105 protein-coding genes, 1 tRNA gene and 2 pseudogenes (1 of these 108 running past the window's edge) are annotated in these 112,930 nt (G+C 71.9%); 55 read left to right on the top strand and 53 right to left on the bottom strand.

Annotated elements, in window-relative coordinates; translation table 11 throughout:
• Positions 1-17 carry the final stretch of a phytoene desaturase family protein gene (locus ACQUSR_RS06160; protein ID WP_431047412.1) on the top strand. The gene continues 1,396 nt to the left of window position 1, outside the view, so 17 of the gene's 1,413 nt are visible here — the last part of the coding sequence; its start codon lies off the left edge, out of view; its stop codon occupies positions 15-17.
• Positions 18-23: 6 nt separating this feature from the next.
• On the opposite strand, the gene hemC is transcribed toward ACQUSR_RS06160, so the two are convergent.
• The 5 genes from hemC to ACQUSR_RS06135 are packed head-to-tail and all read right to left on the bottom strand — an operon-like array spanning position 24 to position 9,853.
• On the bottom strand, positions 24-974 hold the full coding sequence (hemC, locus tag ACQUSR_RS06155; protein ID WP_431041520.1) for a hydroxymethylbilane synthase: 951 nt from the start codon (positions 972-974) through the stop codon (positions 24-26).
• A 39-nt stretch (positions 975-1,013) separates the two neighbouring features.
• Positions 1,014-6,107 carry an SAV_2336 N-terminal domain-related protein gene (locus ACQUSR_RS06150; RefSeq protein ID WP_431041519.1) on the bottom strand — a complete coding sequence of 1,698 codons (5,094 nt, stop codon included), beginning with the start codon at positions 6,105-6,107 and terminating at the stop codon, positions 1,014-1,016.
• A 2-nt stretch (positions 6,108-6,109) separates the two neighbouring features.
• The gene (locus tag ACQUSR_RS06145; protein WP_431041518.1) at positions 6,110-7,084 is read right to left on the bottom strand and encodes an AAA family ATPase; all 975 of its coding nucleotides are present in this window, start codon (positions 7,082-7,084) and stop codon (positions 6,110-6,112) included.
• On the bottom strand, positions 7,081-9,414 hold the full coding sequence (locus ACQUSR_RS06140; RefSeq protein WP_431041517.1) for a trypsin-like peptidase domain-containing protein: 2,334 nt from the start codon (positions 9,412-9,414) through the stop codon (positions 7,081-7,083). Before ACQUSR_RS06140 ends, ACQUSR_RS06145 begins: the two co-directional genes overlap by 4 nt.
• A 4-nt stretch (positions 9,415-9,418) precedes the next feature.
• Positions 9,419-9,853: a CU044_2847 family protein gene (locus ACQUSR_RS06135; protein WP_431041516.1), complete on the bottom strand. Its 435-nt coding sequence runs from the start codon at positions 9,851-9,853 to the stop codon at positions 9,419-9,421.
• 130 nt (positions 9,854-9,983) lie between these two features.
• On the opposite strand from ACQUSR_RS06135, the gene ACQUSR_RS06130 reads away from it, so the two are divergent.
• Both ACQUSR_RS06130 and ACQUSR_RS06125 read left to right on the top strand, forming a co-directional pair.
• The gene (locus ACQUSR_RS06130) at positions 9,984-11,456 is read left to right on the top strand and encodes an AlkA N-terminal domain-containing protein (protein ID WP_431041515.1); all 1,473 of its coding nucleotides are present in this window, start codon (positions 9,984-9,986) and stop codon (positions 11,454-11,456) included.
• A gap of 41 nt (positions 11,457-11,497) precedes the next feature.
• Positions 11,498-12,001: a methylated-DNA--[protein]-cysteine S-methyltransferase gene (locus tag ACQUSR_RS06125; RefSeq protein ID WP_431041514.1), complete on the top strand. Its 504-nt coding sequence runs from the start codon at positions 11,498-11,500 to the stop codon at positions 11,999-12,001.
• Positions 12,002-12,082: 81 nt separating this feature from the next.
• Here ACQUSR_RS06125 and ACQUSR_RS06120 read toward each other — a convergent pair whose 3' ends face one another.
• Positions 12,083-13,144, bottom strand: coding sequence for an ADP-ribosylglycohydrolase family protein (locus ACQUSR_RS06120; protein ID WP_431041513.1), 1,062 nt, complete (start codon positions 13,142-13,144; stop codon positions 12,083-12,085).
• Between the two features lie 92 nt (positions 13,145-13,236).
• On the opposite strand from ACQUSR_RS06120, the gene ACQUSR_RS06115 reads away from it, so the two are divergent.
• Positions 13,237-14,361, top strand: a complete 1,125-nt coding sequence (locus ACQUSR_RS06115) for a glycerate kinase (RefSeq protein WP_431047410.1) — start codon at positions 13,237-13,239, stop codon at positions 14,359-14,361.
• 568 nt (positions 14,362-14,929) lie between these two features.
• Here ACQUSR_RS06115 and pssA read toward each other — a convergent pair.
• The 9 genes from pssA to ACQUSR_RS06070 all read right to left on the bottom strand — a co-directional run bounded on the left by pssA (position 14,930) and on the right by ACQUSR_RS06070 (position 25,785).
• Positions 14,930-15,787: a CDP-diacylglycerol--serine O-phosphatidyltransferase gene (gene pssA, locus ACQUSR_RS06110; protein WP_431041512.1), complete on the bottom strand. Its 858-nt coding sequence runs from the start codon at positions 15,785-15,787 to the stop codon at positions 14,930-14,932.
• Positions 15,774-16,427, bottom strand: coding sequence for a phosphatidylserine decarboxylase (locus tag ACQUSR_RS06105; protein ID WP_431041511.1), 654 nt, complete (start codon positions 16,425-16,427; stop codon positions 15,774-15,776). The genes pssA and ACQUSR_RS06105 overlap by 14 nt, the downstream gene beginning before the upstream one ends.
• A gap of 169 nt (positions 16,428-16,596) precedes the next feature.
• On the bottom strand, positions 16,597-17,802 hold the full coding sequence (locus ACQUSR_RS06100) for an acyl-CoA dehydrogenase family protein (protein WP_431041510.1): 1,206 nt from the start codon (positions 17,800-17,802) through the stop codon (positions 16,597-16,599).
• Position 17,803: 1 nt separating this feature from the next.
• On the bottom strand, positions 17,804-18,373 hold the full coding sequence (locus ACQUSR_RS06095; protein ID WP_431041509.1) for a MaoC family dehydratase: 570 nt from the start codon (positions 18,371-18,373) through the stop codon (positions 17,804-17,806).
• A 3-nt stretch (positions 18,374-18,376) separates the two neighbouring features.
• Positions 18,377-19,336, bottom strand: coding sequence for an HpcH/HpaI aldolase/citrate lyase family protein (locus ACQUSR_RS06090; RefSeq protein ID WP_431041508.1), 960 nt, complete (start codon positions 19,334-19,336; stop codon positions 18,377-18,379).
• Positions 19,333-21,345 carry a protein meaA gene (locus ACQUSR_RS06085; RefSeq protein ID WP_431041507.1) on the bottom strand — a complete coding sequence of 671 codons (2,013 nt, stop codon included), beginning with the start codon at positions 21,343-21,345 and terminating at the stop codon, positions 19,333-19,335. Before ACQUSR_RS06085 ends, ACQUSR_RS06090 begins: the two co-directional genes overlap by 4 nt.
• 9 nt (positions 21,346-21,354) lie before the next feature.
• Positions 21,355-22,692, bottom strand: a complete 1,338-nt coding sequence (gene ccrA / locus ACQUSR_RS06080; RefSeq protein ID WP_431041506.1) for a crotonyl-CoA carboxylase/reductase — start codon at positions 22,690-22,692, stop codon at positions 21,355-21,357.
• A 374-nt stretch (positions 22,693-23,066) separates the two neighbouring features.
• A complete protein-coding gene (locus tag ACQUSR_RS06075) occupies positions 23,067-23,882 on the bottom strand; it encodes a TetR family transcriptional regulator (protein ID WP_431041505.1) in 816 nt (271 codons plus the stop codon).
• Positions 23,883-23,967: 85 nt separating this feature from the next.
• A complete protein-coding gene (locus ACQUSR_RS06070) occupies positions 23,968-25,785 on the bottom strand; it encodes a 3-hydroxyacyl-CoA dehydrogenase family protein (protein WP_431041504.1) in 1,818 nt (605 codons plus the stop codon).
• Positions 25,786-26,146: 361 nt separating this feature from the next.
• On the opposite strand from ACQUSR_RS06070, the gene ACQUSR_RS06065 reads away from it, so the two are divergent.
• Positions 26,147-27,016 carry a HEAT repeat domain-containing protein gene (locus tag ACQUSR_RS06065; RefSeq protein ID WP_431041503.1) on the top strand — a complete coding sequence of 290 codons (870 nt, stop codon included), beginning with the start codon at positions 26,147-26,149 and terminating at the stop codon, positions 27,014-27,016.
• Here ACQUSR_RS06065 and ACQUSR_RS06060 read toward each other — a convergent pair.
• From ACQUSR_RS06060 to ACQUSR_RS06045, 4 genes and pseudogenes are all read right to left on the bottom strand, one after another.
• A complete protein-coding gene (locus tag ACQUSR_RS06060) occupies positions 26,983-27,510 on the bottom strand; it encodes a GNAT family N-acetyltransferase (RefSeq protein ID WP_431041502.1) in 528 nt (175 codons plus the stop codon). The two genes, ACQUSR_RS06065 and ACQUSR_RS06060, sit on opposite strands and share 34 nt — an antisense overlap.
• A gap of 88 nt (positions 27,511-27,598) precedes the next feature.
• A complete protein-coding gene (locus tag ACQUSR_RS06055) occupies positions 27,599-28,072 on the bottom strand; it encodes a pyridoxamine 5'-phosphate oxidase family protein (protein ID WP_431041501.1) in 474 nt (157 codons plus the stop codon).
• Positions 28,073-28,134: 62 nt separating this feature from the next.
• Positions 28,135-28,539, bottom strand: a complete 405-nt coding sequence (locus ACQUSR_RS06050; protein ID WP_431041500.1) for a RidA family protein — start codon at positions 28,537-28,539, stop codon at positions 28,135-28,137.
• A gap of 75 nt (positions 28,540-28,614) precedes the next feature.
• Positions 28,615-29,439 (bottom strand): annotated as a pseudogene (locus ACQUSR_RS06045) (radical SAM protein); the annotation flags it as partial.
• An 81-nt stretch (positions 29,440-29,520) separates the two neighbouring features.
• On the opposite strand from ACQUSR_RS06045, the gene ACQUSR_RS06040 reads away from it, so the two are divergent.
• From ACQUSR_RS06040 to ACQUSR_RS06030, 3 genes are all read left to right on the top strand, one after another.
• Complete coding sequence (locus tag ACQUSR_RS06040; RefSeq protein ID WP_431041499.1) at positions 29,521-31,110, top strand: recombinase family protein; 1,590 nt, start codon at positions 29,521-29,523, stop codon at positions 31,108-31,110.
• A gap of 775 nt (positions 31,111-31,885) precedes the next feature.
• A complete protein-coding gene (locus ACQUSR_RS06035) occupies positions 31,886-32,191 on the top strand; it encodes an HNH endonuclease (protein ID WP_431041498.1) in 306 nt (101 codons plus the stop codon).
• Positions 32,146-32,328, top strand: a complete 183-nt coding sequence (locus ACQUSR_RS06030) for an HNH endonuclease (protein WP_431041497.1) — start codon at positions 32,146-32,148, stop codon at positions 32,326-32,328. Before ACQUSR_RS06035 ends, ACQUSR_RS06030 begins: the two co-directional genes overlap by 46 nt.
• Here ACQUSR_RS06030 and ACQUSR_RS06025 read toward each other — a convergent pair.
• Complete coding sequence (locus ACQUSR_RS06025; RefSeq protein ID WP_431041496.1) at positions 32,291-32,557, bottom strand: GNAT family N-acetyltransferase; 267 nt, start codon at positions 32,555-32,557, stop codon at positions 32,291-32,293. The two genes, ACQUSR_RS06030 and ACQUSR_RS06025, sit on opposite strands and share 38 nt — an antisense overlap.
• Positions 32,558-32,618: 61 nt before the next feature.
• Positions 32,619-33,530, bottom strand: coding sequence for a hypothetical protein (locus ACQUSR_RS06020; protein WP_431041495.1), 912 nt, complete (start codon positions 33,528-33,530; stop codon positions 32,619-32,621).
• 662 nt (positions 33,531-34,192) lie between these two features.
• Here ACQUSR_RS06020 and ACQUSR_RS06015 point away from each other — a divergent pair.
• Both ACQUSR_RS06015 and ACQUSR_RS06010 read left to right on the top strand, forming a co-directional pair.
• The gene (locus ACQUSR_RS06015; RefSeq protein WP_431041494.1) at positions 34,193-34,771 is read left to right on the top strand and encodes a recombinase family protein; all 579 of its coding nucleotides are present in this window, start codon (positions 34,193-34,195) and stop codon (positions 34,769-34,771) included.
• A gap of 388 nt (positions 34,772-35,159) precedes the next feature.
• On the top strand, positions 35,160-36,395 hold the full coding sequence (locus tag ACQUSR_RS06010; protein ID WP_431041493.1) for a helix-turn-helix domain-containing protein: 1,236 nt from the start codon (positions 35,160-35,162) through the stop codon (positions 36,393-36,395).
• 851 nt (positions 36,396-37,246) lie between these two features.
• Here ACQUSR_RS06010 and ACQUSR_RS06005 read toward each other — a convergent pair.
• Positions 37,247-37,462 (bottom strand): annotated as a pseudogene (locus ACQUSR_RS06005) (Rv2578c family radical SAM protein); the annotation flags it as partial.
• Between the two features lie 151 nt (positions 37,463-37,613).
• Here ACQUSR_RS06005 and ACQUSR_RS06000 point away from each other — a divergent pair.
• The 13 genes from ACQUSR_RS06000 (at position 37,614) to ACQUSR_RS05940 (ending at position 55,726) form a co-directional block, all read left to right on the top strand.
• The gene (locus ACQUSR_RS06000) at positions 37,614-38,057 is read left to right on the top strand and encodes an SRPBCC family protein (RefSeq protein WP_431041492.1); all 444 of its coding nucleotides are present in this window, start codon (positions 37,614-37,616) and stop codon (positions 38,055-38,057) included.
• A gap of 156 nt (positions 38,058-38,213) precedes the next feature.
• Entirely contained in the window at positions 38,214-40,922 is a 2,709-nt protein-coding gene (locus ACQUSR_RS05995) for an MFS transporter (RefSeq protein ID WP_431041491.1), read from the top strand.
• Positions 40,923-41,098: 176 nt separating this feature from the next.
• On the top strand, positions 41,099-41,776 hold the full coding sequence (locus ACQUSR_RS05990; protein WP_431041490.1) for a hypothetical protein: 678 nt from the start codon (positions 41,099-41,101) through the stop codon (positions 41,774-41,776).
• Positions 41,773-43,266, top strand: a complete 1,494-nt coding sequence (locus ACQUSR_RS05985) for a flavin-containing monooxygenase (protein WP_431041489.1) — start codon at positions 41,773-41,775, stop codon at positions 43,264-43,266. Before ACQUSR_RS05990 ends, ACQUSR_RS05985 begins: the two co-directional genes overlap by 4 nt.
• Before the next feature lie 123 nt (positions 43,267-43,389).
• Positions 43,390-45,954, top strand: coding sequence for an ATP-dependent Clp protease ATP-binding subunit (locus ACQUSR_RS05980; RefSeq protein WP_431041488.1), 2,565 nt, complete (start codon positions 43,390-43,392; stop codon positions 45,952-45,954).
• A gap of 295 nt (positions 45,955-46,249) precedes the next feature.
• The gene (locus tag ACQUSR_RS05975; protein WP_431041487.1) at positions 46,250-47,377 is read left to right on the top strand and encodes an acyltransferase family protein; all 1,128 of its coding nucleotides are present in this window, start codon (positions 46,250-46,252) and stop codon (positions 47,375-47,377) included.
• A gap of 84 nt (positions 47,378-47,461) precedes the next feature.
• Positions 47,462-48,295 (top strand): M55 family metallopeptidase, encoded by an 834-nt coding sequence (locus ACQUSR_RS05970; RefSeq protein ID WP_431041486.1) that lies wholly within the window; start codon positions 47,462-47,464, stop codon positions 48,293-48,295.
• On the top strand, positions 48,288-49,622 hold the full coding sequence (locus ACQUSR_RS05965) for a M20/M25/M40 family metallo-hydrolase (RefSeq protein ID WP_431041485.1): 1,335 nt from the start codon (positions 48,288-48,290) through the stop codon (positions 49,620-49,622). The genes ACQUSR_RS05970 and ACQUSR_RS05965 overlap by 8 nt, the downstream gene beginning before the upstream one ends.
• 4 nt (positions 49,623-49,626) lie before the next feature.
• The gene (locus tag ACQUSR_RS05960; RefSeq protein ID WP_431041484.1) at positions 49,627-51,615 is read left to right on the top strand and encodes a prolyl oligopeptidase family serine peptidase; all 1,989 of its coding nucleotides are present in this window, start codon (positions 49,627-49,629) and stop codon (positions 51,613-51,615) included.
• A gap of 104 nt (positions 51,616-51,719) precedes the next feature.
• The gene (locus ACQUSR_RS05955; RefSeq protein WP_431041483.1) at positions 51,720-52,445 is read left to right on the top strand and encodes a 4'-phosphopantetheinyl transferase family protein; all 726 of its coding nucleotides are present in this window, start codon (positions 51,720-51,722) and stop codon (positions 52,443-52,445) included.
• 99 nt (positions 52,446-52,544) lie between these two features.
• Positions 52,545-52,790: a DUF1049 domain-containing protein gene (locus ACQUSR_RS05950; RefSeq protein WP_431041482.1), complete on the top strand. Its 246-nt coding sequence runs from the start codon at positions 52,545-52,547 to the stop codon at positions 52,788-52,790.
• Positions 52,791-52,877: 87 nt separating this feature from the next.
• Positions 52,878-53,423, top strand: a complete 546-nt coding sequence (locus ACQUSR_RS05945) for a GNAT family N-acetyltransferase (RefSeq protein ID WP_431041481.1) — start codon at positions 52,878-52,880, stop codon at positions 53,421-53,423.
• 119 nt (positions 53,424-53,542) lie between these two features.
• A complete protein-coding gene (locus ACQUSR_RS05940; RefSeq protein ID WP_431041480.1) occupies positions 53,543-55,726 on the top strand; it encodes a DUF5107 domain-containing protein in 2,184 nt (727 codons plus the stop codon).
• On the opposite strand, the gene ACQUSR_RS05935 is transcribed toward ACQUSR_RS05940, so the two are convergent.
• The 3 genes from ACQUSR_RS05935 to ACQUSR_RS05925 form a co-directional block, all read right to left on the bottom strand.
• Positions 55,678-56,028, bottom strand: coding sequence for a VOC family protein (locus ACQUSR_RS05935; RefSeq protein WP_431041479.1), 351 nt, complete (start codon positions 56,026-56,028; stop codon positions 55,678-55,680). The genes ACQUSR_RS05940 and ACQUSR_RS05935 overlap by 49 nt on opposite strands.
• Positions 56,029-56,120: 92 nt before the next feature.
• Positions 56,121-56,948 (bottom strand): class I SAM-dependent methyltransferase, encoded by an 828-nt coding sequence (locus tag ACQUSR_RS05930; protein ID WP_431041478.1) that lies wholly within the window; start codon positions 56,946-56,948, stop codon positions 56,121-56,123.
• Positions 56,949-57,027: 79 nt separating this feature from the next.
• Positions 57,028-57,414 (bottom strand): DUF2795 domain-containing protein, encoded by a 387-nt coding sequence (locus ACQUSR_RS05925; protein ID WP_431041477.1) that lies wholly within the window; start codon positions 57,412-57,414, stop codon positions 57,028-57,030.
• Positions 57,415-57,537: 123 nt separating this feature from the next.
• Between ACQUSR_RS05925 and ACQUSR_RS05920 the strand changes: the two genes are divergently transcribed.
• On the top strand, positions 57,538-58,125 hold the full coding sequence (locus ACQUSR_RS05920) for a TIGR03086 family metal-binding protein (RefSeq protein ID WP_431041476.1): 588 nt from the start codon (positions 57,538-57,540) through the stop codon (positions 58,123-58,125).
• Between the two features lie 27 nt (positions 58,126-58,152).
• Here the strand turns inward: ACQUSR_RS05920 and ACQUSR_RS05915 are convergent, their stop codons facing one another.
• Complete coding sequence (locus ACQUSR_RS05915) at positions 58,153-58,713, bottom strand: type 1 glutamine amidotransferase domain-containing protein (RefSeq protein WP_431041475.1); 561 nt, start codon at positions 58,711-58,713, stop codon at positions 58,153-58,155.
• A gap of 186 nt (positions 58,714-58,899) precedes the next feature.
• On the opposite strand from ACQUSR_RS05915, the gene ACQUSR_RS05910 reads away from it, so the two are divergent.
• From ACQUSR_RS05910 to ACQUSR_RS05900, 3 genes are all read left to right on the top strand, one after another.
• Complete coding sequence (locus tag ACQUSR_RS05910) at positions 58,900-60,126, top strand: aminotransferase class I/II-fold pyridoxal phosphate-dependent enzyme (RefSeq protein WP_431041474.1); 1,227 nt, start codon at positions 58,900-58,902, stop codon at positions 60,124-60,126.
• A gap of 63 nt (positions 60,127-60,189) precedes the next feature.
• A complete protein-coding gene (locus ACQUSR_RS05905) occupies positions 60,190-61,539 on the top strand; it encodes a right-handed parallel beta-helix repeat-containing protein (RefSeq protein ID WP_431041473.1) in 1,350 nt (449 codons plus the stop codon).
• A 47-nt stretch (positions 61,540-61,586) separates the two neighbouring features.
• On the top strand, positions 61,587-62,576 hold the full coding sequence (locus ACQUSR_RS05900; protein ID WP_431047408.1) for a methyltransferase: 990 nt from the start codon (positions 61,587-61,589) through the stop codon (positions 62,574-62,576).
• Between the two features lie 39 nt (positions 62,577-62,615).
• Here the strand turns inward: ACQUSR_RS05900 and ACQUSR_RS05895 are convergent, their stop codons facing one another.
• From ACQUSR_RS05895 to ACQUSR_RS05840, 12 genes are all read right to left on the bottom strand, one after another.
• Positions 62,616-63,293 carry a class F sortase gene (locus ACQUSR_RS05895; RefSeq protein ID WP_431041472.1) on the bottom strand — a complete coding sequence of 226 codons (678 nt, stop codon included), beginning with the start codon at positions 63,291-63,293 and terminating at the stop codon, positions 62,616-62,618.
• 105 nt (positions 63,294-63,398) lie between these two features.
• The gene (locus tag ACQUSR_RS05890; protein ID WP_431041471.1) at positions 63,399-64,004 is read right to left on the bottom strand and encodes a hypothetical protein; all 606 of its coding nucleotides are present in this window, start codon (positions 64,002-64,004) and stop codon (positions 63,399-63,401) included.
• A gap of 163 nt (positions 64,005-64,167) precedes the next feature.
• Positions 64,168-65,505, bottom strand: a complete 1,338-nt coding sequence (locus tag ACQUSR_RS05885; RefSeq protein WP_431041470.1) for an acetyl-CoA carboxylase biotin carboxylase subunit — start codon at positions 65,503-65,505, stop codon at positions 64,168-64,170.
• Between the two features lie 5 nt (positions 65,506-65,510).
• Positions 65,511-66,155 (bottom strand): acetyl-CoA carboxylase biotin carboxyl carrier protein, encoded by a 645-nt coding sequence (gene accB / locus ACQUSR_RS05880; RefSeq protein ID WP_431041469.1) that lies wholly within the window; start codon positions 66,153-66,155, stop codon positions 65,511-65,513.
• A 23-nt stretch (positions 66,156-66,178) separates the two neighbouring features.
• Positions 66,179-68,026 carry an acetyl-CoA carboxylase, carboxyltransferase subunit beta gene (gene accD, locus ACQUSR_RS05875; RefSeq protein WP_431041468.1) on the bottom strand — a complete coding sequence of 616 codons (1,848 nt, stop codon included), beginning with the start codon at positions 68,024-68,026 and terminating at the stop codon, positions 66,179-66,181.
• 106 nt (positions 68,027-68,132) lie between these two features.
• Positions 68,133-68,492 carry a TcmI family type II polyketide cyclase gene (locus ACQUSR_RS05870; RefSeq protein ID WP_431041467.1) on the bottom strand — a complete coding sequence of 120 codons (360 nt, stop codon included), beginning with the start codon at positions 68,490-68,492 and terminating at the stop codon, positions 68,133-68,135.
• The gene (locus tag ACQUSR_RS05865) at positions 68,489-68,953 is read right to left on the bottom strand and encodes an SRPBCC family protein (RefSeq protein ID WP_431041465.1); all 465 of its coding nucleotides are present in this window, start codon (positions 68,951-68,953) and stop codon (positions 68,489-68,491) included. Before ACQUSR_RS05865 ends, ACQUSR_RS05870 begins: the two co-directional genes overlap by 4 nt.
• 1 nt (position 68,954) lies before the next feature.
• Entirely contained in the window at positions 68,955-69,218 is a 264-nt protein-coding gene (locus tag ACQUSR_RS05860) for an acyl carrier protein (protein WP_431041464.1), read from the bottom strand.
• Entirely contained in the window at positions 69,218-70,489 is a 1,272-nt protein-coding gene (locus ACQUSR_RS05855) for a beta-ketoacyl synthase N-terminal-like domain-containing protein (RefSeq protein WP_431041463.1), read from the bottom strand. Before ACQUSR_RS05855 ends, ACQUSR_RS05860 begins: the two co-directional genes overlap by 1 nt.
• On the bottom strand, positions 70,489-71,754 hold the full coding sequence (locus ACQUSR_RS05850; RefSeq protein WP_431041462.1) for a beta-ketoacyl-[acyl-carrier-protein] synthase family protein: 1,266 nt from the start codon (positions 71,752-71,754) through the stop codon (positions 70,489-70,491). The genes ACQUSR_RS05855 and ACQUSR_RS05850 overlap by 1 nt, the downstream gene beginning before the upstream one ends.
• Positions 71,751-72,161: a cupin domain-containing protein gene (locus tag ACQUSR_RS05845; protein WP_431041461.1), complete on the bottom strand. Its 411-nt coding sequence runs from the start codon at positions 72,159-72,161 to the stop codon at positions 71,751-71,753. The genes ACQUSR_RS05850 and ACQUSR_RS05845 overlap by 4 nt, the downstream gene beginning before the upstream one ends.
• 106 nt (positions 72,162-72,267) lie before the next feature.
• Positions 72,268-73,392 (bottom strand): SchA/CurD-like domain-containing protein, encoded by a 1,125-nt coding sequence (locus ACQUSR_RS05840; protein ID WP_431041460.1) that lies wholly within the window; start codon positions 73,390-73,392, stop codon positions 72,268-72,270.
• Between the two features lie 185 nt (positions 73,393-73,577).
• Between ACQUSR_RS05840 and ACQUSR_RS05835 the strand changes: the two genes are divergently transcribed.
• Positions 73,578-75,209: an FAD-dependent oxidoreductase gene (locus ACQUSR_RS05835; protein ID WP_431041459.1), complete on the top strand. Its 1,632-nt coding sequence runs from the start codon at positions 73,578-73,580 to the stop codon at positions 75,207-75,209.
• A 94-nt stretch (positions 75,210-75,303) separates the two neighbouring features.
• On the opposite strand, the gene ACQUSR_RS05830 is transcribed toward ACQUSR_RS05835, so the two are convergent.
• Positions 75,304-75,942, bottom strand: a complete 639-nt coding sequence (locus ACQUSR_RS05830) for a DedA family protein (RefSeq protein ID WP_431041458.1) — start codon at positions 75,940-75,942, stop codon at positions 75,304-75,306.
• Positions 75,939-76,721, bottom strand: coding sequence for an MBL fold metallo-hydrolase (locus tag ACQUSR_RS05825; RefSeq protein WP_431041457.1), 783 nt, complete (start codon positions 76,719-76,721; stop codon positions 75,939-75,941). Before ACQUSR_RS05825 ends, ACQUSR_RS05830 begins: the two co-directional genes overlap by 4 nt.
• A gap of 205 nt (positions 76,722-76,926) precedes the next feature.
• Between ACQUSR_RS05825 and ACQUSR_RS05820 the strand changes: the two genes are divergently transcribed.
• Both ACQUSR_RS05820 and ACQUSR_RS05815 read left to right on the top strand, forming a co-directional pair.
• Positions 76,927-79,041: a phage holin family protein gene (locus ACQUSR_RS05820; protein WP_431047406.1), complete on the top strand. Its 2,115-nt coding sequence runs from the start codon at positions 76,927-76,929 to the stop codon at positions 79,039-79,041.
• A gap of 96 nt (positions 79,042-79,137) precedes the next feature.
• Positions 79,138-80,526, top strand: coding sequence for an amino acid permease (locus ACQUSR_RS05815; protein WP_431041456.1), 1,389 nt, complete (start codon positions 79,138-79,140; stop codon positions 80,524-80,526).
• 309 nt (positions 80,527-80,835) lie between these two features.
• Here ACQUSR_RS05815 and ACQUSR_RS05810 read toward each other — a convergent pair whose 3' ends face one another.
• Positions 80,836-81,261, bottom strand: a complete 426-nt coding sequence (locus tag ACQUSR_RS05810) for a type II toxin-antitoxin system VapC family toxin (RefSeq protein ID WP_431041455.1) — start codon at positions 81,259-81,261, stop codon at positions 80,836-80,838.
• 326 nt (positions 81,262-81,587) lie between these two features.
• Positions 81,588-81,959: a hypothetical protein gene (locus ACQUSR_RS05805; RefSeq protein ID WP_431041454.1), complete on the bottom strand. Its 372-nt coding sequence runs from the start codon at positions 81,957-81,959 to the stop codon at positions 81,588-81,590.
• A gap of 473 nt (positions 81,960-82,432) precedes the next feature.
• Here ACQUSR_RS05805 and ACQUSR_RS05800 point away from each other — a divergent pair, with 473 nt between their 5' ends.
• Positions 82,433-82,879 (top strand): GntR family transcriptional regulator, encoded by a 447-nt coding sequence (locus ACQUSR_RS05800; protein ID WP_431041453.1) that lies wholly within the window; start codon positions 82,433-82,435, stop codon positions 82,877-82,879.
• An 11-nt stretch (positions 82,880-82,890) separates the two neighbouring features.
• A complete protein-coding gene (locus tag ACQUSR_RS05795) occupies positions 82,891-83,460 on the top strand; it encodes an HD domain-containing protein (protein WP_431041452.1) in 570 nt (189 codons plus the stop codon).
• Here ACQUSR_RS05795 and ACQUSR_RS05790 read toward each other — a convergent pair.
• Complete coding sequence (locus tag ACQUSR_RS05790; protein WP_431041451.1) at positions 83,448-83,921, bottom strand: NUDIX hydrolase; 474 nt, start codon at positions 83,919-83,921, stop codon at positions 83,448-83,450. The genes ACQUSR_RS05795 and ACQUSR_RS05790 overlap by 13 nt on opposite strands.
• The gene (locus tag ACQUSR_RS05785; RefSeq protein WP_431041450.1) at positions 83,918-84,688 is read right to left on the bottom strand and encodes a helix-turn-helix domain-containing protein; all 771 of its coding nucleotides are present in this window, start codon (positions 84,686-84,688) and stop codon (positions 83,918-83,920) included. The genes ACQUSR_RS05790 and ACQUSR_RS05785 overlap by 4 nt, the downstream gene beginning before the upstream one ends.
• 900 nt (positions 84,689-85,588) lie before the next feature.
• Between ACQUSR_RS05785 and ACQUSR_RS05780 the strand changes: the two genes are divergently transcribed.
• The 17 genes from ACQUSR_RS05780 (at position 85,589) to ACQUSR_RS05700 (ending at position 97,191) form a co-directional block, all read left to right on the top strand.
• Positions 85,589-85,852 carry a DUF6284 family protein gene (locus ACQUSR_RS05780; protein ID WP_431041449.1) on the top strand — a complete coding sequence of 88 codons (264 nt, stop codon included), beginning with the start codon at positions 85,589-85,591 and terminating at the stop codon, positions 85,850-85,852.
• On the top strand, positions 85,849-86,172 hold the full coding sequence (locus tag ACQUSR_RS05775) for a hypothetical protein (RefSeq protein ID WP_431041448.1): 324 nt from the start codon (positions 85,849-85,851) through the stop codon (positions 86,170-86,172). The genes ACQUSR_RS05780 and ACQUSR_RS05775 overlap by 4 nt, the downstream gene beginning before the upstream one ends.
• The gene (locus ACQUSR_RS05770; protein WP_431041447.1) at positions 86,169-87,065 is read left to right on the top strand and encodes a DUF2637 domain-containing protein; all 897 of its coding nucleotides are present in this window, start codon (positions 86,169-86,171) and stop codon (positions 87,063-87,065) included. The genes ACQUSR_RS05775 and ACQUSR_RS05770 overlap by 4 nt, the downstream gene beginning before the upstream one ends.
• Entirely contained in the window at positions 87,065-87,442 is a 378-nt protein-coding gene (locus ACQUSR_RS05765; RefSeq protein ID WP_431041446.1) for an RRQRL motif-containing zinc-binding protein, read from the top strand. Before ACQUSR_RS05770 ends, ACQUSR_RS05765 begins: the two co-directional genes overlap by 1 nt.
• 15 nt (positions 87,443-87,457) lie before the next feature.
• Positions 87,458-87,751 carry a hypothetical protein gene (locus ACQUSR_RS05760; protein ID WP_431041444.1) on the top strand — a complete coding sequence of 98 codons (294 nt, stop codon included), beginning with the start codon at positions 87,458-87,460 and terminating at the stop codon, positions 87,749-87,751.
• 285 nt (positions 87,752-88,036) lie between these two features.
• Positions 88,037-88,417: a DUF6251 family protein gene (locus ACQUSR_RS05755; protein ID WP_431041443.1), complete on the top strand. Its 381-nt coding sequence runs from the start codon at positions 88,037-88,039 to the stop codon at positions 88,415-88,417.
• A gap of 41 nt (positions 88,418-88,458) precedes the next feature.
• Positions 88,459-88,584 (top strand): hypothetical protein, encoded by a 126-nt coding sequence (locus tag ACQUSR_RS05750; protein WP_431041442.1) that lies wholly within the window; start codon positions 88,459-88,461, stop codon positions 88,582-88,584.
• A 13-nt stretch (positions 88,585-88,597) separates the two neighbouring features.
• Positions 88,598-88,789, top strand: a complete 192-nt coding sequence (locus ACQUSR_RS05745) for a hypothetical protein (protein ID WP_431041441.1) — start codon at positions 88,598-88,600, stop codon at positions 88,787-88,789.
• A 91-nt stretch (positions 88,790-88,880) separates the two neighbouring features.
• Entirely contained in the window at positions 88,881-89,168 is a 288-nt protein-coding gene (locus tag ACQUSR_RS05740) for a hypothetical protein (RefSeq protein ID WP_431041440.1), read from the top strand.
• 75 nt (positions 89,169-89,243) lie between these two features.
• Entirely contained in the window at positions 89,244-89,429 is a 186-nt protein-coding gene (locus ACQUSR_RS05735) for a DUF6257 family protein (protein WP_431041439.1), read from the top strand.
• A 92-nt stretch (positions 89,430-89,521) separates the two neighbouring features.
• Positions 89,522-91,702, top strand: coding sequence for an FtsK/SpoIIIE domain-containing protein (locus ACQUSR_RS05730; protein WP_431041438.1), 2,181 nt, complete (start codon positions 89,522-89,524; stop codon positions 91,700-91,702).
• Positions 91,703-91,964: 262 nt separating this feature from the next.
• The gene (ssb, locus tag ACQUSR_RS05725; RefSeq protein ID WP_431041437.1) at positions 91,965-92,411 is read left to right on the top strand and encodes a single-stranded DNA-binding protein; all 447 of its coding nucleotides are present in this window, start codon (positions 91,965-91,967) and stop codon (positions 92,409-92,411) included.
• Between the two features lie 88 nt (positions 92,412-92,499).
• Positions 92,500-93,414: a bifunctional DNA primase/polymerase gene (locus tag ACQUSR_RS05720; RefSeq protein WP_431041436.1), complete on the top strand. Its 915-nt coding sequence runs from the start codon at positions 92,500-92,502 to the stop codon at positions 93,412-93,414.
• A 349-nt stretch (positions 93,415-93,763) separates the two neighbouring features.
• On the top strand, positions 93,764-94,903 hold the full coding sequence (locus tag ACQUSR_RS05715; protein ID WP_431041435.1) for a DUF3631 domain-containing protein: 1,140 nt from the start codon (positions 93,764-93,766) through the stop codon (positions 94,901-94,903).
• A gap of 245 nt (positions 94,904-95,148) precedes the next feature.
• A complete protein-coding gene (locus ACQUSR_RS05710; RefSeq protein WP_431041434.1) occupies positions 95,149-95,367 on the top strand; it encodes an excisionase family DNA-binding protein in 219 nt (72 codons plus the stop codon).
• Between the two features lie 72 nt (positions 95,368-95,439).
• Entirely contained in the window at positions 95,440-96,594 is a 1,155-nt protein-coding gene (locus ACQUSR_RS05705) for a tyrosine-type recombinase/integrase (protein WP_431041433.1), read from the top strand.
• 225 nt (positions 96,595-96,819) lie between these two features.
• Positions 96,820-97,191 (top strand): nuclear transport factor 2 family protein, encoded by a 372-nt coding sequence (locus ACQUSR_RS05700; protein ID WP_431041432.1) that lies wholly within the window; start codon positions 96,820-96,822, stop codon positions 97,189-97,191.
• Here the strand turns inward: ACQUSR_RS05700 and ACQUSR_RS05695 are convergent.
• Positions 97,181-98,002, bottom strand: a complete 822-nt coding sequence (locus tag ACQUSR_RS05695; protein ID WP_431041431.1) for a helix-turn-helix domain-containing protein — start codon at positions 98,000-98,002, stop codon at positions 97,181-97,183. The genes ACQUSR_RS05700 and ACQUSR_RS05695 overlap by 11 nt on opposite strands.
• A 111-nt stretch (positions 98,003-98,113) precedes the next feature.
• Here ACQUSR_RS05695 and ACQUSR_RS05690 point away from each other — a divergent pair, with 111 nt between their 5' ends.
• Both ACQUSR_RS05690 and ACQUSR_RS05685 read left to right on the top strand, forming a co-directional pair.
• Positions 98,114-98,419 (top strand): 4a-hydroxytetrahydrobiopterin dehydratase, encoded by a 306-nt coding sequence (locus tag ACQUSR_RS05690; protein ID WP_431041430.1) that lies wholly within the window; start codon positions 98,114-98,116, stop codon positions 98,417-98,419.
• A gap of 74 nt (positions 98,420-98,493) precedes the next feature.
• Positions 98,494-99,375 carry a class I SAM-dependent methyltransferase gene (locus tag ACQUSR_RS05685; RefSeq protein ID WP_431041429.1) on the top strand — a complete coding sequence of 294 codons (882 nt, stop codon included), beginning with the start codon at positions 98,494-98,496 and terminating at the stop codon, positions 99,373-99,375.
• A gap of 14 nt (positions 99,376-99,389) precedes the next feature.
• Here the strand turns inward: ACQUSR_RS05685 and ACQUSR_RS05680 are convergent, their stop codons facing one another.
• From ACQUSR_RS05680 to ACQUSR_RS05670, 3 genes are all read right to left on the bottom strand, one after another.
• Positions 99,390-100,223 carry an aldo/keto reductase gene (locus ACQUSR_RS05680; RefSeq protein WP_431041428.1) on the bottom strand — a complete coding sequence of 278 codons (834 nt, stop codon included), beginning with the start codon at positions 100,221-100,223 and terminating at the stop codon, positions 99,390-99,392.
• 104 nt (positions 100,224-100,327) lie between these two features.
• Positions 100,328-102,154 carry an AMP-dependent synthetase/ligase gene (locus ACQUSR_RS05675; RefSeq protein WP_431041427.1) on the bottom strand — a complete coding sequence of 609 codons (1,827 nt, stop codon included), beginning with the start codon at positions 102,152-102,154 and terminating at the stop codon, positions 100,328-100,330.
• Between the two features lie 276 nt (positions 102,155-102,430).
• On the bottom strand, positions 102,431-103,306 hold the full coding sequence (locus ACQUSR_RS05670) for a LysR substrate-binding domain-containing protein (protein WP_431041426.1): 876 nt from the start codon (positions 103,304-103,306) through the stop codon (positions 102,431-102,433).
• Positions 103,307-103,400: 94 nt separating this feature from the next.
• Here ACQUSR_RS05670 and ACQUSR_RS05665 point away from each other — a divergent pair, with 94 nt between their 5' ends.
• Positions 103,401-104,432, top strand: coding sequence for a bile acid:sodium symporter family protein (locus ACQUSR_RS05665; protein ID WP_431041425.1), 1,032 nt, complete (start codon positions 103,401-103,403; stop codon positions 104,430-104,432).
• A 33-nt stretch (positions 104,433-104,465) separates the two neighbouring features.
• Here the strand turns inward: ACQUSR_RS05665 and ACQUSR_RS05660 are convergent, their stop codons facing one another.
• Positions 104,466-106,406, bottom strand: coding sequence for an exo-alpha-sialidase (locus ACQUSR_RS05660; protein ID WP_431041424.1), 1,941 nt, complete (start codon positions 106,404-106,406; stop codon positions 104,466-104,468).
• A gap of 182 nt (positions 106,407-106,588) precedes the next feature.
• Positions 106,589-107,518, bottom strand: coding sequence for a quinone oxidoreductase family protein (locus ACQUSR_RS05655; RefSeq protein WP_431041423.1), 930 nt, complete (start codon positions 107,516-107,518; stop codon positions 106,589-106,591).
• 106 nt (positions 107,519-107,624) lie between these two features.
• On the opposite strand from ACQUSR_RS05655, the gene ACQUSR_RS05650 reads away from it, so the two are divergent.
• Positions 107,625-108,086: a MarR family winged helix-turn-helix transcriptional regulator gene (locus ACQUSR_RS05650; RefSeq protein ID WP_431041422.1), complete on the top strand. Its 462-nt coding sequence runs from the start codon at positions 107,625-107,627 to the stop codon at positions 108,084-108,086.
• 75 nt (positions 108,087-108,161) lie between these two features.
• Here ACQUSR_RS05650 and fdhD read toward each other — a convergent pair whose 3' ends face one another.
• Entirely contained in the window at positions 108,162-109,013 is an 852-nt protein-coding gene (gene fdhD, locus ACQUSR_RS05645; protein ID WP_431041421.1) for a formate dehydrogenase accessory sulfurtransferase FdhD, read from the bottom strand.
• Between the two features lie 209 nt (positions 109,014-109,222).
• Here fdhD and ACQUSR_RS05640 point away from each other — a divergent pair, with 209 nt between their 5' ends.
• Positions 109,223-110,767 (top strand): aldehyde dehydrogenase family protein, encoded by a 1,545-nt coding sequence (locus ACQUSR_RS05640; protein ID WP_431041420.1) that lies wholly within the window; start codon positions 109,223-109,225, stop codon positions 110,765-110,767.
• 149 nt (positions 110,768-110,916) lie between these two features.
• A tRNA-Leu gene (locus tag ACQUSR_RS05635) sits at positions 110,917-111,004 on the top strand.
• Between the two features lie 87 nt (positions 111,005-111,091).
• Here the strand turns inward: ACQUSR_RS05635 and ACQUSR_RS05630 are convergent.
• Complete coding sequence (locus tag ACQUSR_RS05630) at positions 111,092-112,375, bottom strand: tyrosine-type recombinase/integrase (RefSeq protein ID WP_431041419.1); 1,284 nt, start codon at positions 112,373-112,375, stop codon at positions 111,092-111,094.
• 38 nt (positions 112,376-112,413) lie between these two features.
• Complete coding sequence (locus ACQUSR_RS05625; RefSeq protein WP_431041417.1) at positions 112,414-112,845, bottom strand: hypothetical protein; 432 nt, start codon at positions 112,843-112,845, stop codon at positions 112,414-112,416.
• Positions 112,846-112,930 lie beyond the last annotated feature (85 nt).

Here is a 112,930-nt window from a genome sequence, read left to right as displayed (position 1 = left end):
TTCGGACGGACGCCTGACGGCGCCTAGTGCGGGATCCCGTCGATCAACTCCCGCGCCCCCTGCCGCAGCAGGGACACCGCCACCGACGTACCGAGCGTCGCCGGGTCCAGCGGCCCGGCCCACTCGTGCGCGTCCAGCACCGTCTTGCCGTCCGGAGTGAACACCCGGGCCCGCAGCGACAGCCGGCCGTCCCGCTCGGCCCTGGCGTAGCCCGCGATCGGGGAGTTGCAGTGCCCCTGGAGGACGTGCAGCAGCATCCGCTCCGCGGTGATCTCCCGCCAGGCGTCGGTGTCGCCGAGCGCGGCGACCGCCTCGATGGTCGCCGTGTCCTCCTCACGGCACTGAAGCGCCAGCACCCCGGCCCCGATCGGCGGGCACATCGACTCCACCGGCAGCACCTCGCTGATCCGGTCCTCGACGCCGATCCGCTCCAGCCCGGACACCGCGAGCAGCAGCGCGTCGGCCTCGCCCGCGTCCAGCTTCTCCAGCCGCCGGTTGGCGTTGCCCCGCATCGGCACGCACTCCACATGCGGGTGGGAGATGGCCAGTTGGGCGCTGCGCCGCACCGAGGAGGTGCCGATCCGGGTGCCCGCGGGCAGCTCGTCGAGGGTCAGCCCGCCGGGGTGCACCAGCGCGTCCCGGATGTCGTCCCGCTTCAGATAGGCGGCGAAGACCGTCCCCGCGGGCAGCGGCCGGTCGGCCGGGATGTCCTTGACGCAGTGCACCGCGAGATCGGCCTCACCGGCCAGCAGCGCCGCGTCCACCTCCTTGGTGAACGCACCCTTGCCACCGAGCGCCGCCAGGTCCCCCATCCACCGGTCACCGGAGGTGGTCACCGGGACGACCTCGGTACGGATACCGGGGTGCAGGGCGGCCAGTTCGGTGCGCACCCGCTCCACCTGGGCCAGAGCCATGGGGGAGGACCGGGAGACGATGCGGATGGTGGTGGGCGCGGAGCCTGACGCTGAAGGCATGCCGTACACCATAGGGCGTGCGGCGTCGAGGCCGTCGCCTCACTCGTCCGTCTGGTCCAGTTGTTGGACACCGTCCGGCTGCTGGACGGCGAAGCCCTCGGCGACGAGGGCGGCGAGATGGACGAACGCGTCACGGGTGGCGGGGGTCAGCCGGTCCAGGTTCAGCTTGGGGTTCGACCACAGCCTGCGGTCGTAGGGAACCGGGACGACCGCGCGGCAGAGCCCTTCGTAGCGAGCCGATGCGCTCCGCAGATCCGCCGGTTCGAGCGGGCCGTGCATGGCGGGAACCACCACGATGGCGCGCTGTGCGAGGTCCGCATACCGCGAGACGATCAGCCGCACAAGGGCGCGATGGCTCCCGCCGTCGTCGTTGGGAGGACAGACGACGATCAACTGGTCGGCGTGGTCGAAGACTCCCAGAGACGCGGTCCGCGCCGTGTTGCATCCAGCTTCGCTGATGACGATGGGATACTCCTGCCGCAGTCGGGCGAGCGTCCGGCCGTAGCCCGTGCCGTCGAGGACGGCCCCGGCGGTGGCCGCCGCGGACCTGTGGTTTTGGATCAGTACGTCGAGTCGACCGCGTCCTCCGCGTCCACTGAGCCGCCACAACTCGTTTCGGGCGCTGAACTGGTTGAATTCGCCACCCGAGTCCCTGGCGGCTGCCACCCGTTGGGCCAGCCTGCTGCCGGGCGCCGCGGCGTCGAACACCACCACCGGCTCTTGGCGCAGGCGGGCGAAGGCAGCGCCCAGCGCGACTGCGGTGGTGGCCTTTCCGACCTCGGGGCGGAAGCTCATCACCGCGATGTGGTGACCCGACGCCAAGGGGGCGCGGACGCGCGCGACGCGGCGGTCCGCCGTGTCCGGCGGCTCGACGGGCTTCCGTTCCGTGACGTAGCCGGCCAGCAGGGCCGCGACCTGTTGCGTCGTCGACGGGTCGGCGGGGTGGCGGCTCCGGCCGGCCGCCAGGGCGATTTCGCGCAGCGCCGCCCAGTGCTCCTCATCCCGCTGGGCGGGAGTCCCTCCGGCGCCGGGACCCGGCTGCTCCACGAGGGATGCCCCGGCCAGCAGCAGCAGGATGTCGCCGAGCGCGCCCCTGTCGTCCTCACTGGCGGCGGTCGCGTCCCGCCTCGGGGCGCGACCGTCGAACACCGCGGAGGTCCAGCCGATGAGTTTCACCGCACCGTCCACGATGAGCACGGTGTCCGGCGACAGGTTGCCGTGCACCACGCCGTTGAGCTCGCACAGGCGCACCGCCTCCGCCAGTTGCCGCCCGAGGTCGGCGGCGGTGGGAGCGTCGAGTCCGACGCCGCCGACGAGCAATTCCCGCAAGGTGCGGACCGGCGTGGCTTCGGAGGGGGCGAAGAACTCCCTGGCGACCCAGGGCGGCCGGTCGTTCAGATCCTGTCCCAGCAGCTTCGGCGCGTAGCGGCCGGCCATCCGGCGCAGCGCCTCCGCCTCCGTCCGCAGATCGCTGATGTCCCGGGACCACGGCCGGAAAGCGACGGTGCGGGTGCGGACCGCCGCGTAGGCGTCGCTGTCCTCCATCCCGTACTGGGCCAGGTAGAAGGACGAGTTCGGGCCGGGGGCCAGCCGGCCGAGCAGCCGGTACGGGCCCAGCCGGGCCGGATCGGCCCCGGAGAGCGGAACGCCGTACCGCGCCACGAAGGCGCGCGCCGCAGGCGAGGGCGGCGGCGGGGGCGCCTCGGCGCGCGGCGGCTCCTGGGAGATCTGCGGCGGGCCCGAGTACGCGGCGGGTCCGTCCTCCGACCATGGGGCGTTGGACGACGGGTCTGTGGACCGCGGCGGCGTCAGCCAACGCTGCCGTTCCGGGTCCCAGACCGCCGCCGTCGGCGGTGGCGACTGAGGCGCGGGGGGCGGCGGCGGGTCCGCCGGGCGCGGCGGGGAGTAGACCGGGGCGCCGTCGGCGGTGGTGCCGATGCGTTCGTACCGCTCGAAGACGTCCCAGACCTCGTGGATCGTCGGCCCCTCGTCGGTGTCACGGCGCAGACAGGCGGCCACCAGACGGCGCAGCGGCTCCCACTGGGCGCCTGGCCAGCGAGGCAGGCTGACCGCGTCCAGCGATACCGTGCCGCCGTACTCGCCGCCCCCGATCCTCCGCAGCAGCATGCCCAGGTCCCGGATGTTCGTCACATGGCCGGTCTCCGCACCGGAGGCCGACACACCGTCGATGATCGCCGACGACCAGCCGGTCAGCACCACGTCCAACCCCGCCACGTGCACCGTCTCGGCGTGCAGATCCCCGTGTACGAGGCCCTCCTCGGCACAGACGCGGACCGCGTCGGCGAGCTGCCGGGCGATGGCGAACGCCGTCCCGGCGTCCCAGCGGGCACGGGACACCGCGGCGGACAAACGCACGGTGTCGTTCCTGGCCTCTTCCGCGAGCCACGGCGGGTCCTGGTCGAGACCGGTCGCCAGCAGCCTCGGCGCGTGACGTCCGGCCATCCGGCGCAGCGCCTCGCTCTCCGTGCGCAGCAGATGGTGGGCGTCGTCGTCCGACCATGCCACGGTCCGCACGACCGCGGTCTCGCCCGTCGGCTTGTACGCCATGAAGGCCAGCGTCCGCGCCCCCGTGCCGTTCCGCGTCAGCAGTGTGTAGGGCCCCAGGGTCCGGGGGTCGGTGGGGAGCAGCGGCGCCCAGCCATCGGCCATCGCGGCGCGGAGGCGCGGCGCGGGGGAACGGCGCCCCGACGCGCCGAAGCGTGCCGCGAGCCGCTGCTCCACCGTCGCGAACGGCCGCCCTGCCGACGGGAGATGGTCCGGGCCGTCCGGGTGGGCGAGCCAGGCGGGGAAGTCGGGGGAGCGCCCCGCGAGCCGCGCCAGCTTTCGGCCCACCACCTCGCCAGTGCGCAGCAGTTCGCCGACCGGCACGGCGTCCAGCAGCGCCTCTTGGGCGGCGGGCGTGAACGTGAACGTCCGGTGCTGTACGGGCAGCGGCTCCGGCCCGGCCGCGGGCGGCGACGGGGCCGGGCGCATCAGCCCGCCCAGGAACACCTCCGCCAGATGGCCGGTGTCCGCCTGCCACTCCACGGAGGACTGCACCAGCCGCATCACGGGCACCGACAGCGGCGCGACGGCGGCCAGATGCGCGGCCAGCCGGTAGGCCTCAGGGGAGGCGGCGTCGCGGAACCGCTGGAGGCGGCGCAGGTCGTCCCCGCCGGACGGAGCGGTGCGCGGCGCCGCCGGACGCGGGCCGTTCACCGCGCCGTTCGCACTCGCCGGGCCGGCTGCCCCCGCCGTGCTGCCCGGGGTCGTTGGGTCGGCCGTTCCGGCCGTGCTTCCCGGGGTCGTTGGGTTGGCCGTTCCGGCCGTGCTTCCCGGGGTCGTTGGGTTGGCCGTTCCGGCCGTGCTGCCCGCGCTCGTTGGGCTTCCGACACCCGCCGTGCTGCCCGGGGGCGTCGGGCTTCCGGCACCGGCCGTGCTGTCCGAGGTCGTTGGGCTTCCCGTACCGGCCCCGCCCGCCGCGCTTCCCCCGCCCGCCGGGTTCTGCGAACTCCCCGCCCCCGCCCGGCTTCCCGGGTTCCCCGAACTCCCCGCGCTCGCCCCTCGCGTGGGGCGTGGCCGTGCCATCAGCGGCAGCAACGCCGTCCCGCTCGGGGACGACATCAGCCGTGCCCAGTCCGCCATCGGCCCGGCGGCCGGTTCCAGCACCGGCACCGGAACGCCGTCGAAGCCGGCCAGTGCCGGAGGCAGCACCGGGTCGGTGACGGTCCAGTCCGCGTTGGCCGCGCCCGGCCTGCGCGTCGTCACGCGCCAGCGCTCGGCGCGGATACCGGAGCTCTGCCACAGCCGGGGCGGCAGGGCGTGCACCACCGCCGTGGGGCCGTGCGCCGCCCAGCGCTCCAGCACGGCCGTCATCCGCCCGTCCCGCCAGGCCGCGCCCACCCCGTCGCTCACCACCAGCACCAGCGTCTGCCCGGACGGGTCGGACACCGCGGCGGTGGGCAGGGTGGCGGCTCCGGGCGCGTACGGCTTGGCGCGCAGCGCGGGCGTGCCGCCGCCGCGCGACCGCAGGCCGTGCACGCGCATCACCCGGAACGCGCCGGAGCGCTGCATCAGCGTGCGCAGTTCGACGGCGAGCCGCCGCCACAGCAGCATCGACAGGCCGTCGTCCACGACGAGCGCCAGATCCAGCCAGCGTTCCCGAGTCGGGCGGGTGACCACATCCGGCAGCCCGGTCTCGGCGAGCGCGGCCGCGGTCGCGACCTCGTCCATCTCCCGTCGGAGCGGGTTCGGGCGGTGCTGTTTGAGCGGGCGCAGGGCACGGCCCAGGGACAGTTCGGCGCGCAGCGCCTTGCCCTCCGGCACGCGCAGCGGCACCGCACGGCGCGACGGCGGCCGTACGCGGGGCACGGCGGTGGACAGCAGCGGCGCGCCCGGCGCGCCGTACAGCCCGCTGCCGGCTGCCCGGCCCGGGCGCGTCCCCGCGGCGCCGTACGCGCCACGGGACGCGGTGCTCCCCGCGCCCGCCTGCGCTCCCTGGCCGAGTGTCCCGGCGCCGAGTGTCCAGGCCGCGCTGCCAGGGACCGCCCCGAGGGGGTGGGGGCCCGGGGGCCCGGGAGGCGCCTGAGAGGTCCCCGGCGGGCCCTCGGCGACGGGCGATTCCGGGTCGCCCCATCTGCTGTCGCCGCCGTGCGAAACGGTCGCCCGCTGCACGCCGTCGTCGTCCCGTACCGTCCGCGCCCGCTCCAGCGGGGCGTCCGCCGCCCCGGCGGGCAGCCGGGTGGCCAGCCACAGCGCGTCGAGCAGCTCCTCCTGGGACAGTTCGGCCCCACTCGCCGCGAGCACCGCCCGCACGCCGTCGAGCCGCGCCAGCGCCACCAGACGCCCCGTACCGGACCCGGCGCCACCGCCGCTGCCCTGGGCACCGGGCGGGACGTCGCCGCCGGCCGCCAGCAGCACACCCGCCGCACCGAGAATCCGGCTGAGCACCGCCAGCGTCCTATGCCGCAGGACCGGCGGCACCTGGTCGGCCTCGAAGGCCGAGCGGACCTCTTCGAAGGTGACCTGGCCCGTCGCCTTACCCATCGGGACGAGGGCCATGACCGCCGGGTACGGGGCGAGTTCGGCCGGGAACGCGGAGGACGGCCCCGTGGTCGGGTCGCGGCCCGCCATGACTACACCGCCCCGCCGAGCTGGTGCAGCACCGCGTCCAGCAGGCCGTCGGCCGACAGGTCCACCCCGCCAGCGCGCAGGAACACCGCGTTCAGCAACTGGTCCGTGGCCAGTTCGCGGGTGGCGCGGCGGCGCAGGAAGGCGTCCAGCAGATCGTCCACCTCGACCAGCGCCTCCGGCCCCAGATGGGCGGTGACGATCGCGCGCAGCCGCTCCTCGTCCGGGGTGGGCAGGTCCAGACGGACGCAGCGGCGCAGGAAGGCGGGCGGGAAGTCCCGCTCGCCGTTGCTGGTGATCACCACCACCGGGAACTCCCGGCAGCGCAGCCGCCCCCGCCGTACCGTGGCCTGCTCGCCGGGCCGCTCGGTGAGTACCGCGATCTCCGCCTGCTCCTCGGGCAGCCGCGCCAGCTCCGGGATCTCGAACTCGCCCTCCTCGAAGACCGTCAGCAGGTCGTTGGGCAGGTCCACATCCCCCTTGTCCAGCTCGTCCACCAGCAGCACCCGCGGCCGGTCGCCCGGCACCAGCGCGGTGCCCAGCGGGCCGAGGCGGACGAAGGTGCCGATCGACGGCTCGGCCTCGTCGCGGTCCCGGCTGAGGGTGGTCTCGCGCAGCCGGCCGATCGCGTCGTAGCGGTACAGCGCGTCCTGCACGGTGGAGCGGCTGTTGATCGGCCAGTGCAGCACCCTGCCCAGCCCCAGCTCCTGGGCGACCGCCTGCGCCAGCGACGACTTGCCGGTGCCGGGGGCGCCGGTGACTAGCAGGGGGCGCCGCAGATGCAGGGCGGCGTTGACCACGTCGGCGTGGTGCGGCGCGATGAGATACGGCTGCGGCGACCGCTGGTCCGCCTCGGACCGCTCCCCGGGCTGGTCCCCGGGTTGGTCCCCGAACCGCCGCCAGGGCGGGGCGGGCGGCATCACCGCCTCGCGCCGCCGGCCGTCCCCGTGGAACAGCCGCCACCCCTGCTGCGTACTCATCGAAGAACCTCCGTGTCGGATGGGTCGGAAAACGCCGGACCGGAAGGCGCCGGACCGGAAGGCGCCGGACCGGAAGGTGACGGATCGGACAGCGGCCTGTCGGCGAACGACGTCTCCGTCAACGACACATCGGTGAACACGGCTTCGTCCGCGGCGTCGAACGGCTCCGCCAGGTCATACGAGCCGGATTGCGCCGCGGCGGCCTGTTCCGCCGGGTCGGCCAGTTCCAGCGCGGGCAGCGGCCGGTCCGCGTTCGCCCAGGCCAGCACCGGGCGGCCGGGATACTCGGCCGGGCGCTGCAACGTCTTGCTGCGGTAGACCCGGACCGCCTCCGCGAGCTCCTGCGCGGGCACCCGCTCCGCGTACCGCACGGCGGGGGAGCCCGGGGCGCCGCCGCGGTCCCACAGCACCACGGGCACACCCGCCGACAGGCACACCTGCACGATGCCCGGCCGGGCCGACGGCGGCACATCGATGTCCACCCGTGCCGCGAACCGCCGTTCCATCAGCAGCCCGTACACCGCCCTCGGGTCACCGCAGCCGCCGTCGACGCGCAGCGGCTCCTCCTCGTGCAGCCGCCGCCACCGCTCACGCCAGTCCGCCAGCAGATCCGCACCGGCCCTCTCCCGCAGCTCGGGGCAGTTGACCACGACGGGGTACTCCACCCCGAGGATCCGCGGCAGCACGCCCCGCGGATCGCCGTCCCACTCGTCGAACGGGACCTCCAACGCGTCCCGGTCCACGATCAGTTCCACCACCGGCAGCGGCCCCTGCCGGTGCGGGTGGCGCAGCGTGCCCACCGCGCCGAGGACCTCCCGGGCCACTTCCGTGGCCGTCCGGGGCCGGCTCTCGTCCTCCGAGACCCGGCGCGGCCCGGTGCCGTCGTCGCACCACAGGCGCAGCCGGTAGCGGTCGGCGGCCTGGCCGCAGGAGTCCAGCGCCACCAGCACCCTGGGCACCGGGTGCCGTGCGCGCCGGTCCCAGTCGGCGGCGTCCCTGCGGCGCTCCCGCAGCGCCGCCGTGTGCACCCCCAGTCGCTCCGCGACCCGGTCGTTCCACCGCCGCAGCTCGGCGCGCGGACCGCCCGTCCCGTCGACCGTTCCGGGCGGGCAGCACCCGGCGGCGATGAACTCGGCCGCGCGCAGCAGCGCGGGCACCGGACCGGAGCCGCCCGGGGACGGCATGCTGTCGCCGGGCAGCTGCTCCAGATACCCGGTCAGCTCCTCGACGCTCCCGCCGTCGGCCAGCAGCTCGGCGGGCACCGGGGCGAGCAGCGCCGCCCGTACGGCCGTCGGGACACGGGCCGCGGCGGAAGCCGGCAGCCCCCGCAGCAGGCACACCAGCTCGCGGTGTTCGCGAGGCGACAGCAGCCGCCGCAGCCCCGCCCTGCGGCCGATGTCCAGCAGCGCGTCGGCGGCGGCCGGTTCCGAGGCGTGCCGCACCATGCCCGTCAGGGCGGGCAGCGCCCGCTCCCGGGTCAGCAGCAGCCGGGCGAACTCCTCGGCGGTCGGGCCCCCGTCCTCCGGGTGGTCGAGTCCGCACTCGCGCGCCACGCAGCGGGCCCAGCGCGTCCACCCCTCGGCGCCCCCGGAGAACCGCAGGCCGTCGAGGAGTGCCACGAGGTCGGTGTAGTCGGGCCGGTGCCGCAGAGCGTCGTCGTACCCCGCCGTCAGCCGCGCCGCCCCGGCCGCCGCCAGCTCCGCGCGGACGCGCTGCCAGGGGATCGCCCAGGCGCGGTGCAGCCCGCCGCGGGGTTCCAGCCTGGCCGTCACCAGCCCGACCACCGCCCGTTCCCCGCGCGACCACAGCGGACCGCCGCTGAACCCGCGCTCCACCGGCAGCTTGTCGGGGAGCCCGTCGACATAGCCGAACCGGCCGTTGCATTCGGTCACTTCGGCGTCCGCGAACCAGCCGCGCTCACCCGTGCCGTGCCACGCCCGCACCGTCTGCCGCTCCGCCATCGGATGCCAGCGGGGCGGCTGGATGGCCTCCGGCAGCGCTTCGTCCAGCAGGAGCACCGCGAGATCTCCCTGCCATTCGTACGCCCCGACGCCCCCGCCGCCGAGGCGCGGCGCTATCCACGTCGTCAGCCGGGCCACACGCTCCACGGTGTCGTCCGGGCCGTGGACGCGGACCCGTAAGCACACCGGGCCGGGGTCCTCCGCCGCGAACTCGTCCTTGCCGAACGCGCCGTTGACGACGTGCGCGCAGGTCAGCAGGTGCTGCTCGGGCATCAGGACGGCCGAGCCGACCGGCTCGCCGTCGAGGTCGCTGAGCACGGACACGGCGGCGGGCCGCGAATCGGTGCCAGGAGGCCGGAACCACCCCATGCGCTCAGTCCGTTCGGCCCGTACCCGGCGCGGCGACCGTGCCGGCGGCCGTGCCCGTGCCCGTGCCCGTGCCCGCGTCCGGCGCGGCCGCCGCACCCGTGCGCCAGGTCGCCGAAATCGTCAGGCTGGCCTGCCCGTTGGCCCCGACGATGCCCAGCTTCAGGTCCTGGCCCACCTGCACCCCGAACTGCACGCTGACCTCGTCGGGCGGAACGGCGCCGGACGACACCGCGTCATGCACCTCCTGCAGCAGCGGTCCGAGCGGACGCAGCACCGCACGCGCCGCCTCGGCGGCCCGCAGCGCGGCGGACGACGGACCGCGGCCCACGGGGGACACGCCCCCGAACCCGCCGTCGGGCGGCGGCGCAGGGACCACTTCCAGCCGTACGGAGGTGCCGTCGGACAGCGACAGCTCGGTGTAGTCGGTCACGCGCTCCATCATCGTGGATGAGAGCCGCGCCGGGCCCTGCTTTGCGGCAACATCCGCCGGGCGCCTGCGGCCCCCGGCGGCACGGCCATGTCGGATTTCCGCCAGCCGTCCCCGCGTCCGGTGCCCGATGCTTGACGCCATGCACACCGACCACGACAGGTGCGTACGCGCCGTGCAGTCCAAGGACGCCCGCTTCGACGGCTGGTTCTTCACCGCCGTCCTCACCACGCGCATCTACTGCCGCCCCAGCTGCCCGGTCGTCCCGCCCAAGGTCGAGAACATGACCTTCTACCCGAGCGCGGCCGCCGCCCAGCAGGCCGGATTCCGCGCCTGCAAGCGCTGCCGCCCCGACGCCGCGCCCGGCTCCCCGCACTGGAACCAGCGTGCCGACGCCGTCGCCCGCGCCATGCGGCTCATCGCCGACGGCGTCGTGGACCGCGACGGCGTCCCCGGCCTCGCCGCCCGGCTCGGCTACAGCACCCGGCAGATCGAACGGCAACTGCGCGCCGAGCTCGGCGCCGGGCCGCTCGCGCTCGCCCGTGCCCAGCGCGCCCAGACCGCCCGGCTCCTGATCGAGACCACCGCCCTGCCCATGGCGGACATCGCCTTCGCCGCCGGGTTCGCCAGCGTCCGCGCGTTCAACGAGACCGTACGGGAGGTCTTCGCGCTCTCCCCGACCGAGCTGCGCGGGCGCGCCGGCCGCGGCCCCGGGCCCGGCGCCCCCGGTGTGCTCGCCCTGCGGCTGCCGTTCCGCGCACCGCTGTGCCCGGACAACCTCTTCGGCCACCTCGCGGCCACCGCCGTCCCCGGCGTGGAGGAGTGGCGCGACGGCGCGTACCGGCGCACCCTGCGACTGCCGTACGGGCACGGGGTGGCCGCCCTGCGGCCGCGACCCGACCACATCGAGTGCCGGCTGTCCCTCACCGACCTGCGGGATCTCGCCGGGGCCATCAGCCGCTGCCGCCGGCTGCTCGACCTCGACGCCGACCCCGAGGCCGTCGACGCCGCGCTGGCCGCCGATCCCGGACTCAGCCCCCTGGTCCGCAAGGCGCCGGGGCGGCGGGTGCCGCGCACCGCGGACGCCGACGAGTTCGCCGTACGGGCCGTCCTGGGCCAGCAGGTCTCCACGGCCGCCGCCCGCACCCTCGCCGGACGGCTGGCCGCCGCGCACGGCGAACCGGTCGACGACCCCGAGGGCGGTCTGACCCGCCTCTTCCCCGCCGCCCCCGCGCTCACCGGGCTCGACCCGGCCGCGCTCGCCATGCCCGCCACCCGGCGGGCCACCCTCACCCGGCTGATCGGCGCCCTCGCCACCGGGGACCTCGCCCTCGACGTCGGCGGCGACCGCGACGAGGCCCGCCGGCGACTGGCCGCCCTGCCCGGCGTCGGGCCCTGGACCGTGGAGATCGTCGCGATGCGGGCGCTCGGCGACCCCGACGCCTTCCCCGCCACCGACCTCGGCGTACGCCGCGCCGCGCGCGAGCTGGGCCTGCCCGCCACCCCGGCGGCGCTGACCCGGCACTCGGCCGCCTGGCGGCCCTGGCGCGCCTACGCCGTGCAGTACCTGTGGGCCACCGACGATCACCCGATCAACTACCTGCCCGCCGACTGACACCACTCGACACCACTCGACACCATCGGAAAGCGCTGCCCATGCCCCGCGTCCACACCGTCATCGACAGCCCGTACGGCCCGCTCACCCTGGTCGCCACCGACGGCGTCCTGTCCGGGCTCTACATGACCGACCAGCGGCACCGCCCGCCGCAGGAGACCTTCGGCGCGCCCGACGACACGCCGTTCACCGCGGCCACCCGCCAGCTCGCCGCGTACTTCGCGGGCGAGCTCACCGACTTCGACCTGCCGCTGGAGCTGTCCGGCACCCCGTTCCAGACCCGCGTATGGCAGGAGCTGCGGACCATCCCGTACGGCGAGACCGTCTCGTACGGGACGCTCGCCGACCGGCTCGGGCAGCCGACCGCCGCCCGCGCGGTGGGCCTGGCGAACGGCAGGAACCCGATCGGGATCATCGTCCCCTGCCACCGGGTCGTCGGCGCGGACGGCAGCCTCACCGGCTACGGAGGCGGCATCGACCGCAAGCGCGAGCTGCTGGCGTTCGAGACCCGCACAGTGAGCGCCGCGCAAGGCGAGCTGTTCTAGGGCGGACGCGGCCGCCTAGGGCGCGAGACCGCCCGACGGCAGAGTCCGGGCCGCGCGCACGGGGGCGGCCCGGCCGCGGGGTCAGGCGCCGCCGGCCACGGCGAGCCGCTCGGTGCGTGCCGCCAGATCGCTGATCCGCGCCCCGTCGAAGCCGTACACCGCGCTGCGCACCCGGTCGGCGAGCGGCTCCGTCCACTGCGGCGGGATGGCCCCCGCCCCGCACAGCACGCCCGCCACCGATCCGGCCGTCGCCCCGTTGGAGTCCGTGTCCAGCCCGCCGCGCACGGTCAGCGCGATGGTCGCGGTGAAGTCGCCCTCCCCGTACAGCAGCCCGGCCGTGATCACGGCCGCGTTGGGGACGGCGTGGATCCAGTGCAGCCGCCGCGCCTCCGAGTCCAGCTCGGTCAGGGTCTCCGCCCAGCTCAGCCCCGCCTCGTACAGGGACACGGTGCGCCGCACCGTGCGCGCCAGCCGGCACCCCGGCGGGATCCGGTCCAGCGCCGTCCCGACGGCGGCGCGCGGCCCGTCGGCGGTGAACGCCGCGGCGACCAGCGCCGCCGCCCACATCGCCGCGTAGACGCCGTTGCCGGTGTGCGAGAGCACCGCGTCCCGGCGGGCCAGGGCCGCCGCCCGGCCGGGGTCCCCGGGGCAGACCCAGCCGAAGACGTCCGCGCGGATCAGCGCTCCGATCCACTCCTGGTAGGGGTTGTCGACCGTGGCGCAGACCGGCGGCTTCAGCCCGGCCGCCAGATTCCGGTACGTGGCGCGCTCGGCGGTGAAGGTCTGCAGGTAGGGCAGCCGGAGCAGCCACAGCTCGCCGACCTGGTCGGTGGTGAACCCGAAGCCGTACGTCTCCAGCAGGTGCAGCCCGAGGATCGAGTAGTCCACGTCGTCGTCCCGGCAGCTGCCGTGGATCCGGCCGCGTACGCACTCCGGCCACTCGGGCCGCAGCGCGTACTCCGCGAGCCGGTCCGACGGCGGCGGGGGCAGGTAGTCGGTCAGCGGCAGGGCGCCGGTCTCCCGCAGATAGCGGTCGATCCGCTCCCGCGTCCAGTAGTCGCCCCGCTCCACGGGCTTGCCCAGCATGTTCCCCGAGATCCGGCCGAGCCAGCCGCCGAGGATCCGGTCCGCGAGTGCGCTCATGGCACAGGTGTACCGGACGCGGCGCTCCGTATAGGGTCGCAGCGGCGCGACTCCTGGAAACAGCAAGGGGTAGCAAGGTGACGGACACGCGTGTGCTCATCGCCGCGGACAAGTTCAAAGGCTCACTCACGGCCGTGGAGGTCGCCGAGCATGTCACCGCCGGGCTGCGGCGTGGCGCGCCCGGCACCGTGGCGGTCGAGGCGCTGCCTGTCGCCGACGGCGGCGACGGCACGGTCGACGCGGCCGTGGCGGCCGGGTTCGAGCGCCGCGTGGCACGGGTCACCGGCCCGCTCGGCGAGCCGGTCACGGCGGCGTACGCGCTGCGCGCGGGCACGGCCGTGGTCGAGATGGCCGAGGCCTCCGGGCTGCGGCACCTGCCGCCCGGCGTCTTCGCGCCACTGGCCGCCACCACCTATGGCACCGGGGAACTGCTGCGCGCCGCCCTCGACGCGGGCGCGCGGACGATCGTCTTCGGGGTCGGCGGCAGCGCCACCACCGACGGCGGCGCGGGCATGCTCAGCGCGCTGGGCGCGCGCTTCCTGACCGCCGACGGCGCGCCGGTCGCCCCGGGCGGCGGCCCGCTGCGCGACCTGGCCACCGCCGACCTGACCGGTCTGGACCCGCGCCTCGCCGACACCGAGATCATCCTCGCCAGCGACGTGGACAATCCGCTGACCGGCCCCAAGGGCGCCCCGGCGGTGTACGGCCCGCAGAAGGGCGCCACCGAGGCCGACGTGGCGGCCCTGGACGCGGCCCTCGCCCACTACGCCCAGGTCCTGGAGCGGTCGGTCGGCCCCCGCGCGGCCGGCCAGGCCCAGTCCCCGGGCGCGGGCGCGGCCGGCGGCATCGGCTACGGGGCGCTGGTCGCCCTCGGCGCGGTCTTCCGCCCCGGCATCGACGTCATGCTCGACGTCCTGGGCTTCGCCCCCGCCCTGGAACGGGCCGATCTGGTGATCACGGGGGAGGGCTCGCTGGACGAGCAGACCCTGCACGGCAAGGCCCCGGCGGGCGTGGCCGCCGCGGCCCGCGCCCGCGGCAAGCGGGTCCTGGCCGTGTGCGGCCGCCTCGCCATCGGCGACGCCGCCGTGGCGGCGGCGGGGATCGAGCGCGTGTACGCCCTCCTGGACCTGGAACCGGACCCAGCCCGCTGCATGGCGGAGGCGGGCCCCCTCCTGGAGCGCACAGCGGAGCGCTTGGCGCGCGACTTCCTGTCCTGAGGGTGCGCCTCCCGGCGAGGGGCCGTGGCTCGATGCTGTGCGGCGCCGTACGGGTGCGCCTGCCCGGTGGCTGGGTCGGGGCCGCCGCCGGGTACCTCCTCGGTCGGCGAACCTACTGCCGCACCGCGGGGTACGGGCGAGATGTTCGCCGCGCTGCGGGGGCACCCGCCACGTCCCCTTCCGCCGTCCTCGCGGCCGCCCGCCGGTGGCCCTGCGCGTCACCGATCATCGCGACTGCAGGTGCGGCGTCGGCCCTGTAGGGGTCTGGCGAGGCGCGGTGCCACCGGCGGTGAGCCGCCGATCCGGCGGGAGGGGGTGCGTCGGGGTGCCCCCGCAGCGCGGCGAACATCTTGCCGGTGACCTTGCGGATGGGCAGTAGGTTCGCCGACCGAGGAGGTACCCCAGAGCGCCCCCGACCCAGTCGACAACCGCAGGCGCCCCCGCACGGCGCCGCAGGCACCCGCGGGCGCCCCCGCGCAACCACGGCCCCTCGCCGGGAGGCGACACGCCGGAGGGCCCGGGCGATCGAATCGATCGCCCGGGCCCTCCACTGCCAGAACCGGCGGCGCTAAGGGATCTGCGCCGCCCTCGCCTCGCGCCGGTTGTCGCGGAACGCGTTCACCCGCCGCGCCGTCGCGAACAGCGGGATCACCGCGCCCATCACCAGCTGCAGCGAGCACGCCGTCTGCAGCAGCAGCTCGCCGCCCGGTGCCTCGAAGGCCCACGCCGCCAGCAGCCCCATGCTCGTCACGATCCAGCTGAGCATCGCCACCGCGAGCCGTCCGCGCGGCTTCGGGTACTCCACGCGGCTCACCATCAGCCAGGCCACGCCCACGATCGCCAGCAGCGTCGGGATGAACGGCAGGCCCAAGAGCACCACCGAGACCACCGTCAACGCGCCGAACGGACTCGGCATGCCCTGGAAGACGCCGTCCCGGAGCGTCACGCAGGAGAATCTCGCGAGTCTGAGGACCACCGCCAGCAGCACCACGATCGCCGCCACCGCCGAGACCCGCTGGTGCGCGCCGTCGGCGACCATGCCCCAGACGAGGACGAAGTACGCCGGCGCGAGCCCGAAGCTGATGAGGTCGGACAGGTTGTCCAGCTCGGCCCCCATCGCCGAGCTGCGCAGCTTGCGGGCGACCAGCCCGTCGAAGAGGTCGAACACCGACGCCAGCAGCATCAGCATCACGGCGGTGGCGGCGCTGTGCCGCGCCATGCCGCCGTCCTCGTTGCCCGTCAGGTGCGGGATGAGGACGCCGGTGGTGGTGAAGTACACCGCCATGAAGCCGCACGTGGCGTTACCGAGCGTAAGTGCGTCCGCTATCGACAGCCGCGTGGACAGCGGCATGTCCTCGGTGTCTTCGTCCTCCTCGGCCTCGGGGGCCCAGGTCGGGGCTTGTGTTTCCGGATCAATCACGGTCAAGGCGAGTCACCCCCGCGACGGTAGCCTGTCCCACCTCGACCGCGACGTCCACACCTTCCGGGAGGTAGATGTCGACGCGCGAGCCGAAGCGGATCAGGCCGATGCGTTCGCCTTGGTCCACCTTGGTCCCCTGCGGGACGTACGGCACGATGCGGCGGGCCACGGCGCCGGCGATCTGCACCATCTCGATGTCGCCGAGCTCGGTGTCGAAGTGCCAGACGACCCGCTCGTTGTTCTCGCTCTCCTTGTTGAACGCCGGAACGAATCCGCCGGGGATGTGCTCCACGGAGGTCACCGTGCCCGCCAGCGGAGCGCGGTTGACGTGGACGTTCAGCGGGCTCATGAAGATCGCGACGCGGGTGCGTCCGTCCTTCCACGGCATGATGCTCTGCACCACGCCGTCCGCGGGGGAGATGACACGTCCCTGCGCGATCTCGCGCTCAGGGTCGCGGAAGAACCACAGCATGCCCGCCGCCAGCGCGGTGGTGGGCACGGCGACGGCTGCCCAGCGCCCGGAGCGCCGGGCCCGGGCGGCCGTGAGGCTGACCGCCGCCGAGGCGACGGTCGGGAGGAGCCACGGCGATGCTCCGCGTGCGAGGCGGACGCGGCCGCGTGGTGCAGAGGAGAGGCTGTGGGGCATGAATGACCTTCGTAGCGGAGGATGCCGCGTAGCGAATACGGGGACGGCGGCTTTCCGGGATGGTATCGGTTGCGGGCGGTAACTGGGCAAGCGCCGAGGCCAGTCGGTGGCCGAAGTCCCCTGACGGGATGTGATCTTCTTCTCGTCGATACCATCCCGAAGCAGACATTCAGCCCAGTATGCGGTACTCCTCCAGCAGTCGTCGTCCTATGATCATTTTCTGGATCTCAGCGGTGCCTTCGCCGATGAGAAGCATCGGGGCCTCCCGGTAGAGGCGCTCGATCTCGTACTCCTTGGAGAAGCCGTATCCGCCGTGGATGCGGAAGGCGTCCTCCACGACCTCTTTGCAGTACTCCGAGGCCAGGTACTTGGCCATGCCCGCTTCGAGGTCATTGCGCTGGCCCGAGTCCTTTTTCCGGGCCGCATTCACCATCATCGCATGAGCGGCTTCGACCTTTGTGGCCATTTCGGCCAGTTTGAACTGGATGGCCTGGTGCTGCGCGATGGGCTTCCCGAAGGTGCTTCGCTGCTGTGCGTATGCAACGCCCAGCTCGAACGCACGCTGAGCGACGCCGCAGCCACGCGCGGCCACGTTGACCCGTCCGACCTCGACGCCGTCCATCATTTGGTAAAAACCGCGACCGGTGGTCCCGCCGAGCACACGATCGGCCGGAATGCGCAGTCCGTCGAGAATGAGCTCGGTGGTGTCGACCCCCTTGTAGCCCATCTTCTCGATCTTGCCGGGGATGGTCAGACCCGGCCGGACCTCGCCGAAGCCCGGCTCCTTCTCGATCAGGAAGGTGGTCATGGACTTGTGCGGCGCGGTGCCCTCAGGGTGGCCCTCGTCGGTCCGGCACAACACGGCCACCAGCGAGGACGTGCCGCCGTTGGTCAGCCACATCTTCTGACCGGTGAGCACGAAGTCGTCCCCGTCCCGCTCACCCTTGGTGCTGATCGCCGACACATCGGACCCCAGGCCCGGCTCCGACATCGAGAAGGCGCCACGGATCTCGCCCAGCGCCATCTTCGGCAGGAAATAGTCCTTCTGCTCCTGCGTGCCGTGCTGCTTGAGCATGTAGGCCACGATGAAGTGCGTGTTGATGATGCCCGACACACTCATCCAGCCGCGCGCGATCTCCTCCACGCACAGCGCGTACGTGAGAAGGGACTCACCGAGGCCGCCGTACTCCTCTGGGATCATCAGCCCGAAGACGCCGAGCTCCTTGAGCCCCTCGACGATCTGTGCCGGGTACTCGTCGCGGTGCTCCAGGTCGGTGGCGACCGGCAGGATCTCCTTGTCGACGAAGTCACGGACCGTACGCAGGATCTCCTGCTGGATCTCGGTCAGCCCGTCGGTCTGTGCCAGACGCCCCATCTCACTTCTTCCCTTCACGCGGTCCGGACTCAGGGGTGCCGCCCCGTAGGGGCGCCGTTTGAGGGTGGTGGTGGGAGACGGGCGGGCGGCCCGGCTGCTCGCCGCCGCGCTCCTTGATGTACGTGGCGGTCGGCACCATCACCTTGCGCCGGAACACGCAGACCAGCGTGCCGTCCTGCTTGTAGCCCTTGGTCTCGACGTAGACGATGCCGCGGTCCGACTTGGACTTCGACGGCGTCTTGTCGAGCACGGTCGTCTCGCCGTAGATCGTGTCGCCGTGGAAGGTCGGCGCCACGTGCCGCAGCGACTCGATCTCCAGGTTGGCGATCGCCTTGCCGGAGACGTCCGGCACGGACATGCCCAGCAGCAGCGAGTAGATGTAGTTGCCCACCACCACGTTCCTGCCGAAGTCCGTCGTCTTCTCGGCGTAATTGGTGTCCATGTGGAGCGGGTGGTGGTTCATCGTGAGCAGACAGAAGAGGTGGTCGTCGTACTCGGTGACCGTCTTCCCCGGCCAGTGCTTGTAGACGTCACCGATGGTGAACTCTTCGTAGGTGCGGCCAAACTGCATCGGTTACGCCTCCGGGGCCTCGAACTTGCTGGTGCGCTGCATACCGGCGGCGCGGCCCTTGCCCGCGATCACCAGCGCCATCTTGCGGCTGGCCTCGTCGATCATCTCGTCGCCGAGCATCGCCGAGCCCTTCTTGCCGCCCGCCTCGGACGTGCACCACTCGTACGCGTCCAGGATCAGCTCGGCGTGGTCGTAGTCCTCCTGGGTGGGGGAGAAGACCTCGTTGGCCGCCTCGACCTGGCCCGGGTGCAGCACCCACTTGCCGTCGAAGCCCAGCGCCGCCGCCCGGCCCGCGACCTCGCGGTAGCCGTCCACGTTCTTGATCTGGAGGTACGGGCCGTCGATGGCCTGGAGGTCGTGCGTACGGGCGGCCATCAGGATGCGCATCAGGATGTAGTGGTACGCGTCGGCCGGGTAGCCCGGCGGCTGCTCGCCGACGACCAGCGACTTCATGTTGATCGAGGCCATGAAGTCGGCCGGGCCGAAGATGATGGTCTCCAGGCGCGGCGAGGCGGCGGCGATCGCGTCGACGTTCACCAGGCCCTTGGCGTTCTCGATCTGCGCCTCGATGCCGATCCGGCCGACCTCGAAGCCCATCGTCTTCTCGATCTGGGTCAGCAGCAGGTCCAGCGCCACGATCTGCTGGGCGTCCTGCACCTTGGGCAGCATGATGCAGTCGAGGTTCTGGCCCGCGCCCTCGACGACCGTGATCACGTCCCGGTACGTCCAGTGGGTGGTCCAGTCGTTGACCCGCACGACCCGGGTCTTGCCCGTCCAGTCACCGTTGTTCAGGAAGTCCACGATCGTGTGCCGCGCGCCCTCCTTGGCGAGCGGCGCGCACGCGTCCTCCAGGTCCAGGAAGACCTGGTCGGCGGGGAGCCCCTGGGCCTTCTCCAGGAAGCGCGGGTTCGAGCCCGGGACGGCCAGGCACGAGCGGCGCGGACGCAGACGGTTGACGGTCATGCGGGAACCTCCAGAGGGTCGAGCTTGTTCGCTTTCCGGATCTCGTCGACGATACGGCCGATGATCTCCGTGATGCCGAAGTCCTTGGGCGTGAAGACGGCCGCGACTCCGGCCTCGCGCAGCGCGGCGGCGTCGGCGGACGGAATGATGCCGCCCGCGATGACGGGCATGTCACCCGCCCCGGCCGCGCGCAGCCGCTCCACGACGTCGGGGACCAGTTCGGCGTGTGATCCGGAGAGGATGGAGACGCCGACGCAGTGCACGTCCTCCGCGACGGCGGCGGAGACGATCTGCTCGGGGGTCAGCCGGATCCCCTGGTAGACCACCTCGAAGCCCGCGTCCCGGGCCCGTACGGCGATCTGCTCGGCGCCGTTGCTGTGACCGTCCAGACCGGGCTTGCCGACCAGCAGCCGCAGCTTGCCGGAGCCCAGCTCCTCGGCGGTACGGGCCACCTTCTCCCGCACCGCGGCAAGCGGCGTGCCGGCTTCCGCGGTGACCGCCACCGGGGCGCTGCTGACGCCCGTCGGGGCGCGGAACTCGCCGAACACGTCCCGCAGCGCCCACGCCCACTCGCCGGTCGTCACGCCCGCGCGGGCGCACCGGAGCGTGGCGGCGAACAGGTTCTCCTCGCCCGCCGCCGCCTTCTTCAGCGCCGACAGCGACTCCTGCGCCGACACCTCGTCGCGGTCGTCCCGCCACCGGTGCAGGGCGGCGACCACCCGTTCCTCGTTGGCGGCGTCCACCGTCATGATCGCGGTGTCCAGGTCGGCGGTGAGCGGGTTGGGCTCGGTGGACTCGTAGCAGTTGACGCCGACGATCTTCTCCTCGCCGGCCTCGATCCGCGCCCGGCGCTGCGCGTGCGAGGAGACCAGCTCCGACTTCAGATAGCCGGACTCGACGGCGGCCATCGCGCCGCCCATCTCCTGGATCCGGTCGATCTCGGCCAGGCACTCGGTGACCAGGGCGTCCACCTTGGCCTCGATGACATGGCTGCCGGCGAAGATGTCGTCGTACTCCAGCAGGTCGCTCTCGTGCGCGAGGACCTGCTGGATGCGCAGGCTCCACTGCTGGTCCCAGGGGCGGGGCAGCCCCAGGGCCTCGTTCCAGGCCGGGAGCTGGACGGCACGCGCGCGTGCGTCCTTGGAGAGGGTGACGGCCAGCATCTCCAGGACGATGCGCTGGACGTTGTTCTCCGGCTGCGCCTCGGTCAGCCCGAGGGAGTTGACCTGGACGCCGTAGCGGAACCGGCGCTGCTTGGGGTTGTCGATGCCGTACCGCTCACGCGTGATCTTGTCCCAGATGCGGCCGAAGGCGCGCATCTTGCACATCTCCTCGACGAACCGGACCCCGGCGTTGACGAAGAAGGAGATCCGTGCGACGACGTCGCCCCTGCGGTCCTCGGGGACCTGGCCGGAGGCGAACACCGCGTCGAGCACGGCGATCGCGGTGGACATCGCGTACGAGATCTCCTGGACCGGAGTGGCCCCCGCCTCCTGCAAGTGGTAGCTGCAGATGTTGATCGGGTTCCACTTCGGGATGTGGTTGACCGTGTACGTGATCATGTCGGTCGTCAGCCGCAGCGAGGGACCGGGCGGGAAGACGTACGTCCCGCGCGACAGGTACTCCTTGACGATGTCGTTCTGCGTCGTCCCCTGGAGCTTGGTGACGTCCGCGCCCTGCTCCTCCGCGACGACCTGGTACAGCGCGAGCAGCCACATGGCGGTCGCGTTGATGGTCATCGAGGTGTTCATCTGCTCCAGCGGGATGTCCTGGAACAGCCGCCGCATGTCGCCGAGGTGGGAGACCGGGACCCCGACCCGGCCGACCTCGCCGCGGGCGAGGATGTGGTCGGGGTCGTAGCCGGTCTGCGTCGGCAGGTCGAACGCCACCGAAAGGCCCGTCTGGCCCTTGGCGAGGTTGCGCCGGTACAGCTCGTTGGACGCCTCGGCGGTGGAGTGCCCGGCGTACGTCCGCATCAGCCACGGACGGTCTTTACGACGTTCTGTCATGCGTGTGTCTCACACATTCCGGAAGCGGTTGATGGCGTCGATGTGCTGGTCGCGCAGTTCCTGGTCGCGCACGCCCATGCCCTCCTCGGGGGCCAGGCACAGCACGCCGACCTTGCCCTGGTGGAGGTTGCGGTGGACGTCGTACGCCGCCTGGCCCGTCTCCTCCAGGGAGTACGTCTTCGACAGCGTCGGGTGGATCTTGCCCTTGGCGATCAGGCGGTTGGCCTCCCACGCCTCGCGGTAGTTGGCGAAGTGCGAGCCGACGATCCGCTTCAGCGACATCCACAGGTAGCGGTTGTCGTACTCGTGGTTGTAGCCGGAGGTGGACGCGCAGGTGACGATGGTGCCGCCCTTGCGGGTGACGTAGACGGACGCGCCGAAGGTCTCGCGGCCGGGGTGCTCGAAGACGATGTCCACGTCCTCGCCGCCGGTCAGTTCGCGGATGCGCTTGCCGAGGCGCTTCCACTCCCTGGGGTCCTGGGTGTGCTCGTCCTTCCAGAACTTGTAGCCCTCGGCGGTGCGGTCGATGATCGCCGTGGCGCCCATGGACCGGCAGATCTCCGCCTTCTGGGGGCTGGAGACCACACAGATGGGGTTGGCCCCGCCGGCGAGCGCGAACTGGGTGGCGTACGAGCCGAGTCCGCCGCTGGCGCCCCAGATCAGGACGTTGTCGCCCTGCTTCATCCCGGCGCCGTTGCGGGAGACCAGCTGCCGGTACGCGGTCGAGTTGACCAGCCCCGGCGCGGCCGCCTCCTCCCAGCTCAGATGCCGCGGCTTGGGCATCAGCTGGTTGGACTTCACCAGCGCGATCTCGGCCAGCCCGCCGAAGTTGGTCTCGAAGCCCCAGATGCGCTGCTCGGGGTCGAGCATCGTGTCGTCGTGGCCGTCGGCGCTCTCCAGCTCCACCGACAGGCAGTGCGCCACGACCTCGTCGCCGGGCTTCCAGGCGTTGACGCCGGGGCCGGTGCGCAGCACGACGCCCGCCAGGTCGGAGCCGATGATGTGGTACGGGAGGTCGTGCCGCTTGGTGAGCGGGGAGAGCTTGCCGTACCGCTCCAGGAAGGCGAAGGTCGGCAGCGGCTCGAAGATCGAGGTCCACACGGAGTTGTAGTTGACCGAGCTGGCCATCACGGCGACGAGTGCCTCGCCGGGGCCGAGTTCGGGCACCGGGACCTGGTCCAGGTGGAGGGACTTGCGGGGGTCCTTCTCGCGGGTGGGGAGGCCGGCGAACATCTCGGCCTCGTCCTTGTGCACCGTGATCGCGCGGTACGAGTCGGGCAGGGGGAGCGCCGCGAAGTCCGCTGGCGTGGTGTCGGTCGCGAGGATCGCGTCCAGGATCTCGTTCACTTGGGCCTCCGGCGAAGCGTCTGGGAACGCTTGAGGGAACGCTGGGGTCGATGACGGGTGGTGCTGACGGTGCCGTCGGTTCGGCGGAGGTGGTGCTCGGCGGTGCGCGGGGTGGGGCGCTCTCTGCAGTGCCTGTGACGCAGGCGTCCGGGCGCGCGACCAAGGGTTGCGGGGACAGCCGACGCGCGACGGTTCTCTGCGCGCCGGCCGCCCGGACACCCTCAAGCTATGGCACCGCGTGCCATGAGACAAGACACTGGGTGCCAACAATTTCCCTCAGGTGGCGTCCGCCGTGCTCGCATGAGCAAAACGGCCGCCCCGTGGCGGGGCGGCCGCTTCTGTCTGTGTGTGATTGTGTGCGATAAGTTGATCGATCAGTCGCGCTTGAGTGCCCGCTCGATGGTCCGCATGACCTCCGCCAGCGGGGCGTCCGTACGCGCCACCGCCACCAGCACCTCGCCCTCGGTGGACGCGGTGGCCGCCGGGCCCCTGCCGCCCGGGGCCGTCCGCCCGGCCCCGATGCCGGTCCCGAACGTCTCCCGCACGATCGCGAAGGCGTGGTCCAGCTGCGCCTCCACATCGCCCTGCCCCCCGGCGCGCAGCCAGCGCCGCAGCACATGGTTGTGCGCGGTGACCACGGCGGACGCCGCGACCTCCGCCAGCAGCGGATCGTCGTCGCCGACCTGGTGCGCCCCCTCGTCGAAGTGGCCCAGCAGATAGCGGGTGAACAGCCGCTCGTACCGGGCGACGGAGGCGATCTCGGCCTCCCGCAGCGCGGGCACCTCGCGGGTCAGCCGGTAGCGCTCCACCGACGCGGCCGGGGAGGCCGCGTACATCCTCATGACCTCCTTGATGCCCCGGCACACGGTGTCCAGCGGGTTCTCATGCGGCGGCGCGGCCTCCAGGACCGCCTCCGCCCGCACCAGGGTGTCGTCGTGGTCGGGGAAGATCGCCTCTTCCTTGGAGCGGAAGTGGCGGAAGAACGTGCGCCGGGCGACCCCTGCCGCGGCCGCGATCTCGTCGACCGTCGTCGCCTCGTAGCCCTTCGTCGCGAACAACTCCATCGCGGCGGCCGCCAGTTTGCGGCGCATGGTCAGCCGCTGGGCGGCGGCGCGGCGCGAACCGGCGCTCTCGGGACCTTCCGGGGAGATGCTGCGGTTCACACGTGCGGACTTCACGGGCTGGGACATGTGGGGAACGTAACACGCCGAAGAGTGCGTGTGCCGGGGCGGACCGCTGTCGGGCTCCAGCAGCCCGCCCCACCCCGGGACCTCGTCAGGCCTTCGCATACTCGCGGAAGCCGCGCCCCGTCTTACGCCCGAGGCAGCCCGCCGCGACCAGGTGCTCCAGCAGCGGCGCGGGCGCCAGGCCGGGGTCGCGGAACTCGCGGTGCAGCACCTTCTCGATCGCCAGCGACACGTCCAGGCCGACCACGTCCAGCAGCTCGAAGGGGCCCATCGGGTAGCCGCCGCCCAGCTTCATCGCCGCGTCGATGTCGTCCAGCGACGCGTAGTGCTCCTGCACCATCTTCACCGCGTTGTTCAGATACGGGAACAGCAGCGCGTTGACGATGAACCCGGCCCGGTCGCCGCAGTCCACCGGGTGCTTGCGCACCTTCGCGCACACGGCGCGCACGGTCGCGTGCACGTCGTCACCGGTGAGCACGGTCCGCACCACCTCGACGAGCTTCATCGCCGGCGCCGGGTTGAAGAAGTGCATGCCGATCACGTCCTGCGGCCGCGACGTGGCACGGGCGCAGGCGACCACCGGCAGCGAGGAGGTGGTGGTGGCCAGCACGGCACCCGGCTTGCACACCTTGTCCAGGGACTGGAACAGCTGCTGCTTGACGGCCAGGTCCTCGGCGACCGCCTCCACCGCCAGGTCCACCTCCGCGAAGGCGTCCAATGAGCCGGCCGGAGTGATCCGCGCCAGCGTCTCCTCCCGGGCCTCGGCGGTCATCCGCCCCTTGTCGACAGAGCGCTTCAGCGACTTGGCGATCCGGGCCTTGGCGGTGTCCGCCTTCTCCTGGCTCCGGGCCGCCAGCACCACCGCGAAGCCCGCCTTGGCGAAGACCTCGGCGATCCCGCTGGCCATGGTGCCCGAACCGGCGACCCCGACGCTGCGCACCGTGCGGCTCGCGGCCAGCTCGTGCGCGTCTCCCGGCGTCTCCGCGTCCGCCACGACCTCCGCACCGCCCGGCGCCGCGTAGGTGTAGAAGCCGCGACCCGCCTTGCGGCCGGTCAGCCCCGCCTCGCTGAGCTGGCCGAGGATCGGTGCGGGTGCGTGCAGCCGGTCGCCGGACGCGGCGTACATCGCCTCCAGCACGGTACGGGCGGTGTCCACGCCGATCAGGTCCAGCAGCGCCAGCGGCCCCATCGGCAGCCCGCAGCCGAGCCGCATCGCGGCGTCGATGTCCTCGCGCGTGGCGTACTTCGACTCGTACATCGCCGCGGCCTGGTTGAGGTAGCCGAACAGCAGCCCGTCGGCGACGAAACCGGGCCGGTCGCCCACCGCCACCGGCTCCTTGCCCAGCTCGCGGGCCAGCTCGGTGACCGCGGTGACGGCCGCCGGAGCGGTCAGCACCGAGGAGACGACCTCCACCAGCTTCATGGCCGGCGCGGGGTTGAAGAAGTGCAGTCCGAGCACCCGCTCGGGGCGCGCGGAGTCGGCGGCCAGCCGGGTCACCGACAGCGCGTTGGTGCCGGTCGCCAGGATCGCCTCCGGCCGGACGACCGCGTCCAGGGCGGTGAAGACCTCGTGCTTGGTGGCGTAGTCCTCCGGCACGACCTCGATGACCAGGTCCGCCTCGGCGGCGGCGGACAGCTCGGTGGAGGTGCGGAAGCGGGCCAGGATCTCCGTCCGCTCGGCCTCGGTGATCTTCTCCCGGCGCACGGCGCGCGCGGTCGAGGCGTCCAGGGCGGCGGAGGCACCTTCGGCGGCGGCCGCGCTGATGTCGATACCGATCACCTGGCGGCCGGCGCGGGCGAGCACCTCGGCGATACCGGTGCCCATCGTGCCGAGGCCGACGACGGCGATCACGCGGAGGGCGGAGGAGGGGGCGGAGGAGGGATCAGGGGTGGACTGACGGTCCATCGCGAGACTCCAGAGGGTGTTCCCCGGGCATGGGGAGGGTGACGACTGAGGGAGCTCCGGTTCCGCGAGAAGACGCCATCGGCGTTACACGGAAAGGGAGTTAGGAGCTGCTGGGCGGGCACCACTGGTCGTAGAAACCCGCGAGCAACATGTGCGGCCGGCCCTGTCCCGGGGCCTGGCCCTACTTCGAGTGCCGAACCGACTTCACTCATGGCGGCTGCGTCACCAGGCCGCCCGAGCACGGAGTGCTGCTCGTGTCCCGGAGCTTAACTCGCGGGTAACCGAGAACGCCAGAGCTCGTTCGTAACTCAAGCGCTGTGGCGCGCGCCACTGCGTACAGCCACTGGGGAGGCACCGGCCCATGGAAGACGATTTCCGCGCCCTGGCCGACAGGGTGCGCGCTTCGCTCACGTCCCCGCAGGAGACGGCGGCGTACGTCCGGCTGCTCGGCCTGGTACGCGAGCGCACCCCCGCCGCTCGCGAAGAGCTCGCCCGCGTACTGGTCGCACCGGAGCAGCCGCTGTGGGCGCGGGAGACCGCCGCCTATGTGCTCGGCAGCGCGGGAGACCGCCGGGCCTTCGAGACGCTCGTGCTCATGCTCAACTACCGCGACCCGGTGCGCTGCGTCACCGCCGCGCGGGCGCTGGCCCGGCTCGGCGACCCGCGCACCGCCCGCGCGGCGGCGGCCCTGGCCACCAACCCGGTGCGCACCCATTACGCCCTGCACCCGATCCGGCTGCTGGTCGAACTGCGCGCGCCGGAGTCCGCGCCCGCCCTGATCGCCACCCTGGAGCGGCTGCTGTCCTCCAACGATCACCACTGGCCGATCGCCCGCGCCTGTGTGGAGGGGCTGGGCGCGCTCGGCGACCCGCGGGCCATCCCGGTGCTGACGGCGGCCAGCGCGTATCCGCAGCTGACGGCGGCGGCCTCCGCGGCACTCGCCCGCGCGGAGTCCGGCACCGAGGTCCAGCCCGGGCCGCGGCCCCAGCCGGGGGCCCGTCCGGGACCGAAGCAGGGCACGCGTCCGGGACCTCAGGGGGGAGCCCGCACGGCGCCTCAGCAAGGCACTCGTCCAGGACCTCAGCAGGGGGCTCGCCCAGGGTCCCAGGAGGGAGCCCGGCCGCAGCCCGGCGCGCGCCCGCAGTCAGGGCTGCGGGCCCAGCCCCCGGTGCCCCGGAGCCGCCCCGGCACCCGGCCTCAGCCGGAGACGCGGCCCAAGCCGAGTACGTAGCGCAGCTCGGGCACGGCGGCGCCGTCCACGTCGTACGACTCCTCCCCGCCGTCCGGCGTGAAACCCGCCCGCTCATAGAAGCGCCGCGCACGCGCGTTCCCCTTGAGCACCCACAACCGCAGCCGGGGGAAGCCGCGCTCGGTGACCCGCGCGAGCGTCTCGCCCAGCAGCGCGCGCCCGACGCCGGTGCCCACCAGCTCCGGGCGGGCATAGAGGGCGTACAGCTCCGCGTCCCCGCTGGGCAGGTCGCGCTCGCGGTACGGTCCGAAGCACGCCCAGCCCGCGACGCCGCCGTCCGCCGTCTCCGCGACCAGGTTCACCACGTCGCCCAGTCCGCGCGAGAAGAACTCCCGGCGCCGCGCCGCGTCCTCGGCCACGCTCAGGGCATCCAGGTGCGCCTGGGGCATCAGCCCGGTGTACGCCGCCTGCCAGCCGCGCACCCGCACCGCCGCCACGGCGTCGATGTCCGCCTCGGTCATCTCCCGTACCCGCATACGAACCACCATAGGAGCGGGGACAACCGGTTTTCGGGGGCGCGGAGACGGCGCCGGGAACTCGGCCCGCCCTGCTCGCGGCCGGAGGCTAGGCGAGCCACTCGCCGTCGCGCATGATGAGCCGCTCGGGCAGCTCGTTCTCCTCCCGCCAGGCCCTGATCACACGCGGTGTGACGCGCAGGTAGACCCACTCGTCGCGGTCGCGGGGGTCCCACCCGAGCTTCGCCGCGAAGGCGTCCGCCGAGGCCACCGGGAGGCGCGGGCCCTCGATCGCCGTCGCCCTGCCCTTCACGAGCACCACGTCGCGGGTCCCGTCGAGCGTGACCGTGACCGGTCCGCCGGCCATGAGATTCCGGGCGGTGGGAGTGGTGCGCCGGGTGCACATCAGGAGCGTGCCGTCGTCCCACACGAACTCCAGCGGCACCAGGCAGGGCTGACCGTCACCGGAGGCGGTGGCAACCCATGCGTCGATGTCCTTCTCCAGCCGCGCGAGGGTGTCCTGCCTCCGCTGCCCGCGACTGCGCGGCTCCGGGTGCCCGTTCTCGTCGTTCTGATCGCTCATGGCCGCGACGCTAACAACAGCCGCCGCGGCACGGATCGGGCGCGAGACCTCGGCCGCGGGACCTAGGTGGTCTCGCCCACGATCGCGTACGCCTCGATCTCCAGCAGCAGCTCCGGCCGGATCAGCGCCGTGACCTGGACCGCCGAACTGGCCGGCGGGCGGGCCGGGTCGACGACCTCGTCGCGGGCCTCGCGTATCGGCGGCAGATGGTCGATGTCGGTGACGAAGTAGGTCAGCTTCACCACGTCGGCGAAGGTCGCGCCCGCCGCCGCCAGGCAGCGCCCCAGGTTGGCGAAGACCTGGCGGGCTTGGGCCGCCGGGTCCCCCTCGCCCACCAGGTCGCCCTTCTCGTCCAGGGCGATCTGGCCCGAGACCGCCACGAACCGCCCCGTGCCCCAGACGACGTGGCTGTAGCCGGTGCCGGGTGCCAGGCCCTCGGGGGCCGCCACGTGGTGGAGCTGCGTCATGGGAACTCCTCGCTGTCCTCGGCCCAACGGTCGTACGGGCCCGGGACGATCATCGCGCACGGCACCGACAATCGCTCACAGCAGCGACAACTGGGTGGCTTCGGGGGCGGTTGCGGGCGACGGCTCGGGGGCGGGGGCGCGGCGGTCCGCGCTCGGCCGCCACGGGCCGATGCCGTACTCCGCCGCCAGCTCGTGCACCTGGCCGGTCACGCGCCGCTGGTACCACTTCGGGGCGTACGCCCCGTCCGCGTACAGCGCCTCGTACCGGCGCACCAGACGCGGATGGTGCCGGGCCAGCCAGGACATGAACCACTCGCGCGCACCCGGCCGCAGATGCAGCACCAGCGGGGTCACCGACGTGGCACCGGCCGCCGCGATGGCCCGTACCGTGGCGCGCAGTTGCGACGGGGAGTCGCCCAGGTACGGGATGACCGGGGCCATCAGCACCCCGCACGGGATGCCGCGGTCGGCGAGGGTCCGTACGACGTCCAGCCGCCGCTCGGGGGACGGGGTGCCCGGCTCGACCGTGCGCCACAGCTCGGCGTCGGTGAAGCCGACGGAGACCGAGACGCCGACGTCGGTCACCTCCGCGGCGCGGCACAGCAGCTCCAGGTCGCGCAGGATCAGGGTCCCCTTGGTGAGGATGGAGAACGGGTTGGCGCGCTCGGCGAGCGCGGTGAGGATGCCGGGCATCAGCCGGTATCGGCCCTCGGCGCGCTGGTAGCAGTCGACATTGGTGCCCATCGCGATGTGCTCGCCCCGCCAGCGGCGGGAGGCCAGCTCGTGGCGGAGCAACTCGGGGGCGTTGAGCTTCACCACGATCTGGGAGTCGAAGCCGAGCCCGGTGTCGAGGTCCAGATAGCCGTGGGTCCGGCGCGCGAAGCAGTAGACGCACCCGTACCGATCAGAGTCACAACGGGTGGCAACTGAGGGGTGCCCATACCTATATCAGCAGGTAGGGGGCATGTTCCCATGGAGCCCATGAGGGTCTTCACGTACCGCCGCATCTCCCGGGTGACGGAGCGCACCACCAGCATCGAGCGGCAGGGAGAGCACTGCGCCGCTGAGTGCGACCGTCGCGGGTGGAAGATCGTGGACGACTTCGCCGACGAAGGGGTCAGCGGCGCGACGGACCCGGAAGACCGCCCGGCCATGTCCAAGATGCTCGCCAGGCTGGACGAAGTGGACGCCATCGTGTTTTACAAGCTGGACCGTCTGTCCCGGTCCACGCTGGCGTTCGCTGAGCTGATGGAGCGGTGCAAGAGGGCTGGGGTCGCCCTGGTGAGCTGCACGGAGCCGCTTGATCTCTCGTCTCCGATGGGTGTCGCCATGGCGGAGATCATCGCGGTGTTCGCCAAGCTGGAGCGAGCCATGATCCGCGAGCGGTCCATGGACGCACGGCGCAAGGGGCTGGAGTCCAACAAGTTCGTCGGGGGCCGCTTCCCGTACGGGCTGACCCCGGCCCCGCACCCGTCTGGCAAGGGGCGCACCCTGGTACGCGACCCGGAAGCCGTCAAGGTCATCCGGCGCATGGCCATGCTCATCACCGCTGGGCACTCCGCTACGGCCGTCGCCAAGATGCTCAACGACGAAGGGGTGCCCACTTCCCGGCAGCAGGGGGCGACCGCGAAGCGCGCAAGCGGGCACGAGGCGCGCGACACCTACTGGCGGGGGAACGCGGTGCGCGCCATCCTCCGCAATCAGGTGCAGTTGGGCTACCGGGTGGGCGCGAACGGCCGACCGGAGACCGGGCCGGACGGGTTGCCGCTGGTTGTCTGGGAACCCGTGCTCACCTGGGAGGAGTGGGAGGCCGTGCAGGCGGCTCTCGACACCATGGAGGTCACCCGGACGCAGCGCCATGATGCGCACTGGTTGCAGGCGGCCACGCGCTGCGGAGTGTGCGACGTCAGGATGACTCAGACCGTGGCGCACGGCCACACGGGGTTGAAGTGCTCACAGCCCAACGAACTGCGCCACAAGCCCGCGCCGTTCATCCGGACCACTGACCTTGAGGACTGGGTGAACGAGCGGATGACGACCGTCTACGGCCATATGCGGGTGGTGGAGAACGTGTGGCACCCCGGCAGCAGCAACCGACAGGAAAGGTTGGTCGTGGCGTCCGCCATTAAGGCCATGCGCGCAGACCGTGAGGCAGGGCTCTACAAGGGGGCGGAGGACGAAGCGGAGTACCGGGAGAAGATGACCGCGCTACTCTCCCGCCGTGATGTGCTGGACGCGACGCCGGACACCGAACCGCACTGGGAGACGCGCGACACGGGCCGCACCTTCGGCGAGCTCTGGGAGTCGTCCACGCTGGCGGCCCGCGCGGCCCTGCTGGCGAACGCGGGGCTTGTGATCCGGGTTGAGCCTGCCGGGGGCAAGCGTCTGCCCGTGGGGGAGCGCGCCCGCATCGAACCGGAAGACCCGGAAGCCGCAGCGTTGGCAGCCATCGCCGCCGACCTGGAAGACGAAGCTTCCACGCCCGCTCGGCGTGCTCCCCTGACGCCGGAACAGCATGAGGAGATCAGACAGGACCTCTTGGACGACATCGCGCAGCAAGAGGCCCTGTAGGCCTGCCTGAGCGCCGTTCACGGCTCGTTGCTGGGGAAACCTGGTGGCGGGCCGTTCGGCGTTCCTGGCAGCGTGTGTGACCTGCGGGGTTGCTGTCAGTGGGTCTGGCTAGGGTCGGGGGCGACATCGGACTTCGGTCACGGATTCGTCGGGGGAGTGGTGGAACGACGTTCACGGGGTGGGTCTCGGTTTCCGCTGATTTGCTTCTTTGGGCCCTGTCCTGCCCCCCGTCCCAATCCTTGCGGTTACTGGCTTGCAGCGCCCCCGCAGCAAGCCTTCATGATCAACAAAAATGGAAGAGGTGGGGTGTCGCTTGACGGCCCTTGACGAGTCGCGCGCCACGTGTTCGGAGTGCCTTGGTCCGCGTCCACGTTCCGACCGTGGGACGTGTGGTGCGCCGTTGTGTATCGAGTCGGCCCGGTTGCAGATCGCTGCCCGTAAGGCGCGTGAGGCGGTGCGTACTGCCGCTGGTGCTCCGCGTTGTCATCGGTGTGATGAGCCGCATGGTCGGGAGGCGTGGGCGCTGTACTGCCTGCGCTGCGCTGAGGAAGTGGACGAATCGCGCCGGGCTGAGCGCCGTAAGCGGGTGGAGCAGAGGCGGCAAGAGGCCGCCGCAAAGCCGTGCCAGGGGCCGAAGTGTTCGAACCCTGTGGGTGTGTCGGGTGGCCGGGGCCGTCTGTACTGCTCCGAGGAGTGCAGCCGTGCCGCTGAGTATGTCCGCAAGCGTGCCCGGACGAAGCGCGAGCCGGTGCCGTGTCGGCGCTGCGGTAAGCCTGTGGTGCTCAAGTTCCGCGATGGGGTGTGCCGTGACTGCCAGAAGACTCAGCGCACCGTGGCGCGTCGGGTGACGGTCCAGCGCAAGGTGCGGGAGGCGCACGGGGATGCCGGGTGTTTCCACTGCTCGGCTCCGCTGCCCGAGGGAGGGGTGATTGATCACCTGATCCCGATATCGCGGGGTGGCCTGTCAACGGTCGCCAACCTGCGTGTGGTCTGCGTGCTCTGCAACGCGTCGAAGAAGGACCAGTTGATGGACGAGTGGTCGCCGCCGCATCTGTCGGCGCGCGCGGTGACGGTGGTTTGATCCCCGTACCGCTGGACGCGGACCACGCGGGGCCCCTCGCGACGGGAGGGGCCGACACGGACGGGAATGTGCAGGTGCTGTGCCGCGGGTGCCACCAGCTCAAGACGAACACGGAGTTCGGGGCGCGGGTTTCCTGACCATGGTGTCTGTGCCGGGCACCGCTTCGAAGCCATGGCGCTGGTACCAGGCTGTGAGCGCTTCGGCGGCGAGTCCGGCAGGGTTGGGCTGCACCTGGAGCATCAGCGTGATGCCCTCAGCATCAGCGTCCATGCACACGTCCCGCAGTACCTCGCTGCCCCATCCGCGTCCCCGAGCTTTGGGGCGGACGACGATGCGGGTGATGAGCGATGGCCCGGGACCGTGCATGTGCTCGTGAGCCTGTAGCGCCTGCCTGCCCTCTTGACGACAATGCAGACGGCGCTGCCTGTCAAATCTTGTCCAGTCGATAACGGTTCTCCGCGCCGATTGGCCAGGGAACATCCAGGCCATTCCCGGATATCCTCACTGACTGCTCGCGATCAGTGTATGGTTCAACCGCCTGCGATAGATGGTCCCACGAATGCTCGCCCCAGGGGTCGGGAAGAAACACCACACGGCGGTCGATAACGACAGCTACGGACATCAATCCTTCCGGCCGCTCGATAATTGTTATCTTTCTGCCACCGGCAGGTTGGTCCGGCAAATTCCCGGTGAGAGACTGAAAAGTTGCCGGGTCGGGATCCTTAAGTTGGTCTCGGACCGGCGATAGCGTCGACTGAAATACGTACCCCCACCCCAGTGCTATGAATGCGGCGAGATACGCCGACCGAATCCACGACACATTGGCGCGTGCAGGATCGTACTCTTCTCGTATTATGAATTTGGCAGACGAAAAGTCCCCGCTCTCGCGTGCTCGTTGCAGCGCTTCTGCATGAGCGTCAGCATTTTCCGGATGCGTTCCAGTCGCCCGAGCTACCCACCTGCCATTCACAAAAGACACCACGCAGGGCATCTCGATGCCATTAACTATAAACGTCGCCCTCAAATTCCGTCTCGGATCTTCTCCCCTGCCTACAGCCTCCATCGCCTGACGTTTTATTGCTTGAGCGTCAAATTTGCTGCCATGGGTGCTGTTGCAGTCGCTACATGTGAGCAGCAGACCATGCCCCCTTAGCCTCTTAGGCGGAACGTGCTCAACGGTCAGGATTCTTGGTTTTGCGGCTAGGGCTTCGCGTGGGTACGCAATCATGCAGCAGGGGCACATGTAGAAGTCGCCAGGTGGGATTTCGCCGCCGAATCCTTCAATGGTCTGGCGGAGTAGTGGCGCTCCTTCATCGAACCATCGCTCGCGTTTTCCCATAAGTCCAGTATGCGCCTGCCGATCGGAGGTACCCTCATGCCCCGAAAGCCCCGCCCCCCGTGCTCTGTCCCCGGGTGCCCCGAGTTGACCACGGGTGGACGCTGTCCGAAGCATGCGAGGGAAGCTGAGCAGCAGCGCGGGGCGACCACGGCCAAGGGATACGGGACCAGGTGGCAGCGCATCCGTCGGCGGTACGTGTACGCGCATCCCTGGTGTGTGCTGTGCGGGTCTGCGTCGACGGTGGCTGACCACTTTCCGGAGTCGCACCGCGCGCTGGTGGCTCGGGGTGTGTCAGATTCTGACGCGTGGTCTCGGCTCCGTCTGCTGTGCACGTCGTGCCACAACCGCGAGACGGCGCTGCGGCAGCCGGGTGGTTGGGCTGCTGAGCGGGTGAAGCCTCACCGCTGGTGACCCCGACCAGGGGGTGACCCCCAACCTCGCCGGAGATTGAACGGCAGGGAGGGAAAACTCTCGCATGGTCAGTTGGGGTAATTCTGTGGGCAGTTGCTGTGAGTGATCGCCGGTGGGGCGTCTATCAAACGATGGTTTCTGAGACACCCCCCGCCGACTGTCCGAGTCGGCCCCGAGGTGCGCCCAAAACCCGTCTCAAAACACGCCGGAAACCCCTAGTGTTCTGAGACGGGTTCTGAGACGATTGGTGCATGGCGACGAACACCGGAACCCTCATCGGCTACAAGCGAGTTAGCACCAACGCGCAGGACGCGCAGCTCCAGGCAGACGCACTGAGCGATGCGGGTTGCTCACGCGTCTTCGAGGACAAGGCGTCGGGCAAGAACGCCGACCGGGCCGGGCTCATGGCGGCGCTGGACTACATGCGCGAGGGGGACACGCTCTGCGTGTGGAAGCTGGATCGCCTCGGGCGCTCCACGAAGGACGTGCTCACGATCGCTGAGGACCTGCACGCGCGGGGGATCAGTCTGCGGATTCTGACGGGGACGCTGGCCGGTAGCTACTCCCCTAAGGGTGAGGGCAAGTTCTTCTTCACGATGATGGTTGCCTTTGCTGAGCTTGAGCGAGACATGATCGTGGAGCGGACCCGCGCGGGTCTGGATGCTGCCAAGGCGCAGGGTCGTACGGGCGGACGGCCGACCGTGATGGACGGTGACAAGCTCGCTGCTGCCAAGGCACGCCGGGCCAAGGGTGAGAGCGTCACGGCCATTGCCAAGGCGCTCAAGGTGTCCCGTGCGACGCTGTACCGGGCACTGAGCGACGCCGAATAGCCTGGCCTGACCGGAGAGACCGTCTGCCCGTAGTGGTGGACGGCCTTTCTCATGTCCGGACCGTGGGGTAGCCGTGATCAAAGTTCAGGCGACAGACCCGCTGGCGACCCCGGCTCAAGCCCGAAGCGTGCACGCTGGGTGCGATCACGTTTTTCGGTGACGCTGGCAAGCTGACCAGCGAAGACGCGACGGGCGGCACCGGAGAACGACCCCGTGAAGGGGTGGGGATGTGCCCAGTTGCAGCCCGAGCGGCACCGCACAGGTATGGCAGTCAGTACGGGGTTTCATGGTCGCTCGCGTTCGCCGATGTCGTTGATTCCCCCGTGTCCGTGGCCACTTGCCGGGCGTACGCTGATCCGAGGGCTTCATACCTTGTCAGGAGTGCGCCATGGCGATTGATGACCTGCCTGAAGAGCTGACGACCGGCGAGCGTATCCGCGTGCTACGGGAACGACGGGGGCTCTCTCGCCCCGTGCTGGCCGGATTGGTCGGCAGGTCCTCCGATTGGCTCAAGAAGATCGAGAATGGTGACCGGAGCCTTACGTCGATCACACACCTTGTGCGACTGGCCAACGCGTTGCGTGTGCCGGATGTCGCGACGCTGACAGGGGGAGACCTGAGCATCCCCGCCGAAGCGGTCGGCAAGCTGTCGCACGGGGCCGTACCGGCCATCAGGGCGGCGCTGCACGGCGTCTCGTTCGGTGGTACGCCCACCGTGGGCGCCACGTCCCCCGAGGCGCTGAAAGGCCGCGTGGAGGGCGCGTGGCGGCTCTGGCACGGCAGCACCCATCAGCGAACGGAAGTGGGTGCACTGCTGCCCGACTTGGTCCGTGATGCTCACGCGTGCATCCGTGCGCACCAGGGGGCGGAGCGCCGTAACGCTCATGCCGCTACCGCTGACCTGTACCGGCTCGTTCAGCGCCTCTTGGCACACATCAGCGAGCCGGAGCTGTACTGGCTGGCGCTGGACCGTGGCAGGGCGCACAGCGAGGAAGCCGACAACCCTGTGTCGCTCGCGCTGGCGGCCTGGTCCACGGCGATCGGGCAGCGCGCGGCCGGGTTCGGGGAAGACGCCGTTCAGACCGACGAAGCGGGTATGTCGCTGCTCCGTGACCAGCTTGAGGATGGGGCGGCGGAAGTCCTCGGCGCCTATGGCGCGCTGAACCTGCAAGCGGCCGTCTCGTGCGGTCTGGACGGACGTACCGGCGACGCTGAGCGGTACCTCAATGAGGCTGACCGTACGGCGCAGCGCCTCCCCGCTGGCTACACGCACACCCCCTCGGCATTCGACGCGTCCAACGTCGCGATTCACGGCGTCAGCGTCGGCGTTGGGCTGTTGACGCCTGGTGAGGCGCTGCGGCGGGCTGAGGCGATCTCTCCCGAAGATGTCGGCTCTTTGGAGCGCCGTTCACGCCTGCTGCTGGACATCGCCGCTGGCCACCAGCAGAAGCGAGAGACAGCGGCAGCACTGCACTACCTCAACCACGCTCACCGCGTGACCCCGGAAGGTATCCGCTACGTGCCGTTCGCGCGCTCCCTTGCCGCTCAGTTGGCTCGTACGGCGTCGGGGCCGTTGAAGGGTGAGGCCGTCGCGCTGGCGGAAGCTGTCGGCGTGGCTGCGTAGTCCCCCGGAAGGGTGGGGGGACACTCTGTCCCCTTCGCCAACTTCATTGCCCCCTACGGTCCTTCGACCCACTGTCGAGACCGAGGGGGCGCATTATGCGCAGCGTTGCGCGGTTACTGCCATGGCGGTCGCCAGATGGAAAGCCGTGCTACCTGAGCGAGGGAGACGGAGACGGGTATCTGTCCCGGCTTGCTGATGAGCTGGAAGCCGTGCAACTGCGGGTTGGCGCTGAGCTGCTGGAGCACGCCCGCGCGGCCGTGAACGACCCCAAAGCGTCTGCATCGGAACTGCGGTTCGTGGTCGCCAGGCTGTCCGAGTGCCTGACTGATGCGCTGAGGGTCGCTGAGAGCCGGGGTGCACGGTTGTCCGTGCCTGCTGATGCAGCCCAGGAAGCCGACGGCTCTGCTGGCGGGGCGCGTGCCTGATGCGAGTGGCAAGCGCGTGGTCCCGGCTACTCGACGCGATCGAAGACGGCTGGTGCCGCCACGTGAGGTATCGCCGCCTGTACCGGCATCTGGACGCGCTGCGGGACCTGCACCGGAGACGGCACAGCCATTGACCTACTGCGGTTACTGCATCGGATGGCGTGAGGTCTGGTGCCCCGATTGCGGCGGCTTCCTTGAGGGATGCAAGACGTGCGACTTCACTCGCAAGGTGCCGTGCATCCAGTGCGCGGGCGGAACCCGAGAGAAGTGGCTGCCCCGCTAAGCCCCCCGCTACTGGTCGACCCAGCGCCCCGGCACTGACGGTCCCGGTAGCCGGGTGACGGAACCCCGTTCGTCTGTGTCCCCCGGCAGATGAACGGGGTTCTTCGCTCCTCAGCGGGTCCGTTGTGAGACGCTGCACTACGGGCAGGCGTGGGTGCAGCCGCGGTACGGGTTCACCGTCCACTCGAAGGGCATCCGGGACGCTCCGGGCACCTTGTTCACGATCGACTTCGCGCGGATCTCGTGGAAGGTGATCCCGCGGAACTCGGGGGTGTCGAACGTACGGGTGACGACCTCGTCGGTGCCGAAGAGGGCGGGGGCGGCGGCGGTGCCGTCCGGGGTCAGGTTGTCCCAGCGCATGGCACACCTCCTGGTCTCTCTGTACGAGAGAGAATAGAACATACGTTCCCACGTGTCCCGTCAACCCTGGATTTGGGCGGTCGCCCGTCAGGTGGTTGGCTTGCCGCGAGGCGAATACGCCACAGGCAGACGCGTGCAGGAGGAACAGCACATGGGCCAGGTCGAGGCCACCACGGAGCGGATCGTCACGGGCAAGCCCGAGGACGTGTTCGATGCCCTCGCCGACTACAGCGACACCCGCGCCAAGCTGCTGACGGAGCACTTCAGCGAGTACGACGTGCGCGAGGGCGGCGACGGCGAGGGCACGCTGGTGCACTGGAAGCTCCAGGCCACCAGCAAGCGGGTCCGCGACTGCCTGCTGGAGGTCGCCGAACCGACCGACGGGCAGCTGGTCGAGAAGGACCGCAACTCCTCGATGGTCACCACCTGGACGGTCACCCCCGCGGGCGAGGGGCGGTCGCGGGTGACGGTCACCACGACGTGGACCGGTGCGGGCGGCATCGGCGGATTCTTCGAGAGGACCTTCGCGCCCAAGGGGCTTGGCCGGATCTACGACGCGGTGCTCGCCAACCTGGCGGCCGAAGTGGAGAAGTGATCGTCAGCCGGGACTCCCGGCAGACTCACCGGTTCGAGTGGTTTTCCCGGCGGCTCAGTGGTTCGCCGTAGCCGCTCCGACCGGCCAGAAAGCGGTTTGTGTCCTTCTCTTCTATAAATCGTCGCGCTTGCTCGTTGTTGTCGCGTAATGCGAGAAATGGGCGGCGGCGCAGGCGCGACGATAGGGGAGAGGCACGTGGGTGGGACCACCTTGGTGAACGGCGGCGGGAGTCCAGCCGCGCCCACAGAGGGCCCGGAGGTCCCTGAGGCCCCAGGGGCTTCGGGGGAGGGTGGCGCGACCGGCCTCATCGGGGGCCAGGGCCGCATCGTCTACGACGTGAGGTACGGCCACGAGCCCGGCGAGCCGAACGACGGCCGGACCGCGGTCGAGCCGGACGCTGCTGCCGCCGGGCCCGATGCCCATGCCGCAGCGCCGCCGGCACCGCTCAGCCCCGCCCGGGTCCGGGTGATCTTCGTCGGCCTGATGCTGACGCTGACGCTCGCCGCCCTCGACCAGACCATCGTCGCCACCGCACTCCCCGAGGTCGTCGGAGATCTGCGCGGTCTGGGCAAGATGTCCTGGATCGTCACCGCCTACCTCCTCGCCACCACCGTCGTCCTGCCCATCTACGGCAAGGCGGGCGACCTCCTCGGCCGCAAGAGCGTCTTCCTCTTCGCGCTCGTCGTCTTCGCCGCCGGATCCGCGTTCGCGGGCTGGGCCCGGACCATGGACCAGTTGATCGTCGCGCGGGCCATCCAGGGCGCGGGCGGCGGCGGGCTCATGATCGGCATCCAGGCGATCACGGCCGACATCGTGCCGCCCCGTCGGCGCGGCCCCTTCATGGGCCTGATGACCGGCGTCTACGGCCTCGCCTCCATCGCAGGACCGCTGCTCGGCGGCTTCTTCACCGACCACGCCTCCTGGCGCTGGTGCTTCTACATCAACCTCCCCATCGCGCTGGCCACCTTCCTCGTCATCGCCCTCGGCCTCAAACTGCCCAGGCCCGTCCGCCGGCCCCGCTTCGACGTCCTCGGCGCGGTGCTGCTGACCGCCGCCTCCATCTGCCTGGTGCTGCTGAGCAGTTGGGGCGGCACCGAGTACGAATGGAAGTCCCGCGTCATCCTCGGGCTGGCGGCGGGCGCGCTCGGCGCGATCCTGCTCTTCGTCCTCGTGGAGCACTTCGTCTCTGAACCGGTCATCCCCCTGCGGCTGTTCCGCGACTCGATCTTCAACGTCACGGGCGTCATCGGCGCGCTGACCGGCGTCGCGCTCTTCGGCGCCGGCAGCTATCTGCCCACCTTCCTGCAAATGGTCGACGGCGTCAGCGCCACCGAGTCCGGGCTGCTGATGCTGCCGATGATGGGCGGCCTCGTCGTGGCGTCCTGCGTCTCCGGAGTGCTGATCAGCCGTACCGGCCGCTACCGGATCTGGCCCATCGCGGGCTGCGCGGCCTCCGCCGCGGGCATGTGGCTGCTCTCCCGGCTGGACGAGGACGCCTCCCGACTGGAGTACAGCCTGGCGATGGGCGTCCTCGGGCTCGGCGTCGGCCTGGTCATGCCCGTCCTCACCCTCGCCGTGCAGAACTCCGCGGACCCCGCCGACCTCGGCGCCGCCACCAGCGCCAGCAACTACTTCCGGCAGATCGGCGGCAGCATGGGCGCCGCGGTCTTCGGCACCCTGCTCGCCCAGCGCCTCGCCGACCGGCTGGCGGCCGAACTCCCCGCCGACGAACGGCTGCCCGACCCCGAGTCGATCACCCCGGAGATGGTGCACGCCCTGCCCCCGGAGCTGCGCGACGGCTACATCACCGCCTACGCCGACGCCATGCCGCGGATCTTCCTCTACCTCGTGCCGGTGCTCGTCCTGGGCTTCCTGCTCGCCTTCCTCCTCAAGGAGAAACCGTTGGTGTCCACCACCGAACCCTCCCCCGAACTCCGTCCGGGAGGTGCCCCCACGGCCGACCAGGGCGTACCGAGCGCCCGCTTCTCCGCCGCGACCGCCACCGTCGCCGCCCCCGTGAACCCGGCCGCCGCCACCGCGCCCGTCGCCGCTCCCGCGACCGCCACCGCCGCCGGGCCCATGGCCGGACCCGCCTCCGGCTATGTCGCGGGCGTCCCGGTCTGCGGCACAGTGCAGCACCACGACGGCAGCACCGTGCCGCGCGCCGCGCTCACCCTCATCGATGTGGGCGGGCGGCAGATCGGGCGCGGCGCGAGCGGCGAGGACGGCCGCTACGCGCTGGCCACCCCCGGCGCCGGTTCGTACGTCCTCATCGCGGCCGCGGGCGGACACCAGCCGCAGGCCGTCACCGTCACCGTCGGCGACCGGCCCGTGGAACTCGACGTGGTCCTCGGCGGCGCCGGGCGGCTCGCCGGAACCGTGCACACCGCCGACGGCACCCCCGTACGGGACGCCATGGTGACCCTCACCGACGTCCGCGGCGAGGTCGTGGCCTCCACCCGCAGCGGCCGCGAAGGCGCTTACGTCATCAGCGAGTTGGTGGCCGGGGAGTACACCCTCGCCTCCAGCGCCCCCGCCTTCCGGCCCGCCGCCCTGCCGGTGACCGTCCAGGCCGCCCGCGAGACCCGGCAGGACATCGAACTGGCCGGCGGCGCGGTGCTGCGCGGGGTCGTGACCGCCACGGGCGGGCGGCTGGTGGAGGACGCGCGGGTCACGCTGCTGGACGCCGCGGGCAACGTGGTCGACACGGTGACCACCGGCTCCGACGGCGCGTTCCGCTTCATCGACCTGTCGGCGGGCGAGTACACCGTGATCGCGGCGGGCTACCCGCCGGTGGCGACCGTGCTCCAGGTGGCGGGCGGGGGCCGTACGGAGCGGGATCTCCAACTCGGCTACGAGGACTAGGGCGTGGCCGCGGGGCCCGCTCTCCGGGGGGAGGGGGACACCGCGGCGGGACGGGGCGCGCGGGTGTGCGCGGGGGCGTGCCACCAGTTCGGGTAATGCCTCCCGCGGCGCCTCGTCGCCCCCGTACGGTGTCATTTGATGCCGCAGATCGTCGCGTGCGAAGGAGCCTTCCCCTCATGCCGGTGTCCGGACGGATTCCGCTTGCTGTCGTCGCCGTGGGCACGGACGGGCTGGTGACGCATTGGAGCAGCGGCGCCGGAAGACTCTTCGGGACGAGTCGTGAGGCGGCCGTTGGGGCACCGGCCGCCGATCTGATGCCGGTCTCGGGAGCCCTGCGCGGTCTCGGCTCCAACTGCCTCGACCCGGACGCCTGCCTGCCCGGTGAGACGCGTTGCCCCACCTCGGGCCGTGCCCGGATGAGCGATCGCGCGGACGGCCCGGTCGACGTGCTGTGGTGGGCGTATCCGCTGGTCGGCCCGGGGACCGGAGGGCTGCTGGTGCTCGCGGCCGACGCGGCCTGGATCGAGCCGGACGGCGACGGTCCCGACCGGGCGCGGTTCTCGCCCGCCTTCGCACCGCACACCGAGCTCCCCGACGCCGAACAACTCGCCGAGCGGCTGCCCGGCGTCCTCCCCGGCATGGGGCCCGCCGCGGCCGGGCGGATCGTCGAGCAGGTGCTCGAACTCGGCTGTCCCGTCGTGGAGATCAGCGGGCACGACCGGGTGCCGGTGACTCCGGACTGCGGCGTGCCGCGGCACCGGGAGCGGCCGGCTCCGCGGCGCCCGGCGGACGGGGCGGCGCGGGGCGCACTCGACGCGGACCCGCTCGGAGACGCTCGCGGTGGCCGTCCATGACGGCGTCCCGATCGGCGGCCACACCCCGCATAGCCGTCGTCGGCGCGGGCTTCGGCGGCCTGTGCGCGGCCATCCGGCTGCGCCAGGCCGGCATCACTACGTTCACCGTCTTCGAGAAGGCGGCGGAGGTCGGCGGCGTCTGGCGCGACAACACCTATCCCGGCGCCGCCTGCGACGTTCCCTCGCATCTGTACGAGTTCTCGTTCGCGCCCAATCCGCGCTGGTCCCGCCGGTTCGCCGGGCAGCGGGAGATCCACGCGTACCAGCGGGACTGCGTCGAACGCTTCGGGCTGCGCGAGCACCTGCGGTTGGATACGGAGATCGCGGCGGCGGACTTCGCCGACGGGGTCTGGACGCTCACCACGACCGACGGAGCGGTCCATCGGGCCGAGGTCCTGATCACCGCGACCGGCCAGCTGTCCCGGCCGGCGATCCCGCCTCTCCCCGGCCGGGAGTCCTTCGCGGGTCCGCAGTTCCACTCCGCGGCCTGGCGGCACGACGCCGAGCTGGCCGGGAAGCGGATCGCGGTGCTCGGCACCGGCGCGAGCGCCGTGCAGTTCGTCCCCGAGATCGCCAGGACCGCGGCGTCGGTGACGGTGTTCCAGCTCGACCCGCCGCACGTCCTGCCCAAGCCGGACTATCGGTACCCGAAGGCGGTCACCCGGCTGCTCACCCGGGTCCCCGCCCTCCAGCGGCTCAGCCGCTGGGCCACCTACTGGACGCTGGAGTCCCGGGCGCTCGGCCTCACTCGGTTCCCGGCGCTCGCCGCGCCGTACGCGCTGCGCGTCAGACGCCACCTCGGGAGAAGGGTCGGCGACCCGGGGCTGCGCGCGCGGATCACCCCGACCAGTCCGCTCGGCTGCGCCCGGGTGCTGCTGTCCGACGACTGGTATCCCGCGCTCGACCGGCCGAACGTGCGCGTGGTGGACGACCGCGTCACCGAGGTCACCCCGACCGGGCTCGTCACCGAGGACGGCACGACCCGCCCGTTCGACGTCCTGATCTACGGCACCGGCTTCCACGCCGGCGGCTTCCTGGCACCGATGAGGATCACCGGCCGGGACGGGCGCGATCTGCACGAGACCTGGCGGCACGGCGCCGAGGCCTATCTCGGGCTCACCGTGCACGGATTCCCGAACCTGTTCATGCTGTACGGGCCCAACACCAACCTCGGCCACAGCTCGATCATCTTCATGCTCGAAAGCCAGATGGCCTACGTCATGCAGGCCGTCGCGGTGCTCGGCCGGGGCCGGACCCGGTGGCTGGAGGTGCGCGCCGACGTGCAGGACGCCTTCAACGACGAGGTGCGGCGGCGCATCCGGGCCACGGTCTGGGATCGCGGCTGCATGAGCTGGTACAAGAACGCGGCGGGCAGGAACACCAACAACTGGCCCGGCTTCACCTTCGCCTACCGGCGCCGGACCCGCCGTCTGGACCTCGCCGACTTCCACCGCGAACCGGCGGGTAGCGGCCCGGCGCCCGAGCCGTAGGTGTAACCGAGATCGGCCGGGGCACTCGGCTCGGGAAGACCACCTCTATCAGCGCTGTGTGTCCCGGCCAGGGCAGCCGGACTTCGGGCCCGCTCGGGGGTCAGGACACCGGATCGGACACGTATGAGCAGCGGGTCAATGGGTCCGAAGGGCTCCGGCCGGGATCCGATCGAGGAGTTCCTCTCACGTTTCTTCGGCGGCACGACGGGAGTGCCCGGCGGGCCGCGGTCCGGGCCCCGGCAGATCGACATCGGCCGCCTGATGAGCGAGCCCACCCGGCAGCTGATCGCGGGCGCCGCCGCGTACGCGGCCGAGCACGGCAGCACCGATCTGGAAACCGAGCACCTGCTCAGGGCGGCGCTCACCACCGAGCCGACCCGGAGCCTGGTGGCGCGTTCCGGTGCCGATCCCGACACGCTGGTCACGGAGATCGACCGTACGGTCGGTGACGGGCCGCCGCAGTCCGCGATATCCGTCACCCCGGCGGTCAAGCGCGCCCTGCTCGCCGCCCACGAGCTGGCACAGGCCAACGGGGTCTCCTACATCGGCCCGGAACACGTGCTCAGGGCGCTCGCAGCCAACCCCGACTCGGCCGCGGGCCGGATCCTCACCGCGGCCCACTTCGACCCGGCCGCGGCCGCGAAGCCGAAGAGCCCGCCGCCCGCCGGGGCCGAGCAGCGGCCCGCCCCGAGCGAGACGCCGCTGCTCGACAAGTACGGCCGCGACCTGACCGACATGGCCCGGGCCGGCCAGATCGACCCGGTGATCGGGCGCGAGCTGCAGATCGAGCAGACCGTCGAGGTGCTCTCCCGCCGGGGCAAGAACAACCCGGTGCTCATCGGCGACGCCGGCGTCGGCAAGACCGCCATCGTCGAGGGGCTCGCCCAGCGGATCGCCACGGGTGACGTGCCCGTCACGCTCGTCGACCGCCGGGTCATCGCGCTGGACCTGTCCGGCGTCGTCGCCGGCACCCGCTACCGCGGCGACTTCGAGCAGCGGATGAACGGCATCATCGAGGAGATCCGCACCCACACCGACCAGCTCGTGATCTTCATCGACGAGCTGCACACGGTCGTCGGGGCGGGCGGCGGCTCCGAGGGCGGGGCGATGGACGCGAGCAACCTGCTCAAGCCCGCGCTGGCCCGCGGCGAGGTGCACGTCATCGGCGCCACCACCATGGAGGAGTACCGCCGGTACATCGAGAAGGACGCGGCCCTCGCCCGCCGCTTCCAGTCGGTCCTCGTACCCGAGCCCGCCCCCGCGGACGCGCTGGAGATCCTGCGCGGGCTCCAGGACCGCTACGAGGCGCACCACCAGGTGCGGTACACCGGCCAGGCGCTGCTGGCCGCCGTGGAGCTGTCCGACCGCTACATCACCGACCGGTTCCTGCCCGACAAGGCCATCGACCTGATGGACCAGGCCGGAGCGCGGGTACGGCTGCGGGCCAAGGCCCCGGCCACCGACGTACGGGCCATGGAACGCGAGCTCGAACAGCTGCACCGGGACAAGGACCAGGCGGTCGCCAGCGAGCAGTACGAGCACGCCACCGAGCTGCGGGACCGGATCAACGAACTCGACGAGCGGATCCGGGCCGGGCACGGAACGCAGACCGGTGACGGGCTGGTCATCGAGGTCACCGCCGAGGACATCGCCGAGGTGGTCTCCCGGCAGACCGGCATCCCGGCCAGCAGCCTGACCCAGGAGGAGAAGGACCGCCTCCTCGGTCTGGAGGAGCACCTCCACCGGCGGGTCATCGGCCAGGACGAGGCGGTCACCGTCGTCGCGGACGCGGTGCTGCGCTCCCGGGCCGGTCTCGCCGACCCCAGCCGGCCGATCGGCAGCTTCCTGTTCCTCGGACCCACCGGGGTGGGCAAGACCGAGCTGGCGCGCGCCCTCGCCGAAGCGCTGTTCGGCAGCGATGAGCGCATGGTGCGACTCGACATGAGCGAGTACCAGGAGCGGCACACCGTCAGCAGGCTGGTGGGGTCCCCGCCCGGCTACGTCGGCCACGAGGACGCCGGGCAGCTCACCGAGGCCGTGCGCCGCCACCCGTACTCGCTGGTGCTGCTGGACGAGGTGGAGAAGGGCCACCCGGACGTCTTCAACCTGCTGCTCCAGGTGCTGGACGACGGGCGGCTGACCGACGCCCAGGGCCGTACGGTCGACTTCAAGAACACCGTCATCGTGATGACGAGCAACCTCGGCTCGGAGGCGGTCGGCGGCCGCGGCGTCCTCGGCTTCGGCGCCGAGGGCGGCGAGGCGGACGAGACGGCCGCGCGGGATCGGGCGCTGCGCCCGCTGCGTGAGCACTTCCGGCCCGAGTTCCTCAACCGCATCGACGAGATCGTCATCTTCCGGCGGCTCGCCGACGAGCAGCTGCACCAGATCACCGACCTGCTGCTGGACGAGACCCGCCGCCGGCTGCGGGCGCAGGACATCGGCGTCGCCTTCGCGCCGGAGGCCGTTGACTGGCTCGTCCACCGCGGCCACCAGCCCGAGTACGGGGCGAGGCCGCTGCGCCGCACCATCCAGCGCGAGGTCGACAACCCGCTCTCCAAGATGGTGCTCGAGGGCCGGCTCGCCGGCGGCCAGCGGGTGCGGGTCGCGGTGGCGGACGACCAGCTGGTGTTCCGCGCGGAGCGGGCGGAGACGACGGGCGCGGCCGGCACCATCGACGCCAGACCCTGATTATCGCCACGCCATTGGCCGCCATAAGGACCTCAGATGGCGGACCGGGCCGCCCGGTTCCCTTTATTGCGGAGTTTTTATCCGTTTTTTCGGCGAAGCAATGCGATGAGGGCTCCGGCGGCCCCTGTCTCGGCGGATTCGGCTTTCGTATGTCAGCATGCACCGGAAATGATTCCACGCGCGGAGGAATCATCCGGTGAGGAGGAGACGACATATGCGATTCGCCGGACGAGGCGATCTCGATGGCGGGGCGGCACTCCGGCGGTCGGCACCAAGACTCTATGTTCTGGACCTGTTGCGTCTCCTCGCGGCCGTCATGGTCGTGATGTACCACTACGTCGCCCTGTACGGCGGCTGGGACCAGGACCCCCGAACGATCTTCCCCAGCCTGCACCAGGGGCTGCAGTACGCCTGGCTGGGCGTCGAGCTGTTCTTCCTGATCAGCGGGTTCGTCATCTGCATGAGCACCTGGGGGAGGACGCTGGGCGACTTCGTGGTGTCCCGGATCTCCCGCATCTACCCCGCCTACTGGGTCGCGGTGCTGCTGACCGCGACGGTCGTCTCGCTGTGGCCGCAGGTGCGGACCGTGGCCGGCTGGGACGAGGTGCTCACCAACCTCACCATGCTCCAGCAGGGCCTCGGCGTGTCCGATGTCGACGGCGTCTACTGGACGCTCTTCATCGAGCTCAAGTTCTACGCGCTGTTCGCGATCGTGGTGGCCACCGGGGTCACTTACCGTAAGTGCGTGGTGTTCTGCGGTATTTGGACGGCGGCGGCGGTCATCGCGCCGACGGCGGACAACAAACTGCTCGACATGTGGGCCATGCCACTGTTCGCCCCATATTTCGTCGCCGGTATCGCGTTCTATCTGATGCACCGGTACCGGCCGAACGCGCTGCTATGGGCGCTGGTGCTCGTCTCCCTGCTGCTGGCCGAGCACCACGTGGGCAAGCGGATCGCCGACAACCTCACCGACACCGAGGACCCGATCCCGTTCTGGCCGGCACGGCTGGCGATCGCCGTGATGTTCGCGATCATGGCGGGCGTCGCCCTGGGCGCGTTCGACCGGGTGCGGTGGCGCTGGCTCGCCACGGCGGGCGCCCTGACCTACCCGCTGTACCTGGTGCACCAGTACATCGGGCTGACGCTGATCCACTGGCTGCAGGGCCGCATGCCCGCGCCGGCGCTGGTGCTCGCGGTGCTCGCGGTGATGCTGGTGGCCGCGTGGGTGCTGCACCGGTGCGTCGAGCGCCCCCTGGGCCGGGCGCTGCGGCGGGCGCTGCAACGGGGCCTGGAGGACATGCGCCGCCAATCGGCCGCGGACGCGGCGGACGCGCCCGGGCGTCCGGCCCACGACGCGGACAGGCAGCGGGAGGCGCCGGCAGCGCCAACGCACGTACTGACAGGGCCAACACGACGCTGAACCTCCCTTCTCCACGCACGGCGCGGGTCATCATGGGCATAGTCATGTCGACACGATCTGCCGGCCCGGGGAGCGGAGGAACCCGTGAAGATCCTCATCAGCGCGGACATGGAGGGCGCCACGGGGGTGACCTGGCCGGCGGACGTGCTGCCCGGCACGCCGCAGTGGGAGCGCTGCCGCAGGCTGTTCACCTCGGATGTGAGTGCCGCGGTCACCGGGTTCCTCGACGGCGGAGCCGACGAGGTGCTCGTCAACGAGGCGCACTGGGACATGCGCAACCTGCTGCTGGAGGAGCTGGACGAGCGGGCGCGGATGCTCACCGGCCGGCACAAGAGCCTGAGCATGGTCGAGGGCGTGCAGCACGGTGACGTGGACGGCGTCGCGTTCGTCGGCTACCACACCGGCGCGGGCACCGAGGGCGTCCTGGCCCATACCTACCTCGCCAACTCCATCACCGGTGTGTGGGTCGGCGGCGTCCGCGCGAGCGAGGGCCTGCTGAACTCGCTGGTCGTCGCGGAGTACGGGGTGCCGGTGGTGCTCGTGACCGGCGACGACCGGACCTGCCAGGACGCGCGGGCGTACGCGCCGGACGCCCGCCTCGTCGCCGTCAAGGACTACGTCTCGCGGTACGCCGCCGTGTGCCGCACCCCCGCCGCCACGGCGGCCGCGATCCGGTCCGCGGCGAAGGAGGCGGCGGCGTTCGCGGTGCGGCACGAGCCGGTGCGGGGCGGCCCCTTCGCCATCGAGTTGGAGTTCGACGCCGAGCATCTGGCCGGGGCGGCGACCGTCGTGCCCGGGGTGGAGCGCAGCGGCGAGCGGCGTGTGGCGTACACCTCGCCGACCATGTACGAGGGGATCCGCTGCTTCAAGGCGGTCACCACCATCGTCTCCGCCGCGGTGGAGGAGCAGTATGGCTGACCGGTACGACGCCGTGGACGCGACCGCGCTGGACGAGGTGGTGCGGTTCACCTCCGAGCTGATCCGTATCGACACCACCAACCGGGGCAGCGGGGACTGCCGCGAGCGGCCCGCCGCCGAGTACGTCGCCGAGCAGCTCGGCGAGGCGGACATCGCCCCCACGCTGCTGGAGTGCGAGCCGGGCCGGACCAATGTGGTGGCCCGTATCGAGGGCACCGAGCCCGGCGCCGACGCGCTGCTGCTCCACGGCCATCTGGACGTGGTGCCCGCCGAGCCCGCCGACTGGGCCGTGCACCCGTTCTCCGGGGAGATCCGCGACGGCGTGGTGTGGGGCCGCGGCGCGATCGACATGAAGAACATGGACGCGATGATCCTCGCCGTCGTCCGGGCCTGGGCCCGGGCCGGGGTGCGGCCCCGCCGGGACATCGTGCTGGCCTTCACCGCCGACGAGGAGGACAGCGCCCGGATCGGCTCCGGCTTCCTCGCCGACCGGCACGCCGACCTGTTCGAGGGCTGCACCGAGGGCGTCGGCGAGACCGGGGCCTTCACCTTCCACGCCGGACCCGGCCGCCGCCTCTACCCGATCGCCGCGGGCGAGCGCGGCACGGCCTGGCTGCGGCTCACCGCGCGCGGCACCGCGGGCCACGGCTCCAAGGCCAACCCCGACAACGCGGTCACCCGGCTGGCCTCCGCCGTCGCCCGGATCGGGGCACACCGCTGGCCCGTGCGGCTGACGTCGACGGTGCGGGCCGCGCTGACCGAGCTCGCCGCGCTGGACGGCGTGGCCGCCGACCTCGACGCGCCCGGCTTCGACGTCGACGAGCTGCTGGCCAAGCTCGGGCGGGCCGCCGCCCTGGTCGAGCCGACCGTCCGCAACAGCGCCAACCCCACGGTCCTGGAGGCCGGGTACAAGATCAACGTGATCCCCGGCAGCGCCACCGCCTACGTCGACGGACGGATGCTGCCCGGCGGCGAGGAGGAGTTCCGGACCACCATGGACCGGCTCACCGGCCCCGACGTCGACTGGGAGTTCCACCACCGGACGACGGCCCTTCAGGCCCCGGTGGACTCCCCGACGTACGCGGCGATGCGCGCGGCCGTCGAAGCCTTCGACCCGGGCGGCCATGTCGTGCCGTACTGCATGTCGGGCGGCACCGACGCCAAGCAGTTCTCCCGGCTCGGCATCGCCGGATACGGCTTCTCCCCCCTCAAGCTCCCCGAGGGCTTCGACTACGCGGCGCTCTTCCACGGTGTGGACGAGCGCGTGCCCGTCGACGCCCTGCACTTCGGCGTCCGCGTCCTCGACCACTTCCTTCAGGAGGCATGAACCCATGGTGTCCACGGCCCCGTACGGGACCTGGAGCTCACCGATCGGCGCCGCGCTCGCCGCGTCGCGCGACGGCCGCCCGGAATACGCGGGCGTGGTCGGCGACGAGGTGTGGTGGACCGCGCCCCGGCCCGGCGAGGGCGGCCGCCGCACCCTGGTGCGGCGGCGCGCCGACGGCACCGAGGAGTCCGCGCTGCCGGCGCCGTGGAACGTCCGCAGCCGGGTGATCGAGTACGGCGGTACCCCCTGGGCCGGGACGCCGCGGACCACCGGCGGCCCGCTGATCGTCTTCGCGCACTTCGCCGACCAGCGGCTGTACGCGTACGAGCCGGACAGCGGCGCCCCGCCGCGGGCGCTGACCCCGCGCTCCCCGGTCGGCGGCGGACTGCGCTGGGCGGACCTCCAGACCCACCCGGAGCGGGGTGAGGTGTGGGGCGTGCTGGAGGAGTTCACCGGCGAGTCCGCCACGGACGTGCGCCGGGTGCTCGCCGCCGTGCCGCTGGACGGCTCTGCCGCCGGCGACCGTGCCGCGGTGCGGGAGCTGACCGACGGGGCCCACCGGTTCGTCACCGGCCCGCGGCTCTCCCCGGACGGGCGGCGGGCCGCGTGGCTCGCCTGGGACCATCCGCGGATGCCCTGGGACGGCACGGTCGTGATGCTCGCCGACGTCACCGAGGACGGCACCTTCACGGGCGCACGGCCGCTGGTGGGCGGCGACGGCGAGGCGGTCGCGCAGGTCGAATGGGCCGCCGACGGCACCCTGCTGTTCGTCTCGGACCTCAGCGGCTGGTGGAATCTCCAGCGGATCGACCCCGACGCCGACCGCACGGGGTCGATCAGCCTGTGCCCCCGCGCCGAGGAGTTCGCCGGACCCCTGTGGCGGCTCGGCAGGCGCTGGTTCCTGCCGCTCGACAGCGGACTGATCGCGGTCCTCCACGGGCGGGGCGCGGCCGTCCTGGGCATCCTCGACCCGGAGACGGGGGAGCTCGCCGACGCCTCCGGCCCGTGGACGGAGTGGGACGCGACCCTGGCGGCCTCCGGCACCCGGGTGATCGGCGTCGCGGCGAGTACGCGCAGCGGGTACGAGGTCGTTGAACTGGACACCCGCACCGGCCGGGCCCGCGTCATCGGCGCCGAGCACACCGACCCGGTCGACCCCGCCTACTACTCCCGCCCGCGCTCCCGCACCTTCACCGGACCGGACGGGCGGGAGATCCACGCCGACATCCACCCGCCGCACCATCCCGGCCGCACCGGGCCCGAGGGGGAGCTGCCGCCGTACGTCGTGTGGGCGCACGGCGGCCCGACCGACCGCGACCCGCTCGTCCTGGACCTGGAGATCGCCTACTTCACCTCGCGCGGGATCGGCGTCGCCCAGGTGCACTACGGCGGCTCGGCGGGCTACGGCCGCGCCTACCGGGAGCGGCTGCGGGAGAACTGGGGTGTGGTGGACGTCGAGGACTGCGCGGCCGTCGCCGAGGCGCTCGCCGAGGAGGGCACCGCCGACCGCGCCCGGCTGGCGATCCGGGGCGGCAGCGCCGGCGGCTGGACGGCGGCGGTCTCCCTCGGCACCACCTCCCAGTACGCCTGCGGGGTGATCAAATACCCGGTGCTCGACCCCGGCGAGTGGGCCGCGGGCGGCACCCACGACTTCGAGTCCCGCTATCTGGACGGTCTGCTGGGCCCGGCCGACGCGCACCCCGACCGCTACCGGGAGCGGTCCCCGATCCACCACGCCGACCGCGTCACCGCGCCGTTCCTGCTGCTCCAGGGCCTGGCGGACCCGGTCTGCCCGCCGGAGCAGTGCGAGCGCCTGCTGAAGGCGATCAGCGGGCGGGGGGTCCGGCACGCCTGTCTCACGTTCGAGGGGGAGGGGCACGGGTTCCGGAAGCAGGAGACGATGGTCCGGGCGCTGCAGGCCGAACTCTCCCTGTACGCGCAGGCCTTCGGCTTCGACCGGCCGGACGTGCCGGCCCTGACGCTGACCACGTAGGGCCGGGGCCCGGGGCGGAGCCCGGTCGCCCGGCGGTAGCGTGATCGACTGCGACACGTCGTCGCCGACGCACCATTGCCGACGCACAGGGGGAAGAGCGACCGATGACCGACATCAGGATGCTGGGCCGGGACGCGCTGCCGGACGCCGTTCCCGGCGGCTGGCAGGGGGAGCCGCGGACCTGGCTGCTGAGCGTCGCCGAGTACACCGACGGACCGGACGGCGCGCTCGCCGACAAGGTCCTGGACGCCGAGGAGCGCGACCGGGCGGCCGCGTTCGTCCGGGAGGCGGACCGGCAGCGGTACCGCGCGGCCCACACCGGGCTGCGCCGGCTGCTCGGCGCCTATCTGGGCGTGGATCCGGCGGCGGTGCCGTTCACGCGCGAGCCGTGCCCCGGCTGCGGGGCGCCGCACGGCCGCCCGGCGGTCACCGGGACCCCGCTGCACTTCAACATGTCGCACGCCGGGGACCTGGTGCTCTTCGCCTTCGCGGGCGCCCCGGTGGGCGCCGACGTGGAGCAGGTGCAGCCGGTCGCCGTCGCCGACCAGGTCGCCGCGAGCCTGCACCCGCGGGAGCGCGCCGAGCTGGCCGGGCTGCCCGCCGCCGACCGGCCCGCCGCCTTCGCGCGCTGCTGGACCCGCAAGGAGGCCTATCTGAAGGGGCTCGGTACGGGCCTGTCCCGCGACCCGGCCGCCGACTACGTGGGCACCGGCCCCCGCCCCGTGCCGGTCGGCTCCTGGACGCTGACCGACCTCCCCGTCGGCGACGTCCGGCCCGGCTACGCGGCCGCCCGGGCGGTCCTGGGCGCGGCGCGTCCGCCGGCCTCGTAGCCGTGCGCGGGCGGCACGGCCGCCGATGCCGGACCCTGAAGGTAGCGGCCGGGCCGCGGCCCGGCCGGCACCTTCGGCTCCGACGGAAGGGTTCCAGCCATGAGCCCGACAACGAAGAACGCCGGTGGCGACCGCGCGGGCGGTCTCAGGGGGGAGCTGACCCCGCGCAGGATCACCGCGCTCGCCGCCGCCGTGATCGCGCTCGTCTTCGTCTTCGAGAACACCAAGGAGGTCGAGATCCGGCTGCTGATCCCCGAGGTGACCATGCCGCTGTGGCTCGCCCTGCTCGCCGTGGGCGTGGTCGGCGTGCTGTGCGGTGTGCTCCTGGTCCGCCGCCGAGGCTAGGGAGGGTGTGCGGCCAGGGCGGGTGGCCGGCGGTCCGCCGACGCCGGCGAGCCGACCGGCTCACCGGGCACGGCCTAGCATGGGCCGATGCCTGACTCCGCGTACCTCGCCGAAGGACCCCGCACGGCCATCCGCGCCATCCGCCGCGGCGACCGGGAGGAGTTCACCCGGCTCGCCCGGGACAGCGTCGAGCTCCACCACCCCTGGCTCGAACTGGCCACGACCGACGAGGAGTTCGACGCCTACGTCGCGCTGTTCCGGCAGCCCGACCGCGAGGGCTTCCTGGTCTGCCTCCGCGAGACCGGTGAGATCGCCGGATTCGTCAACATCAACGCCGTCATCCGCGCCCGCTTCCAGAACGGCTCCCTGGGATACGGGGCGTTCGTGCCGCACGCCGGTCGCGGTTATCTGACCGAGGGGCTGGAGCTGGTCGTCCGCCACGCCTTCGGCCCGCTGCGGCTGCACCGGCTGGAGGCCAACATCCAGCCGGGCAACGCGGCGTCGGCCGCCCTGGTCAAGCGCCTCGGCTTCCGGCTGGAGGGGCACTCGCCCGACTACCTGTTCATCAACGGCGCCTGGCGCGACCACGATCGCTGGGCGCTCACCCGCGAGATGCTCCACGGCCCGTCGTAGATCGTCTTTGCGCAACTCTGACCGAGGGAAGCCCTGTTCAGGCGGCTCGCGCCGGTGTTCCATGGTCATCTGACGGTCGCCGCAGCCGAGGTGGCCCCCGGGTGAAGGACTGTGACGCTGTGGCCACGAGTGTGCGACGTACCGTGCTGACCTTGCCCGCCGCCCCGCTCGGGCCGGAGAACCCGCTGCCCGCGCTGCGGCCCCTGGGCGACGTGCACCGGGTCGGCGACGACGTACGCGCCGCGCTCCCCGCCGACATGGCCCGGCAGATCGGATACGCACCGCTCCGCTCGGTCCTGCCGGTGCGGTCGCGCGACGGGTACGGGCGGCGCCGCACCCCGTGCGACCTCGACGCGATCGTCATCGAGAACGACCGGCTGCGCGCCACCGTGCTGCCCGGTCTCGGCGGCCGGATCCACTCCCTCCACCACAAGCCGACCGACCGCGAACTCCTCTACCGCAACCCGGTGTTCCAGCCCGCGGACTTCGCGCTGAACGGCGCCTGGTTCTCCGGCGGCATCGAGTGGAACATCGGCGCCACCGGCCACACCGCGCTCTCCTGCGCGCCGCTGCACGCCGCCCGGGTGGCCGCCCCCGACGGAGGAGAGATGGTGCGGCTGTGGGAGTGGGAGCGGCTGCGGGACCTGCCCTTCCAGGTCGACCTGTGGCTGCCGGACGGCTCCGACTTCCTCCACGTCGGCGTACGGATCCGCAACCCGCACGACCGCAGGGTGCCCGTCTACTGGTGGTCCAACACCGCCGTCCCCGAGACCGGGCGCACCCGCGTGCTCGTGCCCGCCGACGCCGCCTGGCACTTCGGCTACACCCGCGACCTGCGCCACGTCCCCGTACCGGAGTGGGAAGGCGCCGACCGCACGTATCCGCTGCGCGGCGAGCACGCCGCCGACTACTTCTACGAGGTGCCCGACTCCGCCCGCCGCTGGATCGCCGCGGTCGACGGCGACGGGCACGGCCTCGTCCAGACCTCCACCGACGTGCTGCGCGGCCGCAAGCTCTTCGTCTGGGGCGCGGGAGAGGGCGGCCGCCACTGGCAGCGCTGGCTCACCGAGCCGGGCACCGGCGGCTACGCCGAGATCCAGGCCGGGCTCGCCCGCACCCAGCTGGAGCACCTCCCGCTGGAGGCCGGCGAGGAGCTGAGCTGGCTGGAGGCGTACGGCCCGGTCTCCGCCGACCCGGCCGCCGTCCACGGCACCGACTGGGCGGCCGCGCGCGCGGCCGTCGAGGCCCGGCTCGCGGCGGACCTGCCGCGCGCAGAGGTCGACGCGGCGTACGCCGCCTGGCTGCCGTGCGCCGACAACGAGCCCAAGGAGACGCTGGCGACGGGCTCCGGCTGGGGTGCGCTGGAGGCCGAGCGCGGCGGGTTCGACCTCCCCGGCACCCCCTTCGACCCGGCCACTCAGGGCGCCGAGCAGCAGCCCTGGCAGGCCCTGCTGCGCACCGGCGCGCTGCCGGAGTGGACGGCGCCCACCGGACCGGGCGCGTCGCTGGTCGCACCGCCCTGGCGCGAACTGCTGGAGACCGCGCCGTCCGGCGCCGCCGCCGACTTCCACCTGGGGGTGGCGCAGTGGCACGCGGGCGACCGGGCACAGGCCGCGCGCAGCTGGGAGCGGTCGCTGCGGCACGCCGAGACGCCGTGGACGCTGCGCTGCCTGGCCGCCGCGGACAGCGCAGCGGGGCACACCGAGCGCGCGGCGGACCGGCTGCTGCGTGCCGTACGGCTGGTGCTGGACGGAGCGCCGTACGACGACGCGACACCATGCGACGGTACGTCACGGTATGACGAGACGGCACCGTGCGGCGTCGGAGCGGCGCCGTACGACGCCGCGTTGGAGGCCGCCCTGGCGCGCGAGGCGGTCGACGCGCTGCTGGCCGCGGATCGCGCCGCCGACGCCGGGGCCGTCCTCGATGCGCTGCGGCCCGCCGTGCGCGACCGCGGCAGGTTCCAACTGCTCCGTGCCCAGGTGCTGCTGGCCCAAGGCGACGCACCCGCCGCCCGCGCGCTCCTCGACGCCGGCATCGAGGTGGCCGACCTGCGCGAGGGCGACGAGTCCCTGAGCGACACCTGGTTCGCGACGGCCGAGCGGCTGGTCGCGGGACCGGGCGGAGCGGTCACCGAGGAGGTGCGGCAGCGGGCGCGCGCCGCGCACCCGCTGCCGGAGGCCTACGAGTACCGGATGCGGCCGGGCGGTCAGGCCGCGGGTGGTCGGGCCGAGGGCGGTCAGGCCACCGGTGGTCAGGCCGCCTGCCGGTCGACGTACTCGAAGACCGACCCGTCCGGGTGACGGGCGACCAGATTGCGGCCGATGGGCGTGGGCAGGGGCCCGGCGATGATCTCCGCGCCCACGGCCCGCAGATCGGCCGCCGCCGCGTCCACGTCCTTCACCGCGAGGGTCGCCGTGATCTTCCGCAGGATCGACAGCTCCGCCTCGGGGCCGCTCATGAGGAAGAAGCAGCCGACCGCCGCCACCGCGACGCCGCCCCGCTGGAAGCGCAGGGCCTCGGTCCCCGTCAGCCGTTCGTAGACGGTGATCGCCTCGTCCAGATCCGGCACGCACACCCGCAGTGATGTCCCCAGAATATCCATACGGGCGAGCCTAGTTGGTCCCGCCGGGGCGTGTGGCCGCCTACCGCCGACGCCCACCCGGCGGGCGACCCGCGCGGTCCGACGGGCGGCCCTCACCCCGTGGAGCGGACCGGCTTGCGGCAGAGGATCTCGCCGTGCGGGACGGTGAACCAGCCGTCCTCCAGGGCGCCCCACTCCCGCCAGGCGTCCGCGATGTCCGCCAGCTCCCGCTCCGTGGCGTGCCCGCCGTCCACCGCCATCCGCGCGTACGAGGAGGCGACGGTGCGGTCCGCCCACATGCCGCTCCACCACGACCGGTCCTCCGGGGTCGCGAAGCACCAGACGGCGGCGGTCGCCGTGACATCGGCGCACCCCGCCCGCCGGGCCCAGGACAGCAGTCGCCGGCCGGCGTCGGGCTCGCCGCCGTTGGCGCGCGCCACCCGCCCGTACAGCTCCTGCCAGCGCGCCATGCCGGGCACGTCCGGATACCAGGTCATCGCCGCGTAGTCGGCGTCGCGGGCGGCGACGACGCCGCCCGGGCGGCACACCCGGTACATCTCGCGCAGCGCGCGGACCGGGTCGCCGACGTGCTGGAGCACCTGGTGGGCGTGGACGACGTCGAACGAGTCGTCGGGGGAGTCCAGGTCGTGGATGTCGGCCACGGCGAAGTCGACGTTGGCCAGGCCGCGCTCGTCCGCCACGGCACGCGCCCGGTCCAGTACGCCGGGGGCGGCGTCGACCGCCGTGACGTGCCCCTGGGGGACCAGCTCGGCCAGGTCCGCGGTGATCGTGCCTGGCCCGCACCCGATGTCCAGGACCCGCATGTGCGGCTCCAGCTCCGGCAGGAGGTAGGCCGCGGAGTTCGCGGCCGTGCGCCAGCTGTGGGAGCGCAGCACCGACTCGTGGTGCCCGTGGGTGTAGACGGCTGTGTCCTTCGGCATTGCGGCAGTCCCCCTAGAACCGACCGGTGATCGTCGGTTCCCACGCTACGCAGTCGTCTCGAATAGCGGGAGTGTCATCTCAGTATTCGGGAATCCGCACGTGCGAGGCGACGTCCTCGACCGTGTGGAACGTGCGGTCCGGCGGCAGCGACTCCACCAGCGCGACCACCCGGTCCGGGGCGTGCCGTTCGTGCAGGGTGCGCACCAGGACCGCGCGCTTGGCCGGGAACGCGGTCCGCGCCAGATGGCGCGCGATCTCGAAGCGCATCGCCTCGTACTCGCCTCGTGAGCCGCGGGCCGGCAGGGGGCCGAAGGACGCCGTCGGGTCGTCGTCCGCGGCGGGCTCGGGGTTGGGGTCGTGCCACTCCTCGGCCCGTGTGGGGTGTCCGGAGCGCAGGAGCCCGTCCAGCTCGTGCTTCAGCTCGTCGTCCTTGTGCGCACTCACCCGGTCGCTGCCTCGCTGCATGCCGTCCTCCTCGTGCCGCCCCCCGGTACTGCGTACTCTCCGAATACCCGGTCAAACCAGGATGACACCGGTCATACCGCTCAGCACTCGCCGGGTTCCGGAGAGGCGGGGAGAATGGCTGCCATGGCTGACCGCAGCGCCAAGAACCCGCTTCTGACCAGGCACGGCGAGGCACTGGACCTGTTCACCGACCGGGTCCACGCGATCCGCCCCGACCAGTGGGACGCCCCGACGCCATGCACCGAGTGGTCCGTCCGCGACCTGGTGAACCATCTGACCGCCGAGCAGCTGTGGGTGCCGCCGCTGGTGCGCGACGGTTCGACCATCGAGGCGCAGGGCGACGCCTTCGACGGGGACGTGCTGGGCGACGACCCGGTCGCCGCCTGGGACCGCGCCGCGGCCGAGGCCCGCGCCGCGTTCCGCGCCCCCGGCGCCATCGAGCGGACCGTCCACCTGTCGTACGGCGAGACCCCCGCCTCCCACTACTGCGCGCAGATGATCACGGACGCGGTGGTGCACGCCTGGGACCTGTCGCGGGGCATCGGCGCGGACGAGCGCCTCCCCGCCGCGCTGGTCACCTTCTCGGTACGGGAGATCACGCCGTACGCCGCCGACCTGGAGAAGAGCGGGCTGTTCGCGGCCCCGGTGGAACCGCCGGCCGGGGCCGACGTCCAGACCAAGCTGCTGGCCCTGCTGGGCCGCCGGGTCTGACGCGGGCCCCGGCCTGTGTCAGACGCCTCACAGCACCGACTGCGCCGTCTGCGCGGCCTTGGAGAACGCGTGCACCAAGGTCTCGCAGAACGCCGGCAGATCCGCCGGCTTACGGCTGGTGATCAGCGTATTGGGCCCGCGCTCGCACACCACGACCTGCTCGTCCACCCACGTACCGCCCGCGTTGCGGATGTCGGTGCGCAGACTGGGCCACGAGGTGAGCGTCCGGCCGCGCACCACATCGGCCTCCACCAGCATCCACGGCGCGTGGCAGATCGCCGCCACGGGCTTACCCGCGTCGAAGAACTCCTGGACGAGGCGGACGGCCCGCGCGTCCATGCGCAGCGCGTCGGGGTTGGCGACGCCGCCCGGCAGCATGAGCGCGTCGTAGTCCCGCGCCGACGTCTCACCGACGACCCTGTCGACGTCGTAGGCCTCCGCCGGGTCGAGGTGGCGGAACGCCTGCACCATGCCGGGCTTGGTGGAGACCAGGTAGGGGTCGCCGCCATGGCTGCGTACCGCGTCCCACGGCTGGATCAGCTCGATCTGCTCCACGCCTTTCGGCGCGACGAGAAACGCCACCTTCATTACGGCCTCACGTCCTTTCGCACACACCCGAGGAGCGCGCGGTCCTCCCGAGGCGCGCACACTCCGCCCGAGTGCCGGGTTGCCCCCTGGGGCCCGACGAAACCGCGCGTCGCCCCGGCGCCCCACCAGGGCGATCTGCGAAGGTGGAGGCGGCCCTGTACGCGGAGCCGGAAGGGACGTGCGCAGGTGACGAAGCAGCGGCAGCGGCCCGCCCCGGCCGCGGCGGACCCGCACGGCGGTCTGCCGGTGCTCCCCGGACTCGCCGAACGCTTCGCCGCGGCCGCCGCCGACCCCGCGCCGGAGCCCTCCGGCGGCGGCCCCCGGCTGCGCGCCGCCGCCTGCGGATACTGGTCGCGGCGCGGGCTGTGGACCCATCAGGACCATGTGGTGGCCGCCCCCGGCGCGCAGCCGCTGCTGCTGGCGCTGCTCGCGGCGGCGGGCGGCGACGTGCTGCTCAGCCGCCCGTGCGCGGCCTGGTACGCGCCGCTGGCCCGGCTCGCCGGCCGGCCGGCCTACCACGCCCCGGCACCCGCCGAGTGCGGCGGCGTCCCGGACCCGTTCGCGCTGCTGGAGACCGTCCGCCGGGTGCGGGCCGAGGGCGGCGCGCCCCGGGTGCTGGTGCTGTCCGTCGCCGACGACCCGACCGGCACCGTCGCCCCGCCGGAGCTGCTGCACGAGGTGTGCGAGGCGGCCGTGGGGGAGGGGCTGCTGATCGTGAGCGACGAGACCTGGCGGGACACCCTGCACGACCCGCACGACACGGTCCTGGTCAGCCCCGCCGAGATGCTCCCCGAGCACGTCATCGTGCTCGCCGACCTCGCGGGCGGCCACGCTCCCACCGGCTGGCCCGCCGCCGTCGCCCGCTTTCCGGCCACCGGCCGCGGCATGGAGCTGCGTGACCGGGTGCTGACCACGATCGGCGCGCTGCGCGCCGATCTGCCCGCGCCGGTGGCCGCCGCGGCCGCGTACGCGCTCACCGAGCCGGATCCGGTACGGGAGCGGGCGCGGGCGGCGGCCCGGGCGTACGGGGCGGTCGCCACGGCGGCGCACGACGCGCTCACCGGGGTCGGGGTGCTCTGCCTGCCCCCGCACGCCGGGCGCCATCTGTACGCCGACCTGTCCGAGCTGCGCGAGGCGCTCGGCGCCCGTGGCATCACCGACTCGGTGGAGCTGGCGGACCATCTCACCCGGCGGCTGGGGTGGCCGGTGGTGGGCGGCGACCGGTTCGGCGACGCCCCGCACACCCTGTGCGTACGGCTGACGACACCGCCGCTGCTGGGTGCGGACGACGAGCAGCGGCAGGACGTCCTCCAGGCGGCGGACCCGCTCGAACTCACCCGGGTGGCGGACGCGTTGAACCGGTTCGCCGAGGTCTTCCGGGAGCTCGCGCGCCCGTCCGCGGATATTCCATAGGAGTCATCACCCGTAATTGGGGCATAAGTGGCGATGTGTGAGATTCCCTCATAACTTCCAGGCATGCACACACGTCATATTCGGTACGCCGCTGCCCTCACCACCCTCCTCGCGCTGGAGGCCGGCTCGCTGCCCGCCGCGGCCGCCCAGGCCCCTCGCAGGACCCACATCGTCCGCCCGGGCCAGTCCATCCAGGAGGCGGTGGACGACGCCCGCCCCGGTGACACCGTCCTGGTCCTGCCCGGCACCTACCGGCAGAGCGTCCAGATCTCGGATTCCGACATCACTCTGCGCGGCGTGGGCCGCGGCACCGTACTGAAGCCCGGCACCGTGCACACCTCGCAGGACGCGGACGGCGGAGGCGCGGGTGAGCCGGTCGGCGGGCGGGACCCGGGCGGTGGCAACTGCCCAGGCGGTGGCGGCGATCCCGGTGACGGCGATGATCCGGGCGGCGGGGGCGGTCCCGGTGGTGGCGGCGGTGGGGGTGGCGGCGGAGGCGGCGGAGGCGGTGGGGGCGGCGGAGATGGCGGTGGTGGCGGTGGCGGTGGCGGGGACGACGACGGCGGCTCGGGCTGCGGTGGCGGCAAAGGCGGCAACGGGGAGGGCCACAACGCCGACAAATGCGCCGCCGCCGGGAACGGCATCTGCGTCACCGGAACGGCCCGACGGCCCGTCACCGATGTCACCATCAGCTCCCTGACGGTCTCCGGCTTCACCAAGAACGGCATCGACGCGGACCACACCGACCGGTTGCGCATCTTCGGGGTCCGGGCGGAGGACAACGAGGACCACGGCATCAGCCTGCAGCACTCCTGCCGCTCCCACCTGGCCGGGAACCGGGCCCGGAACAACGGCCAGTCCGGCATCTTCCTGGCCAACGTCGTCAACAAGGAGGGCGCGGCCCTCAACACCAGGGGCACCATCGTCCGCGGCAACCAGCTGACCGGGAACCGGATCGGGGTGACCATCCGGCGGCTGCGCAGGATGACCGTCGAAGGCAACTCCGCCACCGGCAACTGCGGCGGGATCTTCGTGGTCAGCGACGAGTCGAGGCCGCGCGCCGGAGCCCTGTCCATCCGGGGCAACGAGGTCTCCCGCAACAACAAGTACTGCCGGCCGAACGCCCGCCTCCCCTTCATCCAGGGCACCGGCATCCTGCTCACCGGCGCCGAGGAGACCTGGATCGCGGGCAACCGGGTGCGCGGCAACGTCGGGAAGTCGCCGATGTCCGGCGGCATCGTGCTATACCCGAGCGTCGTGGGCGCCGTCAACGCCCACAACACCATCTTCCGTAACGAGGTACTGGGCAACAAGCCCGCCGACATCATCGACAAGGACCGCGGCCCCGGGAACAAGGTCAAGGGCAACCACTGCGACCACTCCGTACCCGAGGGGTGGTGCTGCAAGCAGTGACCGCCACCGCGCCGGCCAGGGTCGGGCAGGACCCGCCCCGGGCGGCCATGGAGCTGCGGGAGATCGCCTTCGGCGCGGCGCGCGCCGCCGCGGTGCGCGCCGCCGCCCGGCTGGGGGTGGCGGACGTCCTGGGCGAGGACCCCGCCACCGCCGAGGAGCTGGCCGCGGCGCTGGAGGCCGAACCGCGGGCGCTGCGCCGCCTGCTGCGCGCGCTGTCCTGCCACGGCGTCTTCGCCGAGGCCCCGGACGGCCGGTTCCGGCACACCGAGATGTCGCGGCTGCTGCGCGAGGACGCGCCGAACAGCCTGCGCCACATCTCGCTGTGGTGCACCGAGCCGTGGACCTGGCAGGCATGGCCGCTGCTCACCGAGGCCGTGCGGTCCGGCGGCCATGTCTTCGACGCGCTGTACGGCAAGGACTTCTTCAGCTATCTGCACGATGACGCGGTGGAGTCGGCCCAGGTCTTCGACCGGGCCATGACCGCCTCCAGCAGGCAGTCAGCCGAGGACGTCGCCGATCTCCTCGACCTGGCCGGGGTGCGGCACGTCGCCGACATCGGCGGCGGCCAGGGCCATGTGCTGGCGAGCCTGCTGGAGCGTCACCCGCGGATCCGCGGCACCCTGCTGGACCTGCCCAAGGTCGTCGCACAGGCCGACCCGCGGCTGCGGGAGGGCGGTGCGCTCGCCGACCGGGTCCGGCTGGTCCCCGGCGACGCCCGCACCGAGGTGCCGGCCGGCGCCGACCTGTACATCATCAAGAACATCCTGGAGTGGGACGACGACAGCACGCGCCGCACGCTGCGCAACGTGGTCGCCGCCGCCCGGCCCGGCGCCCGCGTCGTGGTCATCGAGAACCTCGTCGACGACAGCCCGTCGATGAAGTTCACCACCGCCATGGACCTGCTGCTGCTCCTCAACGTGGGTGGGCGCAAGCACACCAAGGAGAGCCTGGTGGCGCACATGGCGGAAGCCGGGCTGGAGGTCGGGGAGATCCGGCCCGTCAACGCGTATCTGCACGCGTTCCACGGCTCGGTCTGACGACCGCGGGCTCTGCCGGGCCCACGTGAACGAGTTCCGTCAGGCCCACGTGAACGAGTCCAGGTGGGCAAAGACGACCACGTTGGCGGTGTAGTCCCGGGCCACGTGGTCGTAGCTGCCGCCGCACGTGATCAGCCGCAGCTGGGCGTCCTCGGTCTCGCCGTAGACCTTCTGGTCCGGGAAGGCGTTCTTGGGGTAGGTCTCGACGCCGTCCACCGTGAAGGTCGCCTCGATGCCGTCGGCACGGGTGATGGTGACCTTCTCCTTCGGCTTGAGGGAACTGAGCGGCCAGAAGACCGCGGGGCCCGTCGTGGTGTCCACGTGCCCGGCGACGATGGCGTTGCCGCGCTCGCCGGGTGACGCCCCCTCGCGGAACCAGCCGACGAGGTTGCCGTCCTCGGCGGGCGGCGCGTTGAGCCGGCCCGCGCCGTCCAGGGCCAGTTCGGTGAACGGGGCGTCCACCCCGACGGAGGGGATCGCCAGGCGGACCGGCGCGGAACGCGGCAGGGCCGGCCCGCGCTGAGGTATGCCCGGGTCCTCCCGCACCGGCGTCGGGGACGCGGTGGGCGCCGGCGCCGGCCGCGGCGCGGTCGCCTCGGGGGACGCGTCGACGTGGTTGTAGATCAGCAGCGCGCCGAGGAGCGCCGCCGCCGCGGCCCAGCGCAGGGCGCGGGAGCCGCTGTCGGCGCCCTGCGCGGGGTCCTGACCTCTGCTCATGGAGCGTCGCCTCTCTCGGACCTGGGGCGGTGGCCGGCAGCACGGTGGCCACCGCCGCCGTGCGGCGATGGCCACAGCACATCGGTATACGGCGGAGGAGTCGCCTCAGGCGGACGTGCCCGACGGCTTGCGGCGGCGCAGCAGGTACGCCCCGGTGCCCACGCCGCCGACCAGCAGGACCGCTCCCGCGGCCATACCCGGGCCGCTGTCGAGGGCCGTGCCGCCGCCGCCGGTCTGCACACCGCCGTGCGGCCGCTGCTGGCCGTCCTTGCCGGGCTCCATCCCCTCATGGCCATCGTCGGGCTCCATGCCCTCGTGGCCCTTACCCGGTTCCATGCCCTCGTGGCCCTTGCCGGGGACCTGGCCCTCGTGGGCCTCGCCCGGCTGCGGGGCCGCGGGCCGGCCCTCGTCGCCCTTGGTCTGCCCCGTGGCGGGCTCCTGCTCCATGCCCTTGGTCGTCTCGCCCTTGGTGGTCATGTCGCCCGTGCCCGTGCCCGTGTCCTTGTCCGGCAGTGCGCCGTCGGCCTCATCGCCGCTGGGCTTGGCGCCGTGGTCCGTGATGGGGCTGGACGGGTCGTGGGGCTGGATCCGGGAGGAGCCGTCACCGGTTCCCGGGTCGGAGACGACGTCGGCGAAGGTCGCGGCAGGGGTGCCCAGGGTCAGAGCGGTGCCCAGCACCGCGCCGGCTATGAGTGTGCGAGTCGAACGCATGATCAATCCTTCCGGTGCTCCAGCCGATTACTGACCATCCGTCAGATAGGGGGGATCTCGCGGAGTCACCTCTCCCACCGTCAGCCCACCGTGACCGGGTCGCCACCCGGCGTAGCGGCATTCGGGTGGCCGCTGTGCGCCTTTCGGGTGGCCGTACGGCGTGTCAGGCGCCGATGAGGCCGGTGGTGTGAGTGGCGGACCGGAACTCCGGGCGGGCGAGCGTACGCCGCAGGAAGCCCACCGTGGTCCGCACCCCCTCGCCGCCGATCCGGAACTCGCCCAACGCCCGGTCCATGCGGGCCAGCGCCTGCTCGCGGTCCGGCGCCCACACCACGGTCTTGGCCAGCAGCGAGTCGTAGTGCGGCCCCACCAGGAAGCCGGGGTAGGCGTGGGTGTCCACGCGTACGAACGGACCGCCGGGGGTGACGAACTCCGTCAGCCGGCCCGGCGCCGGGCTGAAGTCCCGCTCCGGGTCCTCGGCGTTGACCCGGCACTCCACGGCCACACCCCGCCGTACCACGTCCTCCTGACGCAGTGACAGCCGCTGCCCGGCGGCGATCAGGAGCTGCTCGCGCACGATGTCGACGCCGGTGATCATCTCGGTGACCGGGTGCTCGACCTGGAGCCGGCAGTTGATCTCCATCAGGTGGAAGTCCATGGACGGTGCCAGCACGAACTCGAAGGTGCCCGCGCCGACGTAGCCGACCGCCTCCGCGCCCCGCACGGCCGCCGCGCACAGCGCGTCCCGTACCGTCACCGGCAGATTCGGAGCCGGTGCCTCCTCCACGATCTTCTGGTGCCGCCGCTGCACCGAGCAGTCGCGCTCCCCCAGGTGGATCGTCGTGCCCTGCCCGTCCCCGATCACCTGGACCTCGATGTGCCGGGCGTCCTCCACGAACCGCTCCAGATACAGCCGCTCGTCGCCGAAGACCGCGCGAGCGTGCGCGCGGGTGCGCTCGAAGGCGTGCACCAGACCGCCCGGCTCGCGCACCACGGCCATGCCCCGCCCGCCGCCGCCCGCCACCGCCTTGAGGATCACCGGATAGCCGGTCCGCCGCGCGATCTCCTTGGCCTCCGCGGCCGAGGCCACGGCGCCGGTGCTCCCGGGCAGCACCGGCAGGCCCGCCTCCGCCATCAGCGCCCGGGCCGCCGCCTTGTCGCCCAACTGCTGCATCACCCGCGGGGACGGGCCGATGAAGGCGATCCCGTGGGCCTCGCAGATCTCCGCGAAGTCCGGGTCCTCCGACAGGAAGCCGTAGCCGGGATGGATCGCCTGCGCCCCGGTGCGCAGCGCCGACTCCACGATCGCGGGCACGCTCAGATAGCTGCCCCTGGCCTGCGGCGGGCCGATGTGGACGGCCTCGTCCGCCAGCCGTACCACCGACGAGTCGCGGTCCGCCGTGGAGTAGACCGCCACCGTCCGGATCCCCAGCTCGCGGCAGGCGCGGATCACGCGCACGGCGATCTCGCCCCGGTTGGCCACCAGCACCGTGGAGAACACCTGGATCACCCCCTGTCGGCCGGGCCCGCGTCCCCGGGCAGCGGTTCGAGCCGGACCAGCGGCTGCTGGAACTCCACCGGCTGCCCGTCCGAGGCCAGGATCTCCACCACCCGTCCGGCGGTGTCCGCCTCGATCCGGCTCATCATCTTCATGACCTCCAGGATCCCGACCGGCTGCCCGGCCCGTACGGTGTCGCCGACGGTGACGAACGGCGGTGCGCCGGGCTCGGGGGAGCGGTAGAACGTGCCGACGGTCGGGGCGCACACGAAGCGGCCCCCGGTCTCCGGCGGCGCGGCGGGCTCCGGGCCGCCGGGGGCCGTGTCCGGAGGGGGTGTACGGACCGAGGCTGTGCCTCCGCCCGCGGCCGTGCCCCCGTCCGCGCCCGTGCCGGGTCGGGCCACCGCCGCGGTCTGCGCGGCCGCCGGACCGGCCGCCGGATCGGCCCACTCCACCTCCACGGTCGTCTGCCCGTGCTGGACCCTGACCCGGCGCGGCGGTCTGGCCGAGTCGCGGGCCAGCTCGGCGACGGTACGGCAGACCGACTCCAGGCTGACGTGGATGAGCGGCACGCGGGCCGCCGCGCCCGGTACGTGCCCGTTCTCGTGCTGCTCCGTCTGATGCTCGTGCTGGGTGGTGCTCTCCGAGGTCACGATGCTCCTTAGGTCACATGAGGTCACGGTGCTCCGTGCGGAGCGGGCGCAGGGGCCGCGGCGCCGAAGCGGTGAAACCGGCGCCGCCGCGCGTCCAGGAGCCGGTCCGTCCCGCAGGGCTCCAGCTCGTCGAGGGCCGCCGTCACGGCGGCGCCGAGCAGGGCCGCCGCGGCGGCGTGGTCGAGATGCGCACCGCCCGGCGGCTCCGCCACGACGCCGTCCACGATGCCCAGGCGCAGCAGCTCCCGTGCGTGGACGCGCAGCGCCGCCGCGGCCCGAGGCGCTGCCTTCGGGTCCTTCCACAGGATCGCGGCACAGCCCTCGGGGCTGATGACGGAGTACACGCCGTGCGCGCTGACCAGCACCCGGTCGGCGACGGCCAGCGCCAGCGCGCCCCCGCTGCCCCCCTCGCCGGTCAGCACGGTCACCACCGGCACCGGCAGCCGGGACATCAGCCGCAGGCTCTCCGCGATGGCGACGGCCTGGCCGCCGCGCTCGGCCTCCTGGCCCGGGTAGGCGCCCGGCGTGTCGACGAGCGTGACCACCGGCAGCCCCAGCTTGGCGGCCATCAGCATCAGCCGCGCGGCCTTGCGGTAGCCGCCGGGCGTGGGCATCCCGAAGTTGTGGCGCTGCCGCTCGGCGAGGTCCGGGCCGCCCTTGTGGTGCCCGATCAGCATCACCGTCCGGTCGCCGAGCCGTCCGGGCCCGCCGACGATGGCCGAGCAGTCCGTACCGAGCCGGTCGCCGTGCAACTCGTGGAAGTCCTCCAGCAGATGGCTCACGTAGTCGAGGGTCCCGGGCCGGTCCGGATGCCGGGCGAGCCGTACCGCATCCCAGGAGTCGCAGTCCGGCACCTCCTCGGCCCGCCGCAGCACCGTCCCGGCCGCGGCGTCCCGCCGCGTCGGTGCCGCCGCGTTCCCGTCGCCTGCCGCGCCGGGCGCGCCGCCCGGCGCATCGGCCGCCGCCGCGCCCGGTGGCCCGCCGACGGGCGGCCCCTCGGCCTCCTCCGCGTCCCGTACGCTCCGGCTCCGCGCGTCGGCGGGGTGCCCCGACCGGCCGGGCCCGGCGGGCAGGGCCAGCAGGCGGCCCAGGGTGGTGCGCAGGGCCGAGCGGGGGACGACGTCGTCCAAGAGGCCGTGCGCCAGGAGGAACTCGGCCGTCTGGAAGCCCTCCGGCAGGCGCTCGCCCGTCGTCTGCTCGATGACGCGCGGTCCCGCGAAGCCCATCCGCGCCCCCGGTTCCGCCAGGATCACGTCGGTGAGGGTCGCGAAGGACGCGGCGACGCCGCCGTACGTCGGGTCGGTGATCAGCGAGACCGTCAGGACGCCCGCCTCGTCCAGCTCGGCCAGCGCCTGCGCGGTCTTGGCCATCTGCATCAGGGACAGCACGCCCTCCTGCATCCGCGCCCCGCCCGACGCCGTGACGATCAGCAGCGGCACCCGGTCCAGCAGGCTCGTCCGCGCCGCCTCGGTGATGAGCGCACCGACCTCGCAGCCCAGACTGCCGCCCAGGAAGCGGAAGTCCATGACCGCCACCACGACCGGCCGGCCGTCGATCCGGCCGCAGGCGCCGATCGCCGCCTCCCGCAGCCCGGTGTCGGTCCGTGCCGCCGCCAGCCGTTCCGGGTACGGGCGGGTGTCCACGAAGCCGAGCGGGTCGCGTACCGGCTCCGTCTCGTCGATCGGCGAGGCGGAGCCGGGGTCGAGCAGAAGGTCCAGCCGCCGCGGCGCGGTCAGCGGGCTGTGCCTGCCGCACTCCGGGCAGACGCCCAGGGTGCGGTGGAAGCGCTTGCCGTAGATCAGGACGGCGCAGCGCTCGCATCTGACCCACTCGGGCGTCCCGGCGGCGGACCGGTCATCCGTCGCGGTCATGGGGCTGCCTCCTTCCGGTCTCCTTCTCGGGTCCGGCTCGGGTCCGGTCTTCTCGGGTCCGGCGCGGGTCCGGTCCCACGTCTGCGTCCGGCGTCCGCGGTCCGGCTCAGGTCCGGTCCCGCTGCCACCGGTAGAACTCCCGCGCGACGGCGTCCTGCGGGCCGCGCCAGGTCGCGGGGTCGTACGGGTCCACGTACCGGGCCAGGCGCCGGCTGATGTCCTGGAACTCCGGGTGCTCGGACTGCCGTGCCAGCTCCGGGCCCGGCGGTCCCTCGGCCTCGATCAGATGCAGGTACACCTCGCCGTACTGGAAGAGGCTGCGACCGGTGACGCCGATCAGCCCCGGCAGCTCCCCGCGGTCGGAGTCCGCGAAGACCGTGGCGATGTCGTCCGCCGAGCCGGGCCGCATCCGGGCGACGATCAGCGCGCGGTGCCCGCTCGCGGGGTTCCCGGACGCGTCGCTCACGCCTCGACCCCCTCGCGGACGCGCTGCTCGATCCGGTCCCGGATCAACTCCATCTGGGTCTTGGAGTTGCGGTTGATGCGCTCGGTCATCGCCGCGTCGTCCATCGTCGCCTCGGGCTTCATCTCGAAGTCCTGCGTCCAGCGCATCCGGGTGCCGCCCGGCGTTTCCTCGTACTCCCAACGGATGTTCATGTAGGTGAAGTTGCCGGTCTCGACCCGGCGCGCCCACACGGTGCGCGCCTCCCGGTCCGCCTCCCGCTCCGAGACCCAGCTCCACACCTTGCCGTCCTTGTCCGGGTGCAGTGTCAGCCGGAAGGTCGTGGTGTCGCCTTCGCGCCGCAGTACCTCGACGGCCGCGTACTCGCTGAACAGCTCGGTCCAGTGCTCCAGGTCGTTGGTGATGTCCCAGACGACGTTCAGGGGCGCCGCGATCACGATCTCGTTGTCGGTGCGTGCGGACATGTCAGGCTCCGATCGCCAGGGTCTCGTTGATGACGCTCAGGAAGGCGTCCGGGGTCTTGCAGCCTTCGGCCGTCGCGTCGAGCGCGACACCGTGGCGCTGCTCCAGCTCGCTGACGATCGCCAGCAGGCCCAGGGAGTCGAGGCCGAAGTCGGTCAGCAGGGTCTCGGGGGCGGCGCGCAGCGCCTGCGGGTCCACGGTGACCCCCGCGCACTTCTTCATCAGCGTGGCCAGTGCGTCGTAGTCGTAGGTGAGTTGCGTGGACATCAGTCATCTCCTTCCGCACGGCGCAGGACGAGCGCCGCGTTGGATCCCATCAGCCCCCGGCTGAGCACCAGCGCCGTCCGCAGTTCGGCGCGGCGGGCCCGGCCGGTCACCAGGTCCAGGTCGTGGCAGGTCTCGGTGACGCGCGGGGTCGGTGGCACGATGCCGTGCTCCAGGGCGAACACCGCGCAGGTCACGTCCAGCGGGGGAGCGCCGCAGTACGCCCGGCCGTAACCGGCCTTCGGCGCGGTCACCGGGACCCGCGCGGCACGCGGCCCCAGGGCGTCCGCGAGCGCCAGCGCCTCGGCCCGGTCCGCCTCCGGTACGCCCAGCGCGTCGGCGAAGACCACATCGACCTCCTCCGGTGCGCACCGGGCCCGTTCCAGCGCCAGCCGTACCGCCCGCGCCAGCCCCTCCCGGGTGCCGGGCCAGTCCGGCGGCCCGGTGAACGTCGAGCCGTGCCCGGCGACGACGGCGCGGATCGGCGCCTCGCGCAGCCGGGCCGTCCACTCCTCCTCCACGACGAGCATCGCGCCGCCCTCGGCGGGCACGAACCCGCCGGCGCTGGCGGAGAACGGCAGATAGGCGCGGTCGGGGTCCGCGGCCCGGCTCAGCTCCGGGTACGCCAGCTGGCAGACGATCGAGTACGGGATCAGCGGCGCCTCGGCGGCGCCCGCCACCATCGCGTCCGCCCCGCGCCGGATGCCCCGGCAGGCGTGCGCGATGACGTCCAGGCCGCCCGCCTCGTCGGCGGCCACCACCCCGCACGGCCCCTTGAAGCCGCCGCGGATGGAGATCTGGCCGGTGCTGGCCGCGTAGAACCAGGCGATGGACTGGTACGGGCCCACGAACTGCGGTCCCTTTCCCCACAGCCGCTCCAGCTCGTGCTGGCCGAACTCGTTGCCGCCCGACCCGGCGGCGGTCGCCACCCCCACCGCGTACGGCGACTCCTCGTCGGCGCGCAGCCCGGCGCCCGCCAGCGCCATGTCCGCCGCCGCCATCGCGAAATGGGTGAACCGGTCCGTCTGGACCAGGTACCGTTCCTCGACCGCCGCCCCCGGATCGAAGGCCCTGACCTCTCCGGCCACCTTCAGCGGGTAGTCCTGGCAGCCCTCCCGGCTGATCCGGTCCAGGACGACGACACCTTCCCGGGCCGCCTTCCAGAACGCCTCGGCGCCGACGCCGTTCGGCGCGATGACGCCGAGGCCGGTGATGACCGCCGACCGGCTCTCCGGCGGCCGGTGCCCGGCCGGCCGGCCGTCTGTCGTGCGCATCACGACCTCCCGTCGTCGCGGCCCATGACCACCGCGGACTGGAAGCCGCCGAAGCCGCTGCCCACGGAGAGCACCTGGTGCAGGACCGCCGCGCGGGCGGTCACGGGCACGTAGTCCAGGTCGCACGCGGGGTCCGGGTCGCGGTAGTTGGCGGTCGGCGGGATCACGCCGTGGTGCAGCGCCAGCGTGCACGCGACGAGTTCTATGGCGCCTATCGCACCCAGTGAATGGCCGATCATCGACTTGATCGAGCTCATCGGCGTGGCGTAGGCGTGCGCGCCCAGCGACCGCTTCACGGCCGCCGTCTCGTGCCTGTCGTTCTGCTGGGTGCCCGAGCCGTGCGCGTTGACGTAGTCGATGTCGGAGCCGGCGACCTGGGCGTGTCTCAGCGCGCAGTCGATGGCCGTCGACATCTCAAGGCCTTCCCGGGTCAGCCCGGTCATGTGGTACGCGTTGCCGAACGTGGCGAACCCCTCGACGTCGCAGTAGGCGTGCGCACCCCGGTGCCGCGCGTGCTCCCACTCCTCCAGGACCAGCACCGCGCCCCCCTCGCCCAGGACGAAGCCGTCGCGCGAGGCGTCGAACGGCCGGGACGCGTGCCGGGGGTCGCCGTTGTTGGCGCTGGTCGCCTTGATCGCGTCGAAGCAGGCGACGGTGATCGGCGAGATGGGGGAGTCCGCGGCGCCCGCGATGCACACGTCCACGCCGCCCTCCTCGATGGTGTGCAGGGCGTAGCCGACCGCGTCGAGCCCGGAGGTGCAGCCGGTGGAGACCGTCTGCACCGGGCCCCGGGCGCCGAACCGCCCCCCGACCTCGGCCGCCAGGGCGCTGGGCGAGAACGCGCGGTCCAGGTGCGGCCCGGCCGCCCGGTGGTCCACCGCCCAGTGCCCGCCCTCGTCGCTGACCAGCCGGTAGTCGTGTTCCAGCCGGGTGGTGGCGCCCACCGCGGTGCCCAGTGACACCCCGACCCGCCACAGGTCCTCGTCGCGCAGGTCCAGACCGGCGTCCCGCACCGCCTCGTCGGCGGCCACCATCGCGAACTGCACGTACCGGTCCGCCCGCGCCACCTCCTCGGGGCCCAGTCCGTGCTCCGCCGGATCGAAGTCGCACTCGGCGGCGATCCGGGACCGGAAGCCGGTGGGGTCGAAGAGTGTGATCCCGCGGGTGGCGGTGCGGCCCGCGGCGAGCAGGTCCCAGAACGCCGGTACGCCCACGCCTCCGGGGGCGACGACGCCCACCCCCGTGACCGACACCCGCCGGGTCACGACGGGACCTGGGCCGTTTCGGTGTCCTCGGTGTCCACATGGCCGAGGCTCGGGCGCGGCGCGAGCGGGCTGAGCTGGAAGACCATCCTGGCCTCGGTGTCCCCCACGTTGCGGAAGCGGTGGCGCCGGTACGTCGGGATCATCAGGCCCTGGTCGGTACGGAGCGGATGCGCCTTGCCGTCCAGATCCACCTCCAGCTCGCCGCACACGACGTATACGAACTCCTCCGAGTACGGGTGGTAGTGCTCACCGATGCGCTCCCCCGGGCCGAGGCGGGCCACCCCCATGAATCCGCTGGTCGCGCCCACGGTGGCGGGGGTGAGCAGGGTGCGCAGATCACCGCCTCTGCGGCGGTTGGACGGGACCTCGTCGAGACTCACGATGCAAGGTGAGGTCTGGCTGCTCATGTCGGTTCCTTCCGTGAATGCCTGGCGGGACGCGGCGGGCACCTGCCGGGACCCGGGCGGGCATGGCGACGGGGCGTCGGCGACGTCGGCGGCCGGCCGCCGGACGTCAGTGGCCCGCCGCCCGCCGGTCGGTGACCGGGGTCATCGCGCAGTGCGCGAGGAAGCGGCGCAGGCCCGCCTCGTCCGACAGCGCGCCGTCCGGGCCGAGTTCGACCAGCCGGCCGAGCACGGCCGGGGCGCGCCGGCCGCCGCCGACTCCGGCCACCACCGCCGCGTGCCGCTCCGGCGGCCCCGTGATGTCGACCATCCGCATGACGAGGTCGTCGCGGTGGAAGACCGTGGCGGCCAGGACCGGGTTCGCCGGGTCACCCGCGGCCAGCTCGTCCTGACGCCTCAGCAGGGTGGCGACCGCCCCGCCGCAGCCGTACTTGACCGGGTAGAGCAGGGCGTGCCGGCGCACCTTCGCGTCATCCCGCGCACCGGTCCGCGTGCCGTCGTGCGCGTGGTTCCCGTCGGGCGCCGCCCGGTGCCACACGGCGGGCAGCGCCGCGCGCATGAAGAACTCGCGGGCCGAGTCCGGGTCGTCGAGGTCGCGGTCGACCTCCAGATGCGGGTTGATCGCCTCCTCGACCGCGCGGACCTGCGGTTGCCGCGCCACATGGCGCAGCGCCGCCACGAGGTCGCCCTTGACCTCGACCGCCCGGATGACCCGGTTGCCCCGCATGAACAGCGAGGTGCGCAGCAGCCGGGTGGTGTCGTCCACCCGCGCCTCGGGCGGCTCGTAGTCGGCCAGGATCCGGGCCACGGCCTGCTCGCTGCCGGGCCGTACGGTGAAGGTGAGCGCGTGCCGCACCACGCCGTCGCCGACCCGCGGCTCCGCCAGCAGACCGTCCGAGGTCCGCACGCCCGCGGCGCCGTGACCGGTCTCGCGCATGATGGTGAACCGCAGCGACCTGGTGTCGTTGACGCACCCGTGCAGCGGTCTGACCATCTCCCGGTGCGCCTCGCTGTCCACCCACGCCAGGAACGGCCGGGCGCTCTCCCATTCGCTGGTGATCAGCCACTGGGAGGGGTTCTCGATGGACTGGCACAACTGGTCGCTCACGTGGCCGGGTACGGCGGCCACCTGCCGGCAGAGCTGGTCGTATGCGTCCAGGAAGCGCCGCTGGGCTCCGTCGCGGACCTCCAGCAGCAGAACGACCCGCAGTCGCGAGTCGGACAGGGTGCTCATATGCCACCACTCCTTGAAAGGGGAAACATCTCCTTGAAAACGTGACAAGGGGAACGTCGCCCGCCTCCCGATCGTGGAGTGCTCCCGCAGGTGGCGCGAGACGTGTGGTCCATTCGGGTGAATGAAGCCTTCGGGGACGCCACGACATGTGACATTCCGGGCATAGCTGCAAAATGACCCACGCCATGCCCCGAGTCGACGAGTCAACGCCGGTCCTCATCGCGGGCGGCTCCCTGGTGGGCCTGTCCATGTCGCTGTTCCTGGGCCGGCTGGGTGTCGGCCACGTCCTGGTCGAGAAGCACGCCGGCACCTCCCGCCACCCGCGCGGCCGCGGGAACAACGTCCGCACGATGGAGCTGTTCCGTACCGCGGGGGTGGCGGACGCCGTCCGCGAGGCCGCGTCGGTGCTCGCGGGCAACCACGGCATCCTGCGGGCCCGCTCGCTCACCGGAACCGACCAGGAATGGCTGTTCAAGGAGATCGACCCCGGCGGCGCGCTGTCGCGGATCAGCCCCGCCCGCTGGTGCCTGTGCAGCCAGAACGACCTCGAACCGGTCCTGGTACGGGCCGCCCGCGCACTCGGCGGCGAACTGCGCTTCGGCACCGAGCTGCTCTCCTTCGACCAGGACCCCGACGGGGTGACCGCCGTCGTGGGCGACCGCGCGACGGGGGAGCGGCGGACCGTCCGCGCCGGCTACCTGGTCGCCGCCGACGGACCGCGCAGCCCGGTACGCGAACACCTCGGCATCGGACACACCGGCCGCGGCGACCTGTTCCACAACGTCAGCGTCACCTTCCGCGCCAAGGGGCTGGCCGACGCCGTCGGCGACCGCCGCTTCCTCGCCTGCTACCTGACGAACCCCGATGCGGACGGGGCGCTGCTGCCGGTCGACAACCAGGCGGAATGGGTCTTCCACGCCCCCTGGCACCCCGAACAGGGCGAGGCCCTGGAGGACTTCACCGACGAGCGCTGCGTGCGGCACATCCGCACCGCCGTCGGCGTCCCCGACCTGGAGATCGAGATCACCGGCAAGGCGCCCTGGCACGCGGCCGAACGGGTCGCCGAGTCCTACGGCGACGGCCGGGTCTTCCTCGCCGGCGACTCCGCCCACGAGATGTCGCCCACCGGGGCCTTCGGCTCCAACACCGGCATCCAGGACGCGCACAACCTCGCCTGGAAGCTCGCCGCCGTCCTCGGCGGCTGGGCGGGCCCGGAACTGCTGGGGACGTACGAAACCGAACGCCGCCCCGTGGCCCGCGCCACCAGCGCCCGCGCCGCCGCCCGCTCCGCCGAACACCGGCACCCGGGCTACGCGGCCCCGCCCGGCGCGGGACGCCAGAGCGACGTGCTCGCGGTCGCGATGGGCTACCGCTACCCGAACGGCGCCGTCCTGGGCACCGACCCCGCGGACCCCGCCGTACCCGACCGCTTCGAGTCCACCGGCGCCCCCGGCACCCGCGCCCCGCACCTGTGGCTGCGGCGGAACGGCACCCGGCTGTCCACACTGGACCTGTACGAACGGTCCTGCGCCCTGCTGACCGGCACCGACGGCGCCGCCTGGCACCACGCGGCGGCGCGGGTCGCGGGCCACCTCTCCGTCCCCCTGACCAGCCACCGCATCGGCCCCACCCCGGACCACGACCTGACCCCCGACCCCGACTCCGACACGGACTGGGCCCGCGCGCACGGCACCAGGGAGGACGGGGCGGTCCTGGTCCGGCCGGACGGCTTCGTGGCGTGGCGGTCCGAGAGGGCCGTACCCGACCCTGAGGGGGCACTCGGCGGGGCGCTGAGGTCGGTGCTGAGCCTGCGCTGAGGCGCCGCGCCCCTCAGTGGTGCCGATCGTGCCGTGCGGCGGTGCTGAGCGTGTCGTGCGGCGGTGCCGAGCGTGCCGTGCGGCGCCGCGCCCCTCAGCCCGCCGCTTCCCGGCGGCCGCGGCGCAACCGGCGCCAGCCGGCCGGGGCCGCGCCGATCAGCAGGGCCAGGGCGACCGCCGCCACCACGCCCTCCCACGGCTCGGCGAACAGGGAGCCGCCCAGGACGCCGATCAGCTCGTACGTACCGGCCCAGGCCAGGGCCGCCGGGGCGGCGCCGCGGGCGAAGCGCCGCAGCGGCATCCGGGCCAGCAGGCACGCCAGCATCACCGGGATCCGCCCCGCCGGGACCAACCGGGACAGCACCAGCACCGCCACCCCGTGCTCGTCCAGCCGGGCGCGGGCCGTCGCCAGCCGCTCCGGCGCGGCCCGGTCGTGGATCCGCGCCAGCCAGCGCGAGCCGTTCCTCGACCGGAAGCCCCTGCCCCCCAGCCAGTACAGCCCGAGGTCACCGAGGAACGCCGCGGCGGACGCCACCACGAAGACGAACAGCAGCGAGAACGGCGCCGTCTGATGGAACGCCACCACCGCGGCCGAGCTCACCACCGCGCCGGTCGGTACCACCGGGACCAGCGCGCCCACCACCACCAGCAGGAACAGGGAGGGATAGCCCGCCGCCTGCTGGGTCGACTCGGGCGGCAGGCTCCGCGCCAGCCCGGCGAGCTCACCGATCACCTGGCGGCCTCCAGCCGCACACTCTCGCCGTGCCCCAGCAGATGCACCGAAGCCAGCGGCGCCAGCCGCCCCGCGTGCCGGACGAACTCGTGGCCGGGCGCGTGGAACTCGTGCGGCCGCACCGCGTCCATCCCGATCGGCCAGTACGTGCCGTAGTGCACCGGAACCGCGCTGACCGCCCCCAGCCGGGCCAGCGCCTGCGCGGCGCGGCGCGCGTCCAGATGCCCGTGCCCCAGATACGGGCCCCAGCCGCCGACCGGCAGCAGCGCCACATCGCACGGCCCCACGGCCTCGGCCATACCGTCGAACAGGCCGGTGTCACCGGCGAAGTACGTGGTGGCCTCGCCGCGCACCACATAGCCCAGCGCGGGCACCCGGCGCGGCCCGTACGGCAGCCGGCGGCCGTCGTGCGCGGCGGGCACCGCCCGCAGCCGCACCGCCCCGACCGCGACCTCGTCGCCCGGCCGCATCTCGGTGACCCGCAGCCCTCGGACCCCGGCCACCCGGCGCAGCCCGGGCACCGCCCGCCCCGCGCCCCACGGCACCAGCAGCCGGGTACCGGGCGTCAGCTTGGCCAGTGACCCCAGGTGGAGGTGGTCGGCGTGCAGGTGGGAGACGACGGCGACGTCCGCCCGGGCGGCGGCGGGCGGCGGCACCGGCCCCCTGCGCCGCCGCAGATGCGCCAGCCGCCGTACGAACAGCGGATCGGTCAGCACGGCGACGTCCGAGTCGCGCACCGTGGCGGTGGCGTGGCCCCACCAGGTGATCTCCACCGGCACCGGCACCCCTCCTGTCCCAGACGGCACCCTGTCCCCGAGCCTAGGCCGTCCCCGCCCCTCCGCACCGGCCTGCGCCCTCGCCCGAATCCGTACCCCACCTGAAAATCCGCGGCACCGCCCGGCCTGTGCCACGCTGGGGACGAGCCCGCGCGCGGGCGCGGCGACGTGAGGTGGGCGGACCGTGCTGGTGCCTCGATGGACAGCCGTGGGCAGGGCCCTGCTGAGGGTGGCCACCGTCTGGGGCGTGAGCACGCTGACCATGCTGGCGCTCGCCGGGCTCCTCCCCGACTTCCGGCTGCAGTCCGCCGACGGGGACAGCGCCACCCGTATCGGCATCACCGCGGCCGGCGGCGCCGGCGCCTTCGGCGTGCTCAGCGCGCTCGTGTGGCCGCTGCTGGTGCGCGCGCTGCTGCTCATGCCCGCCTTCGTCCTCGGCCTGCTGGTCTTCGTCCTCAACGGCTCCCTGCTGCTGATCGCCCTCAGCCTGGTGCCGGACGGCCGGGGCACCGCCGAGCCGGAGACCGCCGTGGTCGTCGCCGCCGTGATGTCGGCCGCGTCCTCCGCCACCAGCACCTTCCTCACCGTCCGCGACGACGGCGCCTACCGGCGGCGGCTCGCCCGCATGGCCGACCGCAAGCGCCGCGGCCGGGTCGGGCGCGACGGCGCCGACGGCCACCGGCCGCCGCCCGGCATCGTCTTCCTCCAACTCGACGGGGTGGGCCACGACGTGCTGCGCGACGCCCTGTCCGGCAGGCGGCCCCTGATGGAGACCGTCGCGGACTGGGCGCGGCGCACCCACACGCTCACCCCCTGGCGCACCGACTGGTCCAGCCAGACCGGCGCCAGCCAGCTCGGCATCCTGCACGGCACCAACGCCGACGTCCCCGCCTTCCGCTGGTACGACAAGGAGCGCGGGCAGGTCGTGGTCAGCAACCGGCCCACCAGCGCCGTCGAACTCCAGCGCCGCGCCGTCGCGCGCACCCGCGACGGCGGACTGCTCACCGTCGACGGCGCCAGCCGGGGCAACCTGTTCACCGGAGGTGCCGACCAGCTCGCGCTCGTGCTGTCCGTCGCCGCCCGGCGCGGCAGGCACAACCGCTCCCGCTACGGCTACTTCGCCTACTTCTCCGACCCCGCCAACGCCACCCGTACCGCCGGGTCCTTCGTCGCCGAGGTCGTCCGGGAACTCGGCCAGTCCGCCCGCGCCCGCCTCCGGCGGGAGCGGCCGCGCGTCAAACGCGGTGGCCTCTACCCGTTCCTGCGGGCCTTCGCCACCGTCGTCGAACGCGACGTCGTGGTCGCCGCCGTCCTCGGGGACGTGCTGTCCGGCCGCAGCGCCGTCTACGCCGACCTGGTCGCCTACGACGAGGTCGCCCACCACAGCGGGCCGCGCAGCCGCGACACCCACCAGGTGCTGCGCCGCCTGGACCGCGCCGTCGAGCTCATCGCCAAGATCACCGAGCATGCGCCCCGCGACTACCGCATCGTGCTGCTGTCCGACCATGGCCAGAGCCCCGGCGAGACCTTCGCCGCGCGGTTCGGGCTCACCCTGGAGGACCTGGTGCGCGCCGGGTGCGGGCTGCCGGTCTCCCGGCGCGCGGGCCGTACCCCCAGCGGCGCGGAGGCGCGGGAGGCGGCCCGCGCCGCGCTGCACCGCCCCGAGAAGGGCGGCGACGACGGCCGCAAGGACGCGGAAGGCCGCGGTCCGTCCGGCCCCGTCGTCCTCGCCTCCGGCAACCTGGGCCTGATCTCCTTCCCCGACGTCCCCGGGCGGATGACCCGCGAGGAGATCGACGCCCGGCACCCCGCGCTGCTGCGCACCCTCGCCGACCACCCCGGAGTGGGCTTCCTGCTCGTCCACTCCGCCGAGCACGGCGCCGTCGTGCTCGGCCCGGCGGGCGCCGAGCACCACCTGGACACCGGCCTGGTCGTCGGTACGAGCCCGCTGGAGCCCTTCGGCCCGGGCGCAGCCGACGCCGTACGCCGGACCTCGGGCTTCGGCAACGCCCCCGACATCATGGTCAACTCCGCCTGCCACCCGGACACCGGCGAGGTGCACGCCTTTGAGGAGCAGATCGGCTCGCACGGCGGCCTCGGCGGCCCGCAGGGCCACCCCTTCCTGCTGTGGCCGAACGACCTCACCCCGCCGACTCCTGACGGGTGCGAGCTGGTGGGTGCCGAGGAGGTGCACACGGTGCTGCGGCGCTGGCTGCGGGAGACACACGGCCCCCAGGTCCCCGCGGAGGAATTCCCGCCAACTCGCCCCCTGGCCGCACCATTTCCTGTAGTGACCAGTCTCACACAGGAGGAAAGTCCGTGATTTGGTACGGTCGGCGCCGTCCGGTGACCATGTCTGGGCGCTCGGCACCCACCCCTGTGACCGAGTGATCAGCACAATGGAAGGCGCACCACCCCCATGCACGACCGCTCCACCCGTCGCTTCGGGCTGCCCACAGCAACCGCGCTCGTCACGGGGAACATCATCGGCGGCGGGATCTTCCTGCTGCCGGCCTCGGTCGCCCCGTACGGCACCGTCAGCCTCCTGGCCTTCGCCGTCCTGACCGTCGGCGCCATCGCGCTCGCCCTGGTCTTCGGCCGGCTGGCGCGGCGCGACCCGCGCACCGGCGGCCCGTACGTCTACGCCCGCGAGGCGTTCGGCGACTTCGCAGGCTTCCTCTCCTCCTGGTCGTTCTGGACCATGGCGTGGGTCAGCAACGCGGCGCTCGCCTTCGGGGCCGTCGGCTACATCGACGTCCTGCTCCCCGGCGAGATGTCCAAGAGCGCCAAGCTGTCCATGGCGCTGCTGGCCCTGTGGCTCCCGGCGCTGGCCAACCTCGCCGGCACCCGCTGGGTGGGAGCCGTCCAGGTGGTCTCCACCGTGCTGAAGTACGTTCCCCTGCTCTTCGTCGCCGTGGTCGGCCTGTTCTTCTTCGACCCCGCCAACCTCGGGGAGTTCAACGCCGGCGGCGGCAGCGCGATGGGCGGCCTGACGGCCGCGGCCGCCCTGCTGCTGTACTCCTACGTCGGCGTGGAGTCCGCGGCGATGAGCGCGGGCGAGGTCCGCGACCCCGAGCGGAACGTCGGCCGCGCCAGCGTGCTCGGCACCATCGCCGCCGCGCTCGTCTACCTGCTGGGCACCGTGGCGGTCTTCGGCACCGTCTCCCACGACAAGCTGGTCGACTCCGAGGCTCCGTTCTCCGACGCCGTCAACGCGATGTTCAGCGGCGGGTGGGGCGGCACCCTCATCGCGGCCGCCGCCGTGATCTCCATCGTCGGCTCGCTCAACGGCTGGACGCTGATGAGCGCCCAGGCCCCGTACGCCGCCGCGAAGGACGGCCTCTTCCCCGCGCTCTTCGCCGTCAAGCGGCGCGGCGTGCCCGTCTACGGCGTGCTCGTGGGCGTCGTGCTGGCCTCGGTCCTGACCGTCCTCAACTACACCTCGAACTCCGACCGCGTCTTCGAGACCCTGGTCCTGATCACCACCTTCTCGGCGACCGTGCCGTATCTGCTGGCCACCGGAGCGCAGCTGTACTTCCTGCTCTCCGGCCGCCATGACGAGGTCCGCCGGGGCCGCCTGGTGTGGGACGCCGTGCTGGCCCTCACCGGCTTCGGGTTCTCCTTCTGGCTGGTGGCGGGCGCGGGCTACGCCGCCGTCTACCAGGGCACGCTGTTCCTCTTCGCCGGCGTCCTCGTCTACGCGGTCATCGCCGCGCGGAGCCGCCGCCAGGCGGACGTGGACGCGGACGCGGCCGAGGCCGAGGCCGGCGGCCCGGCCCCGGTGGAGGCCGCCGCCACCGCGAACTGAGGCGGCACCCGGCATTACCTCAGGCGTAATGCGGGTTTGGGGCTGGGCAGCTAGGACGCTGGTTCAGGCCGGTGTCTGGTAGCTCCGTCAGTCCGTATCAGTCCACCGGGGGCCACCCTGTGTCGCCCCCGGTGGCTCCCAGGCTGGCTCCCCTGGGAGCCACTCCGTGTGGGTGCCGCCTTGGCTAGGCCGCATTTGCGCCCATGGAGTCGTTGACGGTTATTGGCTGGTCACCCGCGCCATCGTTGCAAGGCCCAGCGACCGCCGGATAGCTGCTGATTCCACCGTTTTCGCGACCATTGCTTAGCCTCAGAGCTGGGCTGGCACTAGATCGAATGCCGCAGCGTGCTGGGGTGTGACGACACTAAAATGCCTTCGGTCAATCGTGCAGATCTGTGTCCATCCGTAATGCTCAGCGACTGCGATGACGGAAGCGTCGCTGCCCCCTAGTGGAAAGTCTGAGTACTGCCGAACCAGTACAGACATCCGTTGCAGGTCGGCAGTAGCAAGACCGACCACACGCCCATAGGAGCCTTGGGCTAGGTCATCGATAAAGTCCGCTTCCACAGTCGGACCGAGGTACTTCTCGATGAGATAGAAAGCCTCAGCCAGCACAGGCGCAGGCACGACGAGCGAGCGCGGGTCAACGGACTGATACCACTCTCGGCAGGTTTGGTGGGCGTCGTCCCGGTGGTTGACCAGCGCGACCAGAGGTCCAGCGTCTACGACGATCACTCGCCGAAGCCTACTCCCCGAAGCCTCCCGCCAGATACCGGTCCGCATTCCTAGCAAGGTCTGAGGGGCCTGCTCCTGCCCCCAAGGACTTCGGCCACGGAGGGCGTGGCCCCCTGGCCGGTGCGGGAGAGTCCCACGGTGCTTGCACCCGGTTCCGGGAGACGTCCGTGAGCTCGATGAATGTCCCCTCCAACTGTGATTCCTCAATCGACACGTCGATGAATGAGACTTGTTCACAGCTCTGCGTCGGGCGAAGATCAGCCAGGTTAACCCGAAGTGGCGATTGGGCCGCTCTCAGTACCGGCAGGCTGGGCTGTCCATTCCAGTCACTCGGCAGGGCCGCCGTCGTCATTCAAACCACGCTCCGAAACTGCGTCGTACTTCTTAGCTGCTACTTGCAGAAGGTTGATCAGCTCTGCCAGTCGCGCCCTTGTGAGTACGTATCTTCCCAAGAGCCGTGTAGTCACGTTCTCAAGGCCCTGGAGTTGTTTCTGCATCTCATCAGGGCTACCTGTCAGGAAGGGCGGCTCCAGGATCCCGATCGTGAGGTAGATACCGTCGGGCTTCCCATCGGCCGCAGGGAGGCCGACTGTGGTCGCGAATTGGTTGGCGGGCACGGCAGCTGTGGTCGGCTGCTCCCAGTCAACCCGGACGTTGGTGACGACCTGCTCGTTTGGTGGGGTCTCGGGGGTGCTCACACTCGACAGTGTGCCATCAGGCACGCCTTGTAAGCCCCGTTAGCGTGTCCGCGTTGCCGGACATCGAGGCTAAGTATCAGTCGAGATCACTCGGCCCACTCGCGGCCCTGATGACATGAAGCCGCCACCGATCGGAAGGTCACTGGTGGGGGATTGCGTGAGGTCGACGGAGCAGCTTTGGGCAGGAGTTGCTGGGGGGCTTCCTCCGCAGCGCCCCGGCCTACCCAAGCCGGAGTGACGCGGAGACAGCAGCGGCGGCCCCGGGGAGCCGGGGTCGCGCGCAGTGAGCTTGCCGGCCTTCTTGACCGTGTGGGGCAGGTTGCTATTCAGCATGGCGGCGGTGGCCGCGCGGAGGGGGCAGGGTGTGCTCTGTGAGATGTGAGGCAGCCTCGGTGTGAGAACCGCAGCGTGCGAAGCTGGATGCGATGAGCCGCCGGGGACCCATCAACGAGGCCGATGGAAGGGGAGGTCACGTGCCGCAGGCCAGTCCGCGAGGTACGTACTTGCAGATCTCGGAGTCTCTGCGCGAGAAGATCGAGAAGGGCAAGATCAGCGAGGCACTGCCCTCCGAAGCCGAGCTGATGCGCTCCTACGGCGTCGGCCGCTCCACGGTTGGCCGCGCACTCAAGGCGCTGAAGACGGAAGGGATCATTGAGTCCGTACAGGGGGCCGGATGGTTCGTGGTCGGCACGGGGGACCGTCGCCCGCTCGTGGAACGGGTGACAGACCTACTCCGCGCTGACGGTGTCGCCGTCGGCGACGCCTTCCCGTCCGAGAGTGAGCTGTGCAAGGAGTTCGGGGTGTCCCGGACAGCGGTGCGGTCCGCCATCGCACAGATGGAGGGGCGGGGCCTGATCGAGATGGGACCGAATCGTCGGCGACAGGTTCGCGCGCTGCCGGCCGGACAGGGAGCCTCGTAGCCTTGGTCACCATGGATCTCACCGAGCGGGCCTACAGCCTCGCCGAATCGCTGCTGTCCGAACCGCTGCCCCGCCGCTGGGCTCATTCCCTCGGAGTCGCCGAGCGGGCCCGGTCTCTCCGGTCGATCCTCGGTGAGGAGGCGGCTCTGATGGAGGCCGCAGCCGTACTGCATGACGTTGGCTACTCTCCGCGCATCGCTTCCACAGGGTTCCACCCCCTCGATGGCGCCCGCTTCCTGCGAGACCAGGAAGGCATGGATGAGCGAGTCGTGCGCCTGGTGGCTCACCACTCCTGTGCCCTGCTTGAAGCGGAGGAGCGCGGGCTCCGCGACGAGTTGGAGAGCGAGTTCGAGCTGGAGCGCCCGTCGCTGGTGGATGCGCTGGTGTTCTGCGACATGACAACCACCCCCGATGGTGCGGCCACGACCTCCGATGCTCGGGTTGCCGAGATCGTGAGCCGGTACGGGCCGGAGACGATCGTGGGCCGCTTCATCCAGCGGGCCGCACCTGAGATTCACGCAGCCGTGCATCGGGTCGAGGGGCGGCTCAGCGCAGCCCGCGCGGCGGATCAGCCGATGTAGGGAGCGGTCCGTGACACGTCGAGGCCATGGCTGATCCGGAGCCGCATCGACGGGTGGATGTCCAGTTTGTCGAGGTCCGCTGGGGAGACCCAGCGGACCTCTTTCGATTCGGAGCTGGTGCGCAGCGCGCCGCCGACTGGTCGGGCGTGGAAGCAGATGGAGAACTGCTGGCGGACCTCCCCGTCGTCGTACGCCATGACGTGCTGCGGGTCGGTGTAGAGGCCGACGATGTCCTCCACGACCACCGAGATGCCGGTCTCTTCCTCCACCTCCCGTACGACCGTCTGCCCGATGCTTTCGCCGACATCGTGACCACCACCGGGGAGGGCCCATAGGTCGTTATCGGTCTTATGGATGAGCAGGAGTTTCCCCCGCTCATCCCGGACAACGGCGGTGACAGACGGCACGACCGCGTTGGCCTGAGGCGCGTTCGGGTCGCGGAAGTAGTCGATGCGGCTCATGCTGTGGTGCCTTCGTAGTCGGTGGGGGATGTGATCCGTCGGGCGCCTTCCCAGACCCGTTCCACGCTCTCCGCGTAGGTGTCGAACAGCTCGCCGCCAGGAACGCGCTGGAGATGCAGCACGGGCGCCATGTACGCGCCCACGCCGTAGACGTGACCATTCGCCAACAGCTCGTTGTCGGCTCTGTAGATCGAGTTGTAGAGCGTCGTGTCGTGGAGTCTGAACTCCACACCAGACAGCCGGAAGAGCGGCGCATAGTTCGTGAGCGCATTGCGGATCTTGGCCGCCATGGCTGACCCGATCCCTTCGTCGTCACCCCGCACGGCGACGGCCGCGCTGCCCGGGTCGCCGAGCATGAAGCGCACCGGGACGCCGGCCGCCGACTTCTCCCGCACGAGACGGTGGAACCGCGGGTCTTCGGTGAGCCAGAAACCCGAGTAGACCAGTACGTCGAAGTGCGTCGTGGCGTCGGCATACAGCTTCGTCCAGGCGTCCTGCGGAACGACGGAGCGGTGAGGGTAGATCCTCATCACCTCAGAGTCGCTGGAGGCGGCGACTTCCTCTGACGTCCGTTCATCAGGCCAGAGGTACGAGACCTCACGCCTGAGCATCGAGGCGACGGCGTACTGAAAGCGCCTGTAGGGCTTGCGCTTGGGCTCGGAGATCCAGCGCTCAACGGTCTTTGGGGAGACCCCAAGGCGTTCCGCCACCTGCTCCAACTTGAGGCCGCTCTCCACGATCGCCCCGCGAAGCCTCTCGTTCGCCATACGACTTCTCCCGTCTGGGACGCCCTGGGACGACTTCGACTCTAGCGAGTCGGGAGCAAGTCGTACATGCGCGGAGTCCAACGTCTCGCACTTGGCCGCCAAGCTGGTCATGTCGCCGATCGAGGGCGACGGTTCCCCCGCTTCGAAGACCTGAGGGTTGACGGCGCGGAATCCGTCTGCCACGGTGAGAGGCATGTAATACATGCATCGCTCCGTGATGTGTGTGAGCGCCACCCGTGCGCCCGGAAGGCCCGTGAGGCGGGTCCAAAGGCAGCGTTTGTTGCTTGAGAACTCCACAGAGTGCCGCCCCAGCCACATGCACACGTGTGGTCGATGGGTGCGGGTCACCACCCCGACCGCCCATGTCGGGCCGGGTGACCTGCCCGGATCCGCCCCCTTGGGGGCGGTGACTGGCATTGCGTGATGTGAAGACCGCAGAACCTTGCGCGGGCGTTCTGCCCGCAGTGAGCACCAGTGCTCACGGTCCCCGACATCTCCGCCGTTTCATGGCGGCAGGTGCCGGGCGGCCGTGGCCGCTCGTGCAGTCGAGCAGCCAGACAAGGGCGGTCGCCGGGAGTCACCCCGGGGACCGCGTACCGGCACCTGGTTGGGAGGCAGCCTGTGATCACCAGTCTGACGGAGGACCAGCGGGCCGAGTTGTCCCGCAAGAACGCCGAAGCCAACAAGCGCAGCAAGAACGAGACGCAGGCGCTTGGCGGTCGGTGATGGACGAACACGAGCGGGATGAACGTCCCCCGCTTCCTGTCCGCCCGCCGCGGCCTCATCCCCACAAAGCCGTGCGCGTCTGCCACGGCTGACCCACACAAACGGCGCGCGGCCCCGGTGGTGCAACACCGGGGCCGCTGTTCGGGCCGTTCCCATTCGAGAGGAGCACGACCCATGAGGCACATCGGTGCTGTTCAGACGGGCGTTACCGCCCTGGATTTCGAGTACGAGCCGTCGGCCACGGAGTTGGACGCGATCGAGCGTGAGATGCCCGTCATTGCGGCGGAGATCGAGCTGCTGGACGCGCAGATCATCACGCTGTACCGAGTCGCCACGGAGCTGGACGAGCGGCGGATTCGTCGGGCGCGCCGACGGGTGCTGGCCGCGCGTCGGGAGCTGACGAACCAGGCTGCGGTCGGATCGGCGGTGGGGGCGTGAGCACGCTCACGTTGCGGGAGCTTGAGGTCCCGCTGCGCGCGCTGCGTCTGCTGAGTGCGGAGTTCGCTGGTCTCCCCGCGCCCAACGTGGCAGTTTCCACCATCTATCCGAAGATGCTGGAGCTGGCCTTCCATGACGACCTTGGCGCCTTCGAGGCGTGGCGGGCTGCTCTGCGCATTGAGCCCCACGAAGTGGGGTACGGCGAGCAGGGTGGCGGCACGACGCGTGTGCTAGAGGTGGAGACGGATTATGCCGGTGCCCGGCTGCGGCTCATCGGCTTCGGTACCGTCCCGGCCCGGGGATCTGGTGGTGCGCCGTGAATCGCATTGCTAAGGCGCTGCTGGTGCTCGCGCTGGTCGGCGTGGTCGGGATGGCGTTTCGGGTCTCGTGGAACGCGCTGCGGGATGTGGCTCGTGCGATCGGCGCTGATGCGAACGCGGCGAACCTGTATCCGTTCGTGGTCGACGGGCTGATGGCCCTGGCCTTGGTCGCGACCTTGGTCCTGGTCGATGACGACCGGCGGTTCGCGCTACGGGTGCTAGCCACGTACACGCTGGCGTCCCTGGTTCTCAACTACGTTCACGGGCTTGTTCCGGAGCTTCACTCGGAGTCGGTCGAGTGGGGTCGACTGGCTGACTGGGATCCGGCGAACTGGGCTCTGGTGCTGCTGGCCACGTCGTTGCCGGTCGGGTCGATCTACTTCGGCTCCGACCTGGTCGCCAAGGTCCTGCACCACCGACCCGATACCACTACAGACACGAAGAAAACCGATGAGATCCCCGGAAATCGGTCTACCTCTGAGCTGGAGGAGTCGACTCCCGAACCGGCCGCGGTCGTGGTCGACCTTCCGCCCGTGCAGTCGACCGACCTGGTCGACGTGGCCGACCCCGGGGAGTCGACCGAGCCGACCGAGTTGGTTCTGGTCCGTGCGGCGGTGGCGGCTGAGTCGCCTCGTCCGCGTCGGGCGACCGGTCGGGTACCCGAGGCGGCTCGTACCCCCCGACCGACTCGGACGGCAGACGAGCTACTGGTTGAAGCGCGGTCGGTCACGGCCGACTGGACGGACGCCGAACTGACTGCGGAGCGTATCCGGAAAGCGGTGCGGACGTCGGCGGAGAAGGCCCGCGGACTGCGCGACACCCTCCGGGCGGAGCGGGCAGCCGCCAACGCCGCTACCGATTCTCGTCAGTCTGACGTAGTCGGGGCCGTGTGATGCGGCTGACGCTCGCGGACTGCTTCGACCCCACCGGCGAGCGGTTCGGCATCCCCACCTTCCCCTGGCGGCTCGCGCCGGATGGCTACGCGACGCGCCGCCAGTTGCGGGCCCGTGGCCTGCGGCCCGGCGGGCAGGACGTGGCCGCGCAGGTGCTGCGCCCGCGCCGTCGGCGGGAACCGCTTGCCGCCTACCTGTACCGCGTGGACCTGGCTCGCCCGGTGCGGCCTATGACGCCGGGGCGGGCCGTCGCGCTCGCCGCGGCGCTGACCGCGCGGCGTACGTGCCCGGTCTGCCGGACCGACGCCGGTTACTGCATCCCCACCTCACTGGGCATGTGCGCGACCTGCGCCTTCCCCACCAACCGCGCTGCTTGAAAGGACCAGACCCAAGTGAAGACCACCCACCGCCTGTTCGGGCTGCTCCCGCTCCTGGTCGGCGCCGTGATCGCTGCCGCCGCCGGCCATGCGCTCACCGGCTACGGCGTGCCGCTGACGCTCACCATCGCCGCTGGTCTGGGGATCTTCAGCTCCGTCACCAACGTGATGGACCGGTTGCTCCAGAACGCGACCGCTGTCACCCACCAGTGCACCACGTGCGACTTCCGCGTCCAGCTCACGAACTGTGGCGCGGTCGACAACCGCAGGTGGCAGGAGATCGCCGCCAACCACCCCCACCACGTCTGACCTCAAACTCCAAAGGAGCTACTCGTGTTCGGATCAGGTTCTTCCGCTCACCGCTACCGGGTCAGCTACGAGCGCGGTTACTACTACTGGCGTTGCTCCTGCGGCGCCTTCGGCACGGGCGGTCACTCTTCCTCTGATGCCGCCAAGTCCGCCCAGTACCACGTCCGGCGAGCCAACAGGCAGCAGTCCTGGCGAGCCAGGTAACCCCCCTTTCAGCCGCAGCGCCCCCAGGGCCCTGGCCGCAGCGTGGGCCGGGGCCCTGATACGTGCCTTGAGGAGACAGCCGTGGAACACCTTCCCGAGACCGTTCCGCCGCCCGTGGTGCGGCTGCCGGACGGCCGGTACGTCTACGCCGATCAGGCAGGCATCCCCGCTCTGCCCAATGCCCCGCAGGTCGTCCACCAGCACATTCACCAGGCGCCGCCGGACCGCACCATCCAGCGCGTCGCGCTAGGAGCCGGTGCCGGGGGTGGAGCGGTCGCCGCGGGTGTGTACTTCGGCCCGCTGCTGGTCGGCGCGCTCACCTCCGTAGCCATCAGCCTCGCGGTCACCGCCCTGGTCGTGGCCGTCATCTGCTGGGCGGTCGTCCACATCGTCCGCTCCGTCGGCGGGCCTGAGGGCCAAGCCGCGGCCAAGGCCATCGGCAAGGCCCGCAAGCGCGGCTGACAGCCCCGTCCGCGCCGTCGACAAGGAAGGACACCAATCCCGTGATCCGCCGACTGATCCGCCGCCTTGCTGCCAGCACCACCGAGACGTCCTGGCTGTGCAGCGGCTGCAACACCCACAACCCGGACAACGAGCCCGTCTGCCTGACGTGCGGGCCCGCGAGCTGAGAGGACACACGCCATGGCACGCAGCAAGCACCAGTCCGTGAACGACTACATCGCCGCCAAGAAGGCGGGCGACACCGCGACCACCGCCCGCATCGTCAATGAGGTCATCGAACGGTTCAACACCAGGACCACTGACGGATCCGAGGCAGCCGAGCTGCTTGAGGCCACCTGGTCCGTCCCGCTCGGCCAGCGCGACGCGGTCTGACGGCTGCCTGATCCGCCCGGCACCGCGCCGGGCGGTGAGGGGAGCCGGACAGGCCGGCCCGACCCACCGACCGAAACGCATGGGAGAAGCCATGACGACCCACACTTTCGAGTCGCTCATCTCGCGCTACAGCGCCGACCTCACCCGGTTCACCGAGCAGCCCGCGGCCACCGCCGTGGACGCCTTCATCGAGCAGGTTGCATGTGCCCGCGACATCCTCGCCACGGCCATGCTCGGCCAGATGCAGGACGCGAGCGAGGAACTCGACGCAGCCACCACCTACCTCACCTACGCCCTCGACAGCACGGCCGATGAGCAGCGAGTCCTGTTGGCCATGGCCCACGAGCGTCTGCGGGACGCCATCGAACTGTCGGCCTGACCGCTGCCCGATCCGCCGGACTCGTACCGGCGGTGAGGGGAGCCGGGACAGACCCGGCCCGGAAGGGAGCTTGTCGTGGCACTGCCCGAGCCGAAGCTGACCGCGGGTGAGAAGGCCAAGGTCGCCTGGTACGTGGCGCGTATGTACAAGCGCGGCATCGCTGGTGAGAACGTCTACCAGGCCGACTTGGAGAAGAAGGTCGACCGCATCCTTGACGGCGCCCGCAAGCGCGAGGAGAAGGCCGCCAAGACCAAGAAGTGATATCGCCCCGGGGCGGCCGTCTCCCGGCCAAGGAACACCGGCCGCCCCGGGCCTGCCCGTCCGCCTTGAGAGCGAGACAGGAGACACCCATCATGACTGACTTGATGACCCAGGCGCCCGGCATGGGGACCGTCCACGACCTCGATGAGCACCGGGCCACCCGCGAGACGGGCGCGGCCCCGGTGAGCCTGGTCAAGCCGTCCGCCACCCCCGACCCGGCATCGTCGACGGAGCCCGGCGCGGTAGTGGAGGCGGTCGACCGTCCGGACAACCCATTGGCCGACTGGCTGACCGTCCCCGACCAGCCACTGTTGCCGGTGTGGGCGCGGTCGAAGGCGTCCATCCTCGCCAACACCCAGGCACTGGGGCGTCTGGCGTGGTGGCACACCCGCTACCACGGCATCCGCACCCCGAAGTACCTCATCAAGACCCTGCTGCTGGCCGTCCGCGGCCTCTACCGGGCCGTGGTCGGCCTGTGGCCGACGCTGTCGGCGCAGGATCACACCGGCACCGTGCGCGCGTTGAAGGCTTGGGTGAAGGCCCGGCCGGAGGACATCGAGGCTGCCGTCGAGTTGCAGGCCGCGCACGCCGCCCGCACCAACGCCCGCCGGTGGCGGTTCGGTGCCGCGGCCGTCGGTGTGGCCGCCGCGGCGACCGGATTCGTGCTCGCCGACCCGCTGGTGCAGACCGGCATGACCGCGGCCGTCCTCACTCCGCTCGCCTACCTCGGCCGGGGCGAGGAGACCAGGCTGCTGGATCAGGCGTCGCCGCCGCTGCGGGTGGACATGTCCGCCCAGCAGCTCAACGACGCACTCCGCGCCGCTGGCCTCCTCAAGAACGGCAAGGAAGGCCAGGAAGCGCCGAAGGTCACGTGCACCATGGGCCCGGTCCGTGACGGCCGCGGTTGGGCGGTGATCTTCGACCTTCCCCGCGGCGGCGGCAAGACGGCATCGGATGTGCTGGCCAAGCGGGAAGTCATCGCCCAGGAACTCGGCGTCGATGAGATCCAGGTCATCATGTCCCGCGTCCGTGCCGCCAAGGGCGGCAACGCCGGCCGCGTCTCGATGTGGGTCGCCGATGACGACCCGTACCTGGGCACCCCGAACCCGTCGCCGTTGGAGAAGGCGGAGCGGTTCAGCGTGTGGGAGCCGATCCCCTTCGGGCAGGACGCGCGCGGCAACCGCGTGGATGTGCCGGTGATGTGGCAGTCGATGTTCTTCGGCGGCCTGCCCCGCCGCGGCAAGACCTTCACCCAACGCCTGATGACCGCGGCCGGGCTGCTGGACCCGTGGGTGCGCCACTACGTCGCCGACGGTAAAGGCGGCGCGGACTGGATGCCCATGAAGGCCGTCGCCCACCGCCTGGTCATGGGCGCCGAAGACGACGCCGTGGAAGCGCTCAAGGCCATGCTGACCGAGCTGCTGAGCGAGATGGAACGCCGTTTCGCCCTACTGCGAGAACTCCCCACCTCCATCTGCCCCGAAGGCAAGCTCACCCCGGCCATCGTGCAGAAGTACAAGCTCCCGGTCATCTTCGTCACCATCGACGAGCTTCAGGAGTACTTCACCGCCATGGAGAAGGACGACCGGGAAGAGGTCATCAACAACCTGTGCCGCATCGCCCGCCGCGGCCCCGCGGCCGGGTTCGTGTCCAACTTCGCCTCCCAGCGCCCCGACGCCGAATCGGTGCCGCCGAAACTGCGGGAGATCATCACCCTGCGGTACTCCACCCAGGTCATTGACCGCACTTCCTCTGACATGGTGCTGGGCAAGGGCAAAGCAGCCCAGGGCGCGGACGCCTCGGTGCTGTCCGAGGAACACAAGGGCGTCGGTGTGCTGGTCACCGGCCCCGCCTCGTACGTGACTGTACGGGCCGACCTCCTCAACGGGCCCGGGTTCGCCGCGATCTGCAACAAGGGCCGTGCCCTTCGCGCTGCGATCGGACAGCTCACCGGCGACGCGGCCGGAGACGTCACCGCCGCAGCCGAGGCACAGGGCATCACCGTCCCGGCCATCATCTCCGACGTGCTGGAGGTGATGCGGCACTCGCCGCGCATGTTCACCACCGACCTGATCGCCGCACTGGTCAACCTCGACGAGGACACCTACGGCGACTTCAACGCCGAACGCCTCGCGCACGAGCTGGACGCCGCCGGGGTCAAGCGCACCAGCAAGCAAGTCAAGATCAGCGGCAGCAACGGCGCCGGATACCAGCGACGCGACATCGAAGACGCCGTCCCCGCCGAAATCCTCCTCAACCAGCCGGGCGGGTAGAGGGGTCCCCCGCTACCCCAACCCCCCACCGCACCCACAGCACACCCGGGCGCCAGCGATCTCCGCAAGCGCCCGGGTAGCGGGGGCCCTTTACCCCGGTAGAGGGGCAGGTAAAGGGCTCTGACCTGCAAGGTAAGGCGGGTAAAGGGGGTCGGGCACCCCCTGCTCTGAACCCCTCACAGCGTCCCATCCAGCCGTACCGGACGCACGCCCAGCGCTGTCCGGCTCAGCACACAACCAAGACCCTCAAGGAGAGAGCAGCATGTCGTTCGGCGAAACCCCGATCACCATCATCGGCAACCTGACCGCCGACCCGGAACTGAAGTTCACCAACACCGGCCAGCCCCTGGCGAAGTTCACCGTCGCTTCCACCCCGCGCACCTTCGACAAGGACTCCGGCCAGTGGCGCGACGGCACCGCCACCTTCTTCCGCTGCGCCGCCTGGCGCACCCTGGCCGAACACGTCACCGAAAGCCTGACCAAGGGCTCCCGCGTCGTCCTCTTCGGCCGCATCCGCCAGCACAACTGGCAGACCCCCGAGGGTGAGAACCGCTCCATGCTCGCCATCGAGGTAGACGACATCGGCGCCTCGCTCCGCTTCACCACCGTCAGCATCGCCGCCAAGCGGACCACCACCAGCAGTGCCACCGGCACCAGCCCCGCCGACGACGCCTGGAACACCGACACCGGGGCACAGCCCCCGTTCTAGACACGCCCGGGGCGACCGCCCCTCTCGCCAAAGATGCGCGGTCGCCCCGGATCTCCCAGCCATTCACAGACCTCAGGAGGTCTCCAGCATGACGCATGACGCACGATCCGCGCTGCTGTCCGCAGCGCTGGACGCAGCTGGCCGCGGCTGGTACGTCCACCCGCTCCGCCCCGGGGCCAAGGGCTCCGCGCTACACGGCGAACGTGCCTGCCCCAAGACAGGGGAGTGCGCGCACGGGCACCGGAAGTGGGAGGAGCGCGCCACGACCGACGCCGACCGCATCCGCCGGGCGTGGTCCGCGGGCGCGTTCAACGTCGGCATCGCCCCCGGACCCTCCGGCCTGCTGGTCGTAGACCTGGACGTGTCCAAGGAGAAAGAAAACAAAGGCTGTTCGGACGCGCCTGACGGCACGGCGTCCTTTTTGGCGCTCTGCGAGCGCGCCGGACAGCCGTGGCCCGTCACCTACACGGTGCGGACGCCCAGCGGCGGCATGCACCTGTACTTCGCCGTACGGCCGGACGTCCACCTGCGCAGCAGCGCCCGCACCCTGGCACCCCAGGTGGACACCCGCGGGCGGGGCGGGAACGTCGTTGCCGCAGGCAGCACCACCCCGCAGGGCCTTTACGAGGCCATCGACAACTCCCCCGTGGCGGAACTGCCCGCATGGCTCCGACTCCAGCTCCAGGCACCGCCGAAGCGCGACACGGCGCCCGCCCCGCTCCTCATCCCGAGCCAGGCCACCCGCCGCGCGCAGGTGGCCTTGGAGCGTGAGGCGGCCAGGGTCAGGAAGGCTCGGGAGGGGCAGCGACACAACCTCCTGCTCACACGCACGATCGCCATCGGGCGTTTCGTCGTCTGGGGCGAGATCGCCCGGAACGTGGTCGAGGAAGCATTTGGGGCGGCCGGTGAGGCGGCCGGACTGTCGACGGCCGAGTGCCGCGCGACCATCCGCGACGCGCTGGACTACTCCGCCCGCACCTGCCGCGCCCGGGAGACAGCATGAACCACCACCCGCCCCGCGCGCGGCCCAAATGCCATCCGACCCCCAGCCAGCCGGACTCCGCCAACACGGCCGTACGTCCGACTCCAGGGCGCGGCCGGGAAAGGGGCGCCCGTCAGGGCGTCCTTTCAGCTCTTCGTTCTGACCCGCGCCAGGGCGACGGCCGCCAGCCGCTGGCCTGGCTCCACATCACCGCACCCGGCCGCGGAACCGTCCCCACTGCCACCTCCCGGTGCCTGTGCGGACGAAACCTCAGCGCGGTTGGCCACACCCGGGTGCTTGCACTGGTCGAGTCCCACACCACCCACCGGACCGAATGCCCGCTGCGCACCACCGAGCAAAGGACCGCCGCATGAGCACCGCACCCATCAACGGCGCCGTCCTGCTGGACGAGATCGAAGCCTTCCACCGCCGGTTCAACGCGTTCCCCACCGAGGCCGCCTATGTGGCCGTCGTGCTGTGGAACGCCCACACACACCTGCTGGACGCGTTCGAGTCCACCCCGCGGCTTGCCTTCCTGTCCCCGGAACCGGGCTCAGGCAAGACCCGGGGACTGGAGATCTGCGGAACGCTCGTGCCGCAGCCGATGGTGGCCGTCAACGCCAGCCCGGCCGCCCTGTTCCGCGCCGTGTCCGGGATGGAGGCGGGCCGCCCGACGATCCTGTTCGATGAGATCGATACCGTCTTCGGCCCCAAGGCCAAGGACAACGAGGAGCTCCGCGGTCTGCTGAATGCCGGACACCGCAGGACCGGCGTCTCGTACCGGTGCGTCGGCGACGGCGGGCAGCAGACCGTCCAGGCGTTTCCGTCCTACGCAGCCGTAGCCGTCGCCGGACTCGGGTGGCTGCCCGACACGATCCTGACCCGCTCGATCGTCATCCGCATGCGCCGACGCGCCCCCAACGAGCACGTGGAGGCGTTCCGCAGCCGCATTCACGAACCCGAAGGGCGCGCGCTGCGGGACCGCCTCGCCGCGTGGGCGGACAGCGTCCGAGACCGCATCGAAGGAGCGTTCCCAGAGATGCCCGAAGGGGTCTCCGACCGGCCCGCGGACGTGTGGGAGCCCTTGCTGGCTGTCGCCGATGCTGCCGGGGACGGCTGGCCGCAGCGCGCCCGGGAGGCATGCGTGGAACTGGTCGCTGCTGCCGCGGCCGGGGACAAGGCGTCCCTTGGTATCCGGCTGCTGACCGACCTGCGCGACACCGTTTTCAGCGGAGCCGACCGCATGCCCACCGCCCAGATCCTCGCCGGGCTCAACTCCATCGACGAAGCACCCTGGGCGGACATGGGCGGCAAGCCCCTGGACTCCCGCCAGCTCGCCAAGCGGCTGGGCGAATACGTCACCGCCGACAACCAGCCCATCAAGGCCCGCAACATCCGCACCGGCACCGGAGTGGTCAAGGGCTACTACGCCTCCGACCTCCACGACGCATGGCGCCGGTACTGCCCCATGGCGGCCAGATCCGCTACACCCGCCACACCCGCCGACTAGACCAGCTCTGACCAGCAGGAACGGCGTAGCGGATGTCGCGCACGGCACCCGCTACGCCCCCGCTACACAACCCCCGATCCGCTACAAGCACCCCGCCCCGTAGCGGACCCATCCGCTACACCCCACCGACCCGCTACACCCAAACAGGCCCCTGACCTGCGCCGTAGCAGCCGTGGCGGATGTAGCGGACTTGCGAGGGGGAGGGGCTCAACCCCCCTCAGCTATTCCAGGAGGGAGACACCGCCATGGACACGGCCCCCGCCGCTTCCACATTTCAGCGCCGCCTTCACTGCGTCGAAGCCGCCGCTGAACTCCTCGGGGTCAAGCGTTCCACCGCCTACGAGGAAATTCGCCTTGGTCGACTCCGTACCGTCCGTGTCGGCCGTCGCCGCCTCGTTCCCACCGAGTACATCGACGACTACGTCGAACTCCTCAAGCGGGAAGCCGAAGCGGCCGCTATCTGAACCTGATCTACCACGTAGGAGCCGCGCCCGATCCGGGCGCGGCTCCCGCTGTTGAAAGGCGAGCGCAACGTCATGAGCGAGGCACCCCAGCATTCTCGTAAATCAGCCAACGGAGAAGACTCGATTTACTGGGACAAGTCAAAGAACCGCTATGTAGGGGCTGTGTCGCTCGGCTACACCCCTGCTGGCAAGCGGAGGCGGCCTAAGGTATCTGGCAAGACAAAGACCGAGGTCCGTGGAAAACTCAAGGAACTGAAGAAAGAATTGGAATCGGGTGTAAAGGCGCCCGCCAACTATCTCGTATCGCGGGCAGTGCAGGACTGGTTCGCCCAAGGGTTCAAGGGGCGGGACGTCGGGAGTATCAAGACTTACCGTAGCCTGGCCAACAACCACATCACGCCGGATCTCGGAAGCGCCAAGCTGCGAGACCTGGAGGCAGACGACCTGGACGAGTGGCTTGAGGTCAAGGCAAAAGTGCTTTCTGACGAGTCACTGAAAAGGGTGCTGTCGATCCTGCGCCGATCGATCGCTCATGCCCAGCGCCGGGGAAAAGTCACCCGCAACGTGGCCGAATTGGTGGAGCGCCCCGAGGGGCAGCCAGGGCGCCCGAGTAAGTCCCTGACTCTGGAGCAAGCGAAGGCAGTGCTCAGAGTCAAGCAGGGGACATGGATTCACGCCTATGTGGTGCTGGCTCTCTTGGTTGGTGTTCGCACCGAAGAGGCTCGTGCGCTCACCTGGTCGCATGTTCACCTCCTTGAAACTGAGGACATAAGGCCGCATGTCGATGTGTGGCGGTCCGTGCGCCGGCATGGCGACACCAAGACGCGGAAGAGTCGGCGCTCCCTCGTTATGCCCCATCAAGTGGTTGACGTGATGAAGGAGTACAAGCGGCAGCAAGAGCGGGTGTTGGGGCACCCTGTCAGTGGTCTGGTCTTCCCGAGTGAAACCAGCGAACAGCGCAGCTCGACCAACGTGTTGCGCAACTTCAGGTCGCTGCTGAGAGCAGCTGGATTTGAGAACCCAGAAGAGTGGACATCAAGGGAACTGCGGACCAGCTTCGTGTCTCTGCTGTCGGATCACCGGGTCCCGATCGAGGTCATCGCGCGCGTTGTCGGCCACAGTGGCAGCGCCACGACGGAGACGGTCTATCGCAAGCAGTTGCGTCCGGCGATCACGGAGGGCGCAGAGGCTATGGATGAGATCTTCAAGACGGGCGGAAGCGACTGACGGAGCGCGCGTGGCTCCCAGTATGGCTCCCTGGAGCCGGGTGAGCGTCTCGCCCGGCTCTGTGACCTGCGCAGCAGTGCCGCGCGTGGCTGGTTCACCATTACCTCAGGCGTAATCGACCCCCGCCGTCATCGGCGGCAGGGTGGAGGCATCGGGTTCCGGGCCGGCGCACTCCGGTCCGGAACCCGCCCCTGACCACCGCCTTCGCCAGAGGAGACCACCGCCATGAAGCGTTACGCCGCCGCCGTCGCCCGCTACTTCGAGGCGTGGAACGCCACCGACCCCGAGCGCCTCGCCAAGGCCGTGGCCGCCGCCTGGACCGAGAGCGGCAGCTACACCGACCCGCTCGCCGACGTCCAGGGCCACGAGCAACTGGCCGCCGTCATCGCCGGTGTCCACGAGCAGTTCCCCGGCTTCGAGTTCCGGCACACCGGGACCGTGGACGGCCACCACGACACGGCCCGCTTCACCTGGGAGCTGGTGTCCGGTGCCGACGGTTCCGCGCCGGTCGCGGGATCCGATGTCATCACCCTGGCCGAGGACGGCCGGATCCGCACGGTCCTGGGCTTCCTGGACCGGCTGCCCGCTACGGCGTGACGGCGGGCCGCGCCGCCTGAAGGTACGCCGCCGTCTCCGGGTCCGCCGGCAGGAGGGTCTCGATGGCCAGCTCGGAGACGGTGACATCCATCGGCGTGTTGAAGGTGGCGATCGTCGAGATGAACGACAGCACCCGCCCGTCGTGCTCGATCATCATCGGCAGCGCGAACGGCGCGTGCTCCCCACCGGAGACCGCCCCGCCCTCGTCCGCGCCGCGCTCCGGCAGCGGATACGCGCTGACCTCCTCGTACAACGCGCGCAGCGGCGCCGACCGCATGAGCGCCAGCTGCCGTTCCATCTGGTCCAGCAGATGGCCGCGCCACTGGCGCAGGTTGCGGATGCGCGGCGCGATGCCCTCCGGATGCAGGGTGACGCGCATCGCGTTCATCGGCTGCCGCAGCAGATGGTCCGCGACGCCGTCCAGGATCAGCCCGATCCCCCGGTTGGCCGCGATGACGGTGTACGTGCCGTCCACGACGAGCGCCGGATACGGCTCATAGCCCGTCAGCAGCCGCTCCATGCCCGCGCGCAGCGTGCCCATCGCCGGCGCGTCCAAGGCGGTCTCCGGGAAGCGGGGCGCGTAACCGGCCGCGATCAGCAGCGCGTTGCGCTCCCGTACGGGGACGTCCAGATGGTCCGCCAGCTTCAGGACCATCTCCTGGCTCGGCCGGGACCGGCCGGTCTCGATGAAGCTGATGTGGCGGGCCGAGGAATCCGCGCGCAGCGCCAGCTCCAGCTGGCTGATCCGGCGCCGGCCCCGCCATTCCCGCAGCAGCGCGCCCACACCGGGGGCGACCGTGGCAGTCGTCATGCCCCGACGGTAACCGAACGCGTGTCGCCGTTCGCGCGCGGTGGCGCCGACCACGTGGCAGGCTGGTGCGGATCGGCAACCGGCCGAAATGGACGAAGGGGTGACCACACGATGGCAGTCGAGCCGCTCTCGCAGACGGAGATCGAGCAGCGTCTGGAGGACCTTCCGGGCTGGACGGCGGAGGACGACCGGCTCAGCCGTACGTACGCCTTGGACAGCCATCTGGCGGCGGCGGACCTGGTCGGCCGGATCGCCCGGATCCAGGAGGAGCTGAACCACCACTCCGATGTGCTGCTCGGCTACCACACCGTCACCGTCTCGGTGAACACCCACAGCGTCGGCGGCAAGATCACCGAGCTCGACTTCGCACTGGCCCGCCGCGTGGAGGAGACCGCGCAGGCCGCGTTGCCGAAGTAGCAACGAACTTTGCGCTCCTTGCTCCGGCGGGGCGACCCTCAGAGGCAACCGGACGCACGGCGGAAGGACCTCTGATGGCCCATCACCACGACCATGACCACACGCAGATGGACTGGGACGAACTCGGCCCGCTGCTGGAACAGGGCGCCGAGATCAACGCCCCGCTCGTCGACCAGGCCGTCGCCTGGCTGCGGGACGACCTGCTGGGCCCCGAACGGGCCGCCGCGATCAGCCAGGTGTGGGACGTGGGCAGCGGACCGGGCGTCGCCGCCTGCCAGCTGGCCCAGGCCTTCCCCGCCGCCGAGGTGCTGGCCGTGGACGGCGAGGACGCCCTGCTGCGGCGGGCCCGCGCCCGCGCCCTGCGCCTCGGCATCGGCTACCGGGTGCGCACCCACACCGCCGAGTTGCCCGGCGGGCTCTGCGGGGCCGGGACCGCGGAGCTGATCTGGACCAGCAAGACGCTGCACCACCTGGGCGACCAGCGGGCCGCCCTCGCGGGCCTGGCCGAACGGCTGCGCCCCGGCGGCCTGCTCGCCGTCGCCGAGGGCGGGCTGCCCACCCGGCGGCTGCCCCGCGACCTCGGCATCGGCAGGCCCGGCCTCGAAGCACGGCTCGACGCCGTCACGGAGGACTGGTTCACCGCGATGCGCGGCGCGCTGCCCGAGACCGTGGAGACCGTCGAGGACTGGCCCGCCATGCTCGGCGCGGCGGGTCTGGTGAACGTGCGCAGCCGCACGTTCCTGCTCGATCTGCCGGCCCCGGCCGACGCGCGGGTCCGCGCCCATCTGCACGCCGAACTCACCAGGTTCCACGAGGTACTCGGGGACCGGCTGGATGCGGAGGACCTCGCCACGCTCGGCCGGCTCTTGGACCCGGACGACGAGGCGGGGCTCCTGCGGCGCCCGGATGTGTTCCTGCTGAGCGCGCAGACCGTGCACACCGCTGTGCGGCCGTAGGGCCCTCGGGCCGCTCAGGCCATGTCGAACGTTTCCGGGTCCGGCCCCAGCCGGTTGCCGGAGTCCAGCGCGGCGATCGCCGCCAGGTCGTCGTCCTCCAGCTCGAATCCGAAGACGTCGATGTTCTCCCGGATCCGCGACGGTGTCACGGACTTGGGGATGACGACGTTGCCCAGCTGGAGGTGCCAGCGCAGCACGACCTGGGCGGGCGTCCTGCCGTGCTTGTGGCCGATGGCGGCCAGCACCGGGCTGTCCAGCAGGCCCTTGCCCTGGCCCAGCGGGGACCATGCCTCGGTGACGATGTTGTGCCGGGCATTGACCGTGCGTATCTCGGCCTGCTGGAGCTGCGGGTGCAGCTCGACCTGGTCCAGGACCGGCACGATGGAGGTCTCGGCCAGCAGCCGCTCGAGGTGCGCGGGGTGGAAGTTGGAGACGCCGATCGCCTTGGCGCGGCCGTCGGCGTAGATCTTCTCCAACGCCTTCCAGGTGTCCACGTAGGCGTCGCGGGAGGGCACCGGCCAGTGGATCAGGTACAGGTCCACGTAGTCCAGGCCGAGCTTGCCGAGCGAGGTGTCGAAGGCGCGGAGCGCGGTGTCGTAACCGTGCTCGCTGTTCCAGAGCTTGGTGGTCACGAACAGCTCGTCCCGCGCGATGCCGGACGCGGCGATCGCCTGGCCCGTGCCCTTCTCGTTCTCGTACACCGCCGCGGTGTCGATGCTGCGGTACCCGGCCTCCAGGGCGGTGCCGACCGCGGCGGCCGCCTCGTCGTCGGGCACCTGGAAGACACCGAAGCCGAGCTGCGGCATCCTGACGCCGTTGTTGAGGGTGATGAAGGGGACCTTGCTCACGAGCGGTCGTCCTTACGTCGTGGGGGGTACGGATATCTCCACGATCAACGCTCGACGGGCCCGCCGCATTCCCGCGCGGCGGCTCACGGCCGGTCCCGCGCGGCTCACGGCCGGTAGAGCGCCTCGACCTCGGCCGTGTACGCCTTCTCGATCGCCTTCCGCTTCAGCTTCAGCGACGGCGTCAGCAGGCCCTGCTCCTCGGTGAACTGGGCGGCCAGGATCCGGAACGTACGGATTGACTCGGCCTGCGAGACGAGGGTGTTGGCGGCGACGACGGCCCGCCGGATCTCGGTCTCCAGATCGGGGTCCCGGACCAGTTCGGCGGGCGGCATGTCCGGCTTGTCCCGCATCCGCAGCCAGTGCTCGACCGCTTCCGGGTCCAGGGTCACCAGGGCGGCGACGAACGGGCGGTCGTTGCCGACCACGACGCACTGGGCGACCATCGGGTGGGAGCGTACGCGGTCCTCCAGCGGCACCGGGGAGACGGTCTTGCCGCCGGAGGTGACCAGGACCTCCTTCTTCCGCCCGGTGATGGTCAGATAGCCGTCCTCGTCCAGCGCGCCCAGGTCGCCGGTGGCCAGCCAGCCGTCCCGCAGCACCGCGTCGGTGGCCTTGGGGTCGCCGAGGTAGCCGGTGAAGAGCTGGTCGCCGCGCAGCCAGACCTCGCCGTCGTCGGCGATGTGCACGGTGGTGCCGGGGATCGGGACGCCCACCGTTCCGAACCGGGTCCGCTCCGGCGGGTTGCCGGTCGCGGCGGCGGTGGACTCGGTCAGGCCGTAGCCCTCGTAGATCGTGACGCCCGCGCCCGCGAAGAACAGCCCGAGCCGCCGGTCCATGGCGGAGCCGCCGGAGAACGCGTGCCGGACCCGGCCGCCCATCGCCTCGCGCACCTTGCTGTAGACGAGCTTGTCGAAGAGCTGGTGCTGGACGCGGAGCGCGGCGGACGGGCCGGGGCCGGTGCCGAACGCCTTGGCCTCCTGTGCCTCCGCGTACCGCACCGCGACGTCCACCGCCTTGTCGAACGGCCCCGCCTTGCCCTCCGCCTCGGCCTTCCGCCGGGCCGCCGCGAAGACCTTCTCGAAGATGTACGGGACCGCCAGGATGAACGTGGGCCTGAAGCTCCGCAGGTCCGGAAGGAGCGCGGTGGCGCTGAGATTGGGCTGGTGGGCGAGCTTGACCCGGCCGCGGACGGCGGCGACCTGCACCATGCGGCCGAAGACGTGCGCCAGCGGCAGAAACAGCAGCGTCGCCGCCTCGTCGCCCGGCTTGGTGTGGAACACGTGCTCGTAGCGGGCGACGACGTTGTCGCACTCGGCCATCAGGGCGGCGTGCGTGATCACGCAGCCCTTGGGGCGGCCCGTGGTGCCCGAGGTGTAGATGATCGTCGCGGGCGCGTCGGGGGTCAGGGCCATCCTGTGCCGGTCCACCACGTCGGTCTCGATCCGGCGGCCGGAGGCGAGGAGGGCGGGCAGCGCGCCCGCGTCCAGCTGCCACAGGCTCGTCAGCCGCGGCAGCCGGTCGACGACCGACCCGACGGTCATGGCGTGGTCCTCGTGCTCCACCACGCACGCGGCGACGTTCGCGTCGTACAGTGCCCAGTAGACCTGCTCGGCGGAGGCGGTGGGGTACACCGGGACGGTCTGGGCGCCGATGGACCAGATCGCGAAGTCGAACAGCGTCCACTCGTACCGGGTACGGGACATGATCGCGACGCGGTCGCCGAACCGGATGCCCTGGGCCAGCAGGCCCTTGGCCAGCGCCAGCACCTCGTCGCGGAACTGGCCTGATGTCACATCCTCCCAGCGGCCGTCCGCCGTCTTGCGGGCGAGCACGACCCGGTCCGGGTCATCCGCCGCGTGGTCGTAGACGGCGTCCGCCAGTCCGCCGACCAGGGGGGCCGTCGCCAACGGGGGGACGGTGATCTCGCGCAATGACGTGCTCCTCGAAGCGCTTCCGCACAGGGCCGAGACCGTACCTGATAGCGGACGGCCGCGGGAGGGGTCGCCCGTGCCCTGGACGGACGGCATATGCCCAGGCCAGTCGGGTAAACCGGGTTACTCCGGGGAACGCCGGGCATCCGGCGCCCGCCGGCGCGGCCCTGTGCGTCCTGTTTCTTCACGTAATCCCTTCGGATACGGCACATGTTCCATCGGTTTTCAGCCGCGGAGGTTACCCCCGTCCGGGGGTGGGGGCTTCCAGGGCGCGACTCAGCCACCCAGCGGCCGCTGGAGCCGGTCGCCGCTGGCGAGGATCGCGGCGGCCAGTGCCTCCGCCGCCTGGGCCCCGGCGGCGTCCCGGCCGCCGCGCTCACCGTGCAGCAGGACGAAGTCCACCGGGCCCAGATCCGGCAGCCCGGCCCGCTCCGGCACCCGGACCAGGCCCGGCGGGATCAGGCCGCGGGTGTGGGCCATCACCCCGAGCCCCGCGCGGGCCGCCGCGACCAGGCCGTTGAGGCTGCCGCTGGTGCAGGCGATGCGCCAGGGGCGGCCATGCCGCTCCAGCACCTCCAGGGCGCGGGCCCGGGTGAGCGCCGGCGGCGGGAAGACGATCAGGGGCAGCGGCCGGTCCGGGTCGATCCGCAGCCGCTCCCCGCCGATCCACACCAGCTTGTCGCGCCACACCAGCCGCCCCTGCGGCCGCTCCGCGGACCGCTTGGCGAGTACGAGGTCCAGCTGCCCCAGCCGCTGATGGAGGATTCCCGACAGCTCCACCGTCAGCTCCAGGTCGACCTCGGGGTGGTCGCGGCGGAAGCCCTCCAGGAGCTCCGGCAGCCGGGTCAGGACGAAGTCCTCGGAGGCGCCGAAGCGCAGCCGCCCGCGCAGCCGGGTCCCGGCGAACCAGCTCGCCGCCCGCTCGTTCGCCTCCAGGATGGTCCGGGCGAAGCCGAGCATGGCCTCGCCGTCCTCGGTCAGCTCCACACCGTGCGTGTCACGGGCGAACAGCTGGCGCCCGGCCGCGGCCTCCAGCCTGCGGACCTGCTGGCTCACCGTGGACTGCCGCAGGCCCAGCCGGTGGGCGGCCTGCGTGAAGCTCAGGGTCTGGGCGACGGCGAGGAAGGTGCGCAGCTGGACCGGGTCGAACACAGCGCCAGTCTAGGCGCGCTCATCGCGATGCGTGATGGCAGTGAGTGCGGTGAGCGGGATTCCCCATGATCCTCGGGCGCGGCAGGCTGGTGGCATGCGTAGCGTCAAGCTCCCGATACCCTCCTGGCTGCCCGTGGACGGCTACATCCTCGCGCTGCTCGGCACCGTCGGGCTGGCCGCGCTCCTGCCCGCCAAGGGCGCCGCCGCCTCCGTCGCCGAGGGGGCCGCGACCGCCGCGGTGGCGTTCCTGTTCTTCCTCTACGGCGCCCGGCTCTCCACCCGCGAGGCGCTGGACGGGCTGCGCCACTGGCGGCTCCACCTGACCGTGCTGGCCTGCACCTTCGCGGTCTTCCCGGCCCTGGGGCTGGCGGCCCGGGGGCTGGTCCCGTATGTGCTGACCCAGCCGCTGTACACGGGCCTGCTGTTCCTGTGCCTGGTGCCGTCCACCATCCAGTCCTCGATCGCCTTCACCTCCCTCGCGCGGGGCAACGTCGCGGCGGCGATCTGCGCGGGGTCGTTCTCCAGCCTGGCCGGGATCGTCCTCACCCCGCTGCTCGCCGCCCTGCTGCTGGGGAAGGACGGCGGCGGGTTCTCCGCGGACTCCATGGTGCGGATCGCGTGCCAGCTGCTGGCGCCCTTCCTGGCCGGACAGCTGCTGCGGCGCTGGATCGGACCGTTCGTCACCCGCCACCGCGGGCCCTTGGGCTATGTGGACCGCGGTTCCATACTGCTGGTCGTCTACGCCGCGTTCAGCGAGGGCATGGCGGCCGGCGTCTGGCACCAGGTCTCCGGTCTCCGGCTGCTGGCGCTGCTCGGGGTGGAGGCGGTGCTGCTGGCCGTGATGCTGTCCCTGACCTCGTACGGGTCGCGGCGGCTGGGCTTCGACCGCGCCGACCGGATCGCCATCGTCTTCGCCGGGTCGAAGAAGAGCCTGGCCGCCGGGCTGCCGATGGCCAGTGTGCTGTTCGGGGCCGGCGCGAGCCTGGCGGTGCTGCCGCTGATGCTCTTCCACCAGATGCAGCTGATGGTGTGCGCGGTGCTCGCCAAGAGGTTCGCGGCACAGGCGGCGGGGGCACCGGCCCCGCCCGGCGGCCCGGTGCCGTCCCGGACCGCGGGCAGGACCTGAGCCGGGGGCTCGGGGCCCAGCGGTGCGCCGGGCTCAGTCCCCGGCGCGCCGCACCTTGTCCAGCGGCAGCCGCAGGACGACGCCGCTGTACAGGTCGTCCAGCGGCGCGTTGAACTCGCGGACGTGCCGCAGCTCGGTGTCGGTCAGCGCGCGCCCGTACACCCGCACCTCGTCCAGCGCGCCCGCGGCGTGCGACCGGCTGTCGAGGGCCTGGCCAAGGTGGACGCCGAACGGGGAGGTCCGGCTGACCGTGCCGGGCACGTCGAGGACCGAGGCGGCCGGGCCGCCGTCCACGCTGATCGACAGCCGCCCGCCGGTCCGCACCAGCGCCGCGTGGTGCCACTGCCCGTCGTTGTACGCCCCGGTGGTGCTGACCGAGGCGGTGCGCGGGGCGGCGGTGCCGGTCACCGTGGTGATCAGGGCGCGGATCCGGTTGCTTCCCGGCTCGCCGCGCAGCCAGATCTGTGGCTGCCGGTTGCCGATACCGCCCATCCACAGGAAGGGATGCTGGCCGGAGGAGGCGTTGTAGCGGAACCACAGGCTGACGGTGAAGTCCCTGGTGCCCAGTGGGAGCGCGGTCCGGTACGGCAGCCGTACGGCGTCGTTCACGCCGTCGAAGGCCAGCGCCGAGCCGAACCGGCCCTCCGTCTCGCGCGCCCCGCCGACCACGGTGGCGGGGCGGGACCCCGGCGCCAGGTCCCGGGTGGTGGGGTCGGGGCCCCGGCGCGGACCGAGCCAGTCCTCGGTGAAGCGCGCGAAGCGGATCTCGTCGCGGGCGTCGACGGTCCCGCCCTCGTACAGCAGGCCGACCTCGTCGCGCGAGACGGCGACCATGTCCGAGTAGCCGGACCAGTCGTTGGTCACCACCTTGCCCCGGTCGACGGTGTCCCAGGTGCCGGCCTCGTCCCAGGAGGAGCGGATCATCATGGTGCGGCGCCGGTCGGGGTCGGCGGGGGCGGCGAACAGCAGCCGGCTGTAGCCGTCCCGCTCCTCGCTGCGCAGCCGCAGCACCGAGCCCTGGACCTGCGGTGTGTACAGATCGGGGATCGTGCGGAACGGCGCGGCGAAGGTGGCGCCGCCGTCCCGGCTGACGGCGTAGTCGCGGTGGCCGAGGCCGGTGCCGTCCTGCTCCCGTCCGCTGACGTACACGGCTCCGTCCGCGCGCTCCACCAGCGTCATCTCCGACGGCTTCTGGGGGAACGTGCCGTCGGTGGCGACCGGGTAGCTGCCGACCGCCCCGATCCGCCAGTGCTCGCCGCCGTCGTCGCTGTAGACGAGACCGGCGTGGTTGTGCGTCACCCGGGCGCCGTCGAAGGTCTCGGTGTTGACGCTGAACACCAGCCGGCCCTTGTACCTGCCGTGGTTGAGCTGGATGCCGTGCACCGGCCCGGTGGCGTACCAGGAGTTCCAGTGCGCCGGCATGATCGAGTCGCTCAGGTCGCGCGGCTTCGACCAGGTGCGTCCGTCGTCGTCGCTGAACTGGAAGTGCGGGCTGCGGTCACAGGGCACGTCGCAGCTCGCGGCGTCGTCCCGCCCGGTGTTGTACGTGCTGGCCAGCACGATCCGGCCGGTACGGGTGTCCACGATGGGAGCCGGGTTGCCATGGGTGTCGCCCCCGCCGTCGTCGATGACCTGGAGCGGGCCCCAGGTGCGGCCGCCGTCGGTGGAGCGCTTGAGGACCAGATCGATGTCCCCGGCGTCTCCGCAGTTGTCCACCCGGCCCTCGGCGAACGCCAGCAGCGTGCCGTTGGTGGATTTCACGATCGCCGGGATGCGGAAGCAGGAATACCCCTGTTCCTGGGAAGACTTGAAGAGCACCTGCTGCTCGAAATCCGCACGGGCCGCGGACGCCGCCTCGGATGCGTCCACGGCCCGTACCGGGATCGGGAGGAGGGCGAGCCCCGCGGCGGTGAGTAACGCCCCCGCGCGGCGCCACCACGGTCTTCTGGAGCGAGCACGAAGATCTGACGTCATGTCCGACCGACCCTTCAAAGGCATATGGACATCAAGACATCCCACGTCCCGAGTGCGCTGCTCAGAAGTCTCCCGCCCACCGCGCTACCCCACAAGGACCGTGCGTCACATTTCCATAGAAATGGGCCGGTTGGGGGAGTGGGCGGGCTCGCCGCCCAGGGGAGACGCCGGCTGACGTCGGCTCACGGGATCAGCACGACCTTGCCGAGGTTGGCGCGGGCTTCGATGATCCCGTGGGCCTCGGCGGCGTCGGCGAGCGGCAGGCGCGTGTGCACGGCGGCCCGCAGCCGGCCCCGGGCGTGCAGGTCCCACAGCTCCTGCCGCCACCGTTCCACCAGCTCCGGCCGCTGCGCCGCGATCCGCGCCATCTGGAAACCGATGGCGCTCTTGCCGCCCACCAGCAGGTCGTACGCGGAGAGCGTGCCGCCGCCCGAGCTGTACGCGACCAGCCGGCCGCCGGGGGCGAGGGCGGCGACCGCGCGGGGCAGCAGCTCGCCGCCGACCGCGTCCAGCACGATGTCCACCGGCTCGCCCCACGTCTCGTCGTCGTAGCTGACCACCTCGTCGGCGCCCAGCCCGCGCAGGAACTCCGCCTTGGCCGGGGAGCTCGCGGCGGCGACGACGCGGGCGGCGCCGCGCGCCTTCGCCAGCTGCACGGCCAGGTGCCCGACGCCGCTCGCGGCGGCCGTGACCAGGACCGACTCCCCGGGCTCGGGGCGGGCAGCGGCATACGCGCCGAGTGCCACCAGCCCGCCGCGCACCAGGGCCACCGCGTCGACGGCGCTGGCACCGTCCGGCACCGGGCTGGCCATCGCGGCCGCGACGACGGCCTGTTCGGCGTAGGCGTCGCGGAAGCACAGGGCGGTGACCCGGTCGCCGAGCGCGAAGCCGGTCACCTCCGGGCCCAGCGCGACCACCTCGCCCGCCACCTCGCCGCTCAGTACTCCCGGCAGCGGCTGCCCGCCGTCGCGTACCTTCCGCACCATCGGCAGGGTCACTCCGATGGCTTCGGTACGGACCAGCAACTGCCCGGCCTCGGGCACCGGTGGCTCGGCCTCCTCGACCCGGAGCACCTCGGGACCTCCGTACGAATGGAACCGGACGCGGCGCACAGCACCTCCAGAAAACGCGGAAACACCCGACGGGAATCGTTGGGTGCCCCAACGTTAACCCCTCGATCGTTGGGGAGTCCAATGGTTTCCCGGGTAGAGTGGGCGCATGGCCGAAACTCCCTTCGCCCCCGCCCGGATCCGCGCCCTGCCCAGCTGGCTGCTCGGCCGCGCCGCCGCCCGCGGCCACCGGCTCGTCGCCGAGGCGCTGGCCCGCGAGGGCATGCGGATGATGCACCACGCGGTGCTGTCCGCCGTCGCCGAACTCGGGCCCGTCTCTCAGGCGGCCCTGGGGCGCAGCCTGCGGATCGACCCCAAGGACATGGTCGGGATCGTCACGGACCTGGTGGCCGAGGGGCTGGTCACGCGCGGCCCCGACCCCGCCGACCGGCGCAAGAACGCCATCGCGATCTCCGCGGCCGGAAAGCGGCGACTGCGCCGTACCCAGCAGCTGGGCGACGAGGCGAACGAGGAGCTGACCGCCCCGCTCACCGCGGAGGAACGCGCCCAACTCATCGACCTGCTGACCCGTATCGCCGACCCGGAGGCGGACTGCGCCCCGGAGAGCTGACGCGGAGCTGGCGCGGGCCGCCCCTCGGAGCCGATGCCGAGCCGGGCGCCGGGTGTCCGCCCACGGCCGCCCGGGTCAGTCGCTCCCGGCCGCGGGCAGGACGACCCGGTGGCTCCCCGCGTACACGTTCATGGCGGAACCGCGCAGGAAGCCGACCAGCGTCAGCCCGGTCTCGGCGGCCAGGTCCACCGCCAGCGAGGACGGGGCGGAGACCGCCGCCAGGACCGGGACCCCGGCCATGACCGCCTTCTGCGCCAGCTCGAACGAGGCCCGGCCGGACACCAGCAGCACGGCGCCCGACAGCGGCAGCCGCCCCTGCTGGAGGGCGCGCCCGACCAGCTTGTCGACCGCGTTGTGCCGCCCCACGTCCTCGGCCGCGTCGAGGAGTTCGCCGTCCGGAGTGAACAGCGCGGCCGCGTGCAGCCCCCCGGTCCGGTCGAAGACCCGCTGCGCGGCGCGGAGCCGGTCCGGGAGCGCGGACAGCGTCTTCGACGTGACCCGGACCGGCGCCCCCACGTCGTCGCCCACCGGCCAGCGCGCCGTGGTCCGCACCGCGTCCAGACTCGCCTTGCCGCACAGCCCGCAGGACGAGGTGGTGTAGACGTTGCGCTCCAGCGTGATGTCGGGGACGCAGACGCCGGGCGCCAGCCGCACGTCCACCACGTTGTACGTGTTGCGGCCGTCGTCGGTCGCGCCCGCGCAGTACACGATGTTCGCCAGTTCGTCGGCCCGTCCCAGGACGCCCTCGCTGACCAGGAACCCGGCGGCCAGCGCGAAGTCGTCGCCGGGGGTGCGCATGGTGATCGCCAGCGGCCTGCCGTTCAGCCGGATCTCCAGGGGTTCCTCGGCGACCAGGGTGTCCGGGCGCGTGTCCACCGCCCCGTCCCGGACGCGGATGACGCGGCGCCGCTCGGTGACCCGTCCCATATCGATCAGTTCCCGGTCCCTGTCTGTACGGATGGCGTATGGCCCGTACGGATGGCGTACGGCCGTCCCATTGTCCTGCACGGCGGACGGACGTGATGTGGGCCATACGTGAACCGGAATCCCGGCCGACCCGGCGGCGGTCCCACTACCGTCCCCTGTACGAGCGCCACCTTCCCGCCTTGCCCGTGCAACGAGAGCGGAGACAGCAGATGGCAACCACCCTCACCCTCAAGCCCGGTACCGCCTGGGCCGACGCCTGGCGGCGCGGCCTCGCCGCCGCGCCCGAGGCGTTCCGCGACGACCGCGTGCTCAACCTGTGGGCCGGCCGCTGGCACGCCGACGGCCGCGCCCTTCCGGCCACCACCCCCGTGGACGGCACCCCGATCGCCGGCCCGCCGCGCCTGGACGCGGACGCCGCGCACGCCGCCGTACGCGCCTCCCTCGACCAGCACCGCGCGTGGCGGCACACCGCTCTTCCCGAGCGCAAGGCCCGGGTCGCCGCCGCGCTCGACGCCCTCACCGAGCACCGCGAACTCCTCGCCCTCCTCCTCGTCTGGGAGATCGGCAAGCCCTGGCGGGCGGCCCAGGCCGACGTGGACCGCGCCATCGGCGGCGTCCGCTGGTACGTGGCGGAGATCGACCGCATGGTCGCGGGCCGGACCCCGCTGCCCGGCCCGGTCAGCAACATCGCGAGCTGGAACTACCCGATGAGCGTCCTGGTCCACGCCATGCTGGTGCAGGCCCTGGCCGGCAACGCGGTGATCGCCAAGACCCCGACCGACGGCGGCGTCGCCTGCCTCACCCTCGCGGCCGCGCTCGCCGCCCGCGAGGGGCTGCCGCTGACCCTGGTCAGCGGCAGCGGCGGCGATCTGTCCGAGGCCCTGGTCCGCGCGCCCGAGATCGGCTGCGTCTCCTTCGTCGGCGGCCGCGACACCGGCGCCCGGGTGGCCACGGCCGTGGCCGACCTCGGCAAGCGGCACATCCTCGAACAGGAGGGCCTGAACGCCTGGGGCGTGTGGAACCACACCGACTGGGACACCCTGGCCGCGCGGATCCGCAGGACATTCGACTACGGAAAGCAGCGCTGCACCGCCTACCCGCGGTTCGTCGTCCAGCGCTCCGCCTTCGACGCCTTTCTGACGGCGTACCTCCCGGCCGTGCGGTCCGTACGGGTCGGCCACCCGCTCGCCGTCGAGGACCCGGCCGACCCCCTCCCCGAGCTGGACTTCGGCCCGCTGATCAACGCCGCCAAGGCCAAGGAGCTGACCGACCAGGTGGCCGAGGCGGTGGACCGGGGCGCCGTCCCCCTGCACAGGGGCGACCTGGCCACGGGCCCCTTCCTCCCCGGCCAGGACCTGTCCGCGTACGTAGCGCCCGTCACGCTCCTCAACCCGCCCTCCACCTCGCCCCTGCACCACGCCGAACCGTTCGGTCCCGTGGACTCCATCGTGCTGGTGGACACCGAGGCGGAGCTGCTGGCCGCGATGAACGCCAGCAACGGCGCCCTGGTCGCCACGCTGTCCTGTGACGACGAGGCGACGTACCGGCGGCTGGCCCCGCAGATCCGCGCCTTCAAGGTCGGCCACGGCGCGCCGCGCTCGCGCGGCGACCGCGAGGAACTGTTCGGCGGCTTCGGCGCGTCGTGGCGCGGCGCGTTCGTCGGCGGGGAACTGCTGGTCCGCGCCGTCACGCAGGGCCCGGCCGGGGAGCGGCTGCCGGGGAACTTCCCCGACTACCACCTGATGCCTGACTGAGCGGCGCGCCCCAGACCCGCGGCGGACGGACCCCTGCGCCCATAGACCGCCCTTATGCCGCGAACCGGACGGATACGCAGGTGAAACGCACTCCAAAACCTTGGTATCGTTACCCATGTCGCCGCGGGGAGACCCGCGGAGCACACCTCGTCCGGGTGGCGGAATGGCAGACGCGCTAGCTTGAGGTGCTAGTGCCCTTTATCGGGCGTGGGGGTTCAAGTCCCCCCTCGGACACCAGCAAGAACAGCCCCTCACCAGGGGCTTTCTTCATTTCTGGGCGCTGGCGTGACCCACTGCGTGACCCACGGCCTAGCGATCTTGCCCTTAGACCAGGGCAGACAGGCCGATCCGGCTCGCACTGGAGGCGGCCAGCTTCTTGGCTCCTTCGGCGCGGCGCCTGCCATACCGTGCCATCGTGTAGCCCGGCGAGTGATGCCGGGCGTTGGCCGAGACCTCTACCGGGTTCTCGTGGGCGTCCAGATCATTGGTGATCTTGCTCGCCCGCCAGTCGTGCAGCCGGAAGTTCTCCGGCAGGTGCAGACGGTTCCGGGCCGTCCGCCAGCGCGCGGACACCTTCTCGGGATCCTGGGGCCCTCCGGCCTGGCGCCCCTTGTGGAGCTTGAAGCCGTCGCGGGCGAACACAAGGTCGTGGTCCACCCAGAGATCCCCGAGCCGTCCCCGCTCCGCGTCCTGGCGTTCCTTCTGCCGCTTGAGGACGTTCATCAGGGCTTGGTCTACGTAGATGATCGCGTTGTCGTCTCCGTCCTTGGTGAGCTTGCGCAGGCGGTAGGTGTTGCCCTCTTCGACCACGACCCAGGCAAGTTCGATGGCGCACTGTTCCCAGCGGATGAGTGACCACTTCCAGCCCAGGACTTCGCTGCGGCGACAGGAGGTTGCCGCGTAGGCGGTCCACAAGGGGGCGTCCCGAAGACAGTGGTGAGTCAGGCCGCCGTCACAGGCCCGCTTGCCGCACGGCTTCCATATCTCGCTGAGGAAGTGCGCCGTCTCCTGGTCGTTGAGCGTCGGGAAGTCCGGCTCAGCAGCCTTGATCTGCCGCTCCGTGGGTGGGCTGGCCGTGTGGGCGGGGTTGACCTTGAGTAGCTTGTTCGGCCCGGTGACCGAGTCGAATGCGGCCGACAGGATGTTGTGCACGTGGCGCACGCTCTTTGGCCCGAGCGGCTGGTTCCCGTTGGCCTCGATGGGAGTGTTCTCTAACAGCCGGTACAGCTCGTCCAGCCGGTCGTCCGTCACCTCCGCGACCTTCTCCTTTCCTATGTGTGGCTTGATGTGCAGCCGGATCTTCGGCTCGTAGCCTTCCTTGGTGGTGTCCTCGCCCCGGTGCTTGTACAGCCACGAGTCCATGAGCTGGCTCATGGTCATGTCCGACCGGGGAGCGATATCGCCCGCTTCGTGGTCGGTCATCCACTTGCGCAGCGCTCTTTCCGCTTCGGTCTTGTTCTTGTACTCGCGGCCTATCCAGTAGCGGTATCCTTTCTCGCCGGTTGCTTTGTTGGTGTGGCGGGGCGTGCGTACGCCCCAGGTGTTGGGCCTCCCCTTGCGCGGGATCTCCACTGGAGTCGCCCCGAGCCCATTTCCGCGCTTCGCCACTGGCGTTACTGCTCCTTGTCTCGTCTCTGCGGCCTTGCTCAGTCCCCTTCCAGGAACCCGAGCTTTCGGGCCTTGGTCAGGTGGTTGCGGATGGTCCCTGTGTTCCTCCCTGTCTCCTCTGCCAGGTACTTGACGGGGTGGCGCATGAAGACGGCACGGCAGGCTGAGTACGCCTCCGCCAGCGCCCTGAAGTAGTCCTCAGACAGCGACCCCTTCGCCCCGGTGCTGTGGGCGTTGAGTGCCATCACGGCATCGGCCACGCGGTCCGCCGCTTCGACGGCCTGGAGGCGGTGCCCAGCGAACGCCTCTTGCCGGTTGAGCTGCACTTCCCGCAGCACTGTCTGGGTGATCCCGTGCGCCGCTGCCTCCGCGTCATCTGTGGTGATGTGCAGTTCCGCAGGGAACGGCCCCTCACCCCAGACGGCCCGGACATGCCACGGCCCTACCTGCTGTGTCGTCTCGTGTGCCACGGCACGACGGTAGCACAACGTGAGGCCATGTCGTTATAGCTTGACACGCCCTCATGACTCATGGTTCCTCTGGAGACAGGGCCGG

Source organism: Streptomyces sp. P1-3, from assembly GCF_050613155.1.
Taxonomy (GTDB): Bacteria; Actinomycetota; Actinomycetes; order Streptomycetales; family Streptomycetaceae; genus Streptomyces.
This window is presented reverse-complemented; position numbering and strand designations above follow the sequence as displayed.

Excerpts from the sequence above, each read along its gene's own strand:
- hemC (WP_431041520.1), bottom strand. The coding sequence starts at position 974 with ATGCCTTCAGCGTCAGGCTCCGCGCCCACCACCATCCGCATCGTCTCC.
- ACQUSR_RS06150 (WP_431041519.1), bottom strand. The coding sequence starts at position 6,107 with ATGGCGGGCCGCGACCCGACCACGGGGCCGTCCTCCGCGTTCCCGGCC.
- ACQUSR_RS06145 (WP_431041518.1), bottom strand. The coding sequence starts at position 7,084 with ATGAGTACGCAGCAGGGGTGGCGGCTGTTCCACGGGGACGGCCGGCGG.
- ACQUSR_RS06140 (WP_431041517.1), bottom strand. The coding sequence starts at position 9,414 with ATGGGGTGGTTCCGGCCTCCTGGCACCGATTCGCGGCCCGCCGCCGTG.
- ACQUSR_RS06135 (WP_431041516.1), bottom strand. The coding sequence starts at position 9,853 with ATGGAGCGCGTGACCGACTACACCGAGCTGTCGCTGTCCGACGGCACC.
- ACQUSR_RS06130 (WP_431041515.1), top strand. The coding sequence starts at position 9,984 with ATGCACACCGACCACGACAGGTGCGTACGCGCCGTGCAGTCCAAGGAC.
- ACQUSR_RS06125 (WP_431041514.1), top strand. The coding sequence starts at position 11,498 with ATGCCCCGCGTCCACACCGTCATCGACAGCCCGTACGGCCCGCTCACC.
- ACQUSR_RS06120 (WP_431041513.1), bottom strand. The coding sequence starts at position 13,144 with ATGAGCGCACTCGCGGACCGGATCCTCGGCGGCTGGCTCGGCCGGATC.
- ACQUSR_RS06105 (WP_431041511.1), bottom strand. The coding sequence starts at position 16,427 with ATGCCCCACAGCCTCTCCTCTGCACCACGCGGCCGCGTCCGCCTCGCA.
- ACQUSR_RS06100 (WP_431041510.1), bottom strand. The coding sequence starts at position 17,802 with ATGGGGCGTCTGGCACAGACCGACGGGCTGACCGAGATCCAGCAGGAG.
- ACQUSR_RS06095 (WP_431041509.1), bottom strand. The coding sequence starts at position 18,373 with ATGCAGTTTGGCCGCACCTACGAAGAGTTCACCATCGGTGACGTCTAC.
- ACQUSR_RS06090 (WP_431041508.1), bottom strand. The coding sequence starts at position 19,336 with ATGACCGTCAACCGTCTGCGTCCGCGCCGCTCGTGCCTGGCCGTCCCG.
- ACQUSR_RS06085 (WP_431041507.1), bottom strand. The coding sequence starts at position 21,345 with ATGACAGAACGTCGTAAAGACCGTCCGTGGCTGATGCGGACGTACGCC.
- ACQUSR_RS06075 (WP_431041505.1), bottom strand. The coding sequence starts at position 23,882 with ATGTCCCAGCCCGTGAAGTCCGCACGTGTGAACCGCAGCATCTCCCCG.
- ACQUSR_RS06070 (WP_431041504.1), bottom strand. The coding sequence starts at position 25,785 with ATGGACCGTCAGTCCACCCCTGATCCCTCCTCCGCCCCCTCCTCCGCC.
- ACQUSR_RS06065 (WP_431041503.1), top strand. The coding sequence starts at position 26,147 with ATGGAAGACGATTTCCGCGCCCTGGCCGACAGGGTGCGCGCTTCGCTC.
- ACQUSR_RS06060 (WP_431041502.1), bottom strand. The coding sequence starts at position 27,510 with ATGCGGGTACGGGAGATGACCGAGGCGGACATCGACGCCGTGGCGGCG.
- ACQUSR_RS06055 (WP_431041501.1), bottom strand. The coding sequence starts at position 28,072 with ATGAGCGATCAGAACGACGAGAACGGGCACCCGGAGCCGCGCAGTCGC.
- ACQUSR_RS06050 (WP_431041500.1), bottom strand. The coding sequence starts at position 28,539 with ATGACGCAGCTCCACCACGTGGCGGCCCCCGAGGGCCTGGCACCCGGC.
- ACQUSR_RS06040 (WP_431041499.1), top strand. The coding sequence starts at position 29,521 with ATGAGGGTCTTCACGTACCGCCGCATCTCCCGGGTGACGGAGCGCACC.
- ACQUSR_RS06025 (WP_431041496.1), bottom strand. The coding sequence starts at position 32,557 with ATGCACGGTCCCGGGCCATCGCTCATCACCCGCATCGTCGTCCGCCCC.
- ACQUSR_RS06020 (WP_431041495.1), bottom strand. The coding sequence starts at position 33,530 with ATGGGAAAACGCGAGCGATGGTTCGATGAAGGAGCGCCACTACTCCGC.
- ACQUSR_RS06015 (WP_431041494.1), top strand. The coding sequence starts at position 34,193 with ATGGCGACGAACACCGGAACCCTCATCGGCTACAAGCGAGTTAGCACC.
- ACQUSR_RS06010 (WP_431041493.1), top strand. The coding sequence starts at position 35,160 with ATGGCGATTGATGACCTGCCTGAAGAGCTGACGACCGGCGAGCGTATC.
- ACQUSR_RS06000 (WP_431041492.1), top strand. The coding sequence starts at position 37,614 with ATGGGCCAGGTCGAGGCCACCACGGAGCGGATCGTCACGGGCAAGCCC.
- ACQUSR_RS05995 (WP_431041491.1), top strand. The coding sequence starts at position 38,214 with ATGGGCGGCGGCGCAGGCGCGACGATAGGGGAGAGGCACGTGGGTGGG.
- ACQUSR_RS05990 (WP_431041490.1), top strand. The coding sequence starts at position 41,099 with ATGCCGGTGTCCGGACGGATTCCGCTTGCTGTCGTCGCCGTGGGCACG.
- ACQUSR_RS05985 (WP_431041489.1), top strand. The coding sequence starts at position 41,773 with ATGACGGCGTCCCGATCGGCGGCCACACCCCGCATAGCCGTCGTCGGC.
- ACQUSR_RS05980 (WP_431041488.1), top strand. The coding sequence starts at position 43,390 with ATGAGCAGCGGGTCAATGGGTCCGAAGGGCTCCGGCCGGGATCCGATC.
- ACQUSR_RS05965 (WP_431041485.1), top strand. The coding sequence starts at position 48,288 with ATGGCTGACCGGTACGACGCCGTGGACGCGACCGCGCTGGACGAGGTG.
- ACQUSR_RS05960 (WP_431041484.1), top strand. The coding sequence starts at position 49,627 with ATGGTGTCCACGGCCCCGTACGGGACCTGGAGCTCACCGATCGGCGCC.
- ACQUSR_RS05955 (WP_431041483.1), top strand. The coding sequence starts at position 51,720 with ATGACCGACATCAGGATGCTGGGCCGGGACGCGCTGCCGGACGCCGTT.
- ACQUSR_RS05950 (WP_431041482.1), top strand. The coding sequence starts at position 52,545 with ATGAGCCCGACAACGAAGAACGCCGGTGGCGACCGCGCGGGCGGTCTC.
- ACQUSR_RS05945 (WP_431041481.1), top strand. The coding sequence starts at position 52,878 with ATGCCTGACTCCGCGTACCTCGCCGAAGGACCCCGCACGGCCATCCGC.
- ACQUSR_RS05935 (WP_431041479.1), bottom strand. The coding sequence starts at position 56,028 with ATGGATATTCTGGGGACATCACTGCGGGTGTGCGTGCCGGATCTGGAC.
- ACQUSR_RS05930 (WP_431041478.1), bottom strand. The coding sequence starts at position 56,948 with ATGCCGAAGGACACAGCCGTCTACACCCACGGGCACCACGAGTCGGTG.
- ACQUSR_RS05925 (WP_431041477.1), bottom strand. The coding sequence starts at position 57,414 with ATGCAGCGAGGCAGCGACCGGGTGAGTGCGCACAAGGACGACGAGCTG.
- ACQUSR_RS05920 (WP_431041476.1), top strand. The coding sequence starts at position 57,538 with ATGGCTGACCGCAGCGCCAAGAACCCGCTTCTGACCAGGCACGGCGAG.
- ACQUSR_RS05915 (WP_431041475.1), bottom strand. The coding sequence starts at position 58,713 with ATGAAGGTGGCGTTTCTCGTCGCGCCGAAAGGCGTGGAGCAGATCGAG.
- ACQUSR_RS05905 (WP_431041473.1), top strand. The coding sequence starts at position 60,190 with ATGCACACACGTCATATTCGGTACGCCGCTGCCCTCACCACCCTCCTC.
- ACQUSR_RS05900 (WP_431047408.1), top strand. The coding sequence starts at position 61,587 with ATGGAGCTGCGGGAGATCGCCTTCGGCGCGGCGCGCGCCGCCGCGGTG.
- ACQUSR_RS05895 (WP_431041472.1), bottom strand. The coding sequence starts at position 63,293 with ATGAGCAGAGGTCAGGACCCCGCGCAGGGCGCCGACAGCGGCTCCCGC.
- ACQUSR_RS05890 (WP_431041471.1), bottom strand. The coding sequence starts at position 64,004 with ATGCGTTCGACTCGCACACTCATAGCCGGCGCGGTGCTGGGCACCGCT.
- accD (WP_431041468.1), bottom strand. The coding sequence starts at position 68,026 with ATGACCGCGACGGATGACCGGTCCGCCGCCGGGACGCCCGAGTGGGTC.
- ACQUSR_RS05865 (WP_431041465.1), bottom strand. The coding sequence starts at position 68,953 with ATGTCCGCACGCACCGACAACGAGATCGTGATCGCGGCGCCCCTGAAC.
- ACQUSR_RS05860 (WP_431041464.1), bottom strand. The coding sequence starts at position 69,218 with ATGTCCACGCAACTCACCTACGACTACGACGCACTGGCCACGCTGATG.
- ACQUSR_RS05855 (WP_431041463.1), bottom strand. The coding sequence starts at position 70,489 with ATGCGCACGACAGACGGCCGGCCGGCCGGGCACCGGCCGCCGGAGAGC.
- ACQUSR_RS05845 (WP_431041461.1), bottom strand. The coding sequence starts at position 72,161 with ATGAGCAGCCAGACCTCACCTTGCATCGTGAGTCTCGACGAGGTCCCG.
- ACQUSR_RS05840 (WP_431041460.1), bottom strand. The coding sequence starts at position 73,392 with ATGAGCACCCTGTCCGACTCGCGACTGCGGGTCGTTCTGCTGCTGGAG.
- ACQUSR_RS05835 (WP_431041459.1), top strand. The coding sequence starts at position 73,578 with ATGCCCCGAGTCGACGAGTCAACGCCGGTCCTCATCGCGGGCGGCTCC.
- ACQUSR_RS05815 (WP_431041456.1), top strand. The coding sequence starts at position 79,138 with ATGCACGACCGCTCCACCCGTCGCTTCGGGCTGCCCACAGCAACCGCG.
- ACQUSR_RS05795 (WP_431041452.1), top strand. The coding sequence starts at position 82,891 with ATGGATCTCACCGAGCGGGCCTACAGCCTCGCCGAATCGCTGCTGTCC.
- ACQUSR_RS05790 (WP_431041451.1), bottom strand. The coding sequence starts at position 83,921 with ATGAGCCGCATCGACTACTTCCGCGACCCGAACGCGCCTCAGGCCAAC.
- ACQUSR_RS05785 (WP_431041450.1), bottom strand. The coding sequence starts at position 84,688 with ATGGCGAACGAGAGGCTTCGCGGGGCGATCGTGGAGAGCGGCCTCAAG.
- ACQUSR_RS05780 (WP_431041449.1), top strand. The coding sequence starts at position 85,589 with ATGAGGCACATCGGTGCTGTTCAGACGGGCGTTACCGCCCTGGATTTC.
- ACQUSR_RS05765 (WP_431041446.1), top strand. The coding sequence starts at position 87,065 with ATGCGGCTGACGCTCGCGGACTGCTTCGACCCCACCGGCGAGCGGTTC.
- ACQUSR_RS05745 (WP_431041441.1), top strand. The coding sequence starts at position 88,598 with ATGGCACGCAGCAAGCACCAGTCCGTGAACGACTACATCGCCGCCAAG.
- ACQUSR_RS05740 (WP_431041440.1), top strand. The coding sequence starts at position 88,881 with ATGACGACCCACACTTTCGAGTCGCTCATCTCGCGCTACAGCGCCGAC.
- ACQUSR_RS05730 (WP_431041438.1), top strand. The coding sequence starts at position 89,522 with ATGACTGACTTGATGACCCAGGCGCCCGGCATGGGGACCGTCCACGAC.
- ssb (WP_431041437.1), top strand. The coding sequence starts at position 91,965 with ATGTCGTTCGGCGAAACCCCGATCACCATCATCGGCAACCTGACCGCC.
- ACQUSR_RS05720 (WP_431041436.1), top strand. The coding sequence starts at position 92,500 with ATGACGCATGACGCACGATCCGCGCTGCTGTCCGCAGCGCTGGACGCA.
- ACQUSR_RS05715 (WP_431041435.1), top strand. The coding sequence starts at position 93,764 with ATGAGCACCGCACCCATCAACGGCGCCGTCCTGCTGGACGAGATCGAA.
- ACQUSR_RS05710 (WP_431041434.1), top strand. The coding sequence starts at position 95,149 with ATGGACACGGCCCCCGCCGCTTCCACATTTCAGCGCCGCCTTCACTGC.
- ACQUSR_RS05705 (WP_431041433.1), top strand. The coding sequence starts at position 95,440 with ATGAGCGAGGCACCCCAGCATTCTCGTAAATCAGCCAACGGAGAAGAC.
- ACQUSR_RS05700 (WP_431041432.1), top strand. The coding sequence starts at position 96,820 with ATGAAGCGTTACGCCGCCGCCGTCGCCCGCTACTTCGAGGCGTGGAAC.
- ACQUSR_RS05695 (WP_431041431.1), bottom strand. The coding sequence starts at position 98,002 with ATGACGACTGCCACGGTCGCCCCCGGTGTGGGCGCGCTGCTGCGGGAA.
- ACQUSR_RS05690 (WP_431041430.1), top strand. The coding sequence starts at position 98,114 with ATGGCAGTCGAGCCGCTCTCGCAGACGGAGATCGAGCAGCGTCTGGAG.
- ACQUSR_RS05685 (WP_431041429.1), top strand. The coding sequence starts at position 98,494 with ATGGCCCATCACCACGACCATGACCACACGCAGATGGACTGGGACGAA.
- ACQUSR_RS05665 (WP_431041425.1), top strand. The coding sequence starts at position 103,401 with ATGCGTAGCGTCAAGCTCCCGATACCCTCCTGGCTGCCCGTGGACGGC.
- ACQUSR_RS05660 (WP_431041424.1), bottom strand. The coding sequence starts at position 106,406 with ATGACGTCAGATCTTCGTGCTCGCTCCAGAAGACCGTGGTGGCGCCGC.
- ACQUSR_RS05650 (WP_431041422.1), top strand. The coding sequence starts at position 107,625 with ATGGCCGAAACTCCCTTCGCCCCCGCCCGGATCCGCGCCCTGCCCAGC.
- fdhD (WP_431041421.1), bottom strand. The coding sequence starts at position 109,013 with ATGGGACGGGTCACCGAGCGGCGCCGCGTCATCCGCGTCCGGGACGGG.
- ACQUSR_RS05640 (WP_431041420.1), top strand. The coding sequence starts at position 109,223 with ATGGCAACCACCCTCACCCTCAAGCCCGGTACCGCCTGGGCCGACGCC.